We start from the raw sequence: 114,358 nt of genomic DNA on the forward strand, positions 1-114,358 counted from the left end.
GAAATGGAAGCAGAAGAGAACCGTTTTACCTACAGCTATCGCTTTGGGCTGTTTGATAAAGAGGGCCACTGGCAGGAGACCGCCATTCAGGATCCTGAAGTGGTCGACAAGCTGGAGCATACCCTGCGCGAGTTTCACCAGCGGGCGCGCGAACTGCTGGCGAGCCTGGGACTGAAGCTGGAGCCCGCTGACAATTTCACCAACCAGACGGTGAAACTTACGGCCTGATACGCCGCCCGGGCTTACGCTCGCGTAGCCCATCAGATGCAAAAAAGCCTGACGATAATCGCCAGGCTTTTTTATTTCTGTCCGCTTAGAACTGGTAGGTCATACCAATCGCCACAATATCATCGCTGCTCACGCCCAGCTCATTATCGTCATCAATCTGGTTGATTTTATAATCAACAAACGCTGACATATTTTTGTTGAAGTAATAGGTCGCGCCAACGTCGATATAATTGACGATATCTTCATCACCGATCCCTTCAATATCTTTGCCTTTCGACTGTACATAGCCCAGAGAAGGACGCAGACCAAAGTCAAACTGATATTGCGCGACTAATTCAACGTTCTGTGCTTTATTGGCAAAACCACCGGAGATAGGCGCCATATTACGGGTTTCAGAATAGATCGCTGCCAGGTAAATATCGTTAGCGTCATATTTCACGCCAGTTGCCCAGCCTTCAGCTTTATCGCCTTCGCCGCGCGCCTGAAGATTCTGTTCGTTGGTGCGATCGGAGTTAGCATAGGCGCCGATAATGGTGAAATCGCTGCTGCCGAAGTCATAGCTGAGGGAGGTGCCAAAGCCGTCGCCGTTCTGTTTCTTCACGTCGCGGTTTTCATTTTTACCCTGGTATTGCAGGGTCATGTCCAGACCATCAACCGCGCCGAAGAAGTCGGTGTTGCGCCAGGTCGCCAGGCCGCTGGCGCGTTTGGTCATAAAGTTGTCGGTCTGAGCCAGACCGTCGCCACCGAACTCAGGGAACATATCGGTATAGGCCGCCACGTCATAGAGCGCGCCCAGGTTACGGCCGTAGTCAAATGAGCCGACGTTCTGAATTTTAATACCGGCGAATGCCAGACGGGTTTTTTGGCCGCCTTCACTTTCGGTTTTGTTACCGGCAAATTCTGCTTCCCAGCGACCATAGCCGGTCAGCTGATCGTTAATCTGGGTTTCGCCTTTAAAGCCGAAACGGACATAGGTCTGGTCGCCATCTTTTGCATCGTCATCGCTCAGATAATGCATTGCTTTTACTTTACCGTACACGTCCAGTTTATTTCCGTTTTTATTATAAACTTCCGCGGCGTGCAGTGATGCGGTAGAAAGAATGCCCATAACCACCAATGCCAGAGTGCTCTTTTTCATTTTCAATCCTGATATTGTAAAACGCGCAATGATTCGCTGAGCGATAAGATGAATCTTATGCTCCGTGAAAAAACAGGAAGGGTTTTATCGTTCTGTAATGAACGTTTTATGACAAAGTAAGAATAATTTTAAATATCTCTGTTTTTTTATTTCAGTAATAAAACTGTCAAACTCTGCCGCTACGCTTCCTGATCCCGCGCAACAAAATGGGGAGCTTTGTGCTCCGGCAGTTGGCAACAAGCCAGACTCCTGTTACAACGTCTGCTTGATTTCAAATTTTGTTTAACGGCAGAACATCATGAGTGACAGCCAGACGCTGGTGGTAAAACTGGGCACCAGTGTTTTAACGGGCGGATCCCGCCGCCTGAATCGCGCCCATATCGTCGAGCTTGTGCGCCAGTGCGCGCAGCTGCATGCCGCAGGGCATCGCATTGTGATTGTGACTTCCGGGGCTATCGCCGCCGGGCGTGAACACCTGGGCTACCCGGAGCTTCCCGCCACCATTGCCTCCAAGCAGCTGCTGGCGGCGGTCGGCCAGAGCCGGCTGATCCAGCTCTGGGAACAGCTTTTCTCCATCTACGGCATTCATATCGGGCAGATGCTGCTGACCCGCGCGGATATGGAAGATCGCGAGCGCTTCCTGAACGCCCGCGACACCCTGCGCGCCCTGCTGGATAACCATATTGTTCCGGTAATCAACGAAAACGACGCTGTGGCGACGGCGGAAATTAAGGTGGGGGATAACGATAACCTCTCCGCCCTGGCCGCTATTCTTGCTGGCGCCGATAAACTGCTGCTGCTGACCGATCAGCAGGGGCTGTTCACCGCCGATCCGCGCACCAATCCGCAGGCGGAGCTGATAAAAGATGTCCACGGCATTGACGATACGCTGCGCGCCATCGCGGGCGACAGCGTCTCCGGGCTGGGTACCGGCGGAATGGGCACCAAGCTGCAGGCGGCCGACGTGGCCTGCCGGGCGGGCATTGAGACGATTATCGCCGCAGGCAGCCGCCCGGGCGTAATTGGCGACGTGATGGAAGGGATTGCCGTCGGCACCCGTTTTCACGCGCAGGCTTCGCCGCTGGAAAACCGCAAACGCTGGATCTTTGGCGCGCCGCCGGCGGGAGAAATCACCGTTGATGAAGGGGCGACCGCCGCGATGCTGGAAAGAGGAAGCTCCTTGCTTCCCAAAGGCATTAAAAGCGTGACAGGCAACTTCTCCCGTGGTGAAGTGATCCGCATCTGTAACCTTGAAGGGCGCGATATAGCGCATGGCGTCAGCCGCTACAACAGCGACGCACTGCGTCGTATTGCGGGGCATCATTCGCAACAAATCGACGCCATTCTGGGCTACGAATATGGCCCGGTCGCCGTACATCGTGACGATATGATCGTTCGCTAAGGAGCTGAACATGCTGGAACAAATGGGCGCCGCTGCCAAAGCCGCCTCCTGGAAAATGGCGCTCCTTTCCAGCCGTGAAAAAAACCGCGTGCTGGAAAAAATCGCTGATTATCTTGAAGCCCAGTCGCAGGAGATCCTGCTGGCTAACGAGCAGGACCTGCTCGAAGCGCGCCGTAACGGTCTGAGCGAGGCGCTGCTCGACCGTCTTGCGCTTAACCCCGCCCGTCTGAAGGCGATTGCTGACGACGTACGCCAGGTCTGCAAGCTGGCCGACCCGGTAGGGCAGGTGATCGACGGCGGATTACTCGACAGCGGCCTGCGCATTGAGCGTCGCCGCGTGCCGCTTGGCGTGATCGGCGTGATTTATGAGGCGCGGCCGAACGTGACCGTTGACGTCGCCTCCCTGTGCCTGAAAACCGGTAACGCCGCCATCCTGCGCGGCGGCAAAGAGACCTGGCGCACCAACGCCGCCACCGTGAAGGTGATCCAGCAGGCGCTGGAAGAGTGCGGCTTACCCGCAGGCGCGGTACAGGCGATCGAAAGCCCTGACCGGGCGCTGGTCAGTGAAATGCTGCGCATGGATAACTATATCGACATGCTGATCCCCCGCGGCGGCGCGGGTCTGCACAAGCTTTGCCGCGAGCAGTCCACCATTCCGGTGATCACCGGAGGAATTGGCGTCTGCCATATCTTTGTGGATGAGAGCGCGGAGATCGAACCGGCGCTCAACGTGCTGGTGAATGCCAAAACCCAGCGCCCCAGCACCTGCAACACCGTGGAGACGCTGCTGGTGCATCAGAATATCGCCGATCGCTTCCTGCCTGCGCTGAGCCGTCGCATGGCGCAGTGCGGCGTGACGCTGCACGCGGATGAAAACGCGATTGCCCGATTGCAGGATGGCCCGGCGAAGGTGGAAGCGGTAAAAGCGGAACAGTATGACGACGAATATCTGTCGCTGGATCTGAGCGTGAAGGTGGTGGCCGATCTGGATGAGGCGATCGCCCATATCCGCGAGCACGGCACCCAACACTCGGATGCGATCCTGACCCGCACGCTGCGTAACGCCGACCGCTTTGTCAACGAGGTGGACTCCTCGGCGGTCTATGTAAACGCCTCGACCCGCTTCACCGACGGCGCCCAGTTTGGTCTGGGGGCGGAAGTGGCGGTGAGTACCCAGAAGCTGCACGCCCGCGGCCCGATGGGGCTGGAGGCGCTGACCACCTATAAGTGGATTGGCTACGGCGACGATACGGTTCGCGCCTGACAGCCAGCGGGCGGTGTCAAAGCCGCCCGCGTTATCCTTCCGTATGTGGGGCCGAGCGCTCCTGCACGGCCGTATCCAGCGCGTTCATCTGCTCTTTTAGCGCGGTCAGGCTCAGCGGTTTGCCAATGAGATAGCCCTGCGTTTCATCGCAATCCATCGTAATCAGCTTTTGCAGCTGCCCCTCGGTCTCCACCCCTTCCGCCGTGATGCTCAGCGAAAAAGCCTTGCCCAGCCCGATGATATTTTCGACGATAGTATTGGCGCTATCGCTCTCCGGCATACCGGAGATAAAGGATTTATCGAGCTTAATGCCGTCGAACGGGAAATTGCGCAGATAGCTCAGGGAGGAGTAGCCGGTGCCAAAATCATCCATCAGCAGCTTCACGCCCAGCTTCTTCAGCGCCAGCATCAGCTCAAGGCTGCTCTCCGGGTTCCAGAGCGTCGCATTTTCGGTGATTTCAATCTCCAGCCGCGCCGGATCAAGCTGCGACTGCCGTAACGCCTCCCTGACGCGATCCACGATCCCCCAGGACTGGAACTCCACGGCGGAGATGTTCACCGAGACGGAGAGTCCCTCCAGCGACTGCTGGGTATCCCGGCAGGCGGTATTCAGGACCCACTCGCTAAGGGGAACGATAAGGCCGGTCTCTTCCGCAAGGGAGATAAACTGATCCGGCATCAGCAGGCCCAGCTCCGGGTGTTCCCAGCGGATCAGCGCTTCCACGGCGATAATCCGCGACGAGTTCAGACCGTAGCGCGGCTGGTAGACCAGCCGGAACTGCTGCTGCTTAATCGCCTCGCGCAGGCTGTTCTCCATTTCGCGGCGCTGCACCATCTGTTCGGCCATCTCGGGCGTGTAGAACATCCACCGGTTTCGCCCGGCGCTTTTCGCCTTGTAGAGCGCAATGTCTGAGAAGCGCAGCAGCTCCCCTGCGTCCACGGCATCCTGCGGCGCCAGCGCAATGCCGATGCTGGCGCCGATCAGAACCTCGTTGCCGTTGATATCGAAGGGGCGGGCGAGCTCCTGCAAAATGCGTTCACACAGCGTTTCAATATCATTCCGGTCGTGGACGTCGGAGATAATCAGAATAAATTCATCGCCCCCCTGACGCGCCACCAGATCGATGTCGCGAACGCAGTTGCGCAATCTTACCGATACTTCATGCAGAACGGTGTCGCCTGCGGCATGGCCGAAGAGATCGTTCACCGGCTTAAACTTATCGAGGTCGAGACTCATCATGGCCAGAGGATGGCGCTGGGTCGGCTGCGCCTGGAGCTTACCTTTCAGAAATTCACGCATCCGCACCCGGTTAGGCAGCCCGGTCAGCTCATCGTGGCTGGAGAGATACTGCACACGCGCCTGCGCTTCCACCTCCAGGGTTACATCCGTGGCGGTGCCCCGGTAACCCGTTACCCCTTCCGGCGTAATAACCGGCTTAATGGCGATATGGCAATAGCGCTGATGCCCCATCGCCGACAGGTAGCGGCAGTGCAGCAGGCGGCGGTGGCCGGTCTGCCCGGGCAGCGTTATCCACTCCGCCAGCGACTGGCTGTCTGCCTGCAGAAAGTCGGTGACCGGGCGGCCAAGCCAGGCGGAGATACTATGGCCGGTAATGCCGGGAAAGCGATCCGACAGCCAGGTAAAACGCAGGTCGGTATCGGTTTCCCAGATCCAGTCGGTGGTCGCCTCCGCCACATCCCGAAAGCGACGTTCGCTGGCGGTAAGCGCGTGGCGGCTTTGCGTCAGCAAAAAGCTGTTTTCATCATACATCCGCGCTTTTTTAAGAATGTTGCGCCCGAGATACAGGCCAAGCAGGGTGGTGCAGAGCGCCAGCAGGATCAGCAGCGGCAGGATAAAACGCATCAGCGCCCGCCCCGGGTTTTCGCTTTGCCACTCGAAGGTAACGGCTTCTCCGTCAATGGGTAGCGTCACCGAGCCGGGCCGCCCCGTCATAGCGGCACTGTTTTTCTGCTGTACCCGCATCCCCTTGATGCCATACTCCTCCCCAAGCGCCATCAGCTTTTTATCATCCAGCACATCAACAAATACCAGGATGGAGGCGGGGCCGGAGAGAGGCGTGACGCGACTATCGTCGCCGGTCGTAATATTCGCCGCGGCGATGAGCGCCGGATGTCCCGCCTGTATCACCACTTTGTTCGCCAGGGGTAAGGCATCGGTTTTATTGATGGTCTGCAGCAGTTCCGGCACGGGGTTCTCCCCCAGCCAGGCCTGGAGCGAGCGATTGCTCAGTTTGCCGTTGATTACGCTGTAACGGGTCTGCCCGCTGCCGTCCAGCACAAACACCCCGTCATACTCAAAATCGCGCCAGAGCGTGGCGCCCAGGTTCTGGCGATGCCAGGCCCAGTCGGTATCCACGCGGGGATGCAAGTGCTGATAGGCTTCGCCCCACCAGGCATAATCTTTCGTATGGGTGGCAAGGGTATCCGCACGGTTCGTCATCGCCTTTTGCAGCAGCATCGCGCTTTGCTGGTCGGCATCCTGATTGATATTCCGCACAATAGTGAGCAGGGCGAGAATAGCGATAATAAACAGCGCGGCCAGCAGCGAGGCCATCACCAGCAGGGCGCGTTTAATAAAGTTAGCGGTGCTTCTGTACTCAAGATCCGGCGCGGACATATCATCGTTGACGACGCGTATTTGCATGCTTTTTACCCATAGAAGTATTCAGCCTCTTTTATTATCGGCCTGCCCCGGGGAGGCTTGATGGCAGGCAGACTGTTTTCAAGATAGCTGATTTCGCAGGAGAAAGGGGCGAGAGGCGACGGCAGGGGGCAAAACAGCGGCTAAGTGTGACGGCTGACACGTTCGCACCTGAGTAAACAGACAATTTGTGCTGATTTAAGGGAGGGTGATGTAAAAAACATCAACTAAACAGAGAGGGTGTTGACGAGGCAAAGCGTTTTTCTTAACCTTGCACCCCGTAGTCACGTTCGTGACGCGCTCCGGAACGCCGATATAGCTCAGTTGGTAGAGCAGCGCATTCGTAATGCGAAGGTCGTAGGTTCGACTCCTATTATCGGCACCATCTAAATCAATCACTTACACATCATTCGTGCCCTCCTTATTTTCAATGTGGGACAGATTTGGGACAGAAGTGCCAAAAACAGAGTCAATTTGGCGTGCATGTTCGGTTACCGGCCACCCCTGAGACGCAGGTGCTGAGGGCGATCTTGCTTTATCAATTTGGCGAGCTATTGCAGTAGGACAAGGCATTGGTCAGCTCTCTGTGGCAACAGGCGGCGTCTCTGGAAGGCGGCGTCTGGAGTGAGCGAGCCAGAGGGCGTCTGTCGCCCTGATATTGGAACTCGAATAATAATACGGAAGAACCGACATTGATTGCTTTCAACAGCTACACCGAGCAGGCGAAGCATTACGATGAGACGATTGAAATCGTTGCCAAAATCACCGCCGGAAGCGTCGAAAATCTGAGCTATTGGTTGTATCGGCAGAGCGCCGAGCCAACTGACGTGATCATTGTTTATCACGGCGGGGGCGTTAACCGTGACGCCGGTTACGATATTCTTGCGCGTCAACTAACCGCCTTTCAAGGCGTGGCGGTTTGCCTTGTTGATATTCGTGGGCATGGCTGTTCCGCAGGTGAACGGGGAACCGTCGAGCAGCCTGAGCGTATCTGGCGTGATGTCGATGTGATGATGGAGGAGATGCGGCGCTATTTCCCTCAGGCGCACAGGCATCTGTTCGGCCACTCCAGCGGCGCTGGAATGTTGCTTAATTATTTAACTCGTTATCCTTTCGAACAGCGTGCTGACAGCCTGATTATGTTGGCTCCGGAACTGGGGCCGTTCGCGGGCACGGCGCGTAATGCGGCATTGAGCTTTGCGCAAGTGCGCCAATGGCCCTTTATCGTCAATGCGCTGAGCGGCGGGCGGTTATGCGGGCAGTTCCGCGCCGTCAAGTTGAATTTCACGCCAGAGGTGCTGGAAATGGCCCCCAGCTTTGTGCGGCAATACAGCGTCAACATGGCAAATGCGCTAACGCCGCGCCACCCCGGCAAGCAGTTGGCGGAGTTGCCGATTCCGACGTTGCTGTTGGCCGCTGCGCAGGACGAATTATTTAGTCCGCAGGCGATGCGCGACTTTGCCGGGAAGTATAGCAACGGCTGGCTTGAGTTTCGCTTTATTGAGAATAGTACGCACCTGGACTGTGTGTTTAAAGCCCACCATTATATCCATCAGTACATTGCCGGCGAGCGGCGGGGGGCATGATGGTGCGGTTAAAGTTGGCTTTGCGAAACCTGTTTCGAAACAAAAGAAGAACGCTGGTTTCCGTCACCAATCTGGCGTAGGCATTAAACGGGCTTTACGCATAGCGATCTCCTTCGTTGGCAGATTGATTATGCCGGATGATCTCTAAAGGTGAATGGCACGATTATGCTGGATACTTACACACCGCTTTTTCAGGAGTGGAAATGAGCGGTCGTTCAAACGTGATACAGATAGGCTGGTGAGGCGTATCAAAAAGGAACAGTCGGAGGATATACATCAGGCTTTGGACATGACCAGAACGGATAAATTTTAATACGCGTATCTTCCTGATAGGATTAGTCCGAATAATTTCAATTGGGATAGGGATATGAATAAAACTTTGATTGCAACATTAGTGGGCATAACGATGTTAACCGGGTGTGGGCCACAAGAGTTAACCCCCGAACAAAAAGAGGAAGTTTCTGCTCTCAAGGCTGAGTTGTCCCAAACTGAGGGAGAAATCTCAGCAGCGAAAGAAGTTGATCAACAATTTTCTGGTGGACTAATCAAGAATTTAACGACAGCAAGACTGGAAGTTTTAGGAACTAATAAGGCTCTTTTAGAACAGCGTATCAATGCTATTGAGTCCGGTGCCAAAATTGATGTAGTTGTCTCTGCTACCAAGCCAGACCCTGAACTTGCAGCCTCTATTAAAACAGAGATCGATAAGCTGACTGTTAAAATCAACGAAGCTAAAGCAGATGCCAGCCAGTACACTGGTGGTTTGATACAGGCCCTGAAACTATCAGCCGTTGCCACTGAAGAGCAAAGCATGGCTATGCTTCAGCAAAAATATCTTACCGCTAAGTATGGGCTCGCTGAAGTTAAGTTAGCACCTGTTCAGGATAATACAGCAACCGCCAGCGGCAAGAAGGAAGCAACTGCTAAAACTACTCAAGAACAACCCCCACTGTTGCCACCCGCTGAAGGCCCGTTTGGTCTTGAGGCTGGTCTGACCCAGAAAAATATCGAAGATATGATCGGGGCAAAGCTAAAACCACTACCAGACAGCGTGAATCTCTATACTTCCGATAAACTACCAAAGCAAAACGCGGATTTTGAAATGTATGGTTTGTTGATCTCGCCTAAAGCTGGCTTATGTCAAATTAGGGCTGTCGGTAAAAACATTGATACCGATAGCTATGGGCTTGCCTTGAAATCCAGATTTGAAGATTTGAGTAGCTCGTTAAGCTCACTTTATGGAAAGGCCGAAACCACAGACCTTTTACTGGCTGGTTCAATCTGGAAAGAGCCTCAGGACTGGATGAGGGGGCTAAATAAAAAAGAGCGCTTCCTATCCGCCACTTGGAAGGGAACAAAAGAAACGCCGCTAAAAAATAATATTGGTGCTATTTCTATCGAAGCCAGAGCGAACAGTTCTGCACAGGGATATGTTTACCTACAGTATACATTTACAAATGATGATGTTTGTCAGGCGGAGATTGAGGGAGCGAAAAAGAGCTCTCTATAACTAATCATGCAAAAGCCTCATTAATTGGGGCTTTAATGATGTTGATATAAAAAATATTGTGTCTAACGGGAGGGATATGAATTCATGTGATTAGGCTGGTTCATTTGGTTTACCTGAAGGAGAGAAAGGTGAAATCATCACTATGATAGATTTTGGTGAGTGAATCGCCACCTGTAATCTAGACACTTACGAGCCGTTAAAAATATTGGTCTTCGTATTCAGTAGGTGGCATCTGATCGCTCGAACCATGCCGACGTTTACTGTTATAAAAAATTTCGATGTAATCAAAAACATCGTTTCGGGCTTCTTCTCTCGTTCCGTAGATCTTTTTCTTTATCCGTTCACGCTTTAGCAACTGGAAAAAGCTTTCTGCAACCGCATTATCATGACAGTTACCGCGAAGGCTCATACTTCCCTCCAGCCCGTGTGATTTTAGGAATGACAGCCATTCATAACTTATGTACTGACTATCTTGATCAGGATGAAGCAGCACCTGTTTTTGGGGATTACATCGCCACAATGCTATCAGAAACGCATTCAGGACAATATCTTTTGTCATTCGGGATTGCATGGACCAGCCGATAACTTTGCGCGAGAACAGGCCAACAACCACAGCCGGATACAGCCAGCCTTCGTGGGTCCGGATGTAGATTATGTCCGTTGCCCAACGTTCATCCGGCGCTTTCAGATTGCGCTGCCGCTTCAACACGCTCCTCTCGCACGTTCTTCCCCACCGTTTCCCCCTTTTTATTCTCGATTCGATACTCAATCGTAACCTTGTGTGTGCTGGCGGGGGTGACGGTTATCTCCTCTATTTTGTTTCCGGAATCGGGAGGAAGCGTCAGGGTGGTATCTCCTTTAGCGAGCACCCGTCCGTTTTGTTTCACCTGCCACGTAAGACGGCACTCTTCACAGGCTGACCAGGTGTCGTTAATCGCCCACAGACGGATGGTCGCCTTGCTGTCCTTACGCCAGGTTGCCGTCACCGGCTCAATCGACGGCAGGATCGGCTGATAGGCTTGTTGTAGCGCGTAGTAACCCGCTTTCGGCTTACGCAAATAATCCACGACTCCCCAGTTGATCGAAGGCCAGGTCTCCACAAACATAAAGTGGAAGAGGGCGGTTACAGGCTGATAACGCTGCCGACGGTAGCTCTCTGCGGCCATCGCCACCAGCTGCGCCTGATACTGCTGGGTATTGTTAATCATCTCCTGGATGTTTTTACCCCGCGGGATATGGGCGAATTTAAAGGTCTGGAAAGGCTGGAAGTTATGGTATTTCCAGTGCGTCCAGCCGGGATCGTCGGCGGCGGTGCTCTTTGGCCACATCAGATGGGCGGGAATGATGGTTTTCAGCGTGGAGAGCCGCGGCAGCGCCTGGGCGCCAAACTCGGTGATAATCCCGGTTTTGGCGGGGCCGAGCAGGTCGCGCATGGTGCCGAAATACCAGCCGGCCCAGTAGTGTTCTTCCACGGCGGAGAAGCGATGCACGATGCGCGAGGTATCTTCCGCCAGCGTATCCCCCACCCGTTTCGTCAGGGACTGGTTTAAGGTTTTATTCCAGTCGGGAAAACGTTTTTCCATCCACGGTGAGTTCCAGGGCGGCTCGTTATGTCCTCCCCAGACAATAATGGCGGGAGAATTACCGAACTGTTCCACCATTTCACGGCTCTGCCGTACTGCGTTGTCGGCAAAGGCGACGCTATTGTTATAGCCCCACTGCAAAGGCACATCCTGCCAGATCATTAGCCCCATCTCGTCAGCCACGTCATACAGGGCGCGGCCTGCCACATGCCCGTGGACACGAATGGCGTTGGCATTCATCGCCTCCACCAGCGTGAAATCCCGGCGATATTTTTTTCGCGTCATGGTGCCGAGCCACGGGGAGCCAATATAGTTGGTCCCCTTGATAAAGAGCCGTTTGTCGTTGATCCGCCAGCCTTTGTTATCGGGCTGCTCCTCCAGCTTGCGTAACCCGGTGCGGGTGACGGCGGTATCCATCACCCCTTGCCTATCCAGCAGCGTGGCGCGTACCCGGTAGAGGTTCGGTTTACCATAGCCTGTCGGCCACCAGAGTCTGGCTTGCTTCATCGGAAGCACTACGCTCAGGGTCTGGATTTTGCCGTCCGCCTTATTCAGGGTGACCGGAAGATCCTGCTGGAAGCGCTGTCCAGAGAAATTGTCCGGCGCAGCCGACAGGCGCAGCGTCGCAGCACCCGCCGCCAGCGCCCGGTAGCGGATCTCGGCGCGCAGTGCCGGGTTTTCCAGCCCATCACGCCACTCCGGGCGCAGAATGACCTCATCTATCGTCACGCCGCGGCTAAGGTGCAGCTTCACCGGCGCCCAGATCCCACCGGAGTTAGCGTCCTGCCCCTCGTCAGACCAGGCGCCGCCGGGACGGGTATCGTGTTGGTTAAGCACCCCTTTCACCATCGTTTTATGCAGCGGCCAGATGGTTTTAGGATCTTCGAAGGGGCTGTCCACCCGAACGGCAAGCTGGTTATGGCGGCGCAGCGCGTCGCTGATATCCACGGAGAAGCGCTGAAAATAGCCTTCGTGACGGGCAAGCGTTTTGCCGTTGAGCGTGACGTCGGCGAAATAGTCCACGCCGTCAAAGACCAGGGTGGCCATGGTCTTCGGCGTGCGTTCGGGAAGGGTAAATTCGTGCCGGTACCACAGGGCGCCCTGGTGATCGTATCCGGCGCTGTACCAGTTGGCCGGCACACGAAGCGTACGCCAGTTCCGGTCCGGGGCTCGCGCTCCGTTAAAATCGCTCTCATTGGCATCATGCACGCGCCAGTTCCCCGCCAGCGACCAGGTCACCGGCAAAGGGGCCGCCTGCGCCAGCGGGATAAACAATAACAGCGGCAGAATCAGATTACGGATCATGGTTCACCTCCTGCGCTCTTTGACGCAGCCACGATGCGCTGCGCCCGGCCTCCCCGCTAAGCTCGCGCCGCAGGGTGTCTAGTTCGGCCAGAGCCGACCGCTCAGCCTGACTCTCCATCTGCTGGAGCAGTTCCGCAAGACGGGTGAAACCGAGCGTGACCGCTTCGCCGCGAAACTTATGCGCGGCGCGGCGAAGCCCCTCCCGATCGCCGTTCGCGATGGCCTGTTCAAGAATGGTTATTGTCTCGTCAAGCCCTTCGCCGAACAGCCCCAGCAGCTCCTGTACCAGCGCGGGATCGTCCGCGCACTGTTTTAACAGTCGCGCCTCGTCCGGAAGGCCCGCATCCACCTCTTTCGCGGAGCCGACGCGGGCAATCTCCGCCTGCAGCGCCTCCTGACTCACCGGTTTGGCGATATAGCCGTCGAACCCCATCGCCAGACAGCGCTCTTTATCGCCCTGCATGGCGTGGGCGGTCATCGCAATGGTGGGCTGATGGCTGCGCCCCTGCGCGAGCGTCTCTTCCCGGAGCAGACGAATGGCGGTTTCGCCGTCCATTTCCGGCATTTGCAGATCGATCAGCAGAAGATCCCAGGGGCGTTCGCGCCAGCGTTCCAGCGCCTCACGTCCGTTATTCACTACCTCGCAATGGTGGCCGAGCCGTTCCAGCAGGCGTCTGGCGACTTTCTGATTCACCAGGTTATCTTCGGCGAGCAGGATCTGCAGCCCGGCCTGCTCCCTGACGGGCGCGACGACGGGAGCGGGCGCCTGGGGCACAACGGGAGCGGGCTCAAGGACGCTGGCGATGGTCTGGTGCAGTTCACGCTGTGCAACCGGCTTATGCAGGTAATGGGCGATACCAATACGCTTAAGCATATTGACGTCAAAATGGCGGCTCATCGAACTGAGCATGATGATATGGCTCTGCTCGGCCTGCGGCAGGACAGACAGCTCCAGCGCCAGCGAAACGCCGTCCATATCCGGCATCTGGGCATCAAGCAGGATGAGCGGCCAGCGCACCCCTCCGGCCGCCAGCCGTAGCGCTTCGCTGGCGTTGTTTACGCAGGTTGGCACCAGCCCCATCTGGCGAAGCATGGTGTCAAGCAGGCGCAGGTTGGTGCTGTTGTCGTCCACCACCACCACCTGTTCGCCGTGAAAGTGCGCCCGGGGATCGTGCGTCCCTGAGACGGTCTGCTGGCTCTCCAGCGGCAGGGTGAAGGCGAACTCGCTGCCCGCCCCGGGCTCGCTCTGCACCGTTAACTCTCCTCCCATCAGGCTGACCAGCCGGGCGGAAATCGTCAGCCCCAGTCCGGTGCCGCCATAGCGGCGGGTGGTGGAGCTGTCGGCCTGGCTGAAGGCCTCGAAGATGGCCTTTTGCTTCTCCACCGGGATGCCGATGCCGCTGTCGCGAATGCGAAATTGCCAGCGTCCTTCGCCGTCGGCGGGGGCTATCGCCAGCAGTATCTCGCCCTGAGGGGTAAACTTCAGGGCATTGCCGAGCAGGTTGGTGAGGATTTGACGCAGCCGGGGGCCGTCTGCCAGCAGCACGTCCGGCACGTCGGGGGAGATATCCACCAGCAGCTCAATCCCTTTTTCGCTGGCGGCAGGCATATGCGGGCGAATGAGCGACTGCACAAAGGGGCGGATCTCCAGCGGCTCGGTGTCTACCGACATCTTGCCTGACTCAATGCGGGAGAAGTCGAGAATATCGTTAATGATATGCAGCAGCGACTGGGCCGAGCTCATCACCAGCGAAAGATACTCCCGCTGTTCCGGGTTGAGCGGGGTGTCCAGGCAGAGCTGGGTCATGCCGAGAATACCGTTCATCGGCGTGCGGATCTCGTGGCTCATGTTGGCCAGGAAGGCGCTTTTCGCCTCGTTGGCTTCGCGGGCCACTTTCGCCGCCTCAATGGCGAGCAGTTCGGCCTCCTTGCGGCGGGTAATATCCTGCAGGGTGCCGATCACGCGTTCGGCCTGCTGCTGCATGGTGAGGGTAACCACCTGTCCTGAAAGCAGCATCCAGCGCCAGCCCTGGGCGGGATGTTGTACGCGGATCTCGCATTCAAAAACGGGCATATGATCCTGTTTAGAGGCGACCATGGCGTTGCGCAGGGTGGTGCGGTCATCCTCGTGAACCAGGTTAAGCAGAAAACGGAGCGGATAGTGCAGCTGCGCGCGCGACTGGCCCACCATGGCCAGCAGCGTATCGTTCACCTGCAGGCTATCGTGGGAGACCTGCCAGTCCCAGATGCCTATCTGAATCGACTCTGCGGTGAGCAGAAAATCGTCATGCAGCTGATGCCGCGAGCGCTGCGCCTCGTGGAGGTCGGTGATATCGGTATGCAGGGAGATGATGCCGCCATCCGCAAGCCGTTGATGCTGAATATAGAGCCGCCGTTTTCCCGACTGCCGGACCTCGCGATGGCTCGGCTGACGGCAGTTGCGGATAATCGCTTCGCGTAGCGTCTGGCGGCGGCTCGGGTCAATGTTATAGCCCGCATCGATAAACTTCTCCGCCAGGTTTTCGAGGGTCGCGCCGGTCGCCAGCCAGGGGGTGATGACCGGGTAAAAGAGCATCACCTTCTCATTCCATGCCACCAGGCGCTCGTTCTGGTCATAAATCATCACTGCCGACGGCAGGACGTTAAGATCGAAATGGGATGACATGGCTACTCTCCTCCCGCCCGGTAGTGGAGTTCCGCCTGTCGGCGCAGGTACTCCAGGCCGGGCGCAATTGCCATGGCCCAGGCGGTGAGGACCTCCTCATCGCAGAGTGGATCGCACGCGCGTACGGTTCTGAGCATCGACTCCCGCCAGAGGGCGAATAATCGCGGCGGCAGGCGCAGCCCTTCATCGCTCTGCTCCCGCGCCGTACGCTCAAGGAAATCCGGCACAAAGAGCACGCCGTCAACGGCGAGCATGGCGAAAAAACATTTATAAATAAGCTGCCGGCTTTCTTCCCCCGCGTGGCGGGAGAAGTGTTGTTCCGTCTCGGGAGAGATATGGATAAAGGTGGTATAGAAGGCCTGAAAGAAGCGCTTTTTGTCGTTCTCAGGCAAGACCCGGTTCAGGCTCGCCTCAAAAATATCGCGGTAAAATTTCATGGTGTGGCCCTCACGGCCCGTTCGCCTGGCAGACACAGGCCGGGCGGGTTAAATGCGTCCGCTGTCCGGCGCGCAAAATAACTGTTCTCATCCACAAGACCGTTTTCAAAGAGCGGCCCGGCGTTGTGCTTGTACAGCAACGCTTCCAGCACCATGGCGTTGGTGGAGAGCGTCACCGTCGTATTGGTATCGCCGGTCGCTTCGACGCGCCCCTCAAACCATCCCTGCTGCGGATTGTTAAGATGCCGGGTGACCTCCATCAGCGCATCGGTAAAGTCGCTCTCCCACAGCGTCCAGAGTGCGAAAACCGCTTTGGTGGAGACCTGTGCCAGCCGGGGATAGTATCGGCCGTCGTCGCCCAGCGTATTCCAGGCGTAGCCATTTCCCCATACGGTATCCTCCACGTGCCAGGGAGCCTGGGAGAGATAAAAATCGGCGCGCGCGGTGAGTACTTTGTCCTGTTCCCAGCGTGTTTTCTGGCTGAGCCAGACCCCTTCCGCGCGGGTGCGTAGCGTTTTTTGCACTTCAGCAGGCACGCCGGGTGGCTGCCAGCCGAACTCCAGTCCCGGCAGCATGGCGGGCAGGGTGGTCAGCAGCGAAGGTTGCCAGGTGGTTCGCGGGTCGCGGGCGTCAACGGGGAGGCTGCGCTGATAGAGGATGACGTTGCGTGACGGCGGGGAGAACGCCTTTCCGGCAGGAAATCCCCACAGGCGGAACGCGCTGGCGGCATATTCGCTTTCGCCCAGCCGCAGCTCATCGCGCACCACCGGCTGGCCATTCTGCATCGAGGCCGACCACAGCTCCCCCTCTTTATCCATCACCGGGCAAAAGTTCCAGCGCAGGATGATCTTATCCAGATACTCGCGATACTGCGGCGCGCGTTCGGCGGTGAGCCGCAGGGCCAGCATCAGGCGCGCCATATCTTTTGCCGACCAGCCGCTTTGCGCCGGTTTGCCGGTAAAATCGATGGGCGTCGCCGTGCGGCTGGAGTAGAGCCTGCCGGGCGTGCGGGTTTGGGTCAGCGTCAGGCGATTGAGGGTGCCAAGCAGACGCGTCAGCCGGGCGTCAAATTCCGCCTCCTGCACCAGCCCCAGCTCCCGGGCAGCGAGCAGGGCGATAAGGGTATCGCCCATTTGCCACAGCGTGACGCGCGACTGCCTGTCGCTGCCGTTGACCAGGCCGGTCTGCGGCTGGGTGTTATTCTGGAAATAGCGCCAGGCGATGCGTGCCCACGCCTGCTCCTGCGGGGTCAGACGGTCGATGCGCGCAGTGGTATGCCAGCCGCCTTTCGTCAGCCAGCGCCACCCCGCGCCTTCGCGGCTAAAGAGCGCGAAGGCGATAAGGAGAGCGATAATAGCGACGGCCAGCCAGCGGGCTACGGTTTTAAGCATTGCGCGGTCACCGGCGGCAGTTTGACGGGCTCGTCCGCGTTACACGAGGCGCACTGACAGGCCTGGCAGGCGGGTTTGGTACGCAGCGTGGTTCCGGTCTGTTCACACCAGTTCTTCACGGCCGGAGTGTTGTTCAGGAAAGGACGGTTGCGCGGGGTGTTATTCGGCTCGAAGAGATCGACCAGCTTTTTATCCCACAGGGAGGGGGCGAAATCGCGGTTTTTAGGGTTATCGCTGTTGAAGCGCAGCAATTTGCCCTCTTTTTTGAAGAGCAGCGCTTCAAGCATGATGCCGTTATTATTGGCGGTAAATTCCTTGATGGGGCCGTCGCCATTTTCATACAGCCCTTCATAGTAGCCTTTGTCCGCTTCGTTGGCGTTTTCGATGGCGTCCAGCAGCCGGTCAGTGTAGGGCGAATCCCACAGAACCCACATGCCCAGCGCCGCTTTCAGCGAGACGGCGGCGGTATTAGGCACGTACTGGCCTTTATCGGTGATAGTGTTCCAGTTAAAGCCGTCGCTAAAGACGGTGTCATAGACAAAGTAGGGAGACTTATCGAGCTGGTGCTCGGAGCGGGCGGATAAAATACCGGTGATGGCATAACGGTTTTCCTGCGCCTGATAGACTCGATCGGCGAAGTTTTTCATCCACGGATGGGAGTAATCGCGCGGGCTGCGATCGCGATCGGAGGGTTTATCAAAACCAAACTCCAGGCCATACAGCACGTAGGATTCGGTCACGACGTAGTTATGCTGGTTGGTGAGCCGTGGATCGCGGGAGTCGTAGGGCACCATCACGCAGTAAATTTCCGCCAGTTCATAAGGCTGGGGCTTGCTGGACTGACAGGTACCAAATCCCCACAGCTCGAAGCCCGCCGCGCCATACTCCTCATAGCCCAGTCGCCCTTCCTGTACATACTTTGGCTGACCATTTTCCAGATAGGCGCCGTACATCATTCCGCAGGGGTTGATAATGTTGCTGAAGTTCCATCCCAGGACGATGTTATCGACGCTGTTGCTGTATTCCGGGTAGCGCTCCTTGATCACCTTCATCCAGATCAGCATCCTGCCGATATCCAGCGCCGAAAAGCCAATCTCGCCGGGTTTGTTCTGGTAGTTCACCTTCTGCCCGTTGATGGTGTTATAGACCTTGTTGGGCATCTCATTGCGGAACAATTCCAGCTTGTTGAGGGTGGCGAGCAGTTTCAGCATCCGGCGATCGAACTCCGCCTTGTCGATAATTCCCAGCTCCCGCGCGGCCGTCATGGCCGCCATGTAGGAGGCGCTGTCCCACATGGTGGTGGAGGGATATTTGTTAACCGCGTTCACTAACCCCGTGGTGGGCTGGTAGTTGGCCACAAAATATTGCCAGGCATTTTTAGCGATATTCATTTCCCGCGGCGTCAATTCGCCGGTGCGTGGCTCATAGTCCGAAGCAGGTAATCCAGGGGCGGCCAGTGCCGTGCTGAGAGAGAGCCAGAACGCCATGAATCCGGCCAGCAAGGGTAAAAAAAGTGAAGATTTCAGCTTCATGGCGTCGCTCCTGCTGAAGAAGTAGGGGAAGTAGTGGGGCTAAGACAGGCCAGACAAAGCATCTGGCCGTGGGCGATGTAGGCCAGGCTTTCGAGCACAATCGCATTAGTGTCGGCGTCAACGATCTCATTGACGCTGCTGTTAAGATTTAGCCCGCGCTGCCAGCCTTTTCCGGGAATTTGCAGCTTCTGCACCTGCTGGCGCAGCGCTTCGCTCCAGCTGTTGCGGAACAGGGCATACCAGGCAAAGGCGGTTCGGGTGGAGGTGATCGCCGTTTGCTCCGGCGTGGCGTCGAGCAGGGCGCTGTTCTGCAGCGGCTGGCGGTCGGGCAGATCGTTAACGTAGTCCGGCGCGGGCTCGGCATAGTCCGTGCTGATCGGCGGTTTGCGCACCCGCAGGCTGTGGCGACGCTGCTGGATCTGCATAATGCGCCAGGTGATTTCCGCGCTCTGCGCGTCAAAGCCCATTTCGAGGCCGGTTAACAGGTAGGGGAGACTGATAAGCGACGGCTGTCGTCCCCACGGGGTGCGTAGTCCTTCATCCGGCACCATAATCCCGTCGATATCGATCATCTGTTGCCCTTTCGGCGGATTGGTTACCGCCAGCCCCGCTGCGCTGTCGATCAGCCGAAGCGTATGGCTGGCATACAGGCGATAGCCGAAGCTGTTTCTTGGCTCATCGGCAGCCAGCGCCCAGTGGTGAAGAGGTGCCGCGGCCTGGGCTGCGGTGTTATTGACAATGAGGGCGCCAACCTTCCACTGATTAAAGAGATCGCGGATGGCCGGAGCATGCTGAGGATAGCGCCAGAGCAGCGTCTGCAGGGCATTGAGCAGACGGCCGATGCCTATCGCTGACGAGTCTGGTTTACCCAACATTTGCAGCGTATCAGCATGGTAATAAGCCGCGGGCAGCCCCTGAGGATTGAGCGGAAGCTGGCCCAGCGTAAAGAGAGCGGTCGTGATGCGCTCATCAAATTCGGCGCTGGTGAGAATGTTAAGCTGCCTGGCCGCCGCGACGGCGAAAAGGTAGCTCCCGGTGCTCCACAGGCTGAGCCAGGGCTCGCCGTCATGCGCGTTGGCCAGCCCATTCGGCTGCGTGTTATTCACATAATATTGCCAGGCCACCCGCGCCCAGATGGCCTCGTCGAAAGTGAGTTCACGCGAGGCGGGCAGGGGAGGGAAATCCTTACTTAGCGCCATCCCCCCGCTGCTCTCTACGCGCGTGGGCATCTGCTTTTCAACCCAGACGACAATAGCAAACCCGAGCAGGAAGCCGAGCAGGATGGTGAGATAGCTGCGGGCTGATAAAAGCGCGTCGCGTTTTCTCATTGGCTCGCTCCCTCTTCTTCTGTCGGCGTCCAGATGGCGGCGAGGATCAAGGGCAGCATGGCGGCAATATTGACCGCCCCCCAGAAGATATTGATGACGTAGCCGGAAGGATCGTCAACCTGTCCACGGGCGACCTGTATACCGCCCCAGATCAGCCCGGCGAGGGTGAGCACGACGATCGCGATCTGCGGCTTCACCAGGTAGAGAAAACGGCCCGTCTGCCGCTCTTTAGGGGTGACGTGAAATTTGATCTGCTCCCCGCGCAGCACGGTATCAAGCGCACGCAGGTTCATGGAGAAGAAGGAGAGATAGGAGGCCCTGCCGTCCCAGGCCGATATCCCCCATGTGCCGAACATAAAGGCCAGCTCCGACACAATAAAAAAGGGCAAAAAATGCAGATAAAAAGGCTCAGACCAGGCGGAGACGGGGGGAATACCGGTGAAGAGATAAATAATGGGCGACACCAGAAAAATGGTGTTCCACACGCAGGCCAGATAGGACCAGAAGGTAGTGGCGTACATCAGCGTTTGCGGCAGAGAGAGCTTAAAGCGGCGGCGGCTGAAAATATTATCGTGGAACAAGATGTCCAGCGAACCTGCGGCGTATTTAAAGCGCTGGATCATCCAGGTCAGCATATCCTGCGGAGAGAGCATTTTAGACTCAATGCGCGGATGCATCACGGAGCGCCAGCGGCGGGCGGCGTCGCCGTGCAGCAGGACGGAGGTGTAGATATCCTCTGAAACGTGAAACTTATACGGGGTCAGCTCGGTATCGAACGCTACGTGCGGGCGCATGGCGTCCTGCAGGGCCTGGCGCATGACGGGATCGCGAATATCCTCCGTATGGCGGTTAATCTCTTCTTCGACGGTCCAGACATAGCTGCGCAGCGCCGCCTGCATCACCGCCTCGCGCCGGTGCACGGAGGCGGCGCCGCAGCAGAAGGCGGCGTTGGCCCAGTTGCGGCGGCGTAAAATAACGTCATAGAACATGCGCGGATCGTTGAAGAAGGGATCGCGTCCGATGGTCACCGGCCCGATCAGTTTTTGCGCGAGCCAGCCCAGGCCGTATCCCGGTTTGCCCGCCTTACGCCCGAGCCAGCGCGCCAGATCCTCGCCCTCCGGCAGATCGAAAAACCACTGCGGCGTCTGAACCCAGGCTACATCCGGGTCGCGAAAGTAGCCCAGCGTGTGGCGGAGCAGGGTGGGAAAAACCCGGGTATCGGCATCGCAGATAATCAGGAAATCGCCGTCGGTTTGCTCAAGTCCGTTACGCAAATTACCCGCCTTGAAACCGATATTCGTCTGGCGGGAGATGTAACCGGCGCCTTCCTCATCGCAGACAGCTTTCATCTCCGGGCGCCGCCCGTCATCAAGCACATGAACTTTGTAATTCAGCGGGACGGGATAGTCCATTTTCATGGCGTCGCGGATAGACAGCCTGACCAGCTCCACATCTTCTGAGTAGGTGGCGATAAAGAGATCGACCTTAATGGGCCTCGACTCTTCCGCATCTTCGGGCCTCAGGCAGTCGTTGATCTCCGACGGCGGCGGGTTTTGTGGCGGATCTTCCTCTTTCCACAAGTTAATCGTGAACAACGCCGTACCGATCCAGGCAAGGGTTTCCGCCAGCACCAGCGGTACGGCGTACCACAGCGCGTCGGTATTTAAGGAGGCTGTCCAGCGCCAGTAAATATAATTGGCGCCCAGAATCAGCGCCGCAACCGCTAATACCTGCCAGGTCATCATTACCCAGCGCGGTGTTTTAAGCGGTTCAGGCGGCTGGCGATGTTCAAAACGGGAAAAATAAAAATCCATAGGGAAGGATATCCTGATTCCACGATGACAATTAATAACAGACCCGTTACGGACAGAGAGTTCGCAACGGTAAATACCGCCTGCAAAAACAAAAAAGTAAACTAATTGTAGAAGGTAAGAAAAATAATTCCAGAACGGGTAAAGATTCAGGCGCGCTTAAATAAACATTAATTCCGCTTAAATGTGATCGGCAGCGCTTTAAAAATTGCCAGATGCAACGCCTTACGCTATCTAAATAAAATACAAAATGCTTTTTTAGCATGGAGAACAAGACTCCCTATGAGCCAGATTGCGCCTGCGCTTTTACCAAAAGATGGCGGAAAAACAATAGCATGGCGTTATTCTCTTCCGGGTAATCGCGACTTACGCATCGATTTCATGCGCGGCATTGCGTTGGTCATGATGGTGGTGGCGCATACGGAAGTGATGTCGATATTTAATATATTCACATGGGAGCGTTTTGGCCTGACAACCGGTGCTGAAGGGTTTGTTATTCTCTCCGGATTTATGCTGGGAATGTTAAATCGTGCCAGACTGCAAAAAGCTGTCTTGCTCACTATTTCCTGGGGGCTTTATCTCAGGGCGTGGAAGATTTATCGCGTTAATATCATCATCATTCTTTCCTTTCTGTTACTGGGCTATCTTCCGTTTATTAACCTCTTTGAGGTTACGCATTTTACCGATCGCTTCTCAGGCACATCCTGGTCCCTCTATCCGGTGACGCCACAAATTAAAGAGACCTGGTTTAATATTATTCTCTACCTGCAGATAGGTCCTCACCAGACGCAAATCCTCGGTCTCTATATTTTTCTGCTGCTGTTAAGCCCCCTATTTTTGGGGATGTTACACAAGGGGAAAGTGTACTGGCTGCTGGGGTTCTCGCTGCTGGTTTACTGCTGCTGGCAGCGCTGGCCGGTGCGTGTTACGCCCTCCCAGTTTGAATTTGCCTTCCCGCTGCTGGCCTGGCAATTTATTTTTGTGCTGGGGATGAGCAGCGGCTGGTACAAAGAGGAGCTCCTCTCTTTCGCCCGTACCCCTGCCGGTAAAGTGGCGATAGTAGCGCTGGTAATAGTCGCGCTACTCCTCGGGTTTGTTGCCCAGAATCACACCAACCCCTTTATGCCACCCGCGCTGCTGATGCACGTTATCCCGCCCGCGGAATTTAACGCCTTTTACCATACCTGGGCGGCAAAAAACGGCCTGGGGCCGATACGGGTGCTGAACGATATTTCCCTGATGGTCGCGGTCTATCTGCTGTTGACCTGGTGCTGGCAGCCCCTCTATCGCCTGGCGGGCTGGTTCCTCATTCCGCTCGGCCAGCGTTCGCTCTACACCTTTATTTTGCATGTCTATGTTGTGCTCGCAGTCAGCCAGTTTGTCACCTTCGATCTGCGGCACCAGGCGTGGATCGTGAACACGGTTATTCATGCCGTAGCGCTGGGCGTGCTGTGGTTACTGGCGAAATATAACGTCGCCGCACGCTGGATACCTAACTAAGGAAGGGATCATGCGGGAGAGATATTTACTTGCCTGCGCGCTGCTGTGTATTGCCGCAGGCGCAGAGGCGGCGCCGAAAGAAGCAGCCGAGCCGTTACGTGATGAGAATGGCGAGCCGGTGCAGGTGGGGGTGTTTACCAGCCGCTGGGGCCGTCTTTTCTCGGGTAATGAGGATGTATTTTCCGGCGCGCTCAGCTTTAGCTCCGGTCTGAAAGAGCAGTGGATAACCATTCCTGACAGCTCGGACAGCGCCGAACAGAAAAAAAAATATAACCAGACCCTTAACCTTAGCCTGCAATATTCTCCCTACAGTTATTGGTTTGTTAACGTAACCTCCCGTCTGCCGGTCACCGACACCAGCCGCTATACGGCCGATTTTCGCTACAGCTTTGGCTACGATGACTGGCATGCCAATACCGTCAGCCTGGTTTACAGCAATTATGGTGATAACCGTTTCTGGACCTCTGGCAACCGTCGGAACACCTATTTTGAACAGGGCGCCGTGACGCTGGCCTACAAGTTTTCGTTGCCAAAGCCCATAGAGAACAAGCTGCTTATCAACAAAGGCGACTCCATTATCTGCCAGGTGGGTTACAGCTGGGGGCCGCGCTATTACGACCTGGAGAGCAACGATATCCGCAAAAATAAAAACGTGTTGCTGAGCGGGTGTGGTTATACCTTTAAACAACACTTCTTCGTGCGCGCCACGGCGTTCTGGTTCCCGGACAGCAGCCAGCAGCAGCCCTGGAACGGCGATTATAGCTACAGTTTCGGCTACGCGGGCTATACGCCAGGCTCCTTCTCCATTCAGTATGCGAACTATTCCGGTACCCGTTATCCCGGTCACCAGAGCGGTAACGCGAAGTTTCGTGAGGGAACGATCAGCCTTATCTGGTTCTTACCGCTTTAGGAGGCGCGATGTCGACACAGCACGTACTGATTGTTGAAGATTCGCAGATTTATCGCCGACTGCTGAGCCGCATGCTGGCGCAGTGGGGCTATCACGTCAGCGAGGCGGAGAACGGTATCGCGGCGCTGGCGATCCTCGAAAATCATCCGGTAAGCATGGTGATCAGCGACTGGGAGATGCCGGAAATGGATGGCCTGACGCTCTGCCGGGAGATCCGCAGCCGTCAGTTTGATCACTATATCTATTTAATATTGCTTACCGCCCGCGAAGATCCGGGCGATCTGACGCTGGGGTTTGATGCCGGCGCGGATGATTTTCTCAGCAAACCCGTCGAGCAGAGCGAGTTACGGGCGCGTCTGCATGCGGGAACGCGGATCCTCTCTCTGCAGGCTACCCTTTCCGCACGTAACGCCCGTCTTAGCGAGGCTCTGCGTCAGATTGAACAGGATCTGGAAGTGGCGGCACGTATTCAGTTATCCGTTCTGCCTTCTCACCAGCTGCGCTACCAGGACTACTTTTCCGACTGGATCTTCCTGCCGTCGTCCTGGGTTTCAGGCGATGTGTTTAACGTTTTCCCGCTGGATAACCATCTGGGGTTTTACTGCGTCGATGTTTCCGGCCATGGCGTAGGCGCGGCGATGATGTCCCTGGCCGTGGCGCGCCAGTTTTTGCACGGCAGGGCGGTGGAGCGTTTCCTGTTTACCGGCGACAACGAGGTGGCCTCGCCTGCGGAGGTCGTACGGATCCTTAACGGGCGTTTTTGCAGCGATGAAGCAGAGATCGTCAGCTATTTCACGATGATCTATGGCGTCATCGACCTCGCGACGGGGGAAGGGAAGTTGTGCCAGGCCGGGCATCCCACCCCCTTTATCGTCACGCCTGCGGGAGAGGTCAGAACGGTGGGCGCCGGCGGGGCGCCGGTGGGGCTGATGCCCGACCTCGCCTGGACGGATGTGGAGTTCTCGCTGGCCTCAGGAGAGCGGCTCTGCCTGTTTAGCGACGGCATAACCGAGTGTGAAAACCCCGACGGCGAACAGTTTGGTCAGGCGCGACTGCAGCGCTGGCTGCAGGATGGCGCCAGGCTTGCGGTAGATATTCTTTTGCCACAGTTTGCTCAGCATCTTATTCGCTGGCGCAGTGGGGAGCAGGGGGAACAACAGGCTATGGCCGATGATGTTTCCCTCTTAGTGATTGAGCGTACAGGAGAAAAATGATGAATATTAACAGTGAACGACAGGCGAACGTCATTATCCTGACCCCCTCCGTGCGTCGGCTGGATGCGTCGGTGGCGGCAGCGTTTAAGGACGCCATCACCCGCGAGATCGGGGAAGAGCGGAAAGCGGTGATTGTTGATTTCAGTAAAATCGATTTTATCGACAGTAGCGGTCTGGGCGCGCTGGTTTCCCTTCTGAAAATGATGAACGGCAAAGGAGAGATGACGCTCTGCGCGCTGAACCAGGGGATCAGCAACATGTTCAGCCTGACCCGTATGGATCGTATTTTTCGTATCTGTCCGGATCGCGCTTCGGCGCTCGCGCAGTCAGAGCGGTGAGGCGTCCGTGGCTAACGAAATCGCCTTTCCGGCCGCATTAGCGTCGCTCTCGCCGCTGGCGGAGTGGCTTGCAGAGAAGATGGCTCCGCTCTCTGTCGGAGATGAGTGGCGCTTTGCTCTCGACCTTGCCGTCTGTGAGACGGCAACCAATATTATTCGCTATGCGCTGCATGAGGATCGGCGTCGCTGCTTCTCCGTAGAATTTACCTGCACTGCCACGACCGTGACGCTGCGCTTTACGGATGATGGCGATATCTTCCCCGCTGAGCGCCTCGCTGCGGCGCGGGAGTACACGTTCTTCGACGCCGATCCTCTGGCGGAGAGCGGCAGAGGGCTAAAGCTGATTTTGTTATGCGTGGACACCTTTAACGTGGAAAACGCCTCGGGGCGTAATATCACCACCCTTGAAAAATGGATGTCTGCCTGATTCTCTCATTCTACCCCGCCAGAACCTTAACCGCCTGGCAACGCGCTCCGGCGTGAAGGGGAGAAGAGCGTGGGGGTGACGCGTTATGTTAACGCTTCCTTTACAAATTGCTGCTTGCCCGCAGGCGAGTCGCTCATTATTCTCATTGCCCATGACTATCCAGACGGGTTCGACTCAACATAAAAACAGGCAGCTGAAAGCCATCGTGCTTCTGGTGGTTGCCTGTTTTGTCATGCTGATCTGTCTGACTCAGCGGGCCAGTATCCTGCATAACATGCAGGTCAGGGCCGCTGCGCTCTCCGTGACCGCTGAAAAGAGTGTTCAGGAAGGCGCGTCGTCCGCGCTCTCGCCCTGTGAGCTTAGCGCCCACTCGCTCCTTGCCGCGCAACCCCTCCATTTTGACGCCATTCTGCTTTTACCCGGTCTGCTGGTGCTGCTGTTAGCCGCGCTGATAAAAATCAGCGTTCTGCCGAGACCGACCATCCTTTTTCGTCCTCCCTTACTTCGAATACACCTCAAAAACTGCGTTTTCCGTGAATGACTGACCATGAAGCCCCTGTTCAGTTAATTTTTCACGGAGAAAATAGATGAAAACTTTTTTCAGGAGCCTGTGGTTCCTGTTATTCAGCCTGTCCGCCGCCTCCGCTGCGGTACCGGGCTGGCCGATGAAACCTGACCAGTCCCATGCTCAGGTTCATGTGTATCATGATGCGCCCGCAGAGGGGAAAGTGCGTCTGCTGCTGGAAGTGATCCCTGCCGAAGGGTGGAAAACCTACTGGCGAAGCCCCGGCGACGGCGGCTTTCGGCCTGCGATCGCCTGGGAGCCGCAGGCAAAAACGCAGTGGCACTGGCCCCGGCCCGTCCGGTTTGAATCCGCTGGCTTCAGCTCGGTAGGCTACGATCGACGCGTCATATTTCCGCTGGAAGTCACCACCGGTGAGCTGCGGCGACTGCGCGGGAAACTGACGCTTTCCCTGTGCAGCAATCTTTGCGTGGTCAATACCTTCCCGCTGGATATCAGCCTGTCATCCGGGCCGTCGGCGCACTTTGCCGACGCCTGGAAGCGGGCGATGGGCGCTGTTCCCCCGGAAAGCGGCACGATAGCGATCAACGCCGTCACCGCTCAGGCAGAGACTCTGACCGTTCAACTCGCCTCGCCGGAAGGCTGGTCCCGGCCCGATCTCTTTCCTGACAACCCGCCGGGGGCATCCCTGTCGCCGCCGCAGATAGCGATCCAGGGCAACACCCTCACGGCGCGCTTTCGCGTCAGCGATGAGCAGGGCGATCCGCTGGCGGCCTCCCGCCTGCAGCCCCTCTCTTTGCTGGTCAGTAACGGGGCGCAGAGTCAGCAGCTGACGGTTGATATCAGCCCGTCCACGACGCTATGGCAGATAGTGGCCGTCGCGTTAGCGGGCGGTCTTATTCTTAATCTGATGCCCTGTGTTCTGCCTGTCCTCGGGATAAAACTCGCTTCGCTGATGACGCTGGCAGAGAGCAGCCGCCGCCAGACGCGGCTTCGTTTTCTGGCAACGGCGGCCGGGATCATCTTCTCGTTTCTGGTGCTGGCGGTCATCGTGACCGGCCTGCGGTTGTCCGGCGCCTGGATTGGCTGGGGCTTTCAGTTCCAGAACCCCTGGTTTATTGCCGCCATGGTTCTGGTGACGTGGATATTTTGTTTTAGCCTGGCGGGCCTGATGGAGATTCGCCTGCCTTCCGGCCTCTCCACACGGCTGGCTACGACGGGTGGAAGCGGCGCTGGCGGCAGCTTTCTTGAAGGCGCGTTTGCGACCCTGCTCGCCACGCCCTGCACGGCGCCCTTCCTCGGCACTGCCGTAACGTACGCGCTGGCGGCGCCCGGGTATCAGCTGTGGCTTATCTTTTTTATGCTGGGTGTAGGGATGAGCCTTCCCTGGCTGGCGATTAGCCTTGTTCCCGGCGTGGCGCGTTGGCTGCCTAAGCCCGGTCCCTGGATGGGGAAACTACGCCTGGTGCTGGTGCTCCTTATGCTGGGTTCCTGTATCTGGTTAATGTCGCTGCTGATAAAAGCGTGGGGCGCGCGCTATGTGCTCATCGTCGGCGGCCTGATGGTGGCGTTTTTCCTTTTCCGCTGCGCTCAGGCCATGCCGAAGCACAAGGAGAATCTGCGCAGCCTGGTGTTTGGCGTGCTGTTTGGCGCAGGGCTGTATGCGTTTCTGGCTCCCCACCCTCAGGGCAGGGACAACTCTCCCCTGAACTGGCAGCCGCTCAGTGAAGCGGCGCTCAGTGAGGCGCTGGCCGCCAGAAAACGCGTACTGGTGGATATCACCGCCGACTGGTGTCTGAACTGCCGGGTGAATGAGGTGCTGGTACTTCATCGCCCGGAGGTGGTTGCGGCCTTAAACCGCGACGACGTCGTGCTGTTGCAGGGAAACTGGAGCCAGCCCTCTGCTGAAATTGAGCAATTCCTGAGCCGCTACGGCGCCAGCGGCATTCCTTTTAACGCAATTTTTGGCCCCTCCCTGCCACAAGGGCATGTTCTGCCCTCCCTGCTGAGCAAAGAGGCCCTGCTGACCACGCTGACGAAGGCTAATATGGTCACGTCACCTGATATTACTGAGGAAAAACAATGAAAAAGATCCTGTCCCTGTTAATGGTATTGACGAGCGCCGCCGCTCAGGCGCAGACCGCTGACTTACCCGAACCTGTTAAACAAATCCAGAAGCAGGGCATTGAAATTATCAAACCGTTCAGTGCCCCGGGCGGTGTGGAAGGGTGGCTGGGTAAATATCAGGACATGGGGGTAACGCTTTATCTCACCCCGGATAAAAAACATGTTATCTCAGGCTATATGTATGCCGCCCAGGGAAATAACCTGAGTGAGAAGATCATCAACGAAGAGATCTATATCCCCGCCGGGCGCGAGATGTGGAAGCAACTCAGCGCGGCGCAGGGAATCGCCGAAGGGAGCGGGGAGGCGAAGTGCCAGGTGGTCGTGTTTGCCGATCCCTTCTGTCCTTACTGCAATAAGTTCTGGCACCAGGCGCAGCCTTTTATCAAAGATAAAAGCATCAGCACCAAAACCTTGCTGGTGGGCGTGATCCGCCCGGATAGCGCGCAATATGCGGCGGCCATTCTCTCCGCGAAGGATCCGGCTAAAGTCTGGCATGACCTTGAGAGCAGCAACGGAAAAAATAAACCGGCGCTGAAAGGTAACACCCCGCCTGCGGTGTTTAAGGAGATACAGCATAACCAGCAGCTGATGGAGCAATTAGGGGCGAGCGGTACGCCCGCCATCTATTACCTGAATAAGGCGCGTACCCTGCAACAAATCATCGGCTTGCCTGACGCGAAGCAAATGGCCGATTTGGTTGCCTGTAAATAGATCTCTTCGTCATTAATCTGACGCTTCCCCTGTCCGCGTCCCTGAAAGGGCGCGGACAGGGCCCGCCAGATGTCAGCTGCGAAATTACGCCTTGCTGCGCTGGCTTGAATAGATAAATGCCAGCGCGATGCCTAAGCAGATCACCGCGGCGGCGCGCGTGGGGTTAAAGGCAATCTCCTCATTATGCAGCCAGCCAAAATGGTCGATTAACATGCTCATGGAGAGCTGGCCGAAGATCACCGCGACCGTGGCGACTGCCGTGCCGATCCGCTGCACCGCCAGTACCATGATCAGGATATAAGGCACGCCAAACAGGGCGCCGATAAGCTGCCACTTCGGTACGTCGAGCAGGGTCGCCGTGTGGGGCGTTTCAAAAAAGAAGATCAGCAGCGCGGTGATAATCGCCCCGACCGAGAAGGTCAGAAATGCCGTTTTCAGCACCCCCACCTGACTCCCCAGCTGCCCGTTAATGGCCGCCTGCACGCTCAGCAGCGAACCGCCGATAATGGCTAACAAAATCATCAAAACAGTCATGGTTTATCCTTTTGCTACCAGCGCGAGCGCCACCAGAATAAAGGCGAGGGCGTATAAGCGCTTTTTATCAATTTTACGATGCGGCGTGCCAAAGAGACCGTAGTGGTCGATCACCAGGCTTTTAAAGACCTGCCCTGCCAGAATGCCGATCATGGTCATCGCCACGCCAATCACCGGGGCGGCGATGGTGAGAATAATGACGTAAGCCGGGCCGAGCACGCCTCCCAGAAGCTGCCAGCCGGGCTGGGAAAAATAGGAGGCGCCGCCGCGGGGGCTAAAGAAGAGCATCAGTAAAAAGGTCAGGGCGGCGCCGACGCCAAAGATGCTAAAGGTCGCCCATAAATCGCCCACCTCGCCGCCAAGCGGCCCCAGCAGCCCCGCTTCGACGGATAAGCCCATCCCGCCTGCCACCACAAGCAATACCAGTAATAAATGCATAACGCTCTTTTCCATTATTTAAGAGCGGGGAAAGATAGACGATTCGGATTGGCTGAAAAATGGTATAAATCAGGAAATACTTTTGCAGGAACCGCGGGAATGATCGATCTCAGCACTATAAATATCCGCACGCTGCTCTACTTTATTGCGGTGTATGACGCGCAAAGCTTTTCAGAGGTGGCGAGGCGGGAAGGGGTATCGGCGTCGCGGATTTCCCGGGCGATCCTTCAGCTTGAAGAGGCGGCAGGCCAGCCGCTCTTTTATCGCAATACCCGCGCGATCATCCCCACCGAGGCGGCAAGAAACTTTATTGACTACGCCCGCGCCATCGCCGACGAGCTCAGCCGGGCGAGGGCGGCGCTCCAGGAGCGCTCCTCGGTGCCGGCCGGGCCGCTCAGAATCAATACGCCAGTCTACTTCGGACAGCGCCATATCGCCCCCTGGCTCAGCGGGCTGCTGAAGCGTTATCCGCTACTGCAGATTGAGCTTACCCAAACCGATGACTTTATCGACCCGCTGAAGTCACCGGCGGACCTGATTTTTCGCATCGGTACGTTAACCGACTCCTCCCTGCGCGCCAGGGTGATTGGTACGCAGCGCTACTATCTGGCGGCGTCGCCAGAGTATCTCGCCCGCCACGGCGTGCCGCGGCAGGCAAGCGAAATCGTCCGGCACCAGTGTCTGGTCTATAAAGGCTCATCCGGCCCTAACCGCTGGCTGATGAAAGGGGAGAGCGGCGAGTGGATCCAGCATCCGGTGACGCCTGTTCTCTCCTCGAACCATGCTGAATCGCTGCGGATCGCGGCGCTGGACGGGATGGGCATCGTTCTCTTTCCCGACTGGCTGATTGCCGACAGCCTGAAGTCGGGCGCGCTGGTGCGGCTGCTGCCGGAACAGGAGTTTGCCATTCATACGGAGCCACAACATATCGCCGCCATCTACCCCAACGCGCGCCAGACCCCGCTGAACGTGCGCGCTGCCATCGACTATTTTGTCGATGTCTTTGGCTCGCCGCTCTACTGGCAGGTGGAGTAAGTGCGCAGGGCCAGAAAACGCGCCGCCGCGTCGAGATCGTGGAGGGTATCGATATCCTCCACGATGCCGGCATCATCAAGATGCAGATCCTGCACCCGTCCTTCGGCCCGCGCCTGACGGACAATCTCCCTGGCGCCTCTCTCCCCCGTTAGCTTCAGCAGCGCCGGTAAATAGCGACGGCTAAACCCCACCGGGTGCCCCTGCTGTTGCTGACAGTAGGGCACAACCACATCCCTTTCCGCCAGCGCCTGCGCCACGCGCTGTAGCGAGGCGGGCTGGATAAGGGGCAGGTCGGCGGGCAGGATCAGCCATCCGTCAGCATCTGAAGTGGCATTGACCCCCAGCGCAATAGACTCGCCCATTCCGCGGGTAAAGCCTTCGGGCCGCACCAGATACCAGGGCAACCCCGCCGCCTGCACCGCCCGCAGGGTGTGGGTCAGCACCGGCTGGCCGTTTAAGAGCGCATCCAGCTTATGAACGGTGGCGCCGGAGGCGGTAAAGCGCTCGCCGCGCCCGGCGGCGAGCAGCAGTACAACGGGGGAGGCGATCATCTCTCCCCGCTCCCGTTGCGGGTAGCCGCGACCTCCGCCAGCACGGAGAGCGCCAGAGAGTGAGCGTCGCGGGCCTTGGGAAAGAGACCGATCGGCGCGCGGATGCGCCCGATCTCCTCCTCGCTAAAGCCCCGCTCGACCAGGGCTGCCGTCCGTTTAAGATGGGTGCGCTGGCTGCCCAGCGCGCCGATATAAAAGGGACGGGCATTCAGCGCCGCCTGCAGGACGGGCAGCTCGCGATGCAGGTCGTGCCAGAGGAGGATCACCGCGGTGTCCGCATCCGTCAGCATACTGATGCGCGGGCTTGCCCTGTCGAACGTATATACGTCATAGCCCGTCGCCTGGGCGAGCGCTGCGGTCGCCTGCGCCTCCACCGAGCGGCCATAGATAATGGCCCGCACGCAGGGGCGATAGCCCACTTCGAAGCTCTCCTTGTGCCAGCGCGTCGGCGTTGCGGCGGGCAGGCTTTGCAGCGTCCGGGTCCGGGGGGAGTAGCGCAGCCCGGCGGGCTTGCGCTGCGCCAGGCTATTAAGCACTGCCAGCAGCGGTTCGGCGGTACGCAGCTTGTGGATGCTCAGCGTAATGCCGCCTCCGCAGGGCAGCACGATGTCGAACCACGGCGAATCTTTGCCGTAGCGCACCATGCGATCCTGGCCGGAGGCGATCACCTCCAGCGCTTCAAAGGCGGCGGCCGACTCCACGCAGCCGCCGGAGACGAATCCGCAGTAGCGGCCATCCTCGCGCACCGCCATCTGCGCCCCCAGGGGGCGCGCCGCGCCGCCCCGGATCTCCACCAGCGTTACCAGCGCGGCTGCCATGCCGCTGGTCAGGGCCTCCAGCGCAAAGCGCAGGATCGTGCCGGCATCGTCGCTGATAAACGCCCGTTCGGGCGTAACAAGCGATGCTCCTTCGCCGGGAAGGGTAGCGTGTGGCTGCATGACCCCTCCTTACACCACGTCCGGGAGCGCATCGATAAACTTATCCAGCGTAATGGGGTAGTCCCGCACCCGCACGCCCGTTGCGTTATAGACGGCGTTGGCGATGGCGGCGCTGACGCCGCACAGCCCCAGCTCGCCCACCCCTTTGGCCTTCATGGGGGAGGAGACCGGGTCGGTATCGTCGAGGAAGATCACCTCCTGGTGAGGGATATCCGCATGAACCGGCACCTCATAGGTCGCCATATCATGGTTGACAAAAAAGCCGCGGCGCGTGTCCACCGCCAGCTCTTCCATCAACGCCGCCCCCAGCCCCATGGTCATCGCCCCGATCACCTGGCTGCGCGCGGTTTTCGGGTTAAGAATGCGTCCGGCGGCGCAGACCGCCAGCATGCGGCGCACCCGGATCTCGCCGGTGGCGATATCCACCCCCACCTCGGCAAAATGGCCGGCGAAGGTCGACTGCTGGAAGGTTTTGCCGAGATCGCCAAACTCGATTTTATCCTCGGCGGTGAGCGGCCCGTCAGTGGCCGCCTCGGCCAGCCTCGCGCTGCGCCCCTGTGCGCGAATGGTCTCATCGGTAAACTCCGCGGTATCTGGATCAAAGCCCAGCTTCGCGGCGATCGCTTCCCGCAGCTTCACGCAGGCGGCATACACGCCCGCGGTGGAGGTGTTAGCTCCCCACTGCCCGCCGGAGCCAGCGGAGACGGGGAAAGTGGAGTCGCCAAGGCGAACCTCAACCTTCTCCAGCGGCAGGCCGAGCATCTCTGCGGCGGTCTGGGCGATAATGGTGTAGCTGCCGGTGCCGATATCGGTCATGTCGGTTTCCACCACGACGCGGCCGTCGGGCTGAAGGTGAACGCGCGCGCCGGAGGGGGCTACGATGTTGTTACGCAGGCCCGCCGCCATCCCCATGCCGACCAGCCAGCGGCCGTCGCGCACCTGGCGTGGCGTGGCGTGACGCTGCTGCCAGCCAAACTTCTCCGCGCCCGTGCGCAGGCAGGCGATAAGCTGCCGACGGGAGAAGAACCGCTCCGGATGGGCGGGGTCGACCTGGGTATCGTTAAGAATGCGAAACTCAACAGGATCGACGCCCGCTTTTTCAGCGATCTCGTCGATGGCAATCTCCAGCGCCATCTGCCCCGACGCATCGCCGGGGGCGCGCATGGCGTTACCTTCCGGCAGGTTGAGCGTCGCGAGGCGAACACCGGTATGCCGGTTGGCTCCGGCGTAAAACAGATCCGTTTGCGCGACCGCCGTCTCCGGGGTGCCGCCGGGCAGGTTGCCTGACCAGCTTTCATGGCCGATAGCGGTGATTCTCCCCGCCGGATCGGTACCGATGCGGATATGCTGAACGGTCGCCGGGCGGTGGGTGGTGTTATTGGGGATACTGGGGCGCGCCAGCATCACCTTCACCGGGCGATTGGCCGCCCGCGCGCCAAGCGCCGCCAGCAGCGCGTCGCTGCGCAGAAAGAGCTTGCCGCCGAAGCCGCCGCCGATATAAGGCGAGATGAGCCGCACTTTTTCCGGCTCCAGGCCGAGCGTTTTTGCCAGATCGGTACGCCCCCAGTTGATCATCTGGTTGGAGGTCCAGACGGTCACGCTCTCTCCCTCCCAGAGGGCCATCGACGCGTGCGGCTCCATTGCCATATGGCTCTGGTCGGGCGTCGTGTAGGTGACGTCAAGCTTCACCGCCGCGGCGGCAAAGGCGGTTTCCATATCGCCCGTGGTTTTGTCTGGCGTATCCTCCGGCGGCTCGGTCACGGAAGGCTTTTTCGCCGCCAGATCGTAGTCGCCCGGCTCGCACTGGTACTCCGCTTCCACCAGCGCCGCGGCCGCCCGCGCCTGTTCAAAGGTTTCGGCAACCACCAGGGCGATAGCCTGATGGTAGTGTTCGATCTCCGGCCCGCCCAGCAGCGGAGCGGTGTTGCGCTCCCCTTTGTCGAGCGGCCCGGCGTTATCGGCGGTGACCACCCCCAGCACGCCCCGCGCATTCTCTGCCGCCTCAGTGTGAAGCGCGGTGATGCGCCCTTTGGCGATGGCGGAACCCACTACATAGCCATAGGCCGGATTAGGGGCTTTGTCGTGCCATTCATAGGCGTAATGGGCTGTGCCGGTGGTTTTCAGCGGGCCATCAATGCGATCGCGCGGCTGGCCCACCACCTTCATCTGGTCAATCGGGTTATTTCCTGCCGGTTTTTCAAATTTCATCTTTAGCTCCTCGCTTCCGACAGCACCGAGGCGAGCGTCCGCTTCGCCAGGGTCAGCTTAAAGGCATTCTCTTCCGTGGGACAGGCGCTGGCGAACAGCTGGTCGTAGACCGCCTGCGCCCCTTCCGGCAGCGCGGCGTCAGCCGCCTCCAGCCGCCAGGGCTTATGGGCCACTCCGCCGAGCGCCACTCGTCCGCTGCCGTCGGGATGGACGATGGCGGCCACCGAGACCAGGGCAAAGGCGTAAGAGGCGCGATCGCGCACCTTGCGGTAGATGTGCGTGCCACCCGCGGGCGGCGGCAGGGTGACCGCGACGATCAGCTCTCCCGGCTCCAGCACATTCTCCAGGTGCGGCGTCTCGCCCGGCGCGAGATAGAAGTCGGCGACGGGAATCGCTCTTTCGCTGCCGTCAGGTTTCACCGTCTCTACTACCGCGTCCAGCAGCCGCATGGCGACCGCCATGTCGCTGGGATGGGTGGCGATGCAGGCCTCGCTTGCCCCCACCACAGCGAGCTGGCGGCTGTATCCTCCCAGCGCGGCGCAGCCGCTGCCGGGCTGGCGCTTGTTGCAGGGCTGGTTGGTGTCGTAGAAATAGGGACAGCGGGTACGCTGCAGCAGGTTGCCCGCGGTGGTGGCCCGGTTGCGAAGCTGGCCGGACGCCCCGGCGAGCAGCGCCCGGGAGAGCACCGCGTAATCGCGCCGCACGCGTTCATCGGCGGCCAGATCGGTATTGCGCACCAGCGCGCCGATGCGCAGGCCGCCCTCCGGCGTCGCCTCGATGGTATCCAGTCCAAGATGATTGACGTCGATCAGATGGACAGGGGTTTCAATCTCCAGCTTCATCAGATCGAGCAGATTGGTTCCCCCGGCGATAAATTTCGCTCCGGCGGTGCGCTGCGCGCTGGCCGCCGCCTCGGCGGGGCTGTTCACGCGCTCGTAGGTAAAGGCTTTCATGATTTCAGCTCCCCGGCGGCTTCTTCAATGGCGGCAAGAATATTGGAATAGGCTCCGCAGCGGCAGATGTTGCCGCTCATGCGTTCGCGGATTTCGTCCTCCGTCATTTCTGGATCGGAGACCAGATCGAGGGTGACGTGGCTGGGAATACCCTCTTCCAGCTCCTGAAGCATCGCTACCGAAGAGCAGATCTGCCCCGGCGTGCAGTAGCCGCACTGGTAGCCGTCGTGTTTCACAAAGGCCGCCTGCATGGGATGGAGATCGTCCGGCGTGCCCAGCCCTTCAATGGTGGTGATCTCCGCATCCTGGTGCATCACCGCGAGGGTCAGGCAGGAGTTGAGTCTGCGTCCGTCAACAATGACGGTGCAGGCGCCGCACTGACCATGGTCGCACCCCTTTTTGGTGCCGGTGAGGTGCAGATTTTCACGCAGCGCATCCAGTAGCGTGGTACGGGTATCCACCTCCAGCTGCTGGCGCACGCCGTTGACGGTAAAGGCGACCGACGCCGTTTCGGGCGGCGGAGTGGTGCTGGCCTTCGGCGACTCAGGCCGCGTCGGGTTAACATCGGAACGATCTTCAGGTCTATTGCCCAGGTTGCTCATACCAGGCCTCCAGTAAAAAAGAAAAAAGAGAAGAGGTCGCTGTGCGACACATTTTTTAAATATTAAGCATAGTCGGCGCGGGCAGCGGGATTGCTCAGAAATCCCGCATTCGCTGTTAAAGCAGAGAGTTCACTGGCGCAGAAGGGCTGCGGTTACGGGCGTTCAGAGGGGCGCGTCGCCGGCGGCGGAGACTGAAGCGTGCTGGAAAAGGCCTGCAGCGCGTTAAAGAGCGGGGCGGCTTTCTGCCACGTCTCGTCATCACCCAGCATCTTAATAAAGCCGGTTACGCCGGGGGCGTGGTGTTTTTCCGGCGCGGCGCGGGTGGCCGTCATCGCCTCCACCCCACGGGTGAACGCCGTCAGCAGATGGCTGAGCTGTTCCGGTGGAATTTTCGAGAGCGCCACCAGCAGGATAGAGAGGTTCTGGATGCCGGTCTGCGAGCCGGGCTGGTTAATGCCGTCGACCACCATTTTGGCAATCTGGGTGTTGGCTTTAACCACGTCGTTCGCCATGCGCAGAAAGCCATGGTGGTGCAGATTTTCCAGCAGATCGCTCAGCGCGTCGCCAGCAGAAGGTTCTTTCTGTTCCCTGGAAAGATCGTAATTGGTGGGGTCAGCCATCAGCATTTCTCCGTCATTAAGAAAAAGAGATGCTAATGAGCTTAGTCAGTTCTGCTTAAGCCTGGCGGGGTGAGGAAAAATTAAGCATCTGCTACGCCGGTTTTGAGACGATTCCGGCTATTTACTCCACCCTGAGCTTGCCGAAGCGGACGATTCGCGCCCGGCCCAGCTCTTTCGCGCGGTAGAGCGCGGCGTCGGCGGCGCGCAGCAGGTTGTCGCTCTGGGCATGCTGCGGGTAGCTTGCCACCCCGGTCGAGACGCTCAGCGGGCCGATCTCCGCCAGCCCGAAGCGCACCGTCAGCGCGCGCACCGCCTCGTCGATGCGGGTGGCGCAGGCGAACGCCGCCTCTTCATCCGCCCCCGGCAGCAGGATCAGAAACTCCTCGCCGCCGTAGCGGAAGGCCATTCCCGTATCGCGCGCCGTTTGCCTGACAACCGCCGCCACGCTTTTAATCACTTCATCTCCCGCTTCGTGGCCGTAACGGTCGTTAATCGATTTAAAATGATCGATGTCGATCATAAGGCAGCTTAGCGGGGCGTCGCTGCGCATCGCCTGGCTCATCTGCGTGCGCAGAATATCTTCCAGATGGTAGCGGTTGCGCAGCCCGGTGAGCGGATCGTAGAGCGCTTTCTCCTGCAGGGCGTCGCGTAGCCGCTGGTTTGCCAGCGCCAGCGCCAGCGCTTCGGCCATCAGCTCCAGGTAGGCGCGGGCGGCGGCGGTATCGGCGGTGATGTTCTGGAACGAGAGCAGGCCAATCGCCTCTCCCTGGGCAATAAGCGGGATGCACAGCGCCTGCGCGGCGACGCCTTCCGGCAGGTGATAGCAGGTGACGTCGGGCTCGCCGTTTACCGGAGGATGGCTCTGACCGCGGCGTACCGCCCAGCAGTGGTCGGGGTGAAAGGGGGCGGGTGAGCCCTGGGGCGACAGCCATTCTGCGACGCAGCGCAGCTCCCGGGGATCTCGCTCCAGCACGTAGAGCCGCCCGGGGATCTCGGGGGCGATATTTGGCGCAAAAAGCCGGGCGATATTCACCACGTCGTCGAACGATTCGCAGCCCTGCAGCCGCTGCGTCATGCGCGCCAGCAGGGAGCGGATCGCCCAGTCGGCGTCGCGCTCTTTCTCCAGCCGCTGCCGCGCCAGACCATTCTCACGAAAAATGCGGATCGCCTGCGCCATATCGCCAATTTCGTCCACATGGGTGAATGCCGGGGCCTCCACCGCATAATCCTGCGAGGCGAGACGGTTAACCACGTCGCTCAGCCTAACCACCGGGCGCAGCACACGGCGCTTCAGGATAAAGGCGAGGACAAATAAAAAGAGCAGGGCGGTCAGGGCAACCATCACCTCCGAGAGCAGCCTCAGTTTTTGTGATTTCTGGGTCGCCTCGTTCACCACCGCCTGCGCGCGGCTGTCCAGCATCTGGCGGAAATGGTCGATCTGGCCCTGCATCTGTTCCAGCTCCTGCTCATAGGCTCTGCTGTAGAGCAGGCTAATCGCCTGGCGCGTGTCGCCGCGCTCCGCATGGGCGAGGGCGGTTTGCTGTTCGTCCAGCAGCGCATCCCCAAGCTTCAGTCCTTCATGCAGCAGCGCCAGCTCTTCCGCTGACGCGCCGATGTCCTGTAGCGAGGCCAGCCGCTGCTCGATGGTTCGCATCGCCTTCGCCTTCTGGCGATACTCCGACAGCGTCGCCGGGTCGGGGCTGATGATATACAGGCGCGCCAGATCGGAGAGCGCCCAGGCGTCGATCTCCACCTCTGCGCTGAGCTGGTCGAAAAGCTGCCGCTGCGCGACCGCCTGACGCTCGGCCTTATCCGCGCCGGAGGCCATCAGCATGGCAACGCCGCAGGCGAGGGTTAAACAGACCGTGGCGCCGTAGGCCCAGTTGGTAATGGTGGAAATGCGCACCTGTATTATCCTTTTGCGGCGAGTGGAGGATGAAAGAAAGTATGTGTGAAAACAAAATGGCGGCGCAAGGCCGCCAGGATGCCGGATAAAAGCCCGCTAAACCTGCGGCGGCTTTTTACCCTCTTCAATAAACGCCTCGTCGATCTCATCCACGTTACCGGCGTGATCGCGACCGGAGAGCAAGTTCCAGCAGGCGATAAACAGGGCGGCAATCAGCGGGCCGATGACAAAGCCGTTGATGCCGTAGATCTCCATTCCGCCCAGGGTAACGATCAGGATCAGATAGTCCGGCATTTTGGTATCTTTCCCCACCAGTAGCGGGCGCAGAATATTATCCACCAGGCCGACCACGACGACGAAAAAGCCGACAATAAAGAAGCCCTGCCAGAGCTGATGGGTGGCAAAGAGGTAGATGGCCGCAGGCACCCAGACGATGGCCGAGCCCACGGCGGGCACCAGGGAGAGAAACGCCATCAGGGCGCCCCACAGAATGCTGCCGTCGATACCGACAAAGTAAAAAGCGAGCCCGCCGAGCAGCCCCTGCACAACCGCCACCACGGCGGTGCCTTTAACCGTCGCCCGGGAGACCGCCACGAACTTGGCGAACAGGTGCTGCTTCATATAGTCCGAGAGCGGCAGGGAGGCGAGGATCTGATTGACCAGATAGGGCCCATCCTTGAGCAGGAAGAAGAGCAGGTAGAGCATGATGCCGAAGCTGATGGCAAAGCCAAAGGTGCCCTTGCCAATCAGGAAGGCGCTGCCCGCCAGATATTGCCCCCCTTTCAGCGCCACGTCGGAGAGCTTCTTCTGGATCTCCGCGGCGTTAGCCAGATTATGATCCGCCAGGAAGCTGTTGGCCCAGTCGGGCAGACGCGCGAAAAGACCCGCAATGATCTCCGGGAACTGGGTATTGTTCTGCTGGAGCTTGGTGTAAACCACGTTAAGCTCAATCGCCAGCGAGGAGAGGATCACCGTCAACGGAATAAAGACAATCAGGCAGATAATGCCGATGGTCAGCAGCGACGCCAGCCCGTTGCGATCGCCAAGCGCCGTGCGCAGCCTGTTTTTCACCGGGTTAAAGATGATGGTCAGAATGGCGGCCCAGAGAATGGCGGAGAAGTAGGGCGAAAGCACATCGAAAAAGGCCCACGTGACGAGCGCGAGGATAAAAATGAAAAAGCCTTTGGTCAGTCCGTTAAATCGCATCGAGAGATCCTGATGATGAATAATCACTGTGGACTATAGAACTCTTTAAGATATTTACCAACAGGATGGATTTCCGCACAGGGAGTTATGACCTCTGTTCATAGCCCCATCCCATTTTCTGCTGATTATTCATAAGCGCGTTCTGTGTATGATCCCCGCCCCCTGAAACGATACCCGGTATGCTATGACTCCCACCAAAACCACTGGTTTGCCCTTTATTCTGATCCTCAGCGCCCTGATGGCTTTTACTTCGCTCTCTACGGATATCTATCTGCCCGCGATGCCGAGGATGTCGGCGGATCTGCAGGGGAATGCTGAACTGACGATCACCGGTTTTTTAATCGGCTTTGCGATTGCCCAGCTTATCTGGGGACCCATCAGCGACCACCTCGGTCGACGCATTCCGCTTTTTATCGGGATGGCGCTGTTTGTGATTGGCTCCGCAGGCTGCGCGATGGCGGACACCATCACCGATATCGTCTTCTGGCGTGTCTTTCAGGCGCTGGGCGCCTGCACCGGACCGATGCTGGCGCGGGCGATGATCCGCGATCTCTTCAGCCGCACCCGCGCCGCGCAGATGCTCTCCACGCTGGTAATTATCATGGCTATCGCCCCGATTGCCGGGCCGCTGATGGGCGGACAGCTGATTAAGTTCGCCTCCTGGCACGCCATCTTCTGGCTGCTGGTGGTGGTGGGCGTGCTGATGTTCGCCTCGCTCTGGTGGCTGCCGGAGACGCTGAAAGAGGAGAAACGGGTTAACGCGTCGGTGAAGGGGGCCTTTAAAAACTACGCCTCGCTGCTGCGTAACCCGAAATTTATGCAGTACACCCTGAGCCTCACCAGCTACTACGTGGCCGCCTATGCCTTTATTACCGGCTCGCCTTTCGTCTATATCCGCTATTACGGCGTGGCGCCTGCCCACTATGGCTGGCTTTTTGCGCTTAACGTCCTCGGGGTGATGGGGATGAGCGTGGTGAACCGCAGGTTGGTCAGCCGTTATCCGCTGGAGCAGCTGCTGAGGTATGCCACCGCGCTTGCCGCGGCGGCGGCGGTCACCATGGCCGCCTGCGTCTGGCTCCACGCGGGCGGGCTGGCGCTGATGGTCGGGTTGATTTTCCTTTTCTTTGCCATGAACGGCATCATCGCCGCCACCTCCACTGCCGCCGCGCTGGACGCCGTTCCGGGCAGCGCCGGTTCCGCCTCGGCGCTGATCGGTTCGTTGCAGTATGGCAGCGGGATTGTCTCCTCCCTGCTGCTGGCAACCCTCAGCGATGGAACGCCGTGGACGATGGCGTGGATCATCGCTCTCTTCGCCGTGATCGCCATGCTGCTGGCGCAGAAGCGGTAACCGCCGGGCCCGCGGGTAGCTTTTTGATGGCAATCACGGTATAACAGACCTTCTTTGGATGTTTAGATGTCCATACGTATGGAAGGTGATATGCAAACAGAACAAGAAAATGGGCAGCTTAAACGCACCATGAAAACGCGCCATCTGATCATGCTCTCGCTGGGGGGCGTGATTGGCACAGGGCTTTTCTTTAATACCGGTTACATCATCTCCACCACCGGCGCGGCGGGTACGCTGCTGGCCTATCTGATTGGCGCCCTGGTGGTCTGGCTGGTGATGCAGTGTCTTGGCGAACTCTCGGTGGCGATGCCGGAGACCGGCGCGTTCCATCTCTATGCCGCCCGCTACCTTGGCCCGGCGACGGGCTACGTCGTGGCGTGGCTCTACTGGCTCACCTGGACCGTGGCGCTTGGCTCCAGCTTTACCGCCGCCGGATTCTGTATGCAGTACTGGTTCCCGCAGGTGCCCGTCTGGATATGGTGCGTCCTCTTCTGCCTGGTTATTTTCGCGCTTAACGTCATCTCTACCCGCTTCTTCGCCGAAGGGGAATTCTGGTTCTCGCTGGTTAAAGTGGTCACCATCATCGCCTTTATTATTCTCGGCGGGGCGGCGATATTCGGCTTTATCCCCATGCAGGACGGCTCCCCCGCGCCGGGGCTTGCCAACATTACGGCGGAGGGCTGGTTTCCCCACGGCGGCCTGCCGATCCTGATGACCATGGTGGCGGTTAATTTCGCCTTCTCCGGGACCGAGCTTATCGGCATCGCCGCCGGGGAAACGCAAAACCCGCAGAAGGTGATCCCGGTCGCCATTCGCACCACCATTGCCCGCCTGATTATCTTTTTTATCGGCACCGTGTTTGTGCTGGCGGCGCTAATCCCGATGGCGCAGGCGGGGGTGGAGAAGAGTCCTTTTGTGCTGGTCTTTGAGAAGGTCGGTATTCCCTACGCGGCGGATATATTCAATTTTGTAATTCTGACCGCCATCCTTTCGGCCGCCAACTCCGGCCTTTACGCCTCCGGGCGCATGCTCTGGTCGCTGTCGAATGAGCGTACGCTGCCGCGCTGCTTCGCCCGGGTCAATAAAAACGGCGTGCCGCTGACCGCGCTGTCGGTGTCGATGCTCGGCGGGGTGCTGGCGCTCTTTTCCAGCGTGGTGGCTCCCGATACGGTCTTTGTGGCGCTGTCGGCCATCTCCGGCTTTGCGGTAGTGGCGGTGTGGTTAAGTATCTGTGCGGCGCATTTTGTTTTTCGCCGCCGCCATCTGCAGTCCGGCCAGCCGCTCTCAGCCCTGCATTATCGCGCCCCCTGGTATCCCTGGGTGCCGGTGCTGGGCTTTGTACTCTGTCTGGTGGCGTGCGTGGGGTTAGCTTTTGATCCTGACCAGCGAATCGCGCTTTACTGCGGGCTGCCGTTTGTCGCCCTCTGTTATGGCGCCTATTACTTCACTCAAAATCTGAAAACGCAGGAGCCTGAACATGCCGCAGAATAATCCCCTTACCGCTCTCCTGGATAAAGCGCCTTTTGTGGTGCTGGACGGGGCGATGGCAACGGAGCTGGAAGCGCGCGGGTGTCAGCTGGCAGACAGCCTGTGGTCCGCCAAAGTGCTGATGGAGAACCCGGAGCTGATTCGTGAAGTGCATCTTGACTACTATCGCGCCGGAGCGCAGGTGGCGATCACCGCCAGTTACCAGGCGACACCCGCCGGGTTTGCGGCGCGCGGGCTGGATGAAGCGCAGTCGCGCGCCTTAATCAGCAAGAGCGTCGAGCTGGCGCGCAAGGCGCGGGAGGCGTATCTGGCCGAAAACCCGCAGGCGGGAACGCTGCTGGTGGCCGGCTCGGTCGGGCCGTACGGCGCTTTTCTGGCGGATGGGTCGGAATATCGCGGCGATTATGTGCGTAGCGCGGAGGAGTTTACCGCCTTCCATCGCCCGCGCGTGGAGGCGCTGCTGGATGCCGGGGCCGATTTGCTGGCCTGTGAAACGCTCCCCAGCGGCGCGGAGATTGCGGCGCTGCTTGCCCTGCTGGCGGACTATCCCCGCGCCCGCGCGTGGTTCTCCTTTACCCTGCGCGATAGTGAACACCTGAGCGACGGTACGCCGCTGCGCGAGGTGGTCGCGCTACTGGCGAACGCGCCGCAGGTAGTGGCGGTGGGTATCAACTGTATCGCCCTGGAGGAGACGACCGCCGCGCTGGAGCACCTGCAGAGCCTTACCGAGTTGCCGCTGGTGGTCTATCCCAACTCCGGTGAGCATTACGACGCAGAGAGCAAAACCTGGCATCACCATGGCGAAGCGTGCGCGACGCTGGCGGACTATCTTCCCCGGTGGCTGGCGGCAGGGGCGAAACTGATTGGTGGCTGCTGTCGCACCACGCCAAAGGATATTGCTGAACTAAAGGCGCGGCGCTGACGTTATTGCCGGGTGGCGCTGTGCTTACCCGGCCTACGTGGCTGACGTTATTGCCGGGTGACGCTGCGCTAACCCGGCCTACGAGAGGTTCACATTGTAGGCCGGGTAAGGCGTAGCCGCCACCCGGCGAGGCATTAACGCAGGATCTGCTTCTCGGCCAGATCGAGCGCAAAGTAGCTGAAGATCAGATCCGCGCCGGCGCGTTTGATGGCGCCGAGGCTTTCAAGGATCACCTTCTCTTCATCAATCGCGCCCGCCTGGGCGGCGAATTTGATCATCGCGTACTCGCCGCTCACCTGGTATGCCCCCAGCGGCAGGTCGGTGCGTTCGCGAATGTCGCGCAGAATATCGAGATAAGCGCCCGCCGGTTTTACCATCAGGCAGTCGGCGCCCTGCGCTTCATCCAGCAGCGATTCGCGGATCGCCTCCCGACGGTTAAGCGGGTTCATCTGATAGGTCTTGCGATCGCCCTTCAGCGCGGTACCGGCCGCTTCACGGAACGGGCCGTAGAAGGAGGAGGCGAACTTGGTGGAGTAGGACATGATGGCGGTATCGGTAAAACCAGCCGCGTCCAGCGCCTGGCGAATCGCCTGCACCTGACCATCCATTGCCGCCGACGGCGCGATGAAATCTGCGCCCGCCGCCGCCGCGACGACTGCCTGTTTGCCGAGATTGAGCAGGGTCGCGTCGTTATCGACGCCATGCTCGCACAGCACCCCGCAGTGGCCGTGAGAGGTATATTCGCAGAAGCAGGTATCGGACATGACGATCATCTCCGGCACCGTCTCTTTACAGATCCGGGACATGCGGGCGACCAGACCCTCTTCTTTCCAGGTGTCGCTGCCGGTGTCATCGGTGTGATGCGAGATGCCGAAGGTCATGACCGAACGGATCCCTGCGCGGGCAATACGCTCGATCTCACGCGCCAGATGCTTTTCCGGGATACGCATCACGCCCGGCATCGCATCGATGGCTTTGTAATCATCGATCTCTTCTTCAACAAAAATAGGCAACACCAGATCGTTTAAGGTCAGTGTTGTCTCTTCAAACAGAGCGCGCAGTGCCGGTGACTTGCGCAGGCGACGGGGACGAGCAATTAAATCGGTCATGGTATGCCTGACGTTTGTAGAACACGAAGAGCCAGTGTAACGCAAACGCGGTCGAACTGTTTTACTAAAATTGTCCTTAACCTCATCACAATGAATGTTTCCGCATTAATCCAAAATTTTAGTGAATAATTTGTCATTTGGTTCTGCCGAACATTAATCACGTAATAAACAGGGTCGCTGCGCGCGTTACGTGGCGAAATAGCGCGACGTAATCGTTTCCATTTTACCTGAAGATAAAAGGATTAATTGACGTTGTTAATATGTCAGCTTCTCTTCAATTATTTTTAATTTTAGTTGATTTGAAATGATAAATAAGTTTCAAAAATCATTGATCCTCAATAGAAAACAGCGTGAATTAAGAGTGGGTATTCTATTAAACTTTTGATTTTAAATGAAAATTGCAGTAGTTTTATTTTTTAAATATGTCGTGGCTTATGCCATTTGTCTGATTCCGTACTTATTTGAAAGATTCATTGAACCATCTTTAGAGGACTGCATAATTCACACCGCAATATGATTACGTTGCAAGGATACTTGACGGACCAATTTGTATATGTCCCTGAGGAGGGATGATCCAATGCACATGTGGAAAAAGAAATTAGTTGTATCGCAAATAGCATTAGCCTGTACGTTGGCTATCGCTTCTCAGGCAAATGCTAAAGATATTTCTGGCACGACTTACAATACGTTTGGCTACGATAACACCGCGTCAACCCCGTGGTACTACGGTTATGCTGACTGGGACTACTCTGGGGCGTCTCATGACGGCGACATCTACCCGGTTGTCAAAAACTCAACGGTAAACGGCGTCATCTCAACTTACTACCTGGACGATGGTATTAACGGGCGCGCAAACTCTCTGAGCATCTCCAACAGCACCATCAACGGCATGATCACCTCAGAGTGTATGACCTCGGCCTGCGCGGACGGCATCGATGAGGATGGCACTAACCATCAGCAATATGACCGTTTTAGCCTGACCGTCGATCACTCGACCATCAACGACGCCTACGAGCATTATGCGTACGATGTCACGAATGGCGATAAGAGTGAAACTCACTATCAGGATACCTATGCGCTCGGCAACGCCATCACCCTGGACGTTGAATCTGATATCGTTATTCAGAACAACTCGCACGTGGCGGGCATTACCCTGACTCAGGGCTATCATGAGCTGGATAATACGCCATACGATGGGAAGGAAGGGGTCGCTAACAGCGCTAACGTCTTTACCGATACGCTGGTGGTAAAAGATTCCGTTTTGACTTCCGGCGCTTACAGCGATCTGGGCACCACCGGGTTCTATGGCCAGAGTGCGAAGCCGAGCGACTACGGCGAAACCAACGCGACAGCGGCAGACGACGCGGCGCTGATCGTGACGGCGAACAGCGTGGATAACGCCATGCAGACCACGGCGACCTTCGATCACTCCACCGTTACGGGTGATATCCTCTTCACCAGCACCTTTGATAATAACTTCTACAAAGATGGCGATCCGGCCACCGACATCACCAATGATGGCGTTTACAACCCAACGACCAACGGCTGGGACGATACCGACAAGCTCGATGTGACCTTAACCAACGGCAGCAAATGGGTAGGGGCAGCGCAGTCAGACGTAGACGCTATCGGCACGACGCAGATGTACGGTTTAGGCTATACCGATGTTGACTGGCGCACCCTTTCACCGAACAGCATCTGGCCTGATTCAACCTTTGACAGCAACGGCCACGTTGCCGGCGAAGAGGTGTATCAGAGCGGCCTGTTTAACGTGACGCTGAACAACGGTTCAGAGTGGGATACCCGTAAGGTCTCCAACATCGACAAACTGGCAGTTAACAACAACTCTCAGGTTAACGTTGAAAAATCCGGCCTGCTGGCTGACTCCATTACCCTGACGAACGGCTCCTCGCTGAATATCGGCGATAGCGGCGCGGTGGCGACGGATAGCCTCTCTCTGAACAGCTACAGCCGTGCTGAGCTGACTGAAGAGACTGCCGAACTCTACGCCAACACCATCACCGTGGACAGCGGTGCGGAGCTGGCGCTGGGTCTGGGTCAGGTTGACACGCACAATATGGTGCTGACGGACGGTGGCGTGCTGAACGTTGCCAGCCGCGACTATGTGCTGAACAGCGACCTGAACAACGCGCGCTACGATACTAACGATCGCCATCAGGCGAAGTATGACTACGGCGTGGTGGCGATTAACTCCGATGGTCACCTGGCGGTCAACGGCGACGTGGCGGGCAACTATCAGGTTCGTATTGATAACGCCACCGGGGCGGGTTCCGTTGCGGATTATAAAAACAACGAGATCGTTCGTGTTTATGACAACAACGGCGACACGCGGGCCACTTTCACTGCGGCAAACAAAGCGGATCTGGGTGCTTACACCTATGAAGCGCGCCAGCAGGGCGACACCGTGGTTCTGCACCAGCAGGAGCTGACCGACTACGCGAACATGGCGCTGAGTATTCCGTCTGCTAACACCAATATCTGGAACCTGCAGCAGGATACCCTGGGCGCACGTCTGACCAATAGCCGTCACGGGCTGGCGGACAACGGTGGCGCATGGGTAAGCTACTTCGGCGGCAGCTTTGACGGCGACAACGGCGTGATCAATTACGATCAGGACGTGAACGGCATCATGGTCGGTCTGGATACCAAAATCGACGGTAACAACGCGACGTGGATCCTGGGCGGCGCGGCGGCGTTTGCGAAAGGCGATATGAGCGATCATTCTGGTCAGGTTGATCAGGATAGCCAGACGGCGATGATCTACTCTTCTGCGCGTTTTGCTAACGACGTCTTTATTGATGGTTCTATGAGCTATAGCCGCTTCGATAACGATCTCTCCGCCACCATGAGCAACGGTCAGTACGTTGACGGTGACACCTCCACCGACGCCTGGGGCTTTGGCCTGAAGCTTGGCTACGACTGGAAACCCAATGCTGCGGGCTATATCACGCCGTACGCCGCGATTTCTGGCCTGTTCCAGTCCGGGGATGATTATCGCCTGAGCAACGATATGCGTATGGATGGTCAGTCCTACGACAGCATGCGCTATGAAGCCGGTATTGATGCGGGCTACACCTTCAGCTACGGCGGCGATCAGGCGTTAACGCCTTACTTCAAGCTGGCATATATTTATGACGATGCCGGTAATGATGCTAACGTGAACGGTGACAATATCGACAATGGCGTCAAAGGATCGGCGTTACGTGCAGGTCTGGGTACGCAGTTCAGCTTTACCAAAAACTTTAGCTCTTACGCGGATGCGACCTACCTGGGCGGCGGTGATGTCGATCAGGACTGGGCAGCCAACGTGGGCGTGAAATATACCTGGTAACACCTGATGCGGGGAGAACATCTCCCCGCCTTTTAATGATGATAATTTTAAAACAGAACCGATATACAGGGATAATTCGAGGTCAGCATGCGCCCTGAAGAGAAACCCCTTTCTGAATTTAAACTGCTAGAACATTGCCTGAAGGCCGAAGGCACCCCTTTTAAAACCTCTTCACATCAAATCATTCAAAATAGCGATTGCAGGGATGAACCCTGTACGTTTGTATTACAAGCGGGCGTGATGGCGATCCACCGACAACCTGACGAATTGCTTCTGGGTATTTCCCGCGCGCCCTTTATTTTGGGGCTCACCGCAGGAATGATGAATAGCCAACAAACTTACACCCTGATTGCCCATACTGAATGCAGCGGTTTTTATCTCCCGGCTGCGACCACTCGCTACCTGATCCATCAAAAACAGCTGTGGCGGGAGGCGTTTTGCTGGCTTTCATGGATTAACGGCATCATGGAGAAACGGGATAAAGAGCTGGTAGGGAATAACTCCTACAACCAGATTCGTGCCCTGCTAATAGATATGGCGAACTGGGACGAGACGCTGCGCGAAAAAATCGGCGTCATGAACCATATTCAGCGCAGTACGCGGATATCGCGTTCGGTTATTGCTGAGATCTTAGCCGCGTTGCGGCAGGGAAATTATATCCAGATGAGCCGGGGCAAGCTGATCAGAATTAATCGCCTGCCCTCGGACTACTAAACTGTTCAGGTCGCGGGGATGACCCGGGCTTTATTTTCGCTCAGTTCGGTCACAAGCTTATTAACCCCGTCGCTCATGTTAATGAAGCGGGTGGTTGGCGAACGGGTAACGACCACAAAGGCACCCACGTTATATTGTGGAATCATCGCCATATAGGTGATAAACCCGCCGCCGCCGCCCGTTTTTTGAATGATACCCGGGCGACCCTCTTTCGGCGCCATATAGACCCAGCCCAGACCCAGCGCGTCAGCTTTCCCCGGTACGTCCATGCCGATAACCCGGTGCAGCTGATTGCGTTTGTAGATCAGCGTCTGCATGCGGTCAGCCTGGTTGCTGCGGGCGTAAAAATCGGAGGAGAGAAACTGCTGCATCCAGCGCATCATATCCCCGGGAGTAGAGTAAACCCCACCGCTCCCGATGGCTGCCAGCGTATTATTGCAAGGGCTGGCTCCTTTTTCGGCAACCATCAGGCGCTTACACTGGTCCGGGGAAGGGGTGAAGGTAGTATCTTTCATCCCCAATGGACGGGTGATCTGCTCTTCAAAGAGCTGAGGGTAGGGTTTTCCCGCTGCCGTCGCCAGCGCATCCGCCAGCAGATCAAACGCCAGGTTGGAGTAAGCGGCCTGCGAGCCGGGGGCCGCTTTCAGCGTCGCGGTGGAGAGATATTTCCAGCGCTGTTCGCGCGTCGGCCAGACAAAAACCGGGCGATGCGGTGCGCCGCCCGGCTGCTCACGCGGCAGGGCGCTGGTGTGAGTCGCCAGGTTGACCAGCTCAATGGGCGTCCCCTGATAAGTCGGCACGCGCGCGCCGGGCGGCGCATATTTACTTAATGGATCGTCGAGCCGTACCACGCCTTGATCAAGCAGCTTCACCAGCATTTCGCTGGTCATCAGCTTGGTTAACGACGCGATGCGGATAACAGAATCGAGCTGCGGGTGCACATTGTTGCCCGGGCGAGTTTCACCGAAGCTGCGAAAAACGCGCTGATTGCCGTCAATCACCACCAGCGCCATGCCGGTGGCGCCGCTGCCGTAGTAGATCAGGTTGGCGTAACGGTCGGCAATGTCGGAAGCGAGTTCAGGCGCCGTCAGCGGCTGAGCAGCCTGCGCGGCGTTCAGCGTAAAGGCAAAGAGTGCGGCAAGAGAAAACAGACAACGTTTCAACGAAAGCATCCAGGTAGTGAATGAAAAATCTTAAGCGTATTTATACTACTAAACGGCCCGTTGCAAAGGACCAATCAGCATAACGATAGCGGGAAAAGCGTAACCGTGGGTTAATTACACAATTTTATACTCAGTGAATCTCCCATTTTGTGACTTCGGGCTTATGATAGGCCCTTCAGGCCGCGGCGAAATCAACCGAAACAATTCCTGTACGGTAGAAAGCGAACTAACCGGCGCGCGTCGGGTCTGATTTTTTTGCGCGAGGCGGCGAGCGGCGCGCGCAATTTCGTTTGGCCAGATGTTGTACGCAGCAACAGCCATAACAACAAGAAGGAAGCACCATGTTTAACTCTTTTTTCCCAAAGCCAGGGCCATTCTTTCTCTCGGCGTTTATTTGGGCGCTCATCGCTGTCATCTTCTGGCAGGCCGGGGGCGGCGCGTGGCTTGAACATCTCGTTGGCGCAACGGGGGATGTCCCCATCAGCGCCGCGCGTTTTTGGTCGAAAAGCTATCTGCTGTTTTATGCCTATTACGCCGTTTGCGTGGGGCTGTTTGCGGCGTTCTGGTTCACCTGGTCACCGCATCGCTGGCAGTACTGGTCGATTCTCGGCACCTCGCTCATCATCTTTGTCACCTGGTTTCTGGTGGAGGTGGGGGTCGCGGTCAACGCCTGGTATGCCCCGTTCTACGACCTGATCCAGACAGCCTTAAGCGCGCCGCATAAAGTCTCCATTAACCAGTTCTATCGCGAAGTGGGCATCTTTCTGGGGATCGCGTTGATTGCCGTGGTGATCGGCGTCCTGAATAACTTCTTCGTCAGTCACTACGTCTTCCGCTGGCGTACCGCCATGAATGAACACTATATGGCGCACTGGCAGCATCTGCGCCATATCGAGGGCGCCGCCCAGCGTGTGCAGGAAGATACCATGCGCTTTGCCTCCACCCTGGAGGATATGGGCGTGAGCTTTATCAACGCCATTATGACCTTGATCGCCTTTTTGCCGGTGCTGGTCACGCTCTCCGCCCACGTGCCGGAGCTGCCCATTATCGGCCATCTGCCCTATGGTCTGGTGATTGCCGCGATTGTCTGGTCGCTGATGGGCACCGGCCTGCTGGCCATCGTCGGGATCAAGCTGCCGGGGCTGGAGTTTAAAAACCAGCGTGTGGAGGCGGCCTACCGTAAAGAGCTGGTCTACGGGGAGGACGATCCGCAGCGTGCGTCGCCGCCAACCGTTCGCGAGCTGTTCAGCGCGGTGCGCCGTAACTATTTCCGCCTCTACTTCCACTATATGTATTTCAATATCGCCCGTATTTTGTATCTGCAGGTGGATAACGTTTTCGGTTTGTTCCTGCTGTTTCCCTCCATCGTCGCGGGTACGATTACCCTCGGCCTGATGACCCAGATCACCAACGTATTCGGCCAGGTGCGCGGTTCGTTCCAGTATCTGATAAGCTCCTGGACTACGCTGGTTGAGCTGATGTCCATCTACAAGCGTCTGCGCAGCTTTGAGCGCGAGCTGGACGGCAAAAACATTCAGGAAGTGACCCATACCTTAGGCTAAAACAGGAAGTAGCTATGACATATGCCATATCCCGCGTATTACCCTTATCGCTGCTGGCGGCGCTGGTGCTGGCGGGCTGCGCCGGGAAAGAGGCTGCCCCGCTGAAAAAAGGCGAGAAGCCGGTGGATGTGGCAACCGTAGTGCGGCAAAAAATGCCGGCCAGCGTGAAGGACCGTGACGACTGGGCCATCGTGCTGGCTAAGACCTTTGAGAGCCAGAAAATCGCCCCCACCGAGGAGAACGTCTGCTCGGTGCTGGCGGTAGCGCAGCAGGAGTCGATGTATCAGTCCGATCCCGCGGTGCCGGGACTCAATAAAATCGCCTGGAAGGAGATCGACCGGCGGGCGGAGAAGCTGCATATACCGCTGTTTATGGTCCATACGGCGCTGAAAATCCCCTCGCCGAACGGCAAATCTTATAGCGAGCGGCTGGATACGGTGAAGACAGAGCGCCAGCTGAGCGCGATTTTTGACGATTTCATCAACATGGTGCCGATGGGCCAGACGCTGTTTGGCTCGCTTAACCCGGTGCATACCGGCGGGCCGATGCAGGTCAGCATCGACTTTGCGGAAAAACATACCCGCGGCTATCCGTGGGAGATCGAGGGCACGGTGCGCCAGGAGGTCTTTTCCCTGCGCGGCGGCCTCTGGTTTGGCACCTATCATCTGCTGAACTATCCGGCCAGCTACAGCGCTCCTCTCTATCGATTCGCCGACTTTAATGCAGGATGGTACGCCAGCCGCAACGCCGCGTTCCAGAATGCAGTAAGCAAGGCGACAGGAGAGAAGCTGGCGCTCGACGGGGATCTTATCGCTTATGGTAGCGACGAGGCGGGGAGTACTGAACGGGCGGTGCGTAAGCTGGCGATTAAGCTCGATATGAGCAACGGGGAGATTCGTCGGCAGCTGGAGAAGGGCGATAGCCAGGCGTTTGAGGAGACCGAACTCTACCAGCAGGTTTATCGGTTGGCGGAGCAGAAAAGCGGTAAAAAGCTGCCCAGAGAGGTGTTGCCGGGCATTCAGCTTGAGAGCCCGAAAATCACGCGCAATCTCACCACAGCGTGGTTTGCAAAACGCGTCGACGATCGCCGGGCTCGCTGTATGGGGCTGAATTAGCGCGAGCGGTAGTGCCGCCAGCGCAGCAGCAGCGCCACCACGCCAAGGATGGCGCAGCCCGTCAGAAACGGAATCAGGCCAAAGATGGTGCTGACGCCAAAGCCAATTTCCACGTGGGGACGGCCCGTGTCCTGCACCTGCATCAGATGTTCATACACGCCTGGCGAATGTACGAGCACATTTAAGAGCTGCGACCCCGCCCAGAAGCAGAAGAGCACGAAGAGGGCGTAGGCGATATTTCCCGGCGCAGAGGTTGTGGGTTGTTTGCCGCCGAAAATCGGCTTCGACAATGTAAAGTCTGCCATAAAGACCTCCCGTTAATCTCTGGAGCAGTGCCACTCAGTAAGGGGAAGTTTGACAGCAGAATGAGATTGTCAATATCAGAATCGTGTTAATTTGCTGCCAGGAATAGGCCTGAATTATCGATTTCTGTCGCATATCACAAATCAGTAACTAAGTGGTAACTTATTAACAATTAAGATTTCCCGCATCCTCCGCAGGCCGTAAAGTGCATGCCTGGTAAACGAGGTAATCTGCCGGAGCAACCATGAAACTCACATCCAAACTTCGCCGTGACTGGCACTACTACGCCTTTGCGATTGGGCTGATCTTTATTCTTAACGGCGTTGTCGGACTGCTGGGCTTTGAGGCGAAAGGCTGGCAAACCTATGCGGTAGGGCTGGTGACGTGGGTAATCAGCTTCTGGCTGGCGGGGCTGATTATCCGCCGCCGTCCTGAAGAGACGACGGCGGAAAAATAGTTTAACCGTTTACCGAGCTGCGCAGGGCGCGGTCGGCCTGATGGCGCTCCAGCGCCAGCTCAATCAGACGGGTGATTAGGTCACGATAGCTGATGCCGCTGGCCTGCCACAGTTTCGGATACATGCTGATATTGGTAAAACCAGGCAGGGTGTTGATTTCGTTAATTACCACGTCGTTATTGTCGGTTAAAAAGACATCCACGCGCGCCATACCGCAGCAGCCGAGCGTCTGGTAGGCTTCGATGGCGATCGCACGGATCTTATCATTAATCGCCGGATCCAGCGCCGCGGGAACCACAACCTGCGCCCCCTGGTCATCAATGTATTTGGTATCGTAGGAGTAAAAATCGCTGTTCAGCACCACTTCGCCGCAGGTGCTCGCCTGTGGGTAATCGTTACCCAACACCGCGCACTCGATCTCCCGACCTTTGATGGCCTGTTCAACCACCACCTTATGGTCAAATTCAAACGCCAGATCGACCGCTTCGCGATACTGCGCCTCGCTGGTGACTTTGCTGACGCCAACGGAGGAGCCCTGGTTAGCTGGCTTAATGAACAGCGGCAGGCCAAGCTCTTGCGCCACTTTTTCAAAAGGGTAGCGATCGCGACTGGCGCGGGTGAGGGTGACAAACGGGGCGATATGCAGCCCGGCATCGCGCAGCAGGCGCTTGGTGACATCTTTATCCATGCAGGCGGCGGAGCCCAGCACATCAGAGCCGACAAAGGGCAGGTTCGCCATGCGTAACATTCCCTGCAGGGAACCATCTTCCCCCAGGGTACCGTGGACGATAGGGAACACCACGTCGATATGCTCCAGCGCCTGCGCGTTTTGCGTATTGACCAGCTGCCCCTCTGTGCGACCCGGTACGGCCGCGACGCCGATGGGAGAAGGGTTAAGGGCGATCCGCGCCGGGTCGTCCGCGTTCTGCAAATAGGCGCTGGCATCGTTCACATGCCACTGGCCCTGTTTATCGATTCCCAACAGCACCACCTCAAAACGGCTCTTGTCGATCGCGTTGACAATATTTTTGGCCGACTGCAGCGACACCTCATGCTCCGCTGACTTTCCCCCAAAGACAATTCCTACCCGCTGCTTTGCCATTTCACACTCTTCCAGTCTGACGAAAAGCCTATAACATACCACGATGCCCGGCGGGATTCGCCGCCTTCTGCCATAATGTTTGACGAGGTAAAGAGGAGGGCGAGTGAAAGGGAAAGGTCTGTTAATTCTGGCGATAATTGCGGGCGCGGCGGTGATGGGATATCGCTGGCTGCCCTCTTATTACAACCCTTTTACCCCCCTGTCGCTTGACGATCCGCCCGGGCGCATCACGCAGTTCAAGCTGCGACGGCTGACGCCGCAGGCCTGCCGCGATCTGTTGGCGCAGGCCAGCCAGCGCAACTGGATCACATACCAGCGCGTCGCCGACAGCCAGGGGGCCTGCCCGCTTACCGATGTGGTGCGGGTGCGCCGCCTGGGGGCGGTGAGCCTGAGCAGCAGTTTTCTCGCCAGCTGCCCGCTGGCGCTCAGCTCCGTGCTCTTTATAGAGCAGCAGGCCCGGCCGCTGGCCCGGCAGATGATGGGCAGCGAGCTGAAGCGCGTTGACCATCTGGGGAGTTACGCCTGCCGCAACATCTACAACCGGCCCGATGCGCGCCGCAGCGAACATGCCAGCGCAGAGGCGCTCGATATCAGCGGCTTTCAGCTCGCCGACGGGCGACGGATAACGGTACTGCGCGGCTGGCGCGATCCACAGACGCAGCCCTGGCTGCGGGCCATGCTCAGCGCCAGCTGCGGCTACTATGGCAACGGGCTGGGGCCGGAGTATAACGCGGCGCACGCCAACCACTTTCATCTGGGCATGCGCGGATATGGCCTGTGCCGCTAAAGCATAATTCTCCATCCCGGGTGGGTTAAATTGTGACTTGTTTCACAAATATGATGACTGGGAAGATAAAAGACTAAACTCATCGGGGCCGCATCTCTGGTGCCAACCGCGCGGAACGGGCCTGCTACCCTGTGGGCGTATTTGCCTGAAACTGAAGATAATCTCCCTATGGAATCCTGGAAAGTTAACCTTATTTCAGTCTGGTTTGGCTGTTTTTTTACCGGCCTCGCGATTAGCCAGATTTTGCCCTTCCTGCCGCTCTATGTCTCGCAACTCGGCGTGACCTCGCACGAGGCGCTGTCGATGTGGTCGGGGCTCACCTTCAGTATCACCTTTCTGGTCTCAGCGATTGTTTCACCCATGTGGGGTAGCCTGGCGGATCGTAAAGGCCGCAAGCTGATGCTCCTGCGCGCCTCCCTGGGGATGGCGATCGCTATTCTGCTACAGGCCTTTGCCACCAACGTCTGGCAACTTTTCCTGCTTCGCGGCCTGATGGGGCTGACCTCCGGTTACATTCCTAACGCCATGGCGCTGGTGGCCTCGCAGGTGCCGCGCGAGCGCAGCGGCTGGGCGATCAGCACGCTCTCCACCGCGCAAATTACCGGGGTGATTGGCGGCCCGCTGATGGGCGGTTTCCTGGCGGATCACGTCGGCCTGCGGGCAGTCTTTTTTATTACTGCCATGCTGCTGGTGGTGAGTTTTCTGGTGACCCTGTTTTTAATTAAAGAGGGGGCGAGAAAAACTGTCAGTAAGTCGGAGCAGTTGAGCGGGAAGGCGGTGTTTGCCTCGCTTCCTTATCCGGGGCTGATGATTAGCCTTTTTGTCACCACGATGGTGATTCAGCTCTGCAACGGCTCGATAGGGCCGATCCTCGCGTTGTTCATTAAGGACCTCTCTCCGCACAGCAGCAACATCGCGTTCCTGAGCGGCATGATTGCCGCTGTGCCGGGCGTATCGGCGCTGATCTCCGCGCCGCGGCTGGGCAAGCTTGGCGATCGTATCGGCACCGCCCGCATTTTGATGGCGACGCTAATTGTCGCCGTCGTGCTGTTCGCCGCGATGTCATTTGTCACCACGCCGCTGCAATTAGGTATCCTGCGCTTTCTGCTGGGCTTTGCCGATGGCGCCATGCTCCCCGCCGTGCAGACGTTGCTGCTGAAATACTGCAGCGACCAGGTCACCGGCCGCATCTTTGGCTATAACCAGTCGTTTATGTATCTGGGCAACGTGGCCGGGCCGCTGATTGGCGCATCGGTTTCGGCTATGGCGGGTTTCCGTTGGGTCTTTGTGGCGACCGCTATCGTGGTCTTTTTGAATATTATCCAGCTTGCCGTCGCCCTTCGTCGGCGTCAGCAAAAAGCGGCCCTGAAAAAGCCGGAAGGTGGCTGATAATATATTCTGTATTATTCACTTGCCCCATAGGTTTGCACTTTTATGGGGCAAATAAATACACTTACCAAACTATTATCACCCTCAGCATTTATATAAAAACGTTTCGATCCCTTTTCTCTTATAATATTTGCGACACAGGCTATTTTTTCATAAAGATAATACTTTTCTCCTCTTTGCAATAATCGAGCGCAATGATAAGTTCAGCAAAAAACCGCTAAGGAAATGGTGCGATGAAGAACCTTATTACCGAGTTGCTGGTGAAACTTGCCCAGAAGGAAGAGGAATCGAAAGAGCTGGTTGCGCAGGTAGAGGCGCTTGAAATCGTCGTTACAGCCCTGCTGCGACAGATGGCGCAAAGCGAACAGCAGGCGTTAATCCAGAATATTGAAGGCGCGCTGGAGCAGGTGAAGCCTGACTCCACGGTATCGGCTGAGGATAGCGAACTGCTACAACAATATGTAAAAAAGCTATTGCGGCATCCACGCAGCTAGGCGGACAGGGGGTGCGTTTGCTGTCATAGCGTTGTCACGTGGTATGCCTATAGTCGCTCTGTTTTATTTTTTATGTATTTTTACATGGAGAAAATAAGTGAAACAGAGCGCACTCTTCCTGACTTTATTACCGTTATTATTCACCCCAGGCGTTTATGCTGCAACGCCGCCCACCGCGGCGCTGGATAACCGCCCGGCTCAGGGGGATATTACCCAACCCGGCGGCGCGCGCCGCTTAACGGGCGATCGGACAGCGGCGCTAATGGCCGCTCTTAATGACAAACCGGCAAAAAATATTATTCTGCTGATTGGCGACGGGATGGGCGATTCGGAAATTACCGCCGCGCGCAATTACGCCGAAGGGGCGGGCGGCTTTTTTAAGGGCATTGATGCGCTGCCGCTGACCGGCCAGTACACCCACTACTCCCTCGATAAAAAAAGCGGTAAACCGGACTATGTAACCGATTCCGCCGCCTCCGCTACCGCCTGGTCAACCGGTGTGAAAACCTATAACGGCGCGCTGGGGGTCGATATCCATGAGAAAGATCACCAGACTATTCTCGAGCTGGCGAAAACGGCAGGGCTGGCAACGGGCAACGTCTCGACCGCCGAGCTGCAGGACGCTACGCCCGCCGCGCTGGTGGCGCATGTTACCTCGCGTAAATGCTACGGCCCGGGTGTGACCCGCGAAAAATGCCCTTCCAACGCGCTGGAGCAGGGCGGAAAAGGCTCCATTACGGAGCAGTTACTCAATGCCCGCGCGGATGTGACGCTGGGCGGCGGGGCGAAAACCTTCGCTGAAACCGCGACGGCGGGGGAATGGCAGGGCAAAACCCTGCGCGAGCAGGCGCAGGCGCGCGGCTATCAGCTGGTAAGCGATGCCAGCTCTCTCGCGGCCATCACCGAAGCCAACCAGGATAAACCGCTGCTCGGCCTTTTTGCCGAGGGGAATATGCCGGTACGCTGGGAAGGGCCAAAGGCCTCTTACCACGGCAATATCGACAAGCCGGTGGTTACCTGCACGCCTAACCCGCAACGTACCGACAGCGTGCCGACGCTGGCGCAGATGACGGAGAAAGCGATTACCCTGCTGAGCAAAAACGAGAAGGGCTTTTTCCTGCAGGTGGAAGGGGCTTCCATCGACAAGCAGGATCACGCCGCTAACCCCTGTGGTCAGATAGGTGAGACGGTCGATCTCGACGAAGCGGTGCAGAAGGCGCTGGAGTTTGCGAAGAAGGATGGCAATACCCTGGTGGTGGTGACCGCCGACCATGCGCACGCCAGCCAGATCATTCCACAGGACAGCAAAGCGCCGGGGCTGACCCAGGCGCTGAACACTAAAGACGGGGCGGTGATGGTGATGAGCTACGGCAACTCGGAAGAGGAGTCGATGGAGCATACCGGCACGCAGCTGCGCATTGCCGCCTATGGGCCGCATGCGGCTAACGTAGTCGGGCTGACCGATCAGACCGATCTTTTCTATACCATGAAGGCTGCGCTGGGCCTGAAGTAACCCCGAACCCGGCGGGATCGCTTCCCGTCGGTTGGTTTTTTTTCCGCCACGAACCAGACTTACTGAGAATACTCACAGAAGGATGGTGCTATGAAAACATACTTACTGGTTACCCTACTTTCCGGCGCATTTGCTGTCGCATCGGCCCAGGCGGCAGAGCCGTCACAAACGCCCCAGCAGCAGCGCATGACCACCTGTAATCAGCAGGCGACCTCCCAGGCGCTGAAGGGCGACGCGCGCAAAACGTACATGAGCGACTGCCTTAAAAACGCCAGCTCGAAGCCGGGGGAAAAGAGCCTCACCCCTCAGCAGCAGCGGATGCGCGAGTGCAGCAACCAGGCGACCCAGCAGTCGCTTAAAGGGGCAGACCGCTCGACCTTTATGAGCGGCTGTCTGAAGAAAAAAGAGTAATCCTCCCGGCTCCTCGCGTCAGTAAGAGGAGCCGTTTTTCCTCGCTCCGTACTCAGCCTTCCGGGTGATCCGGCGGGCTTCCTCACCCGAAATTTCATACTTTCGCGATAGCGCCCCTCTCTATAATTTTGGGAAATGTTGCAGAATGTTCCTAAAAATGATGAATGATGACGAATTTTACAATGATGCTGCCAGAGAGGGGGCATCGCCGACAGCCCTTTCTCCGGATGAACATCATCGCTCCGGCATTCGCTTCGCCAGGCGGAACAGGCTGCCGCGCACCTGTGGCCTGGCGATGCTCTTTATGCCTGTCGCCGGGGCGCTCGTGGCGCAGGCGCAGGCGGGGGAGTGGTGGCTGTTGCTGGTTGGCTGGTGCTTTATCTGGCCGCACCTCGCCTGGCAGCTGGCATCCCGTTCGGCCGATCCGCGCCAGAGCGAAATGGGCTATCTGAAGGTGGATGCCATTATGGCGGGGATCTGGATAGGGCTTTCCGGGGTGAATATCCTGCCTGCCGTCGCGCTGGGGCTGATGACGGGTATGAATCTGATGGGGGCAGGTGGAGTGCGGCTCTTTAGCGCTGGCGCTATGCTCACCGCGACTGCCGCGCTGGTTACGCTGCAGCTCACCGGAACGGCGGTCGCCCTGGCGCTCTCGCCGCTCGCATTCTGGCTGGCTTTGCCGTCGCTTGTGCTCTATCCCATTCTTTTTGCCTGGGTGAGCCACCAGACGGCGATTCGGCTGGCGGAGCATAAACGGCGGCTTGAGCGGATGAGCGCCCGCGACGGGATGACCGGCGTCTTTAACCGTCGCCACTGGGAGCTACTGTTGAGCCAGGAGTATGAGCAGTGTCGCCGCCACCATCGGGAGGCGGTTATCCTGATTATTGATATCGACCACTTCAAATGTATTAACGACACCTGGGGTCATGACGTGGGCGACGAGGCGATTATCGCCGTGACGCGCCAGCTGCAGCTTACGCTGCGCGCGGCTGACGTGGTCGGGCGGTTTGGCGGTGACGAGTTCGCCGTGATTATGAGCGGCACCGGGGCGCAGAACGCCATTGCGGCGATGACGCGGGTACATGAGCGGCTGGCGGGGTTAACGCTACCCTGCGCGCCGCAGGTGGCGCTGCAGATAAGCGTCGGCATTGCCCCCTGGACGCCGACGTTCAGCCACTATCGCGAGTGGCTGAAAGCGGCCGACGTGGCGCTCTACAGAGCAAAAAACGGGGGGCGCAACCGTACTGAAGTAGCCGCCTGACCTCAGGATTTACTCAGCTTCTCCGATTTTTCCATACACTTCGTCATCGCTTCGATTACCGCAGCGCGAAAGCCGCGATCTTCCAGCACCCGAACTGCTTCAATCGTTGTACCGCCGGGTGAACAGACCATATCTTTAAGCTCGCCCGGATGTTTTCCCGTATCCAGTACCATTTTGGCTGAACCCATTACCGCCTGGGCGGCAAATTTATACGCCTGCGCCCGCGGCATACCGCCCAGCACGGCCGCGTCGGCCATCGCTTCGATAAACATAAATACGTAGGCGGGGGCCGATCCGCTGACGCCGACCACCGGGTGGATCATCGGTTCGGCAATCAGCTCCGCTTCGCCGAAGCAGCGGAAGATGGTCAGTATTTCCGCGGTCTCTTCCGGCGTCACCAGCGCGTTCGGCGTTACGGAGGTCATACCGGCATTGACCAGCGACGGGGTATTGGGCATGGCGCGAACAATTTTCCGGTCGTGGCCCAGCGCCCGCGCCAGCTGTTCCAGCGTGACGCCCGCGGCGATAGAGACCACCAGCGACTCTTTGTTGAGGCTGGAGGCGACTTCGCTTAATACCTTCACCATGATATGGGGCTTAACGGCGCCAAAGACGATATCGGCGATCTGCGCCACCTCCTGTGCGCTGGCGGCGGCGTTAATACCGTACTGGTCATGCAGCGCGGCGACGTTATCCGGCGACGGGGTGTAGACCCAAATCTGTCCTGGCCGCACCTGGCCGCTGGCGATCAGACCGCCGAGAATCGCTTTACCCATATTGCCGCAGCCAATGAACCCGATCTTCTTCTCCATCACGTCTCTCCGTTATGATGCGTTATTCTCTGTGACTAATGCTTTATAGATTAACAACGAAAAGCAGGCGACAATAGCCGCCATTATGAACCCGGGAGAAAATATGGCGATTTGGGTTGATGCGGACGCCTGTCCGAATGTGATTAAAGAGATTCTGTTTCGTGCCGCCGAGCGTGTGCAGATCCCGCTTACGCTGGTGGCGAATCAGAACCTGCGCGTGCCTCCATCAAAGTTTATTCGCGCCTTACGCGTTCCTGCCGGGTTTGACGTGGCGGATAACGAAATCGTGCGGCTGTGCAGCGCAGGCGATCTGGTGATTACCGCGGACATTCCGCTGGCCGCCGAGGTGCTGGAAAAAGGGGCGGCGGCGCTCAATCCCCGCGGCGAGCGCTACTCGCCCGCCACCATTCGCGAGAAGCTCACCATGCGCGATTTTATGGATACCCTGCGCGCCAGCGGCGTACAGACCGGCGGGCCGGACAGCCTCTCCCAGCGCGATCGCCAGCTCTTTGCCGCCGAGCTCGACAAATGGCTGCTGGCGTTTCAGCGCCGGGCGGCACAATAAATAAAGCGCCATTGGGGCAGCCTCTGCTGAAAGCAGGGTTGTCACCGGGCCTCGCTTTGCAGTAAAGTTAACAGAACATCTTCTGCAATCATTTCTTTACACTCTCTATGCCATGCGGCAGCAAGGGGAACATCTGGCAATGACCCAACCCATCTTTTTAGTTGGCCCCCGCGGCTGCGGAAAAACCACCGTTGGTCTTGAACTGGCGCGCATCAGCCAAAGCCAGTTTGTCGATACCGACCACTGGTTACAAACCGAGGCGGGTGAAACGATCGCACAACTGGTGGAAAAAGAGGGCTGGGCACGTTTTCGCGCCCGTGAGACCGCCACGCTGATGGCGGTTACCGCACCGGGGACGGTCATTGCCACGGGCGGCGGTATCGTGCTGGCAGATCAGAACCGCAGCTTTATGCGAGAAAAAGGGACCGTCATCTATCTCTGCGCGCCGGTTTCAACGCTGGTTGCGCGCCTGGAGGCCTCCCCCGAAGAGGGGCAGCGGCCAACGCTTACCGGCAAACCGGTGAGCGAAGAGGTGAGTGAGATCCTGGCGGAGCGTGACGCCCTCTATCGCGAGGCGGCGCATCATGTGGTTAACGCCTCCCAGGCGCCGGAAGAGGTCGTAAATCAGATTGTTACCGCTTTGCGTTTAGCGTGCGTCAGCTAAGGGGCGTCTATACTCATAGCTCACTTGCAAAAAGAGGATGCACTATGCCAACCAGACCTCCTTATCCGCGTGAAGCGCGTATTGTCGCCGTCGAAAAAGGCGGTACCGATCAAACCGTGACCTGGTATCAGTTGCGTGCGGATCACCCGAAACCCGATTCGTTAATTAGCGAGCATGAGACCGAGCAGGAAGCGCTGGATGCAAAACGGCGTTATGAAGACCCGGACAAGAGCTGAACAAAATCCTAAATACGCCATAACCGTGCCGGAATCACATTTTTCAGCCATCGCAAATGTTAACGAAGGGTTAATATTTAGTAATTACAGGCAGGTTCGCCAGAGGGCGCGGATCTTTACATTTCGGTGTGAAGATCCGCTGCTACTCTAATGAGCTGTTTACGTCAAATCAGAACCGCGCAGTGTAGTGAGTCTGTGCCTGTGTTAAAGCGGTAGTAGTGAAGAAAGGCGATCAAGATGAAGGCAAAACTGGCGATCCTCACCATTGGGGTGGTCCCTGTCAGCGTAGTATTACCCCTGCTGACGGAACATATCTCTGAACAACAAATTACCCATCTGAGCCTGTTGGGCAAGATGAGTCGGGAAGAGGTCATGGAAGACTACGCCCTTGAGCCGGGAGAGGATTCCCTGCCAACATTACTTAATGACGGAAAGCTCGCTTACGTATCACGCCAGAAGATCGAGCGTGATATGCAGGCGCTGGTCGAGGTGCTTGATAACCAGGGGTACGAGGTCATTCTCTTTATGAGTACCGCGCCGATTGAAGGTCTGGTGGCGCGCAAATCTATTCTCCTGGAACCGATGCGCATTATTCCACCGCTGGTGGCCTCGATTGTCGACGGGCATCAGGTCGGGGTGATCGTCCCCATTGAGGAGATGCTGGAGTTTCAGGCAAAGAAGTGGCAGGTGCTGGAAAAGAAGCCGCTCTATGCGCTGGCGAATCCCGTCTGGGACAGCGAAGAGACGCTGATTGGAGCCGGTCGCGAACTGCTGGATCGCGGGGCGGATGTGTTGATGCTCGATTGTCTCGGTTTTCATCAGCAGCACAGGGACTTACTGCAAAAAACGCTGGATGTGCCGGTGCTGTTGTCGAATGTGCTGGTGGCGCGTCTGGCCTCTGAATTACTGGTGTAATGATTTTACGTGACAGCGACGAAGGATGGCCCCTATAGTGGATTTTCCACTAAAAAAAGATAAGGGACACGCCATGCTTCAGAGTAATGAATACTTTTCCGGTAAAGTGAAATCGATTGGTTTTACCAGCAGCAGTACTGGCCGCGCCAGCGTTGGGGTGATGGCTGAAGGGGAGTACACTTTTGGCACCGCAGAGCCGGAAGAGATGACGGTGATTAGCGGTGCGCTGAACGTGCTGCTGCCGGGCGAGACGGAGTGGAAAGTTTTTACCGCCGGGCAGATCTTTAACGTTCCGGGCCACAGCGAATTTCATCTGCAGGTTGCCGAGCCAACCTCTTATCTGTGTCGTTATCTGAAGTAAAGAGCTAACCCTCCCCCGCAGGGAGGGCCAGCCGTCAGGGATTAGCGCTGCGCTTCGCCGCCTAATCCCTCCACCAGGCTCTGGATCAGCGCCGCCAGTTCACCCGTCATCAGAATAAAATCGGCGTCAAAGCGCTGGGCAAAATCGTCCCGGTCGATATCATCATTCTGATCGCGCAGTTCATCGCAAAACTTCAGACGCTTCACCGAGCCGTCGTCGCACATTACAAACTGAATGCGCTGCTGCCAGTCGAGCGCCAGTTTGGTCACCAGCTTGCCGGCTTCAATATGGACCGCGATCTCATCGCTGACCAGATCCTGTTTTTTGGCGCGGATCACGCCCCCCTCTTCGAGGATCGCCTTCAGCTCCGCCTCGTCCAGCAGCTGGAAGCCCTGCGCCGCGCTGCCGCTACGCACCCATTCGGTCAGCGTCAGTTCGATCGGGTTTTCCATCGTCAGCGGCACCACCGGCAGCGAGCCCAGGCTCTTACGCAGCAGGGCCAGCGTATCTTCCGCTTTTTTAGCGCTGGCGCAGTCGACCATGATCAGGCCGTTTACGGAGTCGATCCACATCATCGTCTGGCTAAAGCGGCTGAAGGCGCGGGGCAGCAGCGAGTGCAGCACCTCATCCTTCAGGGAATCTTTTTCCGTTTTCTTCAGCTTGCGGCCCTGATCCGCCTCCAGCCTGGCGATTTTGGCCTCCAGCGCCTGTTTCACCACCGGCGTGGGCAGAATTTTCTCTTCCTTACGGGCGCAGATAACGATCTGCCCGTTGTTGGCGTGGGTCAGCGCATCGCTGTGCGAGCCCATCGGCGGGACCCAGCCGGTTTTCGCCATCTCCTGGCTGCCGCACGGGGTAAACGCGTAAGCGGCTAACTGTTTTTCCATCTCTTCGGCGCGCAGGGAGACGTCGCGGCTGAGACGGTAAACCATCAAATTTTTGAACCACAGCATGATAATTTCCACGGCCTTGTCGTTAAATCAGCGGGCATGATAGCGAATTGTCGCCTGGCTTGCATTGCTAATCGGAAAGCGGGCTTCTACGCTGTTGATAATCAAAATGATGAGGAGAGTGTTGTGCGTATTGGCATCGATTTGGGCGGCACCAAAACAGAAGTGATTGCGCTGGGCGAGCAGGGGGAGCAACTGTTTCGTCACCGTCTGCCCACGCCGCGTGACGATTACCGGGCAACGATCGAGACGATCGCCCGGCTGGTGGAGATGGCCGAGCAGGCGACCAGCCAGAGCGGCAGCGTCGGGATCGGTATTCCCGGCTCCCTTTCCCCCTACACCGGCGTGGTGAAAAACGCTAACTCCACCTGGCTCAACGGCCAGCCGTTCGATCGCGATCTCAGCGCCCGGCTGAACCGGGAGGTGCGGCTGGCGAATGACGCGAACTGTCTGGCGGTCTCCGAGGCGATCGACGGCGCAGCGGCGGGGGCGCAGACGGTCTTTGCGGTGATCATCGGCACCGGCTGCGGCGCGGGCGTGGCGCTTGGCGGACGGGCGCACATCGGCGGCAACGGGACGGCGGGAGAGTGGGGACACAATCCGCTGCCGTGGATGGATGAGGATGAGTTGAAATTCCGGGCGGATGTCCCCTGCTACTGCGGCAAGCAGGGCTGTATCGAAACTTTTATCTCCGGCACCGGTTTTGCCACTGACTACCAGCGTCTGAGCGGCAGGGCGCTGAAGGGTAATGAGATTATGCGTCTGGTGGAGGAAAACGACGCGGTGGCGGAGCTGGCGCTGAGCCGCTACGAGATGCGGCTGGCCAAATCGCTGGCGCACGTGATCAATATTCTCGATCCCGACGTGATTGTTCTCGGCGGCGGGATGAGCAATGTCGATCGCCTCTACGCCACGGTGCCGACGCTGCTGAAGCAGTGGGTCTTTGGCGGCGAATGCGAGACGCCGATCCGCAAGGCGGTACATGGCGACTCGAGCGGCGTGCGGGGCGCGGCCTGGCTCTGGCCGCAGTAATCAACGCGCGGCGCCCAGGGCGCCGCGTCTTTTATTCCAGGTTCGCCTTATTCAGGCCGTAGGCCGCATCCAGCGAGCCGGGCACCATGCGGGAGACGATCCCCAGCCGGTTCCAGGCGTTAATCCCCACGATAATGAAATTGAGCTCCGAAAGCTCCACCTCCGAGAAATGCGTCGCCACGTTGTGGTAGAGCGCATCGCTTATCCCCTCCGGCCCAATTTGGGTTAACGCTTCTGCGAACGCCAGCGCAGCTTTTTCGCGTTCGCTGAACAGCGGCGATTCGCGCCATGCGGCCAGATGGTAAAGGCGAAGCTCACGTTCGCCCGCTATTTTCGCCTCTTTGGCGTGCATATCCAGACAGAAAGTGCAGCTGTTAAGCTGCGAGACGCGGATATCGATCAGGTGCTTCAGGCGCGGCTCAAGGGTGTTTTTTCCTGCTGCCAGGCTCAGGTCAGAGAGTGCTTTAACCAGCGCCGGGGTGAGTTTGTGATGATTTATGCGGGTGCTCATTGTCTTTCCTTTTTTAATCGTGACGGTATGCGACCAGGCAAATTTACGCCGCTTATGACATAGTAAAAAGATACAAAACCGATCTAATGAGGTAGGACATGAAGCCGGGTTATCACGCGATTTATCTGTCATATCGGGATAACATCATGCGTGGGGTGTTAAAGCCCGGCGATAAGGTACCAGCGATTCGCCTGCTGGCGGAAGAGCTGAAGGTCGCGCGCAAAACGGTTGAAACCGCCTACGCGATACTGACGGGAGAAGGCTTTCTGGTCAGCCAGGGGGCGCGCGGTACGCGGGTTAACCCGGATCTAAAGCTGTCCGGCGGGCAGCTACAGCAGGCGCAGCCGATAGCGGCCGACCAGCCGGAATCACTCGTGGCCCAGCGCGAGCGCGTTGGGTTTATGCGCCCCGGCATCCCCGCGCTGGATAGCTTCCCTTATAAAAAATGGCTGCTGCTGGCAGGCCAGGCGACCCGCTCGATGCGCCCGGAGGAGATGCTTAACCCGCCGGTGATGGGCTGGTATCCGTTGCGGGAAGCGGTCGCTCGCTACCTGAACATCTCCCGGGGCATCGCCTGCACGGCAGAACAGGTGTTGATCACCAGCGGCTACAGCGCCAGCCTGCGGTTGATCCTTGATACTCTCGCCAGCGGCAGCGATAAGGTGGTATTTGAAGATCCTGGCTACTTTATGGGCCTGCAACTGCTTAAACGTATTGCTCCTGAGCTGCATGGCGTACCGGTGGATCGTGCCGGGCTGGATACCGATTACCTGCTGCGTCACCACCGGGACGCCCGTTTCGTTATCGTGACACCTTCGCACCAAAGTCCGCTGGCGGTCACGCTCTCGCTCCCTCGCAGGCAGCAGCTGCTGCAATGGGCGGCGCAGAGCCATGCCTGGATTATTGAAGATGACTATGACGGGGAGTTTCACTATACCCGTAAGGTTTTACCGTCGTTAAAAAGCCTCGACCGGCAGGACCGGGTCATTTTTATCGGCTCTTTCAGTAAGACCATTATGCCGTCGCTGCGCCTGGGTTATATGGTGATGCCTGCTAAAACGGTTGCCGCGTTTACCCGCAGTGCGGATTGCCTGACCGGGGGCCAGCCGGTACTGACGCAAAAAATCGTGGCCGCTTTTTTAAACGAGGGGCATTTTTTTCGCCATCTCAAAAAGATGCGCAGCCTCTACCAGCAGCGACGCGACAATATGATCGCCGCGCTGCACGAGGTGTATGGGGAGCACTTTACCGTTGAACAGAACGATGGCGGCATGCACATTGTCGCCTTCCTGACGCAGGGCGGCGACGATCGCGCAATCGCCCGTTGCTGGCAACAGCATCAGCTGCAGGTTAACGCCCTGTCTGAATGGTATTCTGCGCCGCAGAAACGCTACGGGCTGGTGATGGGCTATAACGGCGTACGCAGCAAAGAAGAGGCGGTGGATCTTTTGCAGCGGCCACGTGCAAAGACGCTGGCGCTGCTGCAAAAGTCAGAGAGCCGATCGTTGCGTTAAGGGTTCACCGCGAACTGCCGATCCAGTCGGCTGTAGCCCAGCCCGTTAATTTTCTTCACCTTGATCTGCACCGGGATACGCTCCTTCATCGCCTCCACGTGGCTTATTACGCCGATGGTTTTCCCGGTGGCGTTCAGCGCGTCGAGCGCATCCAGCGCCGTGTCCAGCGTTTCGCTGTCCAGCGTGCCGAAGCCTTCATCCAGAAAGAGCGAGTCGATACGGGTTTTATGGCTCACCAGATCGGAGAGCGCCAGCGCCAGCGCGAGGCTCACCAGGAAACTCTCTCCGCCGGAAAGGGTGCGCGTATCGCGTACCGCGTCCGCCTGCCAGGTGTCCACCACCTCCAGCTCCAGCGCGTCGCTGGCCTTACGTTGCAGAAGATAGCGCCCGTGCAGACGGTTAAGCTGCTGGTTCGCCAGCCATACCAGGTTATCCAGCGTCAGCCCCTGGGCAAATTTACGGAACCGATCGCCCTCTCTGGAGCCAATCAGGGCGTTGAGATGGCCCCAGTCGTCGGCCAGACGGGCCGCCTCGTCAATTTGTGCCTTTAACCGCTGCTGCTGCTGGCGCTTATCGCTCTCCTGCTTAAGCTGCTGGCGGATTTCACCCTGCTGCGTGGTATTTTCCCGCAGCGCCTGTGCCAGCTGAGAGAGCTGCGCCTGCAGGGCGGGCGCGTCCACGTCCAGCCCCTGCGGACGCTGCTGTTGATGGGCGGAAAGCTGCTGGCCCGCCTGGGCTGCCAGCGCGCCGGCCTGCTGTAGCTGCTTCTCCAGGGTTTGCTGCCGCTGCTCCAGAAGGCGCATCGACTCTTCATCCAGCAGGGCGGCGAGAAAGGCCTCTCTGCCGCTAAAACGGCTCTCCTGCAGCGCGGCGGCGAACTGCGCCTGCGCCTCCCGGGCGCGCGCCTGCTCCTGTGTCTCCTGCTGTTGCAGCGTCTCCAGCTGGCTTTGCAGGGCCACGCAGGCGTTATGGCTCTCTCGCCAGTTAGCCGGGATAGCCGCTTCCGCCTCGTCGCCCTCCGCTTCCGGCAGCGTCTCCAGCAGCGGCGTCAGGGCGTTGATGCGCTCCTGCAGGGCGCCATGCTGCTTCTCTGTCTCCTGCCAGCGGGTGGCCTCGGCTTCGCGCTCGCTAAGCCAGCGGCTCTCCTCTCCCTCGGGAGGAAGCGCAAGGGCGAGAGCCTGCAGCGTACGCTCAAGCGCGCCCTGCGCGGCGGCGATCTGCTGACGCTGCTGGCCCGCCTGCTCCTCCAGTTCGTTAAGCTGGCTTTGCAACGCCAGGCGCTGGCTTAGCGCAAAAAGCTGGCGCTCACGCTGCTCCTGCGTGCTGAGCCAGGGGGCAATATCCTCCTGAATATCCAGCGAAATCTCCAGGGATGCGCTGGCGTCGCGCCATGCCTCCATCAGCGTTTCGGCTTCCTGAACCAGCGCCTGCTTCTCTTCCTTTTCACGCGCCATCTGACTGGTGAGCGCATTGACCTGGCCCAGTAACAGGAGTCCCTCCTCTTTCAGGGTGGTCACCGCTTTGGCGAGATCGTCCCGACGCTGCTGGTTTTCGCTTAGCGTCAGCGCCTGATACTGCGAGACGGCGGGATGGTGGGGAGAGCCGCAGAGCGGGCAGGGCTGGCCGGCCTGAAGCTGTGCGCGGTCCGCCTCCAGACTTTTGATCTTCTCCTCCTGTCGACAGAGGGTTTCCAGATCGAGATAGTGCTGATGCTTCTCTTTATACTGCTGCCGACGCAGGCGCAGGGTCTCGTTAAGCGTGGCCAGCTCCGCCTCGCCTTTCTGCTGGCTGTGAGCCAGCGCGGCGAGCCGTTTTTGCAGCGGCTGATAGCGCGCGTGCAGAGTGGAGAGCTGCTGGCGCGGCCCGCGCAGGCGGACGTGTTGCGCCAGCGCGTCGGCCACCTCCTCTGCGGTGAGCGTCAGTTCGCTCTCCGGCAGGCTGGCGAGCTGTTTGCGCCGTTCAGCCAGACGCTCAGTCAGGACGGCAAGCTGCGCGCTGTCGCGCTTAAGCTGGCTGAACTGCGCGCGCCAGCCGGCGATCTCCGGTCGCCACTGGCGGAAACGGTCGTGCTCCTCCAGCCAGCGGGCAAGCGCTGCCTGCTCCTTCTGTAGCGTCTCGCGGGTGCGCAGGGCCGCGTTGCGGATACGGCCGCGCAGCGCCAGGGTGGAATGTAAGCGAGTATTCACTTCAGCAATCTGCTGTTTCGTCTGCGCCAGCCGGGTGGCCTGTTCCTCTTCCCGCTGCCAGAGAGGGCGTAGCAGCGAGGCGGGACGCGCCAGCTCAAGCTTTGCCAGGTCGGGAGCAGCGTCGTTCAGCGCCTGCTGCGCCTGTTGTTGCGCCTCTAACGCCTGCTGGCGTTCGCGGGTCAGTTCATCGCGGCGGGTGAGCCACTGAAGCTGCTGCTGCTGGCTCTGCTGCTGCGCCAGCACTCTTTTCTCTTCGTCAGTGAGCGCCTGCAAACGTTGGCTCAGCGCCTCCAGCTGCGCCTCATCAAGCAGCGTCAGCCCGGCCGCCTGCGCCTGATGTTTTTCCAGCTCGCCGCGCGCCGCTTTGTGTTTTTCAAAGACCATCGCGGAGATCTGACCGTAAATTTCGGTGCCGGTCAGCTCCTCCAGCAGTTCGGCCCGCTCTTTGGGTCTGGCGTTAAGAAACGCGGCGAACTGCCCCTGGGAGAGGAGCATCGAGCGGGTAAAGCGGTCGTAGTCCAGCCCGGTCAGCAGGGCAGTCTGCTCCAGCTTGTCGCTCACTTTATCGGCGAGGATTTTGCCATCTTCGCAGCGCGCCAGCTCTACGCGCGGCGCCTGCAGGTTGCCATCAGGCTGGTTTCGCGCCCGGTTCTGGCTCCAGAAGGCGCGATAGGCGACCCCTTTTACTTCAAACTCCACTTCGGCCAGACATTCCGCGGTGTCGCGGGTCATCAGATCGTTTTGCGCCTGCGACACCTTTTGCAGGCGCGGCGTTTCGTGGTAGAGCGCCAGGCTGATGGCGTCGAGGAGGGTGGTTTTCCCCGCCCCGGTCGCGCCGGTGATGGCAAACAGGCCGTTACTGAGAAAAGGCTCAGCGGTAAAATCGATTTTCCACTCTCCCTTCAGGGAGTTGAGGTTTTTCAGGCGCAGGCTAAGAATTTTCATGCGCTTTCCTCTTCATCATTATTAAGGGCGTCCAGGGCATGGGCGAAGAGGGTATTCAGCCGCGCCCGGCTCGCCTCGTCGAGATCCTCCTGCGCCAGCCGCCGCTCGAACACCTCTTCGACGCGCAGCTCGCTTAAGGTCTCCCGGCTGGCGCCGAGCAGGAGCTTCTCGCGCTGTTCACGGCTGCGGCGCACCAGCAGCACCTCTACCGGCAGATCTTCCGTCAGCGCCTGGATTTTGCGCTGCATATCGTGCAGGTACTCGTCGGTGGTGATTTCGATATCCAGCCAGACGGGGGGCGTCTGTGGGACGTCGCGCCACTGCTCAAGCTGCGCCGTAATGGCCGGCAGATCGCCCTTCAGTACGGCCAGCGGCTGGGTGACAGGCACCTCCAGCGCCTCCACGCTGCTGAGTTGTCCTTCGCTAAAGCTGACCAGATGCACGCTTTTGGCTTTACCGGTTTCATCAAAACTCAGCGGGATCGGCGAGCCGCAGTAGCGGATATGTTCGCAGCCGCCCACCTTCTGGGCGCGGTGAATATGGCCGAGGGCGATATAGTCGGCGGGGGGAAAGTTCTGCGCCGGAAAGGCGTCCAGCGTGCCGATATAAATTTCGCGTACCGCGTCGCTTTTGCTGGCGCCGACGGTGGTGAGATGGCCGGTGGCGATCACCGGCAGCGGGCGGTCGCCACGCAGGGCGCAGGCCGCCTCGTACTGCTGCTGATAGTAGTCGGTGATGGCCTGCAGCAGATGCAGCTGCTTGTCCCGCCCCGAGAGCCCCGCCTGGCTTTTAACAAGGTCGCGCGGGCGTAAAAAGGGGATCGGGCAGAGCACCGCGCCAGGAGTGCCGTCGCGCTTTTTCAGGATACGCGGCCCGTCGCCCGCGCTGGCCACCACGGTGGTGTTGAGAAAGGCGAGGATCTCCCGGGACTCGTTCAGCGTGGCGACCGAGTCGTGATTGCCCGCGACAATTACCAAGTGGCAGCCGGTCTGCTGGAGGTTGACGACGAAACGGTTATAGAGTTCGCGCGCGTAGCTCGGCGGCGCGCCGGTATCGAAAATATCTCCGGCGACGAGAATGGCATCCACCGCCTGCTGGCGGGCGGTATCCAGTAGCCAGTTGAGGAACGCTTCATGCTCGGCGGCGCGGCTTTTGCTGTAGAAGTTTTGTCCCAGATGCCAGTCCGAGGTGTGAAGTATACGCATAACAGGTCCGTAGCAAAAAAAGATGAAGAGGATTATAAACATTCAGGGGGAGAAAATACCGCTGTAATAAGAGCCCGTCCCGGCAGAGCAGTTTTTCATAAATCTGTCATAAATCTGACGCATAATGACGCCGCATTACAAACATTTAACTTAATAAAATCAAACAGGGCAAAGTATGGCGAGACGCATTCTGGTCGTAGAAGATGAAGCACCTATTCGTGAAATGGTCTGCTTCGTGCTTGAACAAAACGGCTTTCAGCCGGTTGAGGCAGAAGATTATGACAGCGCGGTGAATCAGCTGAACGAACCCTGGCCCGATCTGATCCTGCTCGACTGGATGCTGCCCGGCGGCTCTGGCCTGCAATTTATCAAACATCTTAAGCGCGAAGCGCTGACCCGCGATATTCCGGTGGTGATGCTGACCGCCCGCGGCGAAGAAGAGGATCGCGTGCGCGGCCTGGAGAGCGGGGCGGATGACTACATCACCAAACCTTTCTCCCCGAAAGAGCTGGTGGCGCGCATTAAGGCGGTGATGCGCCGCATTTCGCCGATGGCGGTAGAAGAGGTGATTGAGATGCAGGGGTTAAGCCTCGATCCCACTTCCCACCGCGTCATGACCGGTGAAAATCCCCTCGATATGGGCCCTACCGAATTTAAACTATTACACTTCTTTATGACCCACCCGGAGCGTGTTTACAGCCGCGAGCAGCTGCTCAATAACGTCTGGGGAACCAACGTTTACGTCGAGGATCGGACCGTGGATGTGCATATCCGGCGTCTGCGCAAAGCGCTGGAAACCAGCGGCCACGACCGGATGGTACAGACGGTCCGCGGTACGGGTTATCGTTTTTCGACCCGTTTCTGAACAATGACAGGAGTGTGACGCGTGCTGGAACGACTGTCATGGAAAAGGCTCGTTTTAGAACTGATATTATGCTGTATTCCGGCGCTTATTCTGGGCGCCGTGGTGGGTTATCTGCCATGGTTTTTGCTGGCGGCGGTAACTGGACTTCTTATCTGGCATTTCTGGAACCTGCTGCGCCTCTCCTGGTGGCTGTGGGTCGATCGCAGCATGACCCCGCCGCCGGGCAGGGGAAGCTGGGAGCCGTTGCTCTACGGCCTGCATCAGATGCAGATGCGCAACAAAAAGCGCCGTCGCGAGCTGGGTAGCCTGATTAAGCGCTTTCGCAGCGGCGCGGAGTCGCTGCCGGATGCGGTGATCCTTACCACCGAAGAGGGAACCATTTTCTGGTGTAACGGCCTGGCGCAGCAGCTGCTCGGCCTGCGCTGGCCGGACGACAGCGGACAAAATATCCTCAACCTGCTGCGTTATCCTGAATTTACGCAGTATCTGAAAAAGCGTGACTTCAGCCGCCCGCATAATCTGGTGCTCAATAACGGCCGCCACCTTGAGTTCAGGGTCATGCCCTACAGCGACAATCAGTGGCTGATGGTGGCACGCGACGTGACGCAGATGCACCAGCTCGAAGGGGCGCGGCGAAACTTTTTCGCTAACGTCAGCCACGAGCTGCGCACCCCTCTGACGGTTCTGCAGGGCTATCTGGAGATGATGCAGGAACAGACGCTGGAGGGGCCGCCGCGAGAGAAAGCGCTGAGCACCATGCGCGAACAGACCCACCGGATGGAGGGGCTGGTCAGGCAGTTGCTTACCCTGTCGCGTATCGAGGCGGCGCCGACCCTGACGCTTAACGAGATTATCGACGTGCCGGTCATGTTGCGGCTGGTGGAGCATGAGGCGCAGACCCTGAGCCAGAAGCGCCACACGCTGATTTTTGATGTCGACAATACCCTGAAGGTGCGCGGCAGCGAGGAGGAGTTGCGCAGCGCCGTCTCCAACCTGGTCTATAACGCGGTTAACCATACGCCGCCGGGTACGGAGATTACGGTGCGCTGGAGAGAGGTGACGGGCGGCGCGGAGTTTAGCGTCGAGGATAACGGGCCGGGCATTGCGGCGGCGCATATTCCCCGTCTGACCGAACGCTTTTATCGCGTGGATAAGGCGCGGTCGCGGCAGACCGGCGGCAGCGGACTGGGGCTGGCTATTGTTAAACATGCCGTTCAGCACCACGAAAGCCGGCTGGAGATCCGCAGCGAGCCGGGTAAAGGGTCACGTTTCTCGTTTGTTATCCCGGAACGGTTACTTGCCAGGAAAGAGAGCGAATAGCGTCCCTGTCACTTTTAGTTTCCACAGGCCAGCCTTTGCTGGCCTGTGTGCGTTATGGTCAAGCGAAACCGGGATGAATATTATACGTCTGCTGATTTTTTGTTCGCATGATTGTCCATGAGTTTTTCTGATAGTTGGTGTATTTATCCAGTTATTATCTTCATACTGGCATATTGTTCCGGTTTTACGATCCCTCCTTGCCTTTAAACGTTATAAGCGTTTAAATTGCCTCCCATATGCTCTCATACCGACTGCATATGCGTGGTAAATCGAAAAACTATTCTTCTCCACGCCAGGGCGGGAGAATATCCCGCTGAAATTGAGCAAATTTTCCGCTGTATCATCCCGTTCGGATCAAGGGAAAATCTCAACGTTTACAACACCACATCCACAGGCAGTAAGGTTCTATGACCCATCACTTAAAATCGCGTGACATCATCGCGCTGGGCTTTATGACATTCGCGCTGTTCGTTGGCGCAGGTAACATCATTTTTCCACCGATGGTCGGCCTGCAGGCAGGCGATCACGTCTGGACTGCGGCGATTGGTTTTCTGATCACCGCGGTTGGGCTACCGGTGCTGACCGTGGTGGCGCTGGCGAAAGTGGGCGGCGGGGTGGACAGCCTCAGCACCCCTGTTGGTAAAGTCGCCGGCGTGCTGCTGGCCACCGTCTGCTATCTGGCAGTCGGCCCGCTTTTCGCCACGCCGCGTACCGCCACCGTTTCGTTTGAAGTGGGGATCGCCCCGCTTACCGGCGACGGGGCGCTGCCGCTCTTTATCTACAGCCTGGTCTACTTTGCGATTGTGATTCTGGTTTCGCTCTATCCGGGCAAGCTGCTGGATACCGTGGGTAACTTCCTGGCGCCGCTGAAAATTATCGCGCTGATTATCCTGGCGGTGGCCGCCATCGTCTGGCCTGCCGGCCCCATCAGCGAGGCGATGGATGCCTATAAAAATGCCGCCTTTTCCAACGGCTTTGTGAATGGCTACCTGACCATGGATACGCTGGGCGCGATGGTGTTTGGGATCGTGATTGTGAACGCGGCCCGCTCCCGCGGCGTAACCGAATCGCGCCTGCTGACCCGCTATACCATCTGGGCGGGCCTGATGGCGGGTGTTGGCCTGACGCTGCTCTATCTGGCGCTCTTCCGCCTGGGGTCCGACAGCGCGACGCTGGTCGATCAGGGGGCGAACGGCGCGGCGATCCTCCACGCCTATGTACAGCACACCTTTGGCGGCGCGGGCAGCTTCCTGCTGGCGGTACTGATTTTCCTTGCCTGTCTGGTGACGGCGGTAGGGCTGACCTGCGCCTGCGCGGAGTTCTTTGCCCAGTATCTGCCGCTCTCCTATCGCACGCTGGTCTTTATTCTCGGCATCTTCTCCATGGCGGTTTCGAATCTGGGTCTGAGCCACCTGATTCAGATCTCCATTCCGGTGCTGACGGCGATCTATCCGCCCTGTATTGTGCTGGTAGTGCTGAGCTTTACTCGCTCATGGTGGAACAATTCGTCACGAATTATTGCACCGGCGATGTTTATCAGCCTGCTTTTTGGTATCCTTGACGGGATTAAAGCCTCGGCTTTCGCCGATATCCTCCCCGGCTGGACGCAGCGCCTGCCGCTTTCAGAACAGGGGCTGGCCTGGTTGATGCCGACCGCCGTTGCGCTGGTGCTGGCCGTTATCTGGGATCGCGCGGCTGGACGTCCGGCTACCGTTAAAGCGCATTAATCGCAGACAAGTTGTTTAACCACGGGGCTTATGGCCCCGTGGTTTTTTGTTTTTTTCGTGTTGAATGGCAAGAGTTAAATGGAAAGCACTAACAAACTTAAACGTGGGCTAAGCACACGCCATATTCGCTTTATGGCGCTGGGTTCAGCTATCGGTACAGGTCTGTTTTATGGCTCAGCGGATGCCATCAAAATGGCGGGACCAAGCGTACTGCTGGCCTATATTATCGGCGGCGTGGCGGCCTATATCATCATGCGCGCGCTGGGCGAGATGTCGGTGCATAACCCTGCCGCCAGCTCGTTTTCCCGCTACGCGCAGGATAACCTCGGCCCGCTGGCGGGCTATATCACCGGCTGGACCTACTGTTTTGAAATCCTGATCGTGGCGATTGCCGACGTGACGGCGTTCGGCATATATATGGGCGTCTGGTTCCCGGCGGTGCCGCACTGGATCTGGGTGCTGAGCGTGGTGCTGCTCATTTGCGCCGTCAACCTGATGAGCGTGAAGGTCTTTGGCGAACTGGAGTTCTGGTTCTCCTTCTTCAAGGTCGCCACCATTATCATCATGATTGTGGCGGGCTTCGGCATCATCATCTGGGGGATCGGCAACGGCGGTCAGCCGACCGGTATCCATAACCTCTGGAGCAACGGCGGCTTCTTCAGCAACGGCTGGCTTGGCATGGTGATGTCGCTGCAGATGGTTATGTTCGCCTATGGCGGTATCGAGATTATCGGCATCACCGCGGGCGAAGCGAAAGATCCGGAAAAATCGATCCCGCGCGCCATTAACTCTGTGCCGATGCGCATCCTCGTCTTTTACGTGGGGACGCTGTTCGTCATTATGTCGCTCTACCCGTGGAACCAGGTGGGGACCAACGGCAGCCCGTTTGTGCTGACCTTCCAGCATATGGGGATCACCTTTGCCGCCGGCATCCTTAACTTCGTGGTGCTCACGGCCTCTCTCTCCGCCATCAACAGCGATGTCTTTGGCGTGGGCCGCATGCTGCACGGCATGGCGGAGCAGGGGAGCGCGCCGAAGGTCTTCGCCAAAACTTCCCGCCGCGGCACGCCGTGGGTGACGGTATTGGTCATGACCCTCGCGCTGCTGTTTGCGGTCTACCTCAACTACATCATGCCGGAAAATGTCTTTCTGGTGATCGCCTCCCTGGCGACCTTCGCCACGGTGTGGGTCTGGATCATGATCCTGCTCTCCCAGATTGCGTTCCGCCGCCGCCTGCCGCCTGAAGAGGTGAAGGCGCTGAAATTCAAGGTGCCGGGCGGGGTGGCGACTACCGTCGTCGGACTGCTTTTCCTGGTCTTTATCATCGCCCTGATCGGCTACCATCCGGATACCCGTATTTCCCTCTATGTGGGTCTGGCGTGGATCGTCCTGCTGCTGATTGGCTGGGTGGTAAAAGGCCGCCGCGAGCGCCGTATCGCGCAGGCGCAGTAAAACCGATGCCCGGCCAGCGCCGGGCATTTTTTCTCCTCCCCCGTCCTCCTCCCTTAATAAACCGCAGCGTGATGAGTGATCCTCCGCTACCCTGTGGCAAGGTGGCCTCATTTTTACCAAAGGGGATTTGCGATGTTGAACGCCTGGCACCTTCCTGTTGCCCCATTTATTAAGCAAAACAACGACAAACTGACGATTATGCTCTGGCTGGCGGGAGACGATCAGCCCGAAAACGTAAAGCTGCGTACGGAGATCGATAACGAAGAGACTTCGCTTCGTATGTACAAGCTGCGCAGCCAGCCGCATCCCGGCGTCACGGCGTGGCGGGCTACGCTTGCGTTAACCAGCAATCTGCCGCGTCGTCGTTACAGCTTTAAGCTGCTGTGGAATAACCGCCAGCTCTGGTTCACTCCCCAGGGGTTTAGCGCATTTCCCCCGGCGCGGCTGGAGCAGTTTGCGGTCGATTACCCGGATCAGGGGCCGCAGTGGGTCAACGAGCAGATTTTTTATCAGATTTTCCCGGACCGCTTTGCCCGCAGCGAACCCCGCACGGCGCAGCAGGACAAGGTCTATTTCCATCATGCCGCAGGCCATGACATTATCTTTAAAGAGTGGGATGAGCCGCTGACCGCACAGGCGGGCGGTTCCACTTTTTATGGCGGCGATCTCGACGGCATCAGCGAAAAGCTCCCCTACCTGAAAAAGCTCGGCGTGACCGCGCTCTATCTCAACCCGGTATTTAAAGCGCCGAGCGTGCACAAATACGATACGGAAGATTATCGTCATGTGGATGAGCAGTTTGGCGGCGACGAAGCGCTGCTGCGCCTGAGGAAAAATACCCTGCGCGAAGGGATGCGCCTGATCCTCGACGGCGTGTTCAACCACTCCGGTGATTCCCACGGCTGGTTCGACAGGCATAATCAATCCATGAGCGGGGCATGCCATAACCCCGGTTCGCCCCAGCGCGACTGGTACAGCTTCGACGAGCATGGCCGCGCGCTCGACTGGCTGGGCTACCCCAGCCTGCCGAAGCTTGATTACCGCTCCCCCACGCTGGTGGAGGAGATTTACGGCGGGGAGGATAGCGTGGTGCGCCACTGGCTGAAGGCGCCGTGGAACATGGATGGCTGGCGGATCGATGTGGTGCATATGCTCGGCGAGGAGGGCGGGGCGCATAATAACCTGCACCACGTCTCGCAGATCACCCGGGCAGCGAAAGCGGCGCAGCCGGAGGCTTTTGTTTTTGGCGAACATTTCGGTGACGCGCGCCAGTGGCTACAGGTGGACGCGGAAGATGCCTCGATGAACTATCGTGGCTTTACCTTCCCGGTCTGGGGATTCCTGGCGAATACCGATATCTCCTACGATCCGCAGCAGATCGATGCGCAAACCTGCGCCCGTTGGATGGATAACTATCGCGCCAGCCTGTCGCAACAGCAGCAGCTGCGGATGTTCAACCAGCTCGACAGCCACGACACGGCCCGCTTCAAATCCCTGCTCGGCAAGGAGGTGGCGCGCCTGCCGCTGGCGGTGACCTGGCTCTTTACCTGGCCTGGCGTTCCCTGCATCTACTACGGCGATGAGGTGGGGCTGGATGGCGATAACGACCCGTTTTGCCGCAAGCCCTTCCCGTGGCAGCCGGAGAAGCAGGACAAAACCCTGTTCGCTCTTTATCAGCGCCTTATCCGGCTGCGCAAGCGGAGCCAGGCGCTGCGCTACGGCGGCTGCCAAATCCTCTACGCGCAGGGCGATGTGGTGGTCTTTATCCGTGTTTATCATCAGCAGCGAGTGCTGGTAGCGATTAACCGGGGGGAGGCGTGCGAAGTGGTGCTGGAAGCCATGCCGCTGCTCAACGTGAAGCGCTGGCAACTCAAAGAGGGCACCGGCGAGATTGAGCAGAACATTCTCTCCCTGCCCGCCGTCAGCGCCTGCGTCTGGTCCGGAAACTGAGCAAGGCGCGTTACAGCGCCCTGCGGCTCGCCAGCGTCATCATTCGCGGGTAGAACTGCCAGAAGCGCTGCTCCAGCGCGTCGTAATGGGTATCCAGATCCTGCCAGGAGTCGCGCAGGGCGTCTAAGCGCGGGCGGCGGCTGGCCATGCCGTTTAGCACGCGTTGGATGAACGCCATCTCCCCGTAGCGCTCCAGCCAGCGCTCCGACCAGAGGTAATCGTTCAGATTGACGAAGCGCGGCGGCGAGTCGGGCAAAATGGTGGCGATCTGCGCATGGGCATAGCGGACAAAGTCGGGCAGGGTCAGATCCGGCGACAGTTGCGTCCAGTGGCGCGAAAGAAAGTGATCCCACATCACGTCCAGCGTAATCGGCGCCACCCGGCGCGTTTCGGGCCGGAACCAGGCTTTGGCTTCCAGCACTTCCGGCAGGTTATCGGTCATCACATCAATGCGCCGGTGCATCAAAATGCCTGCCACCACCTCCGGAGCGTAGGTCTCTGCGGGGTTGCCGCGGACAAAATCGGCCAGCAGATTGCCGGGCAGGGAGCTGTCGGCGAGGTGGGCGAGGTGCAGGTGAGCGAGAAAATTCATGCGTTTTGGTATCCGGGGGCGGCTAGTTGTTGCAGCAACGTTGCGCGAGCACTAGACTAAGCCGCCTGTTTTTAAGTCACGAGTATAAGTCATGCGCGTTGCCGATTTCTCCTTTGAATTACCTGAATCCCTGATTGCCCACTATCCGCAACCGGAGCGCAGTAGCTGCCGTCTGTTATCGCTGGACGGGCCAACGGGCGCGCTGACGCACGGTACTTTCACCGATCTGCTCGACAAGCTCAACCCTGGAGATCTGCTGGTCTTTAATAATACCCGCGTGATCCCGGCCCGTCTGTTTGGCCGTAAAGCGAGCGGCGGCAGGATTGAAGTGCTGGTCGAACGTATGCTCGACGATAAACGTATTCTGGCACATATTCGCGCCTCCAAAGCGCCGAAGCCGGGCGCCGAGCTGCTGCTGGGGGATGATGAGAGCATTAACGCCACCATGGTAGCGCGTCACGATGCGCTCTTCGAAGTGGTCTTTAACGACGAACGTCCGGTGCTGGATATTCTGAACGCCATCGGCCATATGCCGCTGCCGCCCTATATCGACCGTCCGGACGAAGATGCCGACCGCGAGCTTTACCAGACCGTCTACAGCGAGAAGCCCGGCGCGGTCGCTGCGCCGACGGCGGGTCTGCATTTTGACGAGCCGCTGCTGGCGAAACTGCGTGAGAAGGGCGTGGAGATGGCGTTTGTCACCCTGCACGTCGGCGCTGGCACCTTCCAGCCGGTGCGCGTGGACAGCATCGAAGATCACATTATGCACTCCGAATATGCGGAAGTGCCGCAGGAGGTGGTTGATGCGGTGCTGGCGGCCAAAGCCCGCGGCAACCGCGTGGTGGCGGTAGGCACCACCTCCGTGCGTTCGCTGGAGAGCGCGGCGCAGGCTGCAAAAAACGATCTGATTGAACCCTTCTTCGGCGATACCCAAATTTTTATCTACCCGGGCTATCAGTACAAGGTCATCGATGCGCTGGTCACCAACTTCCACCTGCCGGAGTCGACGCTGATCATGCTGGTCTCCGCCTTCGCCGGTTATAAGCACACCATGGCGGCTTACAACTCTGCGGTAGAACAAAAATATCGCTTTTTTAGCTACGGGGACGCGATGTTTATCACGTACAATCCGCAGGCTTTGAATGAGCGTGTCGGGGAATAACTCCGCGATACCAGAATAATGTGTTGGACTGTTTTTCTGGCACAGAGGAATAGCAATGAAATTTGAACTTGATACCACCGACGGCCGCGCGCGTCGCGGTCGTCTGGTGTTTGATCGCGGCGTGGTGGAAACCCCCGCGTTTATGCCTGTGGGCACTTATGGCACCGTAAAAGGGATGACGCCGGAAGAGGTGGAAGCCACCGGCGCGCAGATTATCCTCGGTAACACCTTCCACCTGTGGCTGCGCCCGGGTCAGGAGATCATGAAGCTGCACGGCGATCTGCACGATTTCATGCAGTGGAAAGGACCGATTCTGACCGACTCCGGCGGCTTTCAGGTCTTCAGCCTCGGCGATATTCGTAAGATCACCGAACAGGGCGTGCACTTCCGCAACCCGATCAATGGCGATCCGATCTTCCTCGATCCCGAAAAATCGATGGAGATTCAGTACGATCTCGGCTCCGACATCGTCATGATTTTCGACGAATGTACCCCTTACCCGGCAGACTGGGACTACGCGAAGCGCTCGATGGAGATGTCCCTGCGCTGGGCGAAGCGCAGCCGCGACCGTTTCGACGCGCTCGGTAACAAAAATGCCCTCTTCGGCATTATCCAGGGCAGCGTTTACGAAGATTTACGCGATATCTCGGTGAAAGGTCTGGTAGAGATTGGCTTTGATGGCTACGCTGTCGGCGGTTTAGCTGTTGGCGAGCCGAAGGAAGATATGCACCGCATTCTGGAGCATGTCTGCCCGCAAATCCCGGCGGATAAACCGCGGTACCTGATGGGGGTGGGGAAACCAGAAGATCTGGTTGAAGGCGTGCGTCGCGGCATTGATATGTTCGACTGCGTGATGCCGACCCGTAACGCGCGTAACGGACATCTGTTTGTTACCGACGGTGTGGTGAAAATCCGTAATGCGAAGCACAAAAGCGATACCAGTCCGCTCGACGCCGAGTGCGATTGCTATACCTGTCGCAACTACTCTCGCGCCTATCTGCATCATCTCGATCGTTGCAATGAGATTTTAGGTGCGCGTCTCAATACCATTCATAATCTTCGTTATTATCAGCGCTTAATGGCTGGTTTACGTAAGGCTATCGAAGAGGGTAAATTAGAGAGCTTCGTGACCGAGTTTTACCAACGTCAGGGTCGGGATGTCCCACCGTTGAACGTTGATTAATTTTAATAATGAGGGAATTTGAATGAGCTTTTTTATTTCTGATGCGGTAGCAGCAACGGGTGCACCGGCGCAGGGCAGCCCGATGTCACTGATTCTGATGCTGGTTGTTTTCGGTCTGATCTTCTACTTCATGATCCTGCGCCCACAGCAGAAGCGCACCAAAGAGCACAAAAAGCTGATGGACTCCATCGCGAAAGGCGATGAAGTACTGACCAACGGTGGCCTGGTAGGTCGCGTAACCAAAGTCGCGGAAAGCGGCTACATTGCGATTGCGCTGAACGATACCACTGAAGTGGTCATTAAACGTGACTTCGTAGCTGCCGTTCTGCCGAAAGGCACCATGAAGGCGCTGTAATCCCAACTTTTCCCAAAGGGAACTGCCGTGTTAAACCGTTATCCTTTGTGGAAGTACATCATGCTGGTCGTCGTGATTATCGTCGGCCTGCTGTACGCGCTTCCCAACCTGTATGGTGAGGATCCGGCTGTTCAAATCACTGGCGCGCGCGGCGTCGCCGCCAGTGAACAGACGCTGATCCAGGTCCAGAATACTCTACAAAAAGAAAAAATTACCGCGAAGTCTGTGGCCCTGGAAGAGGGCGCTATTCTTGCTCGCTTCGATACCACCGATACCCAGCTGCGCGCGCGTGAAGCGCTGATGGGCGTGCTCGGTGATAAGTATGTCGTGGCGCTGAACCTTGCTCCTGCTACCCCTCGCTGGCTGTCGGCGCTGAGCGCAGAGCCGATGAAACTCGGCCTTGACCTGCGTGGCGGCGTGCACTTCCTGATGGAAGTGGATATGGATACCGCGCTTGGCAAACTGCAGGAACAGAATATCGACAGCCTGCGCAGCGATCTGCGTGATAAAGGCATTCCGTACACCACCGTGCGTAAAGAAGATAACTACGGCATGAGCATTGCGTTTCGCGACAGCGCGGCGCGTGACCAGGCTGTGGATTACCTGACGCCGCGCCACCGCGATCTGGTTATCTCCTCGCAGGGCAGCAACCAGCTGCGCGCGGTGATGACCGACGAGCGCCTGAAAGAAGCCCGGGAATATGCCGTTCAGCAGAACATCAACATTCTGCGTAACCGCGTAAACCAGCTGGGTGTTGCCGAGCCGCTGGTTCAGCGTCAGGGCGCCGACCGCATCGTGGTTGAACTGCCGGGTATTCAGGATACCGCACGTGCGAAAGAGATCCTGGGCGCCACTGCGACCCTGGAGTTCCGTCTGGTGAATACTAACGTGGACCAGTCCGCTGCTGCCTCCGGCCGTGTACCGGGCGACTCGGAAGTGAAACAGACCCGCGAAGGCCAGCCGGTTGTGCTCTACAAGCGCGTGATCCTGACCGGTGACCATATCACCGACTCCACCTCAAGCCAGGATGAGTACAACCAGCCGCAGGTTAACATCTCGCTCGATAGCGCTGGCGGTAACATCATGTCTAACTTCACCAAGGACAATATCGGCAAGCCGATGGCGACCCTGTTCGTGGAGTATAAAGACAGCGGTAAGAAAGATGCCAACGGTCGCGCCGTGCTGGTGAAAGAGGAAGAGGTGATTAACATCGCCAACATCCAGTCTCGCCTCGGCAACAGCTTCCGCATCACCGGCATCAACAACCCGAACGAAGCGCGTCAGCTCTCGCTGCTGCTGCGTGCGGGCGCGCTGATTGCGCCGATTCAGATTGTTGAAGAGCGCACTATCGGCCCAACTCTGGGTATGCAGAATATCAAGCAGGGTCTGGAAGCGTGTCTGGCCGGTCTGGTGGTCTCCATCCTGTTCATGATCTTCTTCTATAAGAAGTTCGGCCTGATTGCGACCAGCGCGCTGGTGGCGAACCTGGTGCTGATTATCGGCATCATGTCTCTGCTGCCGGGGGCGACGCTGACCATGCCAGGTATTGCGGGGATCGTGCTCACCCTTGCGGTGGCGGTCGACGCCAACGTACTGATTAACGAACGTATCAAAGAAGAGTTGAGCAACGGTCGCTCTGTACAGCAGGCGATTGACGAAGGCTATAAAGGCGCGTTTAGCTCCATCTTCGATGCGAACGTCACCACGCTGATCAAGGTTCTTATCCTGTATGCAGTGGGTACCGGCGCGATCAAAGGCTTTGCGATTACCACCGGTATCGGTGTCGCGACGTCGATGTTTACCGCTATTGTCGGCACCCGTGCCATCGTGAACCTGCTGTACGGCGGCAAGCGCGTCAAAAAGCTGTCTATCTGAGGAGTGCGTTGTGGCACAGGAATATACTGTTGAACAATTGAACCATGGCCGTAAAGTCTGGGACTTTATGCGCTGGGACTACTGGGCCTTCGGCATTTCAGGTTTTCTGCTGATTCTGTCCATCGTCATTATGGGCGTGAAAGGCTTTAACTGGGGTCTCGATTTCACCGGCGGTACGGTGATTGAGATCACCCTGGAAAAACCGGTCGATATGGACCAGATGCGCGCCTCCCTGCAAAAAGCGGGCTTCGAGGAGCCGCTGCTGCAGAACTTCGGCAGCAGCCGCGACATCATGGTGCGTATGCCGCCAGTGCATGACGCCAACGGCAGCCAGGAGCTGGGCAGCAAGGTCGTACAGGTTATTAACGAAACCACCAGCCAGAACGCGACGGTAAAACGTATCGAGTTCGTCGGCCCGAGCGTGGGTGCAGACCTGGCGCAGACCGGCGCGATGGCGCTGCTGGTGGCGCTGATCTCTATCCTGGTTTACGTCGGTTTCCGCTTTGAGTGGAGACTGGCGGCGGGGGTAGTTATCGCGCTGGCGCACGACGTGGTGATCACCATGGGCGTACTGTCGCTGTTCCATATTGAGATCGACCTGACGATTGTCGCATCCCTGATGTCGGTTATCGGCTACTCGCTCAACGACAGCATCGTGGTTTCTGACCGTATCCGTGAAAACTTCCGTAAGATTCGCCGCGGCACGCCGTATGAAATCTTCAACGTTTCACTGACCCAGACGCTGCACCGTACCTTGATTACCTCCGGGACCACCCTGATGGTGATTCTGATGCTCTATCTCTTCGGCGGCCCGGTGCTGGAAGGCTTCTCGCTGACCATGCTGATCGGTGTCTCCATCGGTACCGCATCGTCCATCTACGTGGCCTCTGCGCTGGCGCTGAAGCTCGGCATGAGACGTGAACATCTGCTGCAGCAGAAGGTGGAAAAAGAGGGGGCGGATCAGCCGTCCATTCTGCCGTAAGGGAGCCTCTTACGCATTGACGAAATCCCGGTCCGTTGGCCGGGATTTTTTGTTGATAGAAGCCCTGTCAAGCTGCTCAGGGAGTCCATTCATCAGTGCGGCTAAACTATTGCTTTTCTAATCACGTAAATATTTAGTGATAGTTTTCATATTTTCACTCCTCAATTTGGTTAAAAAATACCTGGTCATTGTCCGAAAGGTACACTGACTTTTTAAAATTATGATCCCGATAGATATTTGATACGCCGATTGGCCTTACTTTCGTTGAAGTGGAATGTGAGGCTGTGGGAGCAGGATGCAGGTAAGGAGAACTGCATTAGCACTGGTGAGTAAAGCAGAGAAGATCTTGAAGTTAATGAGTTTAAATTAATAGGTTTTATAAAACGCTGGCTTAAATGCAATGCCCAGTTTTTTTGGACCAATTAATCATCCCTTCCGTTCTTTTTTATCTCACTACTTTATGTTCATTCCCCTGAGATTACTCAGGTCCTCATCTTCTTTTTTACATGGCAATACCGAGGTTGGCTTACTGGATACGCCACCGAGAACCATCAAATGTTTGATAATTACTAATAAGGAAATTACATGTCTACACCAGCACACTTATGGCTTGAAGATGAGAACGGCTCCCCGGTTACTGGTAGCTGTTTGATGCCACTACGCTTGGGATCTATTGAATTAAAATCATTCTCCCATGCTATATCCATTCCTGTTGAACCAAGTTGGGGGAAACTCACCGCTACGCGTATTCACCGGCCCATTACAATAGTAAAAGAATTTGATCAGACAACCCCTCTTCTTTACCGTGCAGTATGCGAAGGACGTACTATGAAGAGGGCAACAATCAGGATGTATCGCATTCTGGAGTCAGGGATAGAGGCTGAGTATTTCAATATCGTTTTGGAAAACGTCAAGTTCACAACAGTTGCGCCATATCTTTCTCCTAATGGTATGAGTAGCACCCATCTTGAAACACTCGAAATGCGTTATGAAGCGATCACATGGAAATACACCGAAGGCAATATTGTTTACCGTGATTCATGGAACGATCGTTGTTATGCATGATTCGGTGCACTCATATGGTTCACTTAACGAGGAGCATCACGTGGTTTCTCGCCAGTTATCTATCCAGGATAATTGCTTTCTCAATGCTTTAAGCGCGTCAGTAAACTTCAAAATAGATGCTCTCGCATAAAGTCCGTGGGTCAAACAAGGAAGAGAAGATGAGTAAACGAAGTGACATTATCGACGGTTCAATGGCGGCCATAGTACCGTATGGTCTGATCTATACGGAAGTGTTGGGTTGGATTGATCTGGGGCACGCTCAAGGGGCTGATATACAAAACCTGCTGCGTAGCATTGAAATGGGGGAATCATCTGGGCGGGATTACTATGACATAAGCTATTCGCAGTCGATGGTTGATCCAGGCCGTTTTATGAAAATTGGTAAATTCATAAAATGGCGAATCAAGCACGGTCGTTCTAATTCCGAAAGGCACAGTATCGCACTTGGTATGATGATGTCATTGGCGAGCAAGTTCGAAGGACTACAGGCAGCATTCCCGATTAACATTGCTACGGATAGCGGCTTCAGCGGCGAAGATCTAGTTTCAGACTTGCTAGGGTTCTACCGTGTTGTGTCTATTCAGGATCCATTTCCTATGTTGCGACCAGTGAGCAAAGCTGCGGCTTTAAGGCGCTGGGATTATTATGGCAAAATCGGCTCATGGAAAAATGAGACTTTCAGTCCGCTACTTTTTCCTGATCCTGAACGCATCCCTAATGCGAACCCTCACTACGGTGTCTTACCAAACTTCATGAATACTGTGAGGCCATGGATTGATTTTAATTCTGGAATAGTCGGGATTGCTAGTGCAGATGGGTCTTATATAGACATGGCAAGGGGGAATACGTTGCCGCATGCGTAAATCATTCAGAGTTCTTACGGTGGCTATCGTACTTATTGCCTCCGTTTTCATCTGGGTATGGCCTTACATAATAATGCAGCTTTCTGGAAGTGCACACTATACAGAGCAAGATAAGCGGGAGTACGAATTTTATACACCCGTCCTTCTTAAAATGATGCCTCGTATAACTCCACAATACGATTTTGATTTTGTTAATATCACTGGCCCGGCGGCACACGTCTACGCCATCAGGTTTTACGATACACATGATACAAGTAAGGTGGATGATTACTTATCTATAAAGGGTTATCAGAAGCAGCAGTTCTGCCATATTAAAGCCGTGTGCTGGAAAGGCATTGATGCTGACGAAACGATTACCGTGAGCACCTTGAACAATCCAAAGGTGGTCCTGGTTTCGGTTATCATTAACTTCTAATGTTAATGAATAAAATAATACATATAAGTTAAGTTAAAAGCCGCTCAGTTAAGGATCGTGAGCGGCTTTTAAAAATTCAACTACAGGTAGCTATTTTCAACGGTTATATGTCTAGTGGCGTTGATGTATCTGGGCACTTACAGAATGATGGTACAGGAAGTATGTAAGAGCTGTTCATAACAAAACGCCCTCGACCATTAAAGCCAAGGGCGAATAAAATGACAAAAAACGCTATCCGGTGAATCGTTATGCCGCTCCGCTTAAGTGAACGGCATTGCGATACCGATTAGAAGTTATAACCCACTACCAGGTAACCACCCCAGCCGGTAGAGCGTACGCTGAAGTCACCGTTGCCGAAGTTCAGGCTTGCGTCGTCAGCCCACTGGCCGCCGTTGTGCCAGTAACGGGCTACCACAGAGTAGTGCCAGTGATCGTAGTTCAGCGCCAGGATGTGGCTGGAGGCGATGGAGTTGCTGGTGCGCGCGTGCTTGCCGTTGTTGTCGTAGAAGGTATCGTCGCCCAGATCGGAGCCCCAGTCGAAGTTGGTGAAGCCGATATAGCTCAGCTGGCCACCCCACAGCTGGGTGATTGGCACAAAGTATTTCACCTTGAAGCGGTAACCATCCCACTCGTTTTCATTAGAGGCGCCGTAGTTCTGCCACTGGTATTTGGCATAAACGTTCAGGGAGAGGCTCATCGGCAGGCCGGTTTCGATATCGGTACCCAGACCCATATACCAGGTGCTCTGCTCCTGCGAGTCGTTGCGCCCCATGTCGTAGATGTAGTTATTGGCGAAGTACCACTCTTTAAACGGCCCAAACGCCAGGCTGGTGTTGGTCAGCTTATCGATAGAGAAACGCGGCTCAATTTCCATGAACAGCGGGGAACCATTGTTCCAGATACCTTTCGCATCGGTGTTACCGCCGAAGAAGACCGGCGCATCAATGTAGCCGTAGAAATCGAACCAGTCCTTTTTAGCGAACGCTTCATACTCCAGATAGGTATCGTTGCGGATCTGCGGTCCGAAGCGGGTATGGTAGCTTCCCACCACGTTCACGCTCTGATGCCACCAGTCGGAAAGGTATTGAGGCTTATCGTTTTCCGCCGCGTTCACGGAAAAGGTGGTAGAGAGAGCCAGCGCGGCGCCAGCTGCGAGTAATGTTTTTTTCATAATCATGCCACTGATTGAAATTCCCTTCCGGGAGTGAAAAATGCGCGAATTGCGTTTCTAAATATTTCGTGTTTCTGCGGAGCCTATTATAGGAATCCTTGCTCACAAAAATATGTGTTGTTTCACATATCCTTCATGTACGTAATCGATTGCGTTCACGTTTGCGTACTTTGGACAGCGCGATTCTAGCGGCAATCATTTTTGTTGCCAATATTTTCGAAATGTAAGGGAGCGGAACGGCATGCGTTCCGCTACAGGATCAGGGGGTAACAGGCTGGATATCGTGGATACGGACAAAGCCGAGCTGCTCAGGCTTAATACCGCTTAGCTGTAGGGGAATATCCACGTCGCTCGGGGCCAGGGTGCTGGCTGGCGCATTGATAAGCTGGTTTTTAACGTTCACTTCCTGATAGCTTTCTGTGGTACCCAAAATCTCACCCCATGCCACGGTGCCGCTAAAGGCGGGCAGCGGATCGTTTGACTCGCCCTGGATGCGCAGCGTCGCCCGGGTTCCATCGCCGTCAGCCGCCACGTTTACCAGCGACATCTTCAGCATACCGATCTGGCTGTTAAGGCGCGCCGGGGTATCCGCCCCGGGCAGCAGATAGACGCCGCGGGTCGATTTTGCGTTCAGTGCATTTTGCTGAGTAATCTTAACGGTTTCTTTGTTCAGTTGATCCATCGCCTGATTAAGGGTGCTTACGCTCTGTTTCATCTCGCGAACTTCGCTTTGCTGGGCACAGGCGCTCAGGGCGAAGAGACTTCCCAGCAGCGCAAATCGTAGGTAACGTCTTGTCATGGCGTTTAATTCCCTGAAATAACGGATAACCTTTATGGTAGCCAGCAGCGAAGCGTCTGGCATAGATCCTTTGTCTCAAAAACGCTCTTTCTTTGTTGTCTGCCCAGTTCAGGGTAAAATGAAACTCAGTTAACCGGATAGCAGGGATACCGTATGCATTGCCCATTCTGTTCCGCCGTGGATACCAAAGTGATCGATTCTCGTCTCGTGGGCGAAGGCTCCTCCGTGCGTCGTCGTCGGCAGTGTCTGGTTTGCAACGAACGTTTCACCACCTTTGAGGTGGCGGAGCTGGTGATGCCGCGCGTGGTTAAGAGTAACGACGTGCGCGAGCCGTTCAACGAAGAGAAGCTGCGCAGCGGCATGCTGAAAGCGCTGGAAAAAAGGCCGGTCAGCGCTGACGACGTAGAAATGGCGTTAAACCACATTAAATCTTATCTGCGCGGCCTGGGTGAACGCGAGGTGCCAAGCAAAATGATCGGCAACCTGGTGATGGAGCAGCTGAAAAAGCTCGATAAGGTTGCCTATATCCGCTTCGCCTCGGTCTACCGCAGCTTTGAAGATATCAAAGAGTTCGGCGAAGAGATCGCCCGCCTACAGGATTAAGCCCATGCTGGACGAAATGTATATGGCGCGCGCGCTGAAGCTGGCGCAGCGCGGGCGTTTTACTACCCACCCGAATCCCAACGTGGGGTGCGTGATTGTCAAAGAAGGGGAGATTGTCGGCGAAGGCTTTCACTATCGCGCCGGCGAGCCCCATGCAGAGGTCCATGCCCTGCGTATGGCGGGGGAGAAGGCGCGCGGCGCCACGGCCTACGTCACCCTGGAGCCGTGCAGCCATCACGGGCGCACGCCGCCCTGCTGCGACGCGCTGATCGCCGCAGGCGTCACCCGCGTGGTCGCGGCAATGCAGGATCCCAATCCACAGGTCGCCGGACGGGGACTCTACCGCCTGCAGCAGGCAGGGATAGAGGTCAGCCACGGGCTGATGATGAGCGAGGCAGAAGCCATTAACAAAGGCTTCCTCAAGCGCATGCGAACCGGCTTCCCCTATATTCAGCTGAAGCTGGGCGCCTCGCTGGATGGCCGCACGGCGATGGCGAACGGCGAAAGCCAGTGGATCACCTCCCCGCAGGCGAGGCGCGATGTGCAACGTCTGCGCGCGCAAAGTCATGCTATTCTCACCAGCAGTGAGACCGTGCTGGCTGACGACCCGGCGATGACCGTGCGCTGGGATGAGCTGAACGCGGATACCCAGGCGTGCTATCCGCAGGAGAACCTGCGCCAGCCGCTGCGTATTATTATTGATAGCCAGAACCGCGTGACGCCGGAGCATCGCATTGTGCAACAGTCGGGTGAAACCTGGATTGCCCGCACAAAAGAAGATTCGCGCGACTGGCCGCAAGACGTGCGCAGCATTATGGTGCCGGAGCATAACGGACATCTGGATTTAGTGGTGCTGATGATGTTGCTCGGCAAACAGCAGGTCAACAGCATCTGGGTCGAAGCGGGTCCGACGCTCGCCGGCGCGCTGCTCCAGGCGGGGCTGGTGGATGAGCTTCTCGTTTACGTTGCGCCTAAACTGTTAGGTAACGATGCGCGTGGCCTGTTTGTGCTGCCCGGCCTTGAAAAACTGGCCGATGCGCCGCAACTCACATTCAGCGAGATACGTCCGGTAGGTCCGGATGTTTGCCTCCATTTAACAACAGCGTAATTGCTCCTGAAATAGGGAAGCAGTACGCAAAGTATTATGATAAAATCCGCCCCCCTGCGGGGCCAAATGAACCCGTAAAGGAAGAGTATGAACATTATTGAAGCTGCTGTAGCTACCCCGGACGCTCGCGTCGCCATCACCATTGCGCGTTTCAACAACTTCATCAACGATAGCCTGCTGGAAGGTGCGGTTGACGCCCTGAAACGTATCGGCCAGGTTAAAGATGACAACATTACCGTCGTTTGGGTACCAGGTGCTTACGAACTGCCACTGGCAGCGGGCGCGCTGGCGAAAACCGGTAAATACGACGCGGTGATTGCGCTGGGTACTGTTATTCGTGGCGGCACTGCGCACTTCGAATACGTTGCGGGCGGTGCAAGCAACGGTCTGGCGCACGTTGCACAGGATGCTGAAATTCCTGTCGCGTTCGGCGTGCTGACCACCGAAAGTATTGAACAAGCCATCGAACGTGCTGGCACCAAAGCCGGTAACAAAGGTGCAGAAGCTGCACTGACCGCGCTTGAAATGATCAATGTATTGAAAGCCATCAAGGCCTGATTTTTTTGTAAGGGGAATTCCGTGAAACCTGCTGCTCGTCGCCGCGCCCGTGAATGTGCCGTCCAGGCACTTTACTCCTGGCAGTTGTCCCAGAACGACATCGCTGATGTTGAATACCAGTTCCTGTCAGAACAGGACGTGAAAGACGTTGACGTTCTGTACTTCCGTGAACTGCTGTCGGGAGTGGCGACTAATAGCGCGTATCTCGACGGCCTGATGAAGCCGTACCTGTCCCGTCTGCTCGAAGAGCTGGGTCAGGTAGAAAAAGCGGTGCTGCGTATCGCGCTGTTTGAACTGTCCAAACGTGATGATGTGCCGTACAAAGTGGCCATCAACGAGGCTATCGAACTGGCGAAAACTTTCGGTGCCGAGGATAGCCACAAGTTTGTCAACGGCGTGCTGGATAAAGCCGCACCTGCGATCCGTCCCCACAAAAAGTGATCCGTAAGCCGGAGCTGAGCAGGGCCGTCTGGCCGTGCGGCTCCGGTTTTTTCTTTTATTTGCTGAGGCATAACGTATGGCATGCGGCGAATTTTCACTGATTGCCCGTTATTTTGACCGCGTCAGAACTTCGCGGCTGGACGTTGAAACCGGCATCGGCGATGACTGCGCGCTTCTTACTATTCCCGACAAGCAGACGCTGGCAATCAGCACCGACACGCTGGTGTGCGGACGTCATTTCCTGCCCGATATCGATCCTGCCGATCTCGCCTATAAGGCGCTGGCGGTTAACGTCAGCGATTTGGCGGCGATGGGCGCGGATCCGGCATGGCTCACGCTGGCGCTGACGCTGCCTTCGGTGGATGAAGCCTGGCTCGAGGCGTTCAGCGACGCTCTGTTTGACCAGCTTAACTATTACGATATGCAGCTGATTGGCGGCGATACTACGGCCGGGCCGCTCTCCATGACGCTGGGTATTCACGGCTTTGTGCCGGCTGGGCGGGCCTTAAAACGCTCCGGTGCGAAGCCTGGCGACTGGATCTACGTCACCGGCACGCCTGGCGACAGCGCGGCGGGGCTGGCGATTTTACAAAACCGGCTGACGGTGGCGGATGCCAGCGATGCGGACTGGCTGGTGAAACGTCACCTGCGTCCTACGCCGCGCGTGCTGCACGGGCAGGCGCTGCGCGATCGCGCCAGCGCGGCTATCGACCTTTCCGATGGGCTGATCTCCGATCTGGGCCATATTCTCAAGGCCAGCGGTGTGGGGGCAAGGGTGGAGCTGGATGCGTTCCCGCTCTCTGAACCGCTGCGCAGAAACGTTGAGCCTGAACAGGCGCTGCGCTGGGCGCTCGCTGGCGGGGAGGACTATGAGCTCTGCTTTACCGTGCCGGAACTTAATCGCGGCACGCTGGACGTGGCGCTGAACAATCTCGGCGCGCCTTTTACCTGCATCGGGCAGATTGTCGCGGAGAGCGAAGGGCTGCAGTTTATCCGCAACGGCGCGCCGGTCGCGCTTGACTGGAAAGGGTACGACCACTTCGCGTGACGTTTTTGCCGGATGGCGCTGCGCTTACCTGGCCTACGATGGCTGATGTTATTGCCGGATGGCGCTGCGCTTATCCGGCCTACAATGGCGGATGTTACTGCCGGGTGGCGCTGCGCTTACCCGGCCTACGGGCGCAGATGATTTTGTAGGCCGGGTAAGGCGTAGCCGCCACCCGGCGTTTGTTTATTTAAACCCCACCACCGGATGCGGCTGATAGGGCGTTTCCAGCTCGGCCACCTGCTCGGGCGTCAGCGTCAAATCCACCGCCTGCAGCAGATCGTCAAGCTGCTCCTCGCGGGAGGCACCGATAATGGGCGCCGCCACGCCGCGCTTGCCGAGTAGCCACGCCAGCGCTACCTGCGCCCGGGTCGCCCCCATCTCCTCGGCAATATTCGCCAGACGCCCGGCAATTTGCGCATCGCTGGCTTCCGTCTCCTGATAGAGCGTTTTGCCAAACTCATCCGACACCGAACGGGCGGTCGTTTCTCCCCACGGGCGGGTTAACCGTCCGCGCGCCAGGGGACTCCAGGGGATCACCGCCACCCCTTCCTGCCAGCAGAGCGGCAGCATCTCGCGCTCCTCTTCCCGGTAGATCAGGTTGTAGTGATCCTGCATGGTCACAAAGCGCGCCCAGCCGTGCTGGTCCTGTAATCTCAGCGCTTCGGCAAACTGCGAGGCGTGCATCGACGAGGCGCCGATATAGCGCGCCTTACCCGCCTTCACCACCTCGTTTAGCGCCTCCAGCGTCTCCTCAATCGGTGTGTCATAGTCCCAGCGGTGGATCTGCAGCAGATCGACATACTCCATATTCAGCCGTTTCAGGCTGTCGTCAATGGAGCGCAGGATTTGCGGGCGGGATAGCCCCTGCGGCAGATCGCCGGTCTGGTGATAGACCTTGGTCGCTACCACCACCTCGTCCCGGCGGGCGAAGTCACGCAGGGCGCGGCCCACGATCTCCTCGCTGCTGCCGTCGGAGTAGCTGTTGGCGGTGTCAAAGAAGTTAATACCGCCCTCCAGGGCGTGTTTGATAATCAGGCGGCTGCTCTCTTCCGGTAGCGTCCAGGCGTGTGTGCCCCGATCCGGCTCGCCAAATGTCATGCAGCCGAGGCAAAGTCGGGAAACTTTAAGGTCCGTTTTTCCTAACGTGTTGTATTGCATGTTTCCGCTCCTGCTGTTTAAGGTTACCGTTAAGCATAGCAGGAGCGGAAAAGGGGGAGGGGTCAGGCCAGCCAGTCGCGGATGCGGCGTTCGATGCCCGGCGCGTCAAGATCAATATCCGCGCGCGCCTCTTCCTGGGTTCCCTGCGGAATAAAATGATCCGGCAGGCCGAGATTGAGTACCGGCACCACTTTACGCTTCGCCATCAGCACCTCGTTCACGCCGCTGCCCGCGCCGCCCATAATCGCATTCTCTTCCAGCGTAACCAGCACATCGTGGCTGGCGGCCATCTCAAGAATCAGCGCTTCATCGAGCGGTTTCACAAAACGCATATCCACCAGCGTGGCGTTTAACGACTCAGCAACTTTCGCCGCCTCCGGCATCAGCGTGCCGAAGTTGAGCAGGGCGACCTTTTCACCACGACGTTTAACCACTCCTTTACCGATGGTCATCTTTTGCAGCGGCTCAAGCGTAACGCCCAGGGCATTGCCGCGCGGATAGCGTACCGCGCAGGGGCCATCCTGATAGTGATAGCCGGTAAATAACATCTGGCGGCACTCGTTTTCATCGCTGGGGGTCATGATGACCATCTCCGGGATGCAGCGCAGGAAGGAGAGATCGAACGCCCCCTGGTGCGTCTGCCCGTCGGCGCCCACAATGCCCGCGCGATCTATGGCGAACAGCACCGGCAGCTTCTGAATGGCGACGTCGTGGATCACCTGATCGTAGGCGCGCTGCAGGAAGGTGGAGTAAATCGCCACCACCGGCTTGTAGCCGCCAATCGCCAGCCCCGCCGCGAAGGTCACCGCGTGCTGCTCGGCAATCGCGACGTCAAAGTATTGGGCCGGATATTTTCTGGAAAACTCCACCATGCCGGAGCCTTCGCGCATCGCCGGGGTGATGGCCATCAGCTTGCTGTCTTTGGCGGCCGTTTCGCAAAGCCAGTCGCCGAAGATTTTGGAATAGCTCGGCATACCGCCGCTGCTTTTCGGCAGACAGCCGCTGGAAGGGTCAAATTTCGGTACGGCGTGGAAGGTGATGGGATCTTTTTCCGCCGGCTCGTAGCCACGCCCTTTTTTGGTCATGATATGCAGGAACTGCGGCCCTTTCAGGTCGCGCATATTTTTCAGGGTCGTGACCAGACCGAGCACATCATGGCCATCCACCGGGCCGATGTAGTTAAAGCCGAGCTCCTCAAAGAGGGTGCCCGGGACAACCATACCTTTGATATGCTCCTCGGTACGTTTCAGCAGCTCTTTAATCGGCGGCACGCCGGAAAAGACCTTTTTACCGCCTTCGCGCAGGGTGGAGTAGAGCTTACCGGAGAGCAGCTGCGCCAGATGGTTATTGAGCGCCCCCACGTTCTCGGAAATCGACATTTCGTTGTCGTTGAGGATAACCAGCATATCCGGCTTGATATCCCCCGCGTGGTTCATCGCCTCAAACGCCATCCCCGCGGTGATCGCGCCATCGCCAATCACGCAGACGGTGCGCCGTTCTTTGCCCTCTTTTTCCGCCGCGACGGCCACGCCGATGCCGGCCGAAATGGAGGTAGAGGAGTGACCGACGCTCAACACGTCATATTCACTCTCGTCGCGCCACGGGAAGGGGTGCAGGCCCCCTTTCTGGCGGATGGTGCCAATCTTATCGCGACGGCCAGTGAGAATTTTATGCGGATACGCCTGATGACCCACATCCCAGATGAGACGATCGAACGGGGTGTTATAGACGTAGTGCAGCGCCACGGTGAGTTCCACCGTACCCAGCCCGGAGGCGAAATGTCCGCTGGACCGGCTTACGCTGTCGAGCAGGTATCGACGCAGTTCATCGCACAGCTTCGGCAGGTTCTCTTTCGGCAACAGACGTAACTCCTGGGTGGAGTCGACCAACGCCAGTGTCGGGTATTTGGCAATATCAAAACTCATCAAAGGCTCATTGAGATAGTATGTTTATTTATTACGCTGGATTATATAGTCCGCTAGCGCTTCCAGTGCCGAGGTATCCAGTGACTGCGCGGCCAGCTGCTCTAACGACCGGCGGGCGTCATCAATCAGATCCCGGGCTTTGCGCTGGGCTTGCTCAAGACCCAGCAGGGCAGGATAGGTACTTTTGCCAAGCTGCTGATCCGCACCCTGACGTTTACCCAATGTTGCAGTATCGCCCACCACATCCAGAATGTCATCCTGAACCTGGAATGCCAGGCCAATACTTTCCGCGTAACGGTCGAGCACCGGCAGCGCGTTGCGCCCCCGTTCGCCAGCGCTCAGCGCGCCCAGACGTACGGCGGCGCGGATAAGCGCCCCGGTTTTGTGGCGATGGATGCGCTCAAGCTGCTCAAGCTCCACCTGGCGGCCCTCCGCCTCCAGATCCAGCGCCTGTCCGCCGCACATTCCCGCCACGCCGCTGGCCATCGCCAGCTCGGAGATCATCCCCAGACGGTCGCGATCGGCCACTTCAGCCATCGGCGCGTCGCTCAGAATAGAGAACGCCAGTGTCTGCAAGGCATCCCCCGCCAGAATCGCATTCGCTTCGCCAAATTTAATATGGCAGGTGGGCAGCCCGCGGCGCAGGTCGTCATCATCCATCGCCGGCAGATCGTCGTGGATCAGCGAATAGGCGTGAATGCATTCCACGGCAGCGGCGGGCGCGTCCAGCGTGGTATCGCTAATCCCGAACATCCTGCCCGTAGCGTAAACCAGGAACGGACGCAGCCGCTTACCTCCCAAGAGTGCGCCATAGTTCATGGCCTCAACCAGAGGAGTGTTCTGAAAAGGCTGCGGGGCGATAAAACGGCGTAGCGCATCATTAGCGCGTTCGACGCATGCCTGAAGCTGGTTGGCAAATTCCATCTACTCGGCGTCCGGTGTAAAAGGGGTGGCAGGTGCGGTTTCGCTATCGGACAGCAGGATCTGCACGCGCTGTTCCGCCTGTTGCAGCTTAACCTGCCCCTGGCGCGCCAGCTGCACGCCGCGTTCAAACTCATTAAGCGCCTCTTCCAGCGGCAGATCGCCACTTTCGAGACGCGTTACGATCTGTTCCAGCTCACTCAGCGCAGTTTCAAAACTGGCCGGTGCGTCGTTTTTCTTCGGCATAGTGAATGTTTTACTCTTCGTTTTTATCCGCCCTTCATGGTAACGGACTCAGGCAGATAAGCAAATAACGCGCAATGGTGGTATACTCGCGCGCCTGGATGCAGCTACGGATGTGGGCTGCTGTACTCTTTCCATTACAAGCCTTAGCCGGCTTGCCCAAGAAACATTGCCGCCATGAAGTTTATCATTAAATTATTCCCTGAAATCACGATCAAAAGCCAGTCCGTGCGCTTGCGCTTTATTAAGATTTTGACCGGGAATATTCGTAACGTTCTTAAGCACTACGACGAGACGCTGGCCGTTGTTCGTCACTGGGATCACGTTGAGGTTCGCGCCAAAGACGAAAGCAAGCGTCAGGATATCCGTGACGCACTGACCCGTATTCCGGGCATCCACCATATCCTCGAGGTGGAAGATGTGCCCTTTACCTCCCTGCACGACATCTTCGAAAAAGCGCTGGCGCAGTATCGCGACAGCATCGAAGGTAAGACCTTCTGTGTACGCGTCAAGCGTCGCGGCAAACATGAGTTTAGCTCCATTGAAGTGGAACGCTACGTGGGCGGCGGGCTGAACCAGCACGTTGAGTCGGCGCGCGTGAAGCTGACCCACCCGGATGTGACCGTTAATCTCGAAATCGAAGACGATCGCCTGCTGCTGGTGAAGGGGCGTTACGAAGGCATCGGCGGCTTCCCGATCGGCACTCAGGAAGATGTGCTTTCGCTGATCTCCGGCGGTTTTGACTCCGGCGTCTCCAGCTATATGCTGATGCGTCGCGGTTGCCGCGTCCACTACTGCTTCTTTAACCTGGGCGGCGCGGCGCATGAAATCGGCGTGCGTCAGGTGGCCCACTACCTGTGGAACCGTTTTGGCAGCTCGCACCGCGTGCGTTTTGTGGCGATTAACTTCGAGCCGGTTGTCGGGGAGATCCTCGAAAAAGTCGACGACGGGCAGATGGGCGTGGTGCTGAAGCGTATGATGGTGCGCGCCGCCTCGAAAGTGGCGGAACGCTATGGCGTGCAGGCGCTGGTTACCGGCGAAGCGCTGGGCCAGGTCTCCAGCCAGACGCTCACCAACCTGCGGCTTATCGATAACGTCTCCGACACGCTGATCCTGCGCCCGCTTATCTCCTACGATAAAGAGCACATCATCAATCTGGCCCGCGAAATCGGCACCGAAGATTTTGCCCGCACCATGCCGGAATATTGCGGCGTGATCTCAAAAAGCCCGACCGTGAAGGCGGTGAAGGCAAAGATTGAAGCGGAAGAGGCGCATTTTGATTTTGCGATCCTCGATAAGGTGGTTGAAGAAGCGACCAACGTCGACATTCGCGATATCGCCCAGCAGACCGAGCAGGAAGTGGTGGAAGTCGAAACCGTTAACGGCTTCGGCGCCAACGACGTGATCCTCGATATCCGCTCCATTGACGAGCAGGATGACAAGCCGCTGAAGGTGGAAGGGGTGGAGGTTGTTTCGCTGCCGTTCTACAAGCTGAGCACGAAGTTCGGTGACCTCGATCAGAGCAAAACCTGGCTGCTGTGGTGCGAACGCGGGGTGATGAGTCGCCTGCAGGCGCTCTACCTGCGCGAGCAGGGCTTTACCAACGTGAAGGTTTATCGCCCGTAGTGGATTGCAGGGGGAGCCTCACCCCGTCCTTCTTCCCGTGGGAGAGGGCGCAAACATTAAAAACGGCAACCTGAGGTTGCCGTTTTGCTGTTACCTGCCGCCATCCGGCTTTTTTACAGCTTACTCATAATAGTTATAGATACCTGCCGCCATCACCAGCTGGGAGGCAACCTCGTGGGCTTTTTCACGCCCTACCAGCAGGTCGATAATCTTTAAGCCAAAATCAATCGCGGTTCCCGGTCCCTGACTGGTGAGCAGGTTGACGCGCGGGTCCCAGACCACGCGCTTGTCCACCCACTGCTCCTCGGGAATGGTCTCCTTCAGCCCCGGAAAACCGGTCATATTGCCGATGGGAAAGAGATCGTGTGGCACCAGTACGGTGCCTGCGGCGGCGCAGATTGTCGCCACGATGCGTCCCGAGAGGTGAAACTGGCGAACGGTCTCTACCAGCAGCGGGCTGTCGCGAAAGCACTCCGCCCCCTTCAGGCCGCCAGGCAGGACAATAACGTCATAGTCGCCATCGGCAACCTCCACCAGCGGGGCATCCGTCATCAGTTTTACGCCGCGCGAGCAGGTGATAAGGCGTTCGCCGTCGCTCGCGACGCTGGCGGTGGTGACCGCAATGCCGCCGCGCACCAGCAGATCGATGGTGGTGACCGCTTCCGTCTCTTCGCTACCAGGGGCGAGGCAAACCAGTGCCGACGCGCTCATATTCACTCTCCTTACGTTTAATTCGTTCAAACAGACGGGCGTTTTCCGGTACGCTGACCCCGTGTGCACGGGCGCGCTTGAGCAGATAGCCGGTAATATAGTCAATTTCCGTATGCCGCTGGGCGCGCACGTCCTGCAGCATAGAGGAGATATTTTCCGCCGTCGCGTTAATGACCTGCTCGACATAATCCTGCACCACCTCAACCGAGGTATGCAAACCCTCGCGTTCGATCACCGCCGCCACCTCGGCGCAGAGCGCGGCGACCTCCTCAGGGTGGTTTTTCAGTTCACCGTTCGGGCAGTCCAGCAGGGCGGTGAGCGGGTTGATCACACAGTTGGCCGCCAGCTTGCGCCACAGCTGCGGACGGATGCGGTCGTGCCATGCCACGTCGGGCAGCACCTTTTGCAGCGTCTCGGCCAGATAGCTGTAGTCGCCGTCCTGCTCCCGCGCGGCGCCGATATGGGTGACGCCGCTGGCAACATGGATAATGACGTTTCTGTCGCGCCGCGCCGCATGCGTGGTGGTCGCCATCAGCAGCGGCTGCTGGATACTTTTCAGCTCATCAATAGTGCCCATACCGTTGTGTAAAAGTAGAATGGGCGATGTCAGGGGGAGGGTTGTTGCCAGGGCTTTTACCGCATCGGAAACCTGCCAGGCTTTCAGAGTGACCAGCAGCAGATCGCTTTTCGCCAGGAAATCGGGATCGTTGGCGGTCAGCGACTCATTGAAGATAGTGCCATCTTCATCGATCAGATTAACGCTACAGTAGGGCTGCGGCACGCGCAGCCAGCCCTGTACCTCATGCCCATGCTTGCACAGCGCGGCCAGCCAGAGTTGCCCCATGGCACCGCATCCGAGCACCGTAATTTTCATTATTCCTCCTCACCTGTTACTGCGCCAGGTGTTACGGGCTAAGTATAGCGCCGTCAGCTAAGCTTCTCGTTAAGTCCGGTTGCGGGTATTATGCAACGCAACAAAAATGAAGGGAGAAGAAAAGATGCCATCTTTCGATATTGTTTCTGAAGTTGATATTCAGGAAGTGCGTAACGGCGTGGAAAATGCCAGCCGTGAGGTTGAGTCACGTTTCGATTTTCGTGGCGTAGAGGCCACCTTTGAGCTGAACGATGCCAACAAAACCATTAAGGTGCTGAGCGAGTCCGATTTCCAGGTCAATCAGCTGCTCGATATTCTGCGCGCCAAGCTGCTTAAGCGCGGCATTGAAGGTACCTCCCTCGACGTGCCAGAAGAGTTCGTGCATAGCGGGAAAACCTGGTATGTCGAGGCGAAGCTGAAGCAGGGTATTGAGAGCGCGATGCAGAAGAAGATCGTTAAGCTTATCAAAGACAGCAAGCTGAAGGTGCAGGCGCAGATTCAGGGCGAAGAGATTCGCGTGACCGGTAAATCCCGTGACGACCTGCAGTCTGTGATGGCGCTGGTTCGCGGCGGCGACCTGGGCCAGCCGTTCCAGTTCAAAAACTTCCGCGATTAAAAAATACCCGGCCTGGTCCTGAGGAAAAGAGACAGGTATAGCGGACGCGAGCTGCTGAATTACGCTAATAATTTAGTACGTTTACCGCTATGCCTGTTCGCAGAGTATCTTTGACTTTTTTTATGCTGCCTCAGCACCGGTTAAGCTCTTAGCTCAAGAAGCCTTTCACAAGCTAGCAAATTGATATTGCTCAGAAATGGAGCCGCCTGCCAGCTTTAAGGGTTTTTGTTGAGTTTATCAGACGGTTGGCATTTATTGGGGAACGCATCGCTACAGGCAGATTAATTCCATGATGTAACCCGATGATTTCAATGCTTCCTTCCCGGTCTTTGACATCTACAGAACCCTTAATATCCGCTCCTCCATCGTCTTTAAGCCACATATACGGCGGTACTGGCATTTTATGCACTCCTTCTTTTTTTAATTAACTTCATTGTTAAAATATAAATGATGGTGATAATTGATGCTATTACAAGCCAGTCGATGTATGAATAAGCATCATAAATCGACTCTGCATTTTCGTTCGCGTTAATAAATAGCGCTACCTTTTTTGCGATATTGTAATGGATATATAATTCCGGAGGCGGTAATATATGGCCTATAGAAAATAATAAAATGATAATGTAAAGGAACTTACTTATCCTACGGACAAACACTGTCATAGCCACTGGCTATCACCTCCACCCAACCACGAGCCATAAGAGAGCGCATGCAGGGAACCTGAATCAGGGAAGTATTCATAAGTGCATTACGAATCATGGCAAAATCAGCATCATGGGCGATTGTTATACAACCTTTTGAAACAGTGCCGGGATGCAGACGGAAATTGCCACGCTTAACATTTTCTATCCATGTATAATCGTCAATTCCCCAATCATCACGCCATAACGCAAACCAGTCTGATTTACCAAATTCATGCCGTCCGATAAGTCTGTTGGCCTCATCGTGAATTTCTTGTTTCTTTTGAGCGAACCAGTTAGCTTCCTTACGATCGACAATCCAGTACTTACCAGGCGGAATAGGGCCTACATTTGCAATTGCGCCGCAATTTGCATTGTTTCGGAAAGCCCCCAGCCCTGAATGCGCCATAAATACCCCAACGCCATACAGATTAAATGGTGCATAGTGAGCGCCGTTAAGAATCAATGTCCCTTGTAAAGCCATGACCTTTCTCTTTATATCCTTATGTTTTTTACAGATATAATATCGAGAATATAGCGGGCTATCCAGCCTGGTTGTCCGCTTTCAGACTAAATAAAGTAACGCCGGGGAGATGTCGAGCGATTTGGGTAACATGATAGACACCCATCTTTAAGGGCAAAATAAGGCTGCGCTGGCGGTAGTGAAGAATCCTCGCTAAAGCTCTCTGAAAAAATTTATATACCTTGTAAGCAGGCATAGCTGAATGACTAATGACAGTTGCAATTCATTTGCTATGCCTGATTTTTTTGAAAAGCCCTCAGAAAAGAGCGAGTAATTTTTACCCCTTCAGCGCCTGCTCCACCTCGAAGCGGTTGGTCACTTTGCTGTCTATTTTCACGTAGGCGCTGCGCTCTTCAGGCACAATCAGCACCTCGCTGACCCCCTCTTTAGCCTCCAGCCGCGCTTTCAGCGTGTCGGTAATAATTACCTCTGGCGGGATCTCCACGCGCAGGCTACTGACGTAGCGTGGCTCTTTCATGGTACTGGCGACCAGCAGCCAGAACATCGCCAGCAGGGCGCCCGCCAGAAAGACCGTTTGCGAATCAAAGAGGCCATCCACCCAGCCACCGAACGATCCGCCAATCGCCACCCCCAGGAACTGGCTGGTGGAGTAGATCCCCATCGCCGTTCCTTTATAGCCCGCGGGAGACTCTTTGCTAATCAGCGACGGCAGCAGCGCTTCCATCAGGTTAAAGGCGAGGAAGAAGAGCTGTACCCCGGCGACCAGCTCCCAGAAGTGCGGACCTGAGCCCCACAGCACGATCTCGGCGATGACCAGCAGCGTGACGCAGCCGACAAAGACCCGCTTCATGCGACGCTTCACTTCGGCGTAAATAATGAACGGCAGCACGCAGACAAAGGAGACCACCATCGTCACCAGATAGACCTTCCAGTGTTCGGCGGCAGGAAAACCGGCGGCGGCCAGCTGGCCGGGCAGGGCGACGAACGTGGACATCAGCAGAATATGCAGGCACATAATGCCAAAGTTGAGCTTCAGCAGGCGCGGCTCGACCAGCACCTTGCTGAAACAGCCTTTAACCATGCCCGACTCGCGGTTCAGCACATGGTTTTTGCTCTCCGGCACCACCCAGAGCGTCAGGGCGATGCCGAGGACCGCCAGCCCGGCAATCATCCAGAACAGCGCATGCAGGCCGAGCTTATGGGTGACGATCGGGCCAAGCACCATGGCAATGGCGAAGGTAATACCGAAGCTGACGCCAATAAAGGCCATCGCCTTGGTGCGATTTTGTTCGCGGGTCAGATCGGAAAGCAGTGCCATGACCGCCGCGGCGATAGCGCCGGAGCCCTGCAGCGCGCGGCCAAGAATAATGCCCCAGATAGAGTGGGAGAGGGCGGCGATAATGCTGCCGATCGCAAAGACCACCAGCCCGCCGACGATCAGCGGTTTGCGTCCTACGCGGTCAGAGAGCAGCCCGAACGGGATCTGAAAAATAGCCTGCGCAAGGCCATAAATACCAATAGCGATGCCTATCAGCGCTTCGCTGGCGCCCTGCAGGGCCATGCCGTAGGTCGTCAGAACAGGCAGGACCATAAACATGCCAAGCATACGCAACGAAAAAACAGCCCCTAAACCCCAGGTGGCACGTAACTCGCCCGGCGTCATTTTGTAATCGTTCATTACCACCTCAACCAAAAAGCAGGCCATAGTTTAGGCGGGGTTAGGGGTAGGGTAAATAGGTGTTTGTTTAAGAGATATTACGAGGGTGTAATAAAAGCACCCCCCGAATAAGATAATCAGGATTCCACCCGCAGGCCGTAGCTTTTGAATTTCTCCAGTACAACGGCAATCTCATCGTCGCTCAGCACCGGGACCGGATCGGTAATGGCAAGCGTAGTGAGATAGAGCTTCGCCAGCACCTCCACCTCCTGCGCCAGCCAGAGCGCTTTTTCCAGGTTCTCTTCGCAGGTAATTAGCCCGTGGTGTTGCAACAGCGTGGCTTTGCGATCGCGCATTGCCACCGCCACATGTTCCGAGAGCGCGCGGGTGCCAAAGGTGGCGTAAGGGGCGCAGGGAATAGAGTTGCCACCCGCGGCGGCGATCATATAGTGGATGGCGGGGATCGGGCGATTGAGAATGGAAACGGCGGTAGAGTGTACCGCGTGGTTGTGAACCACGGCGTTGGCCTCCGGGCGAGTCTGATAGACCACCTGGTGGAAGCGCCACTCGCTGGAGGGGAGTTTGCCCTCTTCAGGATGGCCATCACCGTCCACAAAAACAATGCTCTCCTCGGTGAGACGCTCGTAGGGGATGCCGGTTGGGGTAATCAACATTCCGTCGCGGTAGCGCACGCTGATATTGCCCGCGGTGCCCTGATTCAGCCCCAGACGGGTCATCTCAAGGCAGGTGTCGATAATCTCGCGGGCGAGTCGGGTTCGTTCCATTTTTATTCTCCGGGTACTGTTTTAATTTACTGGCGAGAGCGTTTGACCAGCTTCATCTCCACCTTCGCCGTCTCATTGATCGCTTCACCATCAATCGCCGATTGCATTAGTTCAAAGGCTTTTTCCGCCCAGGTATCTTCATCCTGTTGCATCGACCAGACGCTATTGGGCAAAAATCCCAGCATGGGGTGTTCATCGAAGGTGCCGATATCAATCCCGCACGGAACGGTGCCGGTACGGTGGCGCAGAGCGTCGATGGCCCCCTCCAGCACCGGCAGCGAGGAGGCGATGAAAGCCTGCGGAACGCCCGCGCTGTCGATAAGCCTCTCCATCAGGGCATAACCTCCTTCCGGCGTATTGTCCGGCCCCTCCACCACCCAGTCGCGATGATCAATTCCCCGGCTGCGCAGCGCCTGAAGATAGCCGTTCAGACGGTCGGTTATGCTCGGCAGGGCGGTATCGCCCACCAGAAACCAGAGCGGCGTCTCGCACACCTCCAGCATGCTGCGGGCCAGCTCGTCGCCGCCAGCTTCGTTATGACTCTCCACCAGCGCATTGTCGGTAAAGCCAAAATCGCGGTCGAGCAGCACCAGCGGTTTGTGAACCTGGCGCAGATGGTGCTGCTGATTTTCCAGCGTAGAGGGGACGATAAAGAGACCATCCACGTTGCGCGCCATCAGCGCGTTCACCAGCTTATTTTCATAATCCACATCGTTATAGGTACAGCTGATCATCAGCTGATAGCCCGAGCGGCGGCAGCGCAGCTCCAGTTTTTCGGCGAGCGTGGCAAAAAAGACGTTGGAGATATTGGGCACGATAAGCCCCAGCGTCTCGGTTTTATTGAGCTTCAGGCTACGGGCGGAGTGGTTGAGGGTGTAGCCGTAACGTTCGACATACTCATTAATTCTGGCCTGCGTTTTCTGGCTTATTCGGTACTTTTCCCCCTTGCCGCCCAGCACCAGCCGCACGGTGGTGACGGATAAATTTAAATCCTTCGCTATCTGTTCAACTGTTTTGGCCATCGCTACGCCTCAATCCTTTCCATCTATGAAAAACTGCAGATAAAGCATACGCATCATGCCATCAATTTCGTGTTACATCAGCGGATTAACCGCTTGCTGTCGGACGAGTCGCGCGCGCCGCGCGGGAGAGTGTCCCGCGCGAACGTATCCGCAGCCGAAGCCGGGAATACCCTATTTTTTACCAAATGGATGCAGCAGTTTATCAATTTCAGGCGTATTGATATTTCGCGCATTGACATATTTCACTGGAATATCAATCTCTTTTGGCACGGTCTGACCGGAAAGTACCGCATCCAGCGCCTTAATGCCCTGATAGCCAATCTGGTAGGCATCCTGCACCACAAAGCCCTGGATCACGCCGTTGTTGAGGAAGTTGATAATGGCCTCGGTGCTGTCAAAGCCGATGACCTTGATTTTGCCCTTCAGGTTCTGGCTGTCGATAGCGTTCGCGACCCCCAGCGTTGCGCCTTCGTTAGTGGCGTAGATCCCGGCGATATCGGGGTTGGCCTGCACCATGTCGATAGTTTTATCCATCGCCTTTTGCGGGTCGCCGTCGCTGTACTGCACCGGCAGCACCTGAATGTTGGGGTATTTCGTCTTCATCTGCTCGCTGAACCCTTCCGAGCGTTCGATAGCGGAGGTGGTGCCGGCGACGTGGGCGATAATCCCCACCTTACCTTTCTGCCCGACCTGTTCAGCCAGCGCGTCCGCCGCCTGCGCCCCCGCCTTGCGGTTATTGGTAGCGACGAAGCTGGCGGGGATATCGGAGTTTACCCCCGAATCGAATGTTACGACCTTAATTCCCCGGCTGTTGGCGGTTTCCACCAGCGGGGCGAGGGCGTTCGCATCTAGCGCCGCCAGCAGCAGGCCGTTTGGTTTTTGCGCCATGGTGTTTTCCACCAGCTGGATCTGCTCGGCGATTTGCGTTTCATCGGCCGGGCCGACGTAGCTGGTTTTATCCCCCAGCTCTTTCGCGGCAGCTTCGGTCCCCATCTTGACCGTCTGCCAGAACTCATGCTGGTAGCCTTTACTCACCACCGGCAGGTTTAAATCTTTCGCCAGCGCGCTGCTGGTCATGATAGCGACGAGCGACAGGGCGCTCAGGATATGGCTGGTTTTCATTATGTTGCTCCGTTGTAGGGTTGGCAGGCTTTTTATTGTGTCGGGAACCTAACGCATTCTTTTACGTAACGTATCCAGATAGACGGCGGCAACGACAACCACACCCATCGCCACCATCTGCCAGAACTGGGAAACGCCCATTAAATTGAGGCCGTTTTTCAGCACGCTCATGATAAAGGCGCCGATGATGGTGCCGCCGATCGTGCCCACGCCGCCCATCAGGCTGGTGCCGCCAATGACGACCGCGGCGATAGCCTCCAGTTCGTAGCCCACGCCCACTGTGGGCTGGCCGGAGTTCAGGCGCGAGGCGAGGATCACCCCGGCGATACCGGTCAGCAGACCACAGAAGGCGTAGACAAAGATTTTCACCCGTTGCACTTTAATGCCGGAGAGGTGGGCGGCGGTCTCATTGCTGCCGACGGCGTAGATATAGCGTCCCATCACCGTTTTCTTCAGGATCCACATCGCCACCAGCGCCACGATGACCAGGTAAAAGACCGGGTAGGGGAGCACGTCAAACAGACGGCCCTGCGCCAGCAGTTTAAATTCCGGGTAGTTAGAGAAATAGATGGCGCGCCCGTCGGTCATTACCATGTTGATGCCGCGAACCGACATCATCAGGCCGAGGGTGGCGATAAAGGGTGGGATAGTCATTTTGGTCACCAGGAAGGCGTTGACGTAGCCGCAGACCCCTCCGGCGAGCACGCCAGCCAGAATGCAGATCGGCAGCGGCAGACTAAACCCGGCGGCGATACCCACCGCCACGCCCGAAAAGGCGACCACGGAGCCGAGCGACAGGTCGATACCCGCGGTGATAATGACAAAGGTCACGCCAATCGCCATGATGCCAATCACCGCCGTTTGCAGGGCGATGGTCATAATATTTTCGGTATTAAAGAAGAACGGCGAGCTGAAGCTGAAAAAGAGCACCAGCAGCAGCAGGCTCAGCAGGGGAGCCAGACGCATCAGCAAGGCTTTGTTTATTTTCATCGAACGGTTCCCGCTTTGCGGTGAAGGGACGGTAACAGACATGGTTAATCCTCCAGCGTGGCGTATTGCATGATTTTTTCCTGGGTGGCATGGTCTGCTTGCAATTCACCGGTGATATGCCCGCCGCGCATCACCATTATGCGGTCGCACATCCCCAGGACTTCCGGCAGTTCGGAGGAGATCATGATGATCGATTTACCCGAGGCGACCAGGCGGTTCATAAGTTCATAAATTTCTCGCCTGGCGCCGACATCAATTCCCCGGGTTGGCTCATCGAAAATTAAGATATCGGTATCTTTGCAGATCCAGCGGGCGATAATGATTTTCTGCTGATTACCGCCGCTCAGGTTGAGCGCCGCCTGCTCCAGATGCGGGGTTTTAATGCGTAAGGTATCCACCAGCTTCTGGCTGGTTTCACGACAGCGTTTTTCATCGACGTTGCCCACTGCGCCGGAATAGGCGGGGTAATTGCCGAGCATAATGTTCAGCTCGACGGAAAGGCCAAGGGCCAGCCCCTCCTTTTTGCGATCCTCCGTTAAATAGCTGATGCCTTTGTCGATGGCGTCAGCCACATCTTTAATACGGGTGGGGCGGCCGTGGAGCGTAAGGGTGCCGCCATCGACAGGGTCTGCGCCAAATATCGCTCTGGCAAGCTCGGTGCGCCCCGCGCCCATTAAACCGGCAAGGCCCAGAATTTCGCCGCGCCAGAGGGTGAGGTTAATATCGTGCAGCACCCCGTTCCGGGTAAGCCCGGCCACCTCCAGCACTTTCTCCGTGCGCTGGTGGGGCGGACGTTTAGGGTAGATGTTATCGAGATTGCGGCCCACCATCATGGCGATCAGGTCGCTGATGTGCACCGTCTCATAATCCACGGTGGCAATATATTGCCCATCGCGCATGACGGTGGCGCGGTCAGCAATCAGCGCCAGCTCCTCCAGCCGGTGCGAGATATAGACAATGCCGCTTCCCTGCGCCTTCAGCATCCGCGTGACCTGAAACAGACTTTCTATTTCGCTTTCGGTCAGCGCGGCGGTTGGCTCGTCCATTATCAGCACTCTGGCGTTAACGGATATCGCTTTGGCAATTTCCACCATCTGCTGCTGGGCGACGGTTAATTCGCTGACGAGGGTATCGGGGGAGATGGTTAAATTGAGCCGCTGCAGGATCTCAATGACCGCCTGGCGCTGCGCGCGTTTATCCAGCAGCCAGCGGCTGTTTTTGCAAAACTCGCGACCGATAAAAATATTCTCCTCCACGGTCAGGTCGGGAAAGAGATTAAATTCCTGGTGAATGATGGTGATACCTGCGAGCTGGGCGCTGATAGGATGGCTAAAGGAGACCGGCTGTTGTTCAAACCAGATTTCGCCTGCGTCGGGTTGATAGACGCCCGATAAAATTTTCATCAGCGTGGATTTTCCCGCGCCATTCTCCCCCAGCAGGGCGTGCACCTCCCCGCGGCGCAGATCGAAGTCGACCTGATTTAACGCCAGCACCCCGGGAAAGCGTTTGGTAATGCGCTTCATCTCAATAAGTGTCTCTGACATTGCAAAATTCTCATCCTGGAAGGGCTATGAATCCCGCACCGCAGGGATTGCGTAAATTAGCTAACTCGACTCAGCTTGCATCCTTCAAAGCTATTTTATGGTCGATATTTAGCCAAATCGTTTGTATTCAAATTGTGACGCTGTGCAAAGGTATTTTATTAAATCAATGAAAAATATGCATTTTTAATATCACTGGTGAAACGAATACTATGACGTTGATCGAATTTTGACCTGTCATCGTGAATGCGCTCACAGAATGAAGACAAAATTGTTGTTCGTTGATTGCTCTGATACCTAAGCTAATTCGAGTTAGCAAATTTCATCCCCTCTGTTGCTCCCGGGACTCAGGCCCTGAGACGACGCGTGTGGAGAGGTCAATCAACGTGAGGAAGGTCTATGAAAAAAATTAACGCGTTACCCCGTATCGGCATTCGCCCGGTCATTGATGGCCGTCGCATGGGCGTACGTGAATCTCTGGAAGAACAGACCATGAACATGGCGCAGGCGACGGCAGCGCTGTTAAGCGAGAGGCTGCGCCATCCTTGCGGCACGCCGGTGGAATGCGTAATCGCTGACAGCTGCATTGCGGGAATGGCGGAATCTGCCGCCTGTGAAGAGAAGTTCAGCACCTCGCACGTAGGGCTGACTATCACCGTGACCCCCTGCTGGTGCTACGGCAGCGAAACGATTGATATGGATCCCCTGCGGCCAAAAGCTATCTGGGGCTTTAACGGCACCGAGCGCCCCGGCGCGGTCTATCTGGCGGCGGCGCTGGCGGCGCACAACCAGAAAGGGATCCCGGCCTTTTCGATTTATGGCCACGACGTGCAGGATGCGGGTGATACTAACATTCCGGCAGACGTGGAGGAGAAGCTGCTGCGCTTTGCCCGGGCTGGGCTGGCGGTGGCCAGCATGAAGGGTAAAAGCTATCTCTCAGTGGGGGGCGTCTCCATGGGGATCGCGGGCTCGATTGTCGATCATAACTTCTTCGAATCCTGGCTTGGCATGAAGGTGCAGGCGGTGGACATGACCGAACTGCGCCGCCGCATCGACCATAAAATTTACGACGAACAGGAGCTGGAGCTGGCGCTGGGCTGGGCGAAAGAGAAGTTTCGCTTCGGCGAGGATAAAAACGCCGGGGAGTATCGGCGCAACGAAGCGCAAAACCAGGAGATCCTCCGCGAAAGCCTGCTGATGGCGATGTGCATTCGCGACATGATGCAGGGCAATCCTAAGCTTGCCGACATCGGCCGCGTCGAGGAGTCGCTGGGCTATAACGCCATCGCTTCCGGCTTCCAGGGGCAGCGCCACTGGACCGATCACTACCCTAACGGCGATACCGCCGAAGCCCTGCTCAACAGCTCCTTTGACTGGAACGGCATCCGCCAGCCTTACGTGGTGGCGACGGAAAACGACAGCCTGAACGGGGTGGCGATGCTCTTTGGCCATCTGATGACCGGCACGGCGCAAATTTTTGCCGACGTGCGTACCTACTGGTCGCCGGAGTCGGTGGAGCGCGTTACCGGGCAGAAGCTTACCGGCCATGCCGAGCAGGGCATTATCCACCTGATCAACTCCGGCTCGGCGGCGCTGGACGGCACCGCGGAGCAGAAGGATGCGCAGGGCAAGCCGACGCTGAAGCCGCACTGGGAAATCAGCCAGCAGGAGGCGGACGCCTGCCTGGCGGCGACCCACTGGTGTCCGGCGGTGCATGAGTATTTCCGCGGCGGCGGTTTTTCCTCTAACTTCCTCACCCGTGGCGGCGTGCCGTTTACCATGACGCGCGTGAATATCATCAAGGGAGTCGGTCCGGTACTGCAAATTGCCGAAGGGTGGAGCGTCGATCTGCCGGCGGAGGTACACGATATTCTTAATAAACGCACCGACTCCACCTGGCCCACCACCTGGTTTGCGCCGCGTCTCACCGGGAAAGGGCCGTTCCGCGACGTCTATTCGGTAATGGCCAACTGGGGGGCCAACCACGGGGTGCTCACCGTGGGACACGTCGGCGCCGACTTTATTACCCTTGCCGCGATGCTGCGTATTCCGGTCTGCATGCATAACGTGGAAGAGGAGCAGATCTATCGCCCGACGGCATGGGGAGCACACGGCATGGATCCCGAAGGCCAGGACTACCGCGCCTGCCAGAATTACGGGCCGCTCTATAAACGTTAAGGCGGCAGCGCCGGAGGGCCGTAATGAAAAAATGTTTTCTGGTTCTCGACTGCGGCGCGACCAATGTGCGCGCCATCGCCCTCGATCCTGAAGGGCGGATCGTGGCGCGCGCGGCGGTGGCGAATGGTAGCGAAAGCGCGGCTGAAAACGGTGCCTGGCAGCAGTGGTCGCTGGAGGCGATTATGCAGCGCTTTGCCGCCTGCTGTCAGCAAATCGGCCCGGAACTGCAGGCCTACCGGCTGTGCGGGCTGAGCGTTACCACCTTTGGCGTAGATGGCGCGCTGGTGGATGAGGGTGGGGCGCTGCTCTATCCCATCATCAGCTGGAAATGCCCGCGCACCGTGCCGGTGATGGCGAAGATGGCGCAGATCGTTTCTCCCGAAACGCTGCAGCAGATAACCGGCGTAGGGCAGTTCAGCTTTAATACGCTCTACAAGCTGGCGTGGCTGCGGGAGCATCATCCCGAGCGGGTCGATCGCGCCCATGCCTGGCTCTTTATCTCCTCGCTTATCAATCATCGCCTGACCGGGCGCATGACCACCGATCTCACCATGGCGGGCACCAGCCAGCTGTTCGATCTGCATCGGCGGCAGTTTAGCGAGAAAATCCTGGCGACGGTGGGGATGAACGCCGACCGCTTCCCTGAACTGGTCGCTCCGGGCGAGGTGGTGGGCGTACTCCAGCCCGACGCGGCAGCGTTGCTCGGTTTACCCTGCGATCTGCCGGTGATCTCCGCCGGGCACGACACGCAGTTTGCCCTGTTTGGCGCGGGGGCGGGCATTGATGAACCGGTACTCTCCTCTGGCACCTGGGAGATCCTGATGGCGCGCACCGCGCAGGTGAATACCGCCGGGCTTTCCCGCTATCCCGGCGCGACCTGCGAACTGGACAGTCAGGCGGGACGCTTTAATCCTGGCATGCAGTATATGGCCTCCGGCGTGCTGGAGTGGATCCGCGGGCTCTTCTGGCCGCCGGGGACGCAGTGGGAGCGTATCGTTGCTGAGGCGGCCAGGATCCCCGCCGGGGCGGAAGGGGTCACCATGAATACCCAGCTGCTTGATTCGCCTTACGCCGGGTGGCAGGGGGTTTCGCTCAGCTCGACTCCCGCCCACTTTTACCGCGCGGCGCTGGAGGGGCTGACGGCACGGCTGAAAGCGGATCTCACCGCGCTGGAGGAGATAGCGCAGTTCTCGGCGCGGGAACTGCTGCTGGTGGGGGGCGGCAGTCGCAATGCCCTCTGGAACCAGATGAAAGCGGATGCTTTGGGCATACCGGTTAAGGTGCTGGATGAGGCGGAAACCACCGTGCTGGGGGCCTCTCTT

At 57.5% G+C, this 114,358-nt stretch carries 101 protein-coding genes, 1 tRNA gene and 3 pseudogenes (2 of these 105 only partly in view); 58 read left to right on the forward strand and 47 right to left on the reverse strand.

Annotated elements, in window-relative coordinates; translation table 11 throughout:
- Positions 1-228, forward strand: the 3' portion of a protein-coding gene (crl, locus tag BN3796_RS09540) for a sigma factor-binding protein Crl (RefSeq protein WP_061708117.1). Its footprint begins 174 nt before the window's first position; the window shows 228 of its 402 coding nt (coding positions 175-402); the start codon falls outside the window, past its left edge; the stop codon is at positions 226-228.
- 85 nt (positions 229-313) lie between these two features.
- Here the strand turns inward: crl and phoE are convergent, their stop codons facing one another.
- Positions 314-1,366 carry a phosphoporin PhoE gene (gene phoE / locus BN3796_RS09545; RefSeq protein WP_061708118.1) on the reverse strand — a complete coding sequence of 351 codons (1,053 nt, stop codon included), beginning with the start codon at positions 1,364-1,366 and terminating at the stop codon, positions 314-316.
- A gap of 298 nt (positions 1,367-1,664) precedes the next feature.
- Here phoE and proB point away from each other — a divergent pair, with 298 nt between their 5' ends.
- Entirely contained in the window at positions 1,665-2,768 is a 1,104-nt protein-coding gene (gene proB, locus BN3796_RS09550; protein WP_061708119.1) for a glutamate 5-kinase, read from the forward strand.
- A gap of 10 nt (positions 2,769-2,778) precedes the next feature.
- Positions 2,779-4,032 (forward strand): glutamate-5-semialdehyde dehydrogenase, encoded by a 1,254-nt coding sequence (gene proA / locus BN3796_RS09555; protein WP_061708120.1) that lies wholly within the window; start codon positions 2,779-2,781, stop codon positions 4,030-4,032.
- A gap of 31 nt (positions 4,033-4,063) precedes the next feature.
- Here proA and BN3796_RS09560 read toward each other — a convergent pair whose 3' ends face one another.
- Positions 4,064-6,697 carry a bifunctional diguanylate cyclase/phosphodiesterase gene (locus BN3796_RS09560; RefSeq protein WP_321572439.1) on the reverse strand — a complete coding sequence of 878 codons (2,634 nt, stop codon included), beginning with the start codon at positions 6,695-6,697 and terminating at the stop codon, positions 4,064-4,066.
- A 306-nt stretch (positions 6,698-7,003) separates the two neighbouring features.
- Here BN3796_RS09560 and BN3796_RS09565 point away from each other — a divergent pair.
- A tRNA-Thr gene (locus tag BN3796_RS09565) sits at positions 7,004-7,079 on the forward strand.
- Positions 7,080-7,093: 14 nt separating this feature from the next.
- On the opposite strand, the pseudogene BN3796_RS20970 reads toward BN3796_RS09565, so the two are convergent.
- A pseudogene (locus BN3796_RS20970) lies at positions 7,094-7,189 on the reverse strand (hypothetical protein); the annotation flags it as partial.
- 197 nt (positions 7,190-7,386) lie between these two features.
- On the opposite strand from BN3796_RS20970, the gene BN3796_RS09570 reads away from it, so the two are divergent.
- Both BN3796_RS09570 and BN3796_RS09575 read left to right on the forward strand, forming a co-directional pair.
- Positions 7,387-8,280, forward strand: coding sequence for an alpha/beta hydrolase (locus BN3796_RS09570; protein WP_061708121.1), 894 nt, complete (start codon positions 7,387-7,389; stop codon positions 8,278-8,280).
- Positions 8,281-8,647: 367 nt separating this feature from the next.
- A complete protein-coding gene (locus BN3796_RS09575; RefSeq protein ID WP_061708122.1) occupies positions 8,648-9,790 on the forward strand; it encodes a hypothetical protein in 1,143 nt (380 codons plus the stop codon).
- 196 nt (positions 9,791-9,986) lie between these two features.
- Here BN3796_RS09575 and BN3796_RS20130 read toward each other — a convergent pair.
- From BN3796_RS20130 to BN3796_RS09615, 8 genes and pseudogenes are all read right to left on the reverse strand, one after another.
- Positions 9,987-10,496 (reverse strand): annotated as a pseudogene (locus BN3796_RS20130) (IS3 family transposase); the annotation flags it as partial.
- Positions 10,462-12,678 (reverse strand): glycoside hydrolase family 2 protein, encoded by a 2,217-nt coding sequence (locus BN3796_RS09585; RefSeq protein WP_061708123.1) that lies wholly within the window; start codon positions 12,676-12,678, stop codon positions 10,462-10,464. The gene BN3796_RS09585 and the pseudogene BN3796_RS20130, both read right to left, overlap by 35 nt.
- Positions 12,668-15,343: a response regulator gene (locus BN3796_RS09590; RefSeq protein WP_061708124.1), complete on the reverse strand. Its 2,676-nt coding sequence runs from the start codon at positions 15,341-15,343 to the stop codon at positions 12,668-12,670. Before BN3796_RS09590 ends, BN3796_RS09585 begins: the two co-directional genes overlap by 11 nt.
- Positions 15,344-15,345: 2 nt before the next feature.
- Complete coding sequence (locus tag BN3796_RS09595) at positions 15,346-15,780, reverse strand: globin family protein (RefSeq protein WP_061708125.1); 435 nt, start codon at positions 15,778-15,780, stop codon at positions 15,346-15,348.
- Positions 15,777-17,171 carry a DUF3131 domain-containing protein gene (locus BN3796_RS09600; RefSeq protein WP_061708126.1) on the reverse strand — a complete coding sequence of 465 codons (1,395 nt, stop codon included), beginning with the start codon at positions 17,169-17,171 and terminating at the stop codon, positions 15,777-15,779. The genes BN3796_RS09595 and BN3796_RS09600 overlap by 4 nt, the downstream gene beginning before the upstream one ends.
- Entirely contained in the window at positions 17,156-18,703 is a 1,548-nt protein-coding gene (locus tag BN3796_RS09605) for a DUF3131 domain-containing protein (RefSeq protein ID WP_061708127.1), read from the reverse strand. The genes BN3796_RS09600 and BN3796_RS09605 overlap by 16 nt, the downstream gene beginning before the upstream one ends.
- Entirely contained in the window at positions 18,700-20,031 is a 1,332-nt protein-coding gene (locus BN3796_RS09610; protein ID WP_061708128.1) for a DUF3131 domain-containing protein, read from the reverse strand. Before BN3796_RS09610 ends, BN3796_RS09605 begins: the two co-directional genes overlap by 4 nt.
- Positions 20,028-21,845, reverse strand: coding sequence for a glycosyltransferase family 2 protein (locus BN3796_RS09615; protein ID WP_061708129.1), 1,818 nt, complete (start codon positions 21,843-21,845; stop codon positions 20,028-20,030). Before BN3796_RS09615 ends, BN3796_RS09610 begins: the two co-directional genes overlap by 4 nt.
- Before the next feature lie 279 nt (positions 21,846-22,124).
- On the opposite strand from BN3796_RS09615, the gene opgC reads away from it, so the two are divergent.
- The 8 genes from opgC (at position 22,125) to dsbG (ending at position 29,592) form a co-directional block, all read left to right on the forward strand.
- A complete protein-coding gene (gene opgC, locus BN3796_RS09620; protein WP_061708130.1) occupies positions 22,125-23,342 on the forward strand; it encodes an OpgC domain-containing protein in 1,218 nt (405 codons plus the stop codon).
- A 10-nt stretch (positions 23,343-23,352) separates the two neighbouring features.
- Positions 23,353-24,252: a hypothetical protein gene (locus BN3796_RS09625; RefSeq protein ID WP_061708131.1), complete on the forward strand. Its 900-nt coding sequence runs from the start codon at positions 23,353-23,355 to the stop codon at positions 24,250-24,252.
- An 8-nt stretch (positions 24,253-24,260) separates the two neighbouring features.
- On the forward strand, positions 24,261-25,466 hold the full coding sequence (locus BN3796_RS09630; protein WP_061708132.1) for a PP2C family protein-serine/threonine phosphatase: 1,206 nt from the start codon (positions 24,261-24,263) through the stop codon (positions 25,464-25,466).
- Positions 25,466-25,804, forward strand: coding sequence for an STAS domain-containing protein (locus BN3796_RS09635; RefSeq protein ID WP_061708133.1), 339 nt, complete (start codon positions 25,466-25,468; stop codon positions 25,802-25,804). Before BN3796_RS09630 ends, BN3796_RS09635 begins: the two co-directional genes overlap by 1 nt.
- Before the next feature lie 19 nt (positions 25,805-25,823).
- The gene (locus tag BN3796_RS09640; RefSeq protein ID WP_061708836.1) at positions 25,824-26,231 is read left to right on the forward strand and encodes an ATP-binding protein; all 408 of its coding nucleotides are present in this window, start codon (positions 25,824-25,826) and stop codon (positions 26,229-26,231) included.
- Positions 26,232-26,436: 205 nt separating this feature from the next.
- Complete coding sequence (locus BN3796_RS09645; RefSeq protein WP_321572440.1) at positions 26,437-26,772, forward strand: copper-binding protein; 336 nt, start codon at positions 26,437-26,439, stop codon at positions 26,770-26,772.
- A 46-nt stretch (positions 26,773-26,818) separates the two neighbouring features.
- Entirely contained in the window at positions 26,819-28,840 is a 2,022-nt protein-coding gene (locus BN3796_RS09650) for a protein-disulfide reductase DsbD family protein (RefSeq protein WP_061708135.1), read from the forward strand.
- Positions 28,837-29,592, forward strand: coding sequence for a thiol:disulfide interchange protein DsbG (gene dsbG, locus BN3796_RS09655; RefSeq protein WP_061708136.1), 756 nt, complete (start codon positions 28,837-28,839; stop codon positions 29,590-29,592). Before BN3796_RS09650 ends, dsbG begins: the two co-directional genes overlap by 4 nt.
- Before the next feature lie 84 nt (positions 29,593-29,676).
- Here dsbG and BN3796_RS09660 read toward each other — a convergent pair whose 3' ends face one another.
- The gene (locus tag BN3796_RS09660) at positions 29,677-30,126 is read right to left on the reverse strand and encodes a DMT family transporter (protein WP_061708137.1); all 450 of its coding nucleotides are present in this window, start codon (positions 30,124-30,126) and stop codon (positions 29,677-29,679) included.
- Between the two features lie 3 nt (positions 30,127-30,129).
- Entirely contained in the window at positions 30,130-30,564 is a 435-nt protein-coding gene (locus BN3796_RS09665; RefSeq protein ID WP_061708138.1) for a DMT family transporter, read from the reverse strand.
- Between the two features lie 99 nt (positions 30,565-30,663).
- Here BN3796_RS09665 and BN3796_RS09670 point away from each other — a divergent pair, with 99 nt between their 5' ends.
- Complete coding sequence (locus BN3796_RS09670; RefSeq protein ID WP_061708139.1) at positions 30,664-31,599, forward strand: LysR family transcriptional regulator; 936 nt, start codon at positions 30,664-30,666, stop codon at positions 31,597-31,599.
- On the opposite strand, the gene BN3796_RS09675 is transcribed toward BN3796_RS09670, so the two are convergent.
- The 8 genes from BN3796_RS09675 to BN3796_RS09710 form a co-directional block, all read right to left on the reverse strand.
- Entirely contained in the window at positions 31,581-32,150 is a 570-nt protein-coding gene (locus BN3796_RS09675; protein ID WP_061708140.1) for a nucleotidyltransferase family protein, read from the reverse strand. The two genes, BN3796_RS09670 and BN3796_RS09675, sit on opposite strands and share 19 nt — an antisense overlap.
- Complete coding sequence (locus BN3796_RS09680) at positions 32,147-33,088, reverse strand: XdhC family protein (RefSeq protein WP_061708141.1); 942 nt, start codon at positions 33,086-33,088, stop codon at positions 32,147-32,149. The genes BN3796_RS09675 and BN3796_RS09680 overlap by 4 nt, the downstream gene beginning before the upstream one ends.
- Positions 33,089-33,097: 9 nt before the next feature.
- A complete protein-coding gene (gene paoC / locus BN3796_RS09685) occupies positions 33,098-35,296 on the reverse strand; it encodes an aldehyde oxidoreductase molybdenum-binding subunit PaoC (RefSeq protein WP_061708142.1) in 2,199 nt (732 codons plus the stop codon).
- Between the two features lie 2 nt (positions 35,297-35,298).
- Positions 35,299-36,249 carry an FAD binding domain-containing protein gene (locus BN3796_RS09690; protein ID WP_061708143.1) on the reverse strand — a complete coding sequence of 317 codons (951 nt, stop codon included), beginning with the start codon at positions 36,247-36,249 and terminating at the stop codon, positions 35,299-35,301.
- Positions 36,246-36,851, reverse strand: a complete 606-nt coding sequence (gene paoA, locus BN3796_RS09695; RefSeq protein WP_081430649.1) for an aldehyde dehydrogenase iron-sulfur subunit PaoA — start codon at positions 36,849-36,851, stop codon at positions 36,246-36,248. The genes BN3796_RS09690 and paoA overlap by 4 nt, the downstream gene beginning before the upstream one ends.
- A 152-nt stretch (positions 36,852-37,003) precedes the next feature.
- Positions 37,004-37,471 (reverse strand): hypothetical protein, encoded by a 468-nt coding sequence (locus BN3796_RS09700; protein WP_073885203.1) that lies wholly within the window; start codon positions 37,469-37,471, stop codon positions 37,004-37,006.
- A gap of 121 nt (positions 37,472-37,592) precedes the next feature.
- The gene (locus BN3796_RS09705; protein ID WP_061708145.1) at positions 37,593-39,377 is read right to left on the reverse strand and encodes a diguanylate cyclase; all 1,785 of its coding nucleotides are present in this window, start codon (positions 39,375-39,377) and stop codon (positions 37,593-37,595) included.
- 96 nt (positions 39,378-39,473) lie between these two features.
- A complete protein-coding gene (locus BN3796_RS09710; RefSeq protein WP_061708146.1) occupies positions 39,474-40,583 on the reverse strand; it encodes an AI-2E family transporter in 1,110 nt (369 codons plus the stop codon).
- A 184-nt stretch (positions 40,584-40,767) separates the two neighbouring features.
- Between BN3796_RS09710 and BN3796_RS09715 the strand changes: the two genes are divergently transcribed.
- From BN3796_RS09715 to mmuM, 3 genes are all read left to right on the forward strand, one after another.
- Positions 40,768-41,931 (forward strand): multidrug effflux MFS transporter, encoded by a 1,164-nt coding sequence (locus BN3796_RS09715; protein WP_061708147.1) that lies wholly within the window; start codon positions 40,768-40,770, stop codon positions 41,929-41,931.
- 90 nt (positions 41,932-42,021) lie between these two features.
- A complete protein-coding gene (gene mmuP, locus BN3796_RS09720) occupies positions 42,022-43,422 on the forward strand; it encodes an S-methylmethionine permease (protein ID WP_061708148.1) in 1,401 nt (466 codons plus the stop codon).
- On the forward strand, positions 43,409-44,341 hold the full coding sequence (mmuM, locus tag BN3796_RS09725; RefSeq protein ID WP_061708149.1) for a homocysteine S-methyltransferase: 933 nt from the start codon (positions 43,409-43,411) through the stop codon (positions 44,339-44,341). Before mmuP ends, mmuM begins: the two co-directional genes overlap by 14 nt.
- 134 nt (positions 44,342-44,475) lie before the next feature.
- On the opposite strand, the gene hemB is transcribed toward mmuM, so the two are convergent.
- A complete protein-coding gene (gene hemB, locus BN3796_RS09730) occupies positions 44,476-45,450 on the reverse strand; it encodes a porphobilinogen synthase (RefSeq protein WP_061708150.1) in 975 nt (324 codons plus the stop codon).
- A 577-nt stretch (positions 45,451-46,027) separates the two neighbouring features.
- Between hemB and BN3796_RS09735 the strand changes: the two genes are divergently transcribed.
- Positions 46,028-48,802: an autotransporter outer membrane beta-barrel domain-containing protein gene (locus BN3796_RS09735; RefSeq protein WP_061708151.1), complete on the forward strand. Its 2,775-nt coding sequence runs from the start codon at positions 46,028-46,030 to the stop codon at positions 48,800-48,802.
- Positions 48,803-48,889: 87 nt separating this feature from the next.
- Complete coding sequence (locus tag BN3796_RS09740) at positions 48,890-49,516, forward strand: helix-turn-helix domain-containing protein (RefSeq protein ID WP_061708152.1); 627 nt, start codon at positions 48,890-48,892, stop codon at positions 49,514-49,516.
- 5 nt (positions 49,517-49,521) lie between these two features.
- On the opposite strand, the gene ampH is transcribed toward BN3796_RS09740, so the two are convergent.
- Positions 49,522-50,679, reverse strand: coding sequence for a D-alanyl-D-alanine-carboxypeptidase/endopeptidase AmpH (ampH, locus tag BN3796_RS09745; protein WP_061708153.1), 1,158 nt, complete (start codon positions 50,677-50,679; stop codon positions 49,522-49,524).
- Positions 50,680-51,020: 341 nt separating this feature from the next.
- Between ampH and sbmA the strand changes: the two genes are divergently transcribed.
- Together sbmA and BN3796_RS09755 are read left to right on the forward strand one after the other, a co-directional pair.
- Positions 51,021-52,241 (forward strand): peptide antibiotic transporter SbmA, encoded by a 1,221-nt coding sequence (sbmA, locus tag BN3796_RS09750; protein ID WP_061708154.1) that lies wholly within the window; start codon positions 51,021-51,023, stop codon positions 52,239-52,241.
- 14 nt (positions 52,242-52,255) lie between these two features.
- Entirely contained in the window at positions 52,256-53,356 is a 1,101-nt protein-coding gene (locus BN3796_RS09755) for a DUF1615 domain-containing protein (protein WP_061708155.1), read from the forward strand.
- Here BN3796_RS09755 and BN3796_RS09760 read toward each other — a convergent pair.
- A complete protein-coding gene (locus BN3796_RS09760) occupies positions 53,353-53,661 on the reverse strand; it encodes a DUF2755 family protein (RefSeq protein WP_061708156.1) in 309 nt (102 codons plus the stop codon). The two genes, BN3796_RS09755 and BN3796_RS09760, sit on opposite strands and share 4 nt — an antisense overlap.
- 242 nt (positions 53,662-53,903) lie before the next feature.
- Here BN3796_RS09760 and BN3796_RS09765 point away from each other — a divergent pair, with 242 nt between their 5' ends.
- The gene (locus BN3796_RS09765; protein ID WP_061708157.1) at positions 53,904-54,116 is read left to right on the forward strand and encodes a DUF2754 domain-containing protein; all 213 of its coding nucleotides are present in this window, start codon (positions 53,904-53,906) and stop codon (positions 54,114-54,116) included.
- 1 nt (position 54,117) lies between these two features.
- Here BN3796_RS09765 and ddlA read toward each other — a convergent pair whose 3' ends face one another.
- Complete coding sequence (gene ddlA, locus BN3796_RS09770; protein WP_061708158.1) at positions 54,118-55,218, reverse strand: D-alanine--D-alanine ligase; 1,101 nt, start codon at positions 55,216-55,218, stop codon at positions 54,118-54,120.
- 103 nt (positions 55,219-55,321) lie between these two features.
- Here ddlA and BN3796_RS09775 point away from each other — a divergent pair, with 103 nt between their 5' ends.
- The 6 genes from BN3796_RS09775 to adrA all read left to right on the forward strand — a co-directional run bounded on the left by BN3796_RS09775 (position 55,322) and on the right by adrA (position 61,073).
- Positions 55,322-56,005, forward strand: coding sequence for an extensin-like domain-containing protein (locus tag BN3796_RS09775; protein WP_061708159.1), 684 nt, complete (start codon positions 55,322-55,324; stop codon positions 56,003-56,005).
- Positions 56,006-56,173: 168 nt separating this feature from the next.
- On the forward strand, positions 56,174-57,394 hold the full coding sequence (locus BN3796_RS09780; protein ID WP_061708160.1) for a multidrug efflux MFS transporter: 1,221 nt from the start codon (positions 56,174-56,176) through the stop codon (positions 57,392-57,394).
- Positions 57,395-57,627: 233 nt separating this feature from the next.
- Entirely contained in the window at positions 57,628-57,888 is a 261-nt protein-coding gene (iraP, locus tag BN3796_RS09785; RefSeq protein WP_061708161.1) for an anti-adapter protein IraP, read from the forward strand.
- A gap of 97 nt (positions 57,889-57,985) precedes the next feature.
- Positions 57,986-59,401 (forward strand): alkaline phosphatase, encoded by a 1,416-nt coding sequence (gene phoA, locus BN3796_RS09790; RefSeq protein WP_061708162.1) that lies wholly within the window; start codon positions 57,986-57,988, stop codon positions 59,399-59,401.
- A gap of 90 nt (positions 59,402-59,491) precedes the next feature.
- Positions 59,492-59,812 (forward strand): phosphate starvation-inducible protein PsiF, encoded by a 321-nt coding sequence (gene psiF, locus BN3796_RS09795; RefSeq protein ID WP_061708163.1) that lies wholly within the window; start codon positions 59,492-59,494, stop codon positions 59,810-59,812.
- Positions 59,813-59,957: 145 nt separating this feature from the next.
- Positions 59,958-61,073, forward strand: coding sequence for a diguanylate cyclase AdrA (gene adrA / locus BN3796_RS09800; RefSeq protein WP_061708164.1), 1,116 nt, complete (start codon positions 59,958-59,960; stop codon positions 61,071-61,073).
- 2 nt (positions 61,074-61,075) lie between these two features.
- Here adrA and proC read toward each other — a convergent pair whose 3' ends face one another.
- Positions 61,076-61,885, reverse strand: coding sequence for a pyrroline-5-carboxylate reductase (proC, locus tag BN3796_RS09805; protein WP_061708165.1), 810 nt, complete (start codon positions 61,883-61,885; stop codon positions 61,076-61,078).
- Positions 61,886-61,988: 103 nt separating this feature from the next.
- On the opposite strand from proC, the gene BN3796_RS09810 reads away from it, so the two are divergent.
- The 5 genes from BN3796_RS09810 (at position 61,989) to ppnP (ending at position 64,626) form a co-directional block, all read left to right on the forward strand.
- Complete coding sequence (locus BN3796_RS09810) at positions 61,989-62,450, forward strand: YaiI/YqxD family protein (RefSeq protein WP_061708838.1); 462 nt, start codon at positions 61,989-61,991, stop codon at positions 62,448-62,450.
- Positions 62,451-62,589: 139 nt separating this feature from the next.
- Complete coding sequence (gene aroL / locus BN3796_RS09815) at positions 62,590-63,114, forward strand: shikimate kinase AroL (protein WP_061708166.1); 525 nt, start codon at positions 62,590-62,592, stop codon at positions 63,112-63,114.
- Positions 63,115-63,158: 44 nt separating this feature from the next.
- Complete coding sequence (yaiA, locus tag BN3796_RS09820; protein WP_061708167.1) at positions 63,159-63,350, forward strand: protein YaiA; 192 nt, start codon at positions 63,159-63,161, stop codon at positions 63,348-63,350.
- 237 nt (positions 63,351-63,587) lie between these two features.
- The gene (locus BN3796_RS09825) at positions 63,588-64,265 is read left to right on the forward strand and encodes an AroM family protein (RefSeq protein ID WP_061708168.1); all 678 of its coding nucleotides are present in this window, start codon (positions 63,588-63,590) and stop codon (positions 64,263-64,265) included.
- Between the two features lie 73 nt (positions 64,266-64,338).
- The gene (ppnP, locus tag BN3796_RS09830; protein ID WP_061708169.1) at positions 64,339-64,626 is read left to right on the forward strand and encodes a pyrimidine/purine nucleoside phosphorylase; all 288 of its coding nucleotides are present in this window, start codon (positions 64,339-64,341) and stop codon (positions 64,624-64,626) included.
- 41 nt (positions 64,627-64,667) lie between these two features.
- Here the strand turns inward: ppnP and rdgC are convergent, their stop codons facing one another.
- Positions 64,668-65,579 (reverse strand): recombination-associated protein RdgC, encoded by a 912-nt coding sequence (gene rdgC / locus BN3796_RS09835; RefSeq protein WP_061708170.1) that lies wholly within the window; start codon positions 65,577-65,579, stop codon positions 64,668-64,670.
- Between the two features lie 123 nt (positions 65,580-65,702).
- Between rdgC and mak the strand changes: the two genes are divergently transcribed.
- Positions 65,703-66,608 carry a fructokinase gene (mak, locus tag BN3796_RS09840; protein ID WP_061708171.1) on the forward strand — a complete coding sequence of 302 codons (906 nt, stop codon included), beginning with the start codon at positions 65,703-65,705 and terminating at the stop codon, positions 66,606-66,608.
- 31 nt (positions 66,609-66,639) lie between these two features.
- On the opposite strand, the gene BN3796_RS09845 is transcribed toward mak, so the two are convergent.
- Complete coding sequence (locus BN3796_RS09845; protein WP_061708172.1) at positions 66,640-67,119, reverse strand: carboxymuconolactone decarboxylase family protein; 480 nt, start codon at positions 67,117-67,119, stop codon at positions 66,640-66,642.
- Between the two features lie 98 nt (positions 67,120-67,217).
- Here BN3796_RS09845 and pdxR point away from each other — a divergent pair, with 98 nt between their 5' ends.
- Entirely contained in the window at positions 67,218-68,633 is a 1,416-nt protein-coding gene (pdxR, locus tag BN3796_RS09850; RefSeq protein WP_061708173.1) for a MocR-like pyridoxine biosynthesis transcription factor PdxR, read from the forward strand.
- Here the strand turns inward: pdxR and sbcC are convergent.
- Both sbcC and sbcD read right to left on the reverse strand, forming a co-directional pair.
- The gene (gene sbcC / locus BN3796_RS09855) at positions 68,630-71,764 is read right to left on the reverse strand and encodes an exonuclease subunit SbcC (RefSeq protein WP_061708174.1); all 3,135 of its coding nucleotides are present in this window, start codon (positions 71,762-71,764) and stop codon (positions 68,630-68,632) included. The two genes, pdxR and sbcC, sit on opposite strands and share 4 nt — an antisense overlap.
- Positions 71,761-72,969, reverse strand: coding sequence for an exonuclease subunit SbcD (gene sbcD, locus BN3796_RS09860; protein WP_061708175.1), 1,209 nt, complete (start codon positions 72,967-72,969; stop codon positions 71,761-71,763). Before sbcD ends, sbcC begins: the two co-directional genes overlap by 4 nt.
- A 175-nt stretch (positions 72,970-73,144) precedes the next feature.
- Here sbcD and phoB point away from each other — a divergent pair, with 175 nt between their 5' ends.
- From phoB to malZ, 5 genes are all read left to right on the forward strand, one after another.
- On the forward strand, positions 73,145-73,834 hold the full coding sequence (gene phoB / locus BN3796_RS09865) for a phosphate response regulator transcription factor PhoB (RefSeq protein WP_061708176.1): 690 nt from the start codon (positions 73,145-73,147) through the stop codon (positions 73,832-73,834).
- A gap of 21 nt (positions 73,835-73,855) precedes the next feature.
- Positions 73,856-75,154 (forward strand): phosphate regulon sensor histidine kinase PhoR, encoded by a 1,299-nt coding sequence (phoR, locus tag BN3796_RS09870; protein WP_061708177.1) that lies wholly within the window; start codon positions 73,856-73,858, stop codon positions 75,152-75,154.
- Between the two features lie 407 nt (positions 75,155-75,561).
- Positions 75,562-76,881, forward strand: coding sequence for a branched-chain amino acid transporter carrier protein BrnQ (brnQ, locus tag BN3796_RS09875; RefSeq protein ID WP_061708178.1), 1,320 nt, complete (start codon positions 75,562-75,564; stop codon positions 76,879-76,881).
- A gap of 78 nt (positions 76,882-76,959) precedes the next feature.
- Positions 76,960-78,333, forward strand: coding sequence for a proline-specific permease ProY (proY, locus tag BN3796_RS09880; protein ID WP_061708179.1), 1,374 nt, complete (start codon positions 76,960-76,962; stop codon positions 78,331-78,333).
- 132 nt (positions 78,334-78,465) lie between these two features.
- Positions 78,466-80,283, forward strand: a complete 1,818-nt coding sequence (gene malZ / locus BN3796_RS09885; RefSeq protein ID WP_061708180.1) for a maltodextrin glucosidase — start codon at positions 78,466-78,468, stop codon at positions 80,281-80,283.
- 10 nt (positions 80,284-80,293) lie between these two features.
- On the opposite strand, the gene acpH is transcribed toward malZ, so the two are convergent.
- Complete coding sequence (gene acpH / locus BN3796_RS09890; protein ID WP_061708181.1) at positions 80,294-80,875, reverse strand: ACP phosphodiesterase; 582 nt, start codon at positions 80,873-80,875, stop codon at positions 80,294-80,296.
- 91 nt (positions 80,876-80,966) lie between these two features.
- Between acpH and queA the strand changes: the two genes are divergently transcribed.
- The 8 genes from queA (at position 80,967) to BN3796_RS09930 (ending at position 88,775) form a co-directional block, all read left to right on the forward strand.
- Positions 80,967-82,037, forward strand: a complete 1,071-nt coding sequence (gene queA / locus BN3796_RS09895; protein ID WP_061708182.1) for a tRNA preQ1(34) S-adenosylmethionine ribosyltransferase-isomerase QueA — start codon at positions 80,967-80,969, stop codon at positions 82,035-82,037.
- 55 nt (positions 82,038-82,092) lie between these two features.
- Positions 82,093-83,220: a tRNA guanosine(34) transglycosylase Tgt gene (gene tgt, locus BN3796_RS09900; RefSeq protein WP_061708183.1), complete on the forward strand. Its 1,128-nt coding sequence runs from the start codon at positions 82,093-82,095 to the stop codon at positions 83,218-83,220.
- A gap of 22 nt (positions 83,221-83,242) precedes the next feature.
- Positions 83,243-83,575, forward strand: a complete 333-nt coding sequence (gene yajC / locus BN3796_RS09905; protein ID WP_000007630.1) for a preprotein translocase subunit YajC — start codon at positions 83,243-83,245, stop codon at positions 83,573-83,575.
- Between the two features lie 27 nt (positions 83,576-83,602).
- Positions 83,603-85,450: a protein translocase subunit SecD gene (gene secD / locus BN3796_RS09910; protein ID WP_061708184.1), complete on the forward strand. Its 1,848-nt coding sequence runs from the start codon at positions 83,603-83,605 to the stop codon at positions 85,448-85,450.
- Positions 85,451-85,460: 10 nt separating this feature from the next.
- Positions 85,461-86,432 (forward strand): protein translocase subunit SecF, encoded by a 972-nt coding sequence (secF, locus tag BN3796_RS09915; protein ID WP_061708185.1) that lies wholly within the window; start codon positions 85,461-85,463, stop codon positions 86,430-86,432.
- Between the two features lie 585 nt (positions 86,433-87,017).
- Positions 87,018-87,497, forward strand: coding sequence for an Hcp family type VI secretion system effector (locus BN3796_RS09920; protein WP_061708186.1), 480 nt, complete (start codon positions 87,018-87,020; stop codon positions 87,495-87,497).
- Positions 87,498-87,655: 158 nt separating this feature from the next.
- Positions 87,656-88,360 (forward strand): hypothetical protein, encoded by a 705-nt coding sequence (locus tag BN3796_RS09925; RefSeq protein ID WP_061708187.1) that lies wholly within the window; start codon positions 87,656-87,658, stop codon positions 88,358-88,360.
- Positions 88,353-88,775, forward strand: coding sequence for a hypothetical protein (locus tag BN3796_RS09930; protein ID WP_061708188.1), 423 nt, complete (start codon positions 88,353-88,355; stop codon positions 88,773-88,775). Before BN3796_RS09925 ends, BN3796_RS09930 begins: the two co-directional genes overlap by 8 nt.
- A gap of 286 nt (positions 88,776-89,061) precedes the next feature.
- Here the strand turns inward: BN3796_RS09930 and BN3796_RS09935 are convergent, their stop codons facing one another.
- Positions 89,062-89,946 carry a nucleoside-specific channel-forming protein Tsx gene (locus BN3796_RS09935; RefSeq protein ID WP_061708839.1) on the reverse strand — a complete coding sequence of 295 codons (885 nt, stop codon included), beginning with the start codon at positions 89,944-89,946 and terminating at the stop codon, positions 89,062-89,064.
- A gap of 259 nt (positions 89,947-90,205) precedes the next feature.
- Positions 90,206-90,745, reverse strand: a complete 540-nt coding sequence (locus BN3796_RS09940; RefSeq protein WP_081430661.1) for a SadB/YajI family lipoprotein — start codon at positions 90,743-90,745, stop codon at positions 90,206-90,208.
- Positions 90,746-90,898: 153 nt separating this feature from the next.
- On the opposite strand from BN3796_RS09940, the gene nrdR reads away from it, so the two are divergent.
- The 5 genes from nrdR to thiL all read left to right on the forward strand — a co-directional run bounded on the left by nrdR (position 90,899) and on the right by thiL (position 94,503).
- Entirely contained in the window at positions 90,899-91,348 is a 450-nt protein-coding gene (gene nrdR / locus BN3796_RS09945; RefSeq protein WP_008503337.1) for a transcriptional regulator NrdR, read from the forward strand.
- A gap of 4 nt (positions 91,349-91,352) precedes the next feature.
- Entirely contained in the window at positions 91,353-92,456 is a 1,104-nt protein-coding gene (ribD, locus tag BN3796_RS09950) for a bifunctional diaminohydroxyphosphoribosylaminopyrimidine deaminase/5-amino-6-(5-phosphoribosylamino)uracil reductase RibD (RefSeq protein ID WP_061708190.1), read from the forward strand.
- A gap of 87 nt (positions 92,457-92,543) precedes the next feature.
- On the forward strand, positions 92,544-93,014 hold the full coding sequence (gene ribH, locus BN3796_RS09955; RefSeq protein ID WP_003859098.1) for a 6,7-dimethyl-8-ribityllumazine synthase: 471 nt from the start codon (positions 92,544-92,546) through the stop codon (positions 93,012-93,014).
- Between the two features lie 21 nt (positions 93,015-93,035).
- Complete coding sequence (gene nusB / locus BN3796_RS09960) at positions 93,036-93,455, forward strand: transcription antitermination factor NusB (RefSeq protein WP_006809908.1); 420 nt, start codon at positions 93,036-93,038, stop codon at positions 93,453-93,455.
- A gap of 76 nt (positions 93,456-93,531) precedes the next feature.
- Positions 93,532-94,503 (forward strand): thiamine-phosphate kinase, encoded by a 972-nt coding sequence (gene thiL, locus BN3796_RS09965; protein WP_061708191.1) that lies wholly within the window; start codon positions 93,532-93,534, stop codon positions 94,501-94,503.
- A 183-nt stretch (positions 94,504-94,686) separates the two neighbouring features.
- Here thiL and BN3796_RS09970 read toward each other — a convergent pair whose 3' ends face one another.
- From BN3796_RS09970 to xseB, 4 genes are all read right to left on the reverse strand, one after another.
- Positions 94,687-95,661, reverse strand: a complete 975-nt coding sequence (locus BN3796_RS09970; protein WP_061708192.1) for an aldo/keto reductase — start codon at positions 95,659-95,661, stop codon at positions 94,687-94,689.
- Positions 95,662-95,723: 62 nt separating this feature from the next.
- Positions 95,724-97,586 carry a 1-deoxy-D-xylulose-5-phosphate synthase gene (gene dxs / locus BN3796_RS09975; protein ID WP_061708193.1) on the reverse strand — a complete coding sequence of 621 codons (1,863 nt, stop codon included), beginning with the start codon at positions 97,584-97,586 and terminating at the stop codon, positions 95,724-95,726.
- A 24-nt stretch (positions 97,587-97,610) separates the two neighbouring features.
- Positions 97,611-98,510, reverse strand: a complete 900-nt coding sequence (gene ispA / locus BN3796_RS09980) for a (2E,6E)-farnesyl diphosphate synthase (protein ID WP_061708194.1) — start codon at positions 98,508-98,510, stop codon at positions 97,611-97,613.
- Positions 98,511-98,753 (reverse strand): exodeoxyribonuclease VII small subunit, encoded by a 243-nt coding sequence (gene xseB / locus BN3796_RS09985; RefSeq protein ID WP_061708195.1) that lies wholly within the window; start codon positions 98,751-98,753, stop codon positions 98,511-98,513. It lies immediately after the preceding gene.
- Between the two features lie 174 nt (positions 98,754-98,927).
- On the opposite strand from xseB, the gene thiI reads away from it, so the two are divergent.
- Positions 98,928-100,376 (forward strand): tRNA uracil 4-sulfurtransferase ThiI, encoded by a 1,449-nt coding sequence (gene thiI, locus BN3796_RS09990; protein WP_061708196.1) that lies wholly within the window; start codon positions 98,928-98,930, stop codon positions 100,374-100,376.
- Positions 100,377-100,496: 120 nt separating this feature from the next.
- On the opposite strand, the gene yajL is transcribed toward thiI, so the two are convergent.
- Both yajL and panE read right to left on the reverse strand, forming a co-directional pair.
- Positions 100,497-101,087, reverse strand: a complete 591-nt coding sequence (gene yajL / locus BN3796_RS09995; protein WP_061708197.1) for a protein deglycase YajL — start codon at positions 101,085-101,087, stop codon at positions 100,497-100,499.
- Positions 101,050-101,961, reverse strand: a complete 912-nt coding sequence (gene panE / locus BN3796_RS10000) for a 2-dehydropantoate 2-reductase (RefSeq protein ID WP_061708198.1) — start codon at positions 101,959-101,961, stop codon at positions 101,050-101,052. The genes yajL and panE overlap by 38 nt, the downstream gene beginning before the upstream one ends.
- 124 nt (positions 101,962-102,085) lie before the next feature.
- Here panE and BN3796_RS10005 point away from each other — a divergent pair, with 124 nt between their 5' ends.
- Positions 102,086-102,577 carry a YajQ family cyclic di-GMP-binding protein gene (locus BN3796_RS10005; protein ID WP_061708199.1) on the forward strand — a complete coding sequence of 164 codons (492 nt, stop codon included), beginning with the start codon at positions 102,086-102,088 and terminating at the stop codon, positions 102,575-102,577.
- Between the two features lie 271 nt (positions 102,578-102,848).
- Here BN3796_RS10005 and BN3796_RS20135 read toward each other — a convergent pair.
- The 8 genes and pseudogenes from BN3796_RS20135 to BN3796_RS10050 form a co-directional block, all read right to left on the reverse strand.
- Positions 102,849-102,977 (reverse strand): annotated as a pseudogene (locus BN3796_RS20135) (type VI secretion system tube protein Hcp); the annotation flags it as partial.
- A 242-nt stretch (positions 102,978-103,219) separates the two neighbouring features.
- On the reverse strand, positions 103,220-103,741 hold the full coding sequence (locus tag BN3796_RS10020; protein ID WP_061708202.1) for a DUF2778 domain-containing protein: 522 nt from the start codon (positions 103,739-103,741) through the stop codon (positions 103,220-103,222).
- Positions 103,742-104,057: 316 nt separating this feature from the next.
- Positions 104,058-105,419: an MFS transporter gene (locus BN3796_RS10025; protein ID WP_061708203.1), complete on the reverse strand. Its 1,362-nt coding sequence runs from the start codon at positions 105,417-105,419 to the stop codon at positions 104,058-104,060.
- Between the two features lie 116 nt (positions 105,420-105,535).
- Positions 105,536-106,183: an L-fuculose-phosphate aldolase gene (gene fucA / locus BN3796_RS10030; protein ID WP_061708204.1), complete on the reverse strand. Its 648-nt coding sequence runs from the start codon at positions 106,181-106,183 to the stop codon at positions 105,536-105,538.
- Between the two features lie 26 nt (positions 106,184-106,209).
- The gene (locus tag BN3796_RS10035; protein ID WP_061708205.1) at positions 106,210-107,205 is read right to left on the reverse strand and encodes a LacI family DNA-binding transcriptional regulator; all 996 of its coding nucleotides are present in this window, start codon (positions 107,203-107,205) and stop codon (positions 106,210-106,212) included.
- 171 nt (positions 107,206-107,376) lie between these two features.
- Positions 107,377-108,327 carry an ABC transporter substrate-binding protein gene (locus BN3796_RS10040; protein WP_061708206.1) on the reverse strand — a complete coding sequence of 317 codons (951 nt, stop codon included), beginning with the start codon at positions 108,325-108,327 and terminating at the stop codon, positions 107,377-107,379.
- Between the two features lie 48 nt (positions 108,328-108,375).
- Positions 108,376-109,359 (reverse strand): ABC transporter permease, encoded by a 984-nt coding sequence (locus BN3796_RS10045; protein ID WP_061708207.1) that lies wholly within the window; start codon positions 109,357-109,359, stop codon positions 108,376-108,378.
- 2 nt (positions 109,360-109,361) lie between these two features.
- Positions 109,362-110,861, reverse strand: coding sequence for a sugar ABC transporter ATP-binding protein (locus BN3796_RS10050; RefSeq protein WP_061708208.1), 1,500 nt, complete (start codon positions 110,859-110,861; stop codon positions 109,362-109,364).
- A gap of 396 nt (positions 110,862-111,257) precedes the next feature.
- Between BN3796_RS10050 and fucI the strand changes: the two genes are divergently transcribed.
- Positions 111,258-113,036: an L-fucose isomerase gene (fucI, locus tag BN3796_RS10055; protein ID WP_061708209.1), complete on the forward strand. Its 1,779-nt coding sequence runs from the start codon at positions 111,258-111,260 to the stop codon at positions 113,034-113,036.
- A gap of 23 nt (positions 113,037-113,059) precedes the next feature.
- Positions 113,060-114,358, forward strand: partial view of an L-fuculokinase gene (fucK, locus tag BN3796_RS10060; protein ID WP_061708210.1) — the 5' portion only. It continues 105 nt past the right edge of the window; 1,299 of the gene's 1,404 nt are visible here — the first part of the coding sequence; the start codon lies at positions 113,060-113,062; the stop codon falls past the right edge of the window.

Source organism: Pseudenterobacter timonensis (genome assembly GCF_900021175.1).
Lineage (GTDB): Bacteria > Pseudomonadota > Gammaproteobacteria > Enterobacterales > Enterobacteriaceae > Enterobacter > Enterobacter timonensis.

What these genes read in the sequence shown, in the direction of transcription:
- phoE (WP_061708118.1), bottom strand. Translation starts at nt 1,366, where the DNA reads ATGAAAAAGAGCACTCTGGCATTGGTGGTTATGGGCATTCTTTCTACC.
- proB (WP_061708119.1), top strand. Translation starts at nt 1,665, where the DNA reads ATGAGTGACAGCCAGACGCTGGTGGTAAAACTGGGCACCAGTGTTTTA.
- proA (WP_061708120.1), top strand. Translation starts at nt 2,779, where the DNA reads ATGCTGGAACAAATGGGCGCCGCTGCCAAAGCCGCCTCCTGGAAAATG.
- BN3796_RS09560 (WP_321572439.1), bottom strand. Translation starts at nt 6,697, where the DNA reads ATGCAAATACGCGTCGTCAACGATGATATGTCCGCGCCGGATCTTGAG.
- BN3796_RS09575 (WP_061708122.1), top strand. Translation starts at nt 8,648, where the DNA reads ATGAATAAAACTTTGATTGCAACATTAGTGGGCATAACGATGTTAACC.
- BN3796_RS09585 (WP_061708123.1), bottom strand. Translation starts at nt 12,678, where the DNA reads ATGATCCGTAATCTGATTCTGCCGCTGTTATTGTTTATCCCGCTGGCG.
- BN3796_RS09590 (WP_061708124.1), bottom strand. Translation starts at nt 15,343, where the DNA reads ATGTCATCCCATTTCGATCTTAACGTCCTGCCGTCGGCAGTGATGATT.
- BN3796_RS09595 (WP_061708125.1), bottom strand. Translation starts at nt 15,780, where the DNA reads ATGAAATTTTACCGCGATATTTTTGAGGCGAGCCTGAACCGGGTCTTG.
- BN3796_RS09600 (WP_061708126.1), bottom strand. Translation starts at nt 17,171, where the DNA reads ATGCTTAAAACCGTAGCCCGCTGGCTGGCCGTCGCTATTATCGCTCTC.
- BN3796_RS09605 (WP_061708127.1), bottom strand. Translation starts at nt 18,703, where the DNA reads ATGAAGCTGAAATCTTCACTTTTTTTACCCTTGCTGGCCGGATTCATG.
- BN3796_RS09610 (WP_061708128.1), bottom strand. Translation starts at nt 20,031, where the DNA reads ATGAGAAAACGCGACGCGCTTTTATCAGCCCGCAGCTATCTCACCATC.
- BN3796_RS09615 (WP_061708129.1), bottom strand. Translation starts at nt 21,845, where the DNA reads ATGGATTTTTATTTTTCCCGTTTTGAACATCGCCAGCCGCCTGAACCG.
- opgC (WP_061708130.1), top strand. Translation starts at nt 22,125, where the DNA reads ATGAGCCAGATTGCGCCTGCGCTTTTACCAAAAGATGGCGGAAAAACA.
- BN3796_RS09625 (WP_061708131.1), top strand. Translation starts at nt 23,353, where the DNA reads ATGCGGGAGAGATATTTACTTGCCTGCGCGCTGCTGTGTATTGCCGCA.
- BN3796_RS09630 (WP_061708132.1), top strand. Translation starts at nt 24,261, where the DNA reads ATGTCGACACAGCACGTACTGATTGTTGAAGATTCGCAGATTTATCGC.
- BN3796_RS09635 (WP_061708133.1), top strand. Translation starts at nt 25,466, where the DNA reads ATGAATATTAACAGTGAACGACAGGCGAACGTCATTATCCTGACCCCC.
- BN3796_RS09650 (WP_061708135.1), top strand. Translation starts at nt 26,819, where the DNA reads ATGAAAACTTTTTTCAGGAGCCTGTGGTTCCTGTTATTCAGCCTGTCC.
- dsbG (WP_061708136.1), top strand. Translation starts at nt 28,837, where the DNA reads ATGAAAAAGATCCTGTCCCTGTTAATGGTATTGACGAGCGCCGCCGCT.
- BN3796_RS09660 (WP_061708137.1), bottom strand. Translation starts at nt 30,126, where the DNA reads ATGACTGTTTTGATGATTTTGTTAGCCATTATCGGCGGTTCGCTGCTG.
- BN3796_RS09665 (WP_061708138.1), bottom strand. Translation starts at nt 30,564, where the DNA reads ATGCATTTATTACTGGTATTGCTTGTGGTGGCAGGCGGGATGGGCTTA.
- BN3796_RS09670 (WP_061708139.1), top strand. Translation starts at nt 30,664, where the DNA reads ATGATCGATCTCAGCACTATAAATATCCGCACGCTGCTCTACTTTATT.
- BN3796_RS09675 (WP_061708140.1), bottom strand. Translation starts at nt 32,150, where the DNA reads ATGATCGCCTCCCCCGTTGTACTGCTGCTCGCCGCCGGGCGCGGCGAG.
- BN3796_RS09680 (WP_061708141.1), bottom strand. Translation starts at nt 33,088, where the DNA reads ATGCAGCCACACGCTACCCTTCCCGGCGAAGGAGCATCGCTTGTTACG.
- paoC (WP_061708142.1), bottom strand. Translation starts at nt 35,296, where the DNA reads ATGAAATTTGAAAAACCGGCAGGAAATAACCCGATTGACCAGATGAAG.
- BN3796_RS09690 (WP_061708143.1), bottom strand. Translation starts at nt 36,249, where the DNA reads ATGAAAGCCTTTACCTACGAGCGCGTGAACAGCCCCGCCGAGGCGGCG.
- paoA (WP_081430649.1), bottom strand. Translation starts at nt 36,851, where the DNA reads ATGAGCAACCTGGGCAATAGACCTGAAGATCGTTCCGATGTTAACCCG.
- BN3796_RS09700 (WP_073885203.1), bottom strand. Translation starts at nt 37,471, where the DNA reads ATGGCTGACCCCACCAATTACGATCTTTCCAGGGAACAGAAAGAACCT.
- BN3796_RS09710 (WP_061708146.1), bottom strand. Translation starts at nt 40,583, where the DNA reads ATGCGATTTAACGGACTGACCAAAGGCTTTTTCATTTTTATCCTCGCG.
- BN3796_RS09715 (WP_061708147.1), top strand. Translation starts at nt 40,768, where the DNA reads ATGACTCCCACCAAAACCACTGGTTTGCCCTTTATTCTGATCCTCAGC.
- mmuP (WP_061708148.1), top strand. Translation starts at nt 42,022, where the DNA reads ATGCAAACAGAACAAGAAAATGGGCAGCTTAAACGCACCATGAAAACG.
- mmuM (WP_061708149.1), top strand. Translation starts at nt 43,409, where the DNA reads ATGCCGCAGAATAATCCCCTTACCGCTCTCCTGGATAAAGCGCCTTTT.
- hemB (WP_061708150.1), bottom strand. Translation starts at nt 45,450, where the DNA reads ATGACCGATTTAATTGCTCGTCCCCGTCGCCTGCGCAAGTCACCGGCA.
- BN3796_RS09735 (WP_061708151.1), top strand. Translation starts at nt 46,028, where the DNA reads ATGCACATGTGGAAAAAGAAATTAGTTGTATCGCAAATAGCATTAGCC.
- BN3796_RS09740 (WP_061708152.1), top strand. Translation starts at nt 48,890, where the DNA reads ATGCGCCCTGAAGAGAAACCCCTTTCTGAATTTAAACTGCTAGAACAT.
- sbmA (WP_061708154.1), top strand. Translation starts at nt 51,021, where the DNA reads ATGTTTAACTCTTTTTTCCCAAAGCCAGGGCCATTCTTTCTCTCGGCG.
- BN3796_RS09755 (WP_061708155.1), top strand. Translation starts at nt 52,256, where the DNA reads ATGACATATGCCATATCCCGCGTATTACCCTTATCGCTGCTGGCGGCG.
- BN3796_RS09760 (WP_061708156.1), bottom strand. Translation starts at nt 53,661, where the DNA reads ATGGCAGACTTTACATTGTCGAAGCCGATTTTCGGCGGCAAACAACCC.
- BN3796_RS09765 (WP_061708157.1), top strand. Translation starts at nt 53,904, where the DNA reads ATGAAACTCACATCCAAACTTCGCCGTGACTGGCACTACTACGCCTTT.
- ddlA (WP_061708158.1), bottom strand. Translation starts at nt 55,218, where the DNA reads ATGGCAAAGCAGCGGGTAGGAATTGTCTTTGGGGGAAAGTCAGCGGAG.
- BN3796_RS09780 (WP_061708160.1), top strand. Translation starts at nt 56,174, where the DNA reads ATGGAATCCTGGAAAGTTAACCTTATTTCAGTCTGGTTTGGCTGTTTT.
- iraP (WP_061708161.1), top strand. Translation starts at nt 57,628, where the DNA reads ATGAAGAACCTTATTACCGAGTTGCTGGTGAAACTTGCCCAGAAGGAA.
- psiF (WP_061708163.1), top strand. Translation starts at nt 59,492, where the DNA reads ATGAAAACATACTTACTGGTTACCCTACTTTCCGGCGCATTTGCTGTC.
- adrA (WP_061708164.1), top strand. Translation starts at nt 59,958, where the DNA reads ATGTTCCTAAAAATGATGAATGATGACGAATTTTACAATGATGCTGCC.
- proC (WP_061708165.1), bottom strand. Translation starts at nt 61,885, where the DNA reads ATGGAGAAGAAGATCGGGTTCATTGGCTGCGGCAATATGGGTAAAGCG.
- BN3796_RS09810 (WP_061708838.1), top strand. Translation starts at nt 61,989, where the DNA reads ATGGCGATTTGGGTTGATGCGGACGCCTGTCCGAATGTGATTAAAGAG.
- aroL (WP_061708166.1), top strand. Translation starts at nt 62,590, where the DNA reads ATGACCCAACCCATCTTTTTAGTTGGCCCCCGCGGCTGCGGAAAAACC.
- yaiA (WP_061708167.1), top strand. Translation starts at nt 63,159, where the DNA reads ATGCCAACCAGACCTCCTTATCCGCGTGAAGCGCGTATTGTCGCCGTC.
- BN3796_RS09825 (WP_061708168.1), top strand. Translation starts at nt 63,588, where the DNA reads ATGAAGGCAAAACTGGCGATCCTCACCATTGGGGTGGTCCCTGTCAGC.
- ppnP (WP_061708169.1), top strand. Translation starts at nt 64,339, where the DNA reads ATGCTTCAGAGTAATGAATACTTTTCCGGTAAAGTGAAATCGATTGGT.
- rdgC (WP_061708170.1), bottom strand. Translation starts at nt 65,579, where the DNA reads ATGCTGTGGTTCAAAAATTTGATGGTTTACCGTCTCAGCCGCGACGTC.
- BN3796_RS09845 (WP_061708172.1), bottom strand. Translation starts at nt 67,119, where the DNA reads ATGAGCACCCGCATAAATCATCACAAACTCACCCCGGCGCTGGTTAAA.
- pdxR (WP_061708173.1), top strand. Translation starts at nt 67,218, where the DNA reads ATGAAGCCGGGTTATCACGCGATTTATCTGTCATATCGGGATAACATC.
- sbcC (WP_061708174.1), bottom strand. Translation starts at nt 71,764, where the DNA reads ATGAAAATTCTTAGCCTGCGCCTGAAAAACCTCAACTCCCTGAAGGGA.
- sbcD (WP_061708175.1), bottom strand. Translation starts at nt 72,969, where the DNA reads ATGCGTATACTTCACACCTCGGACTGGCATCTGGGACAAAACTTCTAC.
- phoB (WP_061708176.1), top strand. Translation starts at nt 73,145, where the DNA reads ATGGCGAGACGCATTCTGGTCGTAGAAGATGAAGCACCTATTCGTGAA.
- brnQ (WP_061708178.1), top strand. Translation starts at nt 75,562, where the DNA reads ATGACCCATCACTTAAAATCGCGTGACATCATCGCGCTGGGCTTTATG.
- proY (WP_061708179.1), top strand. Translation starts at nt 76,960, where the DNA reads ATGGAAAGCACTAACAAACTTAAACGTGGGCTAAGCACACGCCATATT.
- malZ (WP_061708180.1), top strand. Translation starts at nt 78,466, where the DNA reads ATGTTGAACGCCTGGCACCTTCCTGTTGCCCCATTTATTAAGCAAAAC.
- acpH (WP_061708181.1), bottom strand. Translation starts at nt 80,875, where the DNA reads ATGAATTTTCTCGCTCACCTGCACCTCGCCCACCTCGCCGACAGCTCC.
- queA (WP_061708182.1), top strand. Translation starts at nt 80,967, where the DNA reads ATGCGCGTTGCCGATTTCTCCTTTGAATTACCTGAATCCCTGATTGCC.
- tgt (WP_061708183.1), top strand. Translation starts at nt 82,093, where the DNA reads ATGAAATTTGAACTTGATACCACCGACGGCCGCGCGCGTCGCGGTCGT.
- yajC (WP_000007630.1), top strand. Translation starts at nt 83,243, where the DNA reads ATGAGCTTTTTTATTTCTGATGCGGTAGCAGCAACGGGTGCACCGGCG.
- BN3796_RS09920 (WP_061708186.1), top strand. Translation starts at nt 87,018, where the DNA reads ATGTCTACACCAGCACACTTATGGCTTGAAGATGAGAACGGCTCCCCG.
- BN3796_RS09925 (WP_061708187.1), top strand. Translation starts at nt 87,656, where the DNA reads ATGAGTAAACGAAGTGACATTATCGACGGTTCAATGGCGGCCATAGTA.
- BN3796_RS09930 (WP_061708188.1), top strand. Translation starts at nt 88,353, where the DNA reads ATGCGTAAATCATTCAGAGTTCTTACGGTGGCTATCGTACTTATTGCC.
- BN3796_RS09935 (WP_061708839.1), bottom strand. Translation starts at nt 89,946, where the DNA reads ATGAAAAAAACATTACTCGCAGCTGGCGCCGCGCTGGCTCTCTCTACC.
- BN3796_RS09940 (WP_081430661.1), bottom strand. Translation starts at nt 90,745, where the DNA reads ATGACAAGACGTTACCTACGATTTGCGCTGCTGGGAAGTCTCTTCGCC.
- nrdR (WP_008503337.1), top strand. Translation starts at nt 90,899, where the DNA reads ATGCATTGCCCATTCTGTTCCGCCGTGGATACCAAAGTGATCGATTCT.
- ribD (WP_061708190.1), top strand. Translation starts at nt 91,353, where the DNA reads ATGCTGGACGAAATGTATATGGCGCGCGCGCTGAAGCTGGCGCAGCGC.
- ribH (WP_003859098.1), top strand. Translation starts at nt 92,544, where the DNA reads ATGAACATTATTGAAGCTGCTGTAGCTACCCCGGACGCTCGCGTCGCC.
- thiL (WP_061708191.1), top strand. Translation starts at nt 93,532, where the DNA reads ATGGCATGCGGCGAATTTTCACTGATTGCCCGTTATTTTGACCGCGTC.
- BN3796_RS09970 (WP_061708192.1), bottom strand. Translation starts at nt 95,661, where the DNA reads ATGCAATACAACACGTTAGGAAAAACGGACCTTAAAGTTTCCCGACTT.
- dxs (WP_061708193.1), bottom strand. Translation starts at nt 97,586, where the DNA reads ATGAGTTTTGATATTGCCAAATACCCGACACTGGCGTTGGTCGACTCC.
- ispA (WP_061708194.1), bottom strand. Translation starts at nt 98,510, where the DNA reads ATGGAATTTGCCAACCAGCTTCAGGCATGCGTCGAACGCGCTAATGAT.
- xseB (WP_061708195.1), bottom strand. Translation starts at nt 98,753, where the DNA reads ATGCCGAAGAAAAACGACGCACCGGCCAGTTTTGAAACTGCGCTGAGT.
- thiI (WP_061708196.1), top strand. Translation starts at nt 98,928, where the DNA reads ATGAAGTTTATCATTAAATTATTCCCTGAAATCACGATCAAAAGCCAG.
- yajL (WP_061708197.1), bottom strand. Translation starts at nt 101,087, where the DNA reads ATGAGCGCGTCGGCACTGGTTTGCCTCGCCCCTGGTAGCGAAGAGACG.
- panE (WP_061708198.1), bottom strand. Translation starts at nt 101,961, where the DNA reads ATGAAAATTACGGTGCTCGGATGCGGTGCCATGGGGCAACTCTGGCTG.
- BN3796_RS10005 (WP_061708199.1), top strand. Translation starts at nt 102,086, where the DNA reads ATGCCATCTTTCGATATTGTTTCTGAAGTTGATATTCAGGAAGTGCGT.
- BN3796_RS10020 (WP_061708202.1), bottom strand. Translation starts at nt 103,741, where the DNA reads ATGGCTTTACAAGGGACATTGATTCTTAACGGCGCTCACTATGCACCA.
- BN3796_RS10025 (WP_061708203.1), bottom strand. Translation starts at nt 105,419, where the DNA reads ATGAACGATTACAAAATGACGCCGGGCGAGTTACGTGCCACCTGGGGT.
- fucA (WP_061708204.1), bottom strand. Translation starts at nt 106,183, where the DNA reads ATGGAACGAACCCGACTCGCCCGCGAGATTATCGACACCTGCCTTGAG.
- BN3796_RS10035 (WP_061708205.1), bottom strand. Translation starts at nt 107,205, where the DNA reads ATGGCCAAAACAGTTGAACAGATAGCGAAGGATTTAAATTTATCCGTC.
- BN3796_RS10040 (WP_061708206.1), bottom strand. Translation starts at nt 108,327, where the DNA reads ATGAAAACCAGCCATATCCTGAGCGCCCTGTCGCTCGTCGCTATCATG.
- BN3796_RS10045 (WP_061708207.1), bottom strand. Translation starts at nt 109,359, where the DNA reads ATGTCTGTTACCGTCCCTTCACCGCAAAGCGGGAACCGTTCGATGAAA.
- BN3796_RS10050 (WP_061708208.1), bottom strand. Translation starts at nt 110,861, where the DNA reads ATGTCAGAGACACTTATTGAGATGAAGCGCATTACCAAACGCTTTCCC.
- fucI (WP_061708209.1), top strand. Translation starts at nt 111,258, where the DNA reads ATGAAAAAAATTAACGCGTTACCCCGTATCGGCATTCGCCCGGTCATT.